100 protein-coding genes and 2 pseudogenes (1 of these 102 cut by a window edge) are annotated in these 113,946 nt (G+C 61.0%); 55 read left to right on the forward strand and 47 right to left on the reverse strand.

Translation table 11 applies throughout. The features are described from left to right. Window positions 1-824, forward strand: the 3' portion of a protein-coding gene (locus tag AEQ67_RS04945) for an MFS transporter (RefSeq protein WP_059402771.1). It extends 388 nt beyond the left edge of the window; 824 of the gene's 1,212 nt are visible here — the last part of the coding sequence; the start codon falls outside the window, past its left edge; it ends in the stop codon at window positions 822-824. Between the two features lie 3 nt (window positions 825-827). On the opposite strand, the gene AEQ67_RS04950 is transcribed toward AEQ67_RS04945, so the two are convergent. Next, entirely contained in the window at window positions 828-1,901 is a 1,074-nt protein-coding gene (locus AEQ67_RS04950; RefSeq protein ID WP_059402772.1) for a LacI family DNA-binding transcriptional regulator, read from the reverse strand. Window positions 1,902-2,118: 217 nt separating this feature from the next. On the opposite strand from AEQ67_RS04950, the gene hisD reads away from it, so the two are divergent. Together hisD and AEQ67_RS04960 are read left to right on the forward strand one after the other, a co-directional pair. After that, window positions 2,119-3,426, forward strand: coding sequence for a histidinol dehydrogenase (hisD, locus tag AEQ67_RS04955; protein ID WP_059402773.1), 1,308 nt, complete (start codon window positions 2,119-2,121; stop codon window positions 3,424-3,426). Between the two features lie 120 nt (window positions 3,427-3,546). Next, window positions 3,547-4,938 (forward strand): GntP family permease, encoded by a 1,392-nt coding sequence (locus AEQ67_RS04960; protein WP_059402774.1) that lies wholly within the window; start codon window positions 3,547-3,549, stop codon window positions 4,936-4,938. Window positions 4,939-5,045: 107 nt separating this feature from the next. Here the strand turns inward: AEQ67_RS04960 and ptrR are convergent, their stop codons facing one another. Continuing rightward, the gene (gene ptrR / locus AEQ67_RS04965; protein WP_059402775.1) at window positions 5,046-5,924 is read right to left on the reverse strand and encodes a putrescine utilization regulator PtrR; all 879 of its coding nucleotides are present in this window, start codon (window positions 5,922-5,924) and stop codon (window positions 5,046-5,048) included. 100 nt (window positions 5,925-6,024) lie between these two features. Here ptrR and AEQ67_RS04970 point away from each other — a divergent pair, with 100 nt between their 5' ends. Together AEQ67_RS04970 and AEQ67_RS04975 are read left to right on the forward strand one after the other, a co-directional pair. Further along, window positions 6,025-7,416 (forward strand): aldehyde dehydrogenase family protein, encoded by a 1,392-nt coding sequence (locus AEQ67_RS04970; protein ID WP_059402776.1) that lies wholly within the window; start codon window positions 6,025-6,027, stop codon window positions 7,414-7,416. 436 nt (window positions 7,417-7,852) lie between these two features. Further along, window positions 7,853-9,037, forward strand: a complete 1,185-nt coding sequence (locus AEQ67_RS04975; protein ID WP_059402777.1) for an acetyl-CoA C-acyltransferase family protein — start codon at window positions 7,853-7,855, stop codon at window positions 9,035-9,037. A gap of 58 nt (window positions 9,038-9,095) precedes the next feature. On the opposite strand, the gene AEQ67_RS04980 is transcribed toward AEQ67_RS04975, so the two are convergent. Next, window positions 9,096-10,586, reverse strand: a complete 1,491-nt coding sequence (locus AEQ67_RS04980; RefSeq protein ID WP_059402778.1) for an aldehyde dehydrogenase family protein — start codon at window positions 10,584-10,586, stop codon at window positions 9,096-9,098. A gap of 47 nt (window positions 10,587-10,633) precedes the next feature. After that, a complete protein-coding gene (locus tag AEQ67_RS04985) occupies window positions 10,634-11,023 on the reverse strand; it encodes a c-type cytochrome (RefSeq protein ID WP_059402779.1) in 390 nt (129 codons plus the stop codon). A 309-nt stretch (window positions 11,024-11,332) separates the two neighbouring features. Between AEQ67_RS04985 and AEQ67_RS04990 the strand changes: the two genes are divergently transcribed. From AEQ67_RS04990 to AEQ67_RS36655, 3 genes and pseudogenes are all read left to right on the forward strand, one after another. Continuing rightward, window positions 11,333-12,655: a hypothetical protein gene (locus AEQ67_RS04990; protein ID WP_059402780.1), complete on the forward strand. Its 1,323-nt coding sequence runs from the start codon at window positions 11,333-11,335 to the stop codon at window positions 12,653-12,655. Window positions 12,656-13,066: 411 nt separating this feature from the next. After that, a pseudogene (locus tag AEQ67_RS36650) lies at window positions 13,067-14,119 on the forward strand (HAMP domain-containing protein); the annotation flags it as partial. Window positions 14,120-14,377: 258 nt separating this feature from the next. Then, a pseudogene (locus tag AEQ67_RS36655) lies at window positions 14,378-14,974 on the forward strand (methyl-accepting chemotaxis protein); the annotation flags it as partial. A 233-nt stretch (window positions 14,975-15,207) separates the two neighbouring features. Here AEQ67_RS36655 and hpaC read toward each other — a convergent pair. After that, window positions 15,208-15,720, reverse strand: coding sequence for a 4-hydroxyphenylacetate 3-monooxygenase, reductase component (hpaC, locus tag AEQ67_RS05000; RefSeq protein ID WP_059402782.1), 513 nt, complete (start codon window positions 15,718-15,720; stop codon window positions 15,208-15,210). A 258-nt stretch (window positions 15,721-15,978) separates the two neighbouring features. Here hpaC and AEQ67_RS05005 point away from each other — a divergent pair, with 258 nt between their 5' ends. Next, entirely contained in the window at window positions 15,979-16,608 is a 630-nt protein-coding gene (locus AEQ67_RS05005; protein ID WP_059402783.1) for a response regulator transcription factor, read from the forward strand. Window positions 16,609-16,925: 317 nt separating this feature from the next. Here the strand turns inward: AEQ67_RS05005 and feaR are convergent, their stop codons facing one another. From feaR to AEQ67_RS05050, 9 genes are all read right to left on the reverse strand, one after another. After that, window positions 16,926-17,846 (reverse strand): transcriptional regulator FeaR, encoded by a 921-nt coding sequence (feaR, locus tag AEQ67_RS05010; protein WP_059402784.1) that lies wholly within the window; start codon window positions 17,844-17,846, stop codon window positions 16,926-16,928. A 153-nt stretch (window positions 17,847-17,999) separates the two neighbouring features. Further along, window positions 18,000-18,950 (reverse strand): PDR/VanB family oxidoreductase, encoded by a 951-nt coding sequence (locus AEQ67_RS05015; protein ID WP_059402785.1) that lies wholly within the window; start codon window positions 18,948-18,950, stop codon window positions 18,000-18,002. A gap of 287 nt (window positions 18,951-19,237) precedes the next feature. Further along, window positions 19,238-19,978, reverse strand: a complete 741-nt coding sequence (locus AEQ67_RS05020; RefSeq protein ID WP_059402786.1) for an SDR family NAD(P)-dependent oxidoreductase — start codon at window positions 19,976-19,978, stop codon at window positions 19,238-19,240. Between the two features lie 11 nt (window positions 19,979-19,989). Beyond that, a complete protein-coding gene (locus AEQ67_RS05025) occupies window positions 19,990-20,490 on the reverse strand; it encodes an aromatic-ring-hydroxylating dioxygenase subunit beta (RefSeq protein ID WP_059402787.1) in 501 nt (166 codons plus the stop codon). After that, the gene (locus AEQ67_RS05030; protein WP_059402788.1) at window positions 20,487-21,770 is read right to left on the reverse strand and encodes an aromatic ring-hydroxylating oxygenase subunit alpha; all 1,284 of its coding nucleotides are present in this window, start codon (window positions 21,768-21,770) and stop codon (window positions 20,487-20,489) included. Before AEQ67_RS05030 ends, AEQ67_RS05025 begins: the two co-directional genes overlap by 4 nt. A 34-nt stretch (window positions 21,771-21,804) precedes the next feature. Further along, a complete protein-coding gene (locus AEQ67_RS05035) occupies window positions 21,805-22,926 on the reverse strand; it encodes an amidase (protein ID WP_059402789.1) in 1,122 nt (373 codons plus the stop codon). Then, window positions 22,923-23,393 (reverse strand): nuclear transport factor 2 family protein, encoded by a 471-nt coding sequence (locus AEQ67_RS05040; protein ID WP_059402790.1) that lies wholly within the window; start codon window positions 23,391-23,393, stop codon window positions 22,923-22,925. The genes AEQ67_RS05035 and AEQ67_RS05040 overlap by 4 nt, the downstream gene beginning before the upstream one ends. Window positions 23,394-23,396: 3 nt before the next feature. Beyond that, window positions 23,397-23,768, reverse strand: coding sequence for a hypothetical protein (locus AEQ67_RS05045; protein ID WP_059402791.1), 372 nt, complete (start codon window positions 23,766-23,768; stop codon window positions 23,397-23,399). Window positions 23,769-23,793: 25 nt separating this feature from the next. After that, window positions 23,794-24,957, reverse strand: coding sequence for an acyl-CoA dehydrogenase family protein (locus tag AEQ67_RS05050; RefSeq protein WP_059402792.1), 1,164 nt, complete (start codon window positions 24,955-24,957; stop codon window positions 23,794-23,796). 347 nt (window positions 24,958-25,304) lie between these two features. Here AEQ67_RS05050 and AEQ67_RS05055 point away from each other — a divergent pair, with 347 nt between their 5' ends. From AEQ67_RS05055 to AEQ67_RS05080, 6 genes are all read left to right on the forward strand, one after another. Further along, the gene (locus AEQ67_RS05055) at window positions 25,305-26,789 is read left to right on the forward strand and encodes a PAS domain-containing sensor histidine kinase (RefSeq protein ID WP_059402793.1); all 1,485 of its coding nucleotides are present in this window, start codon (window positions 25,305-25,307) and stop codon (window positions 26,787-26,789) included. Between the two features lie 309 nt (window positions 26,790-27,098). Next, window positions 27,099-28,247: an amine dehydrogenase large subunit gene (locus tag AEQ67_RS05060; RefSeq protein WP_059402794.1), complete on the forward strand. Its 1,149-nt coding sequence runs from the start codon at window positions 27,099-27,101 to the stop codon at window positions 28,245-28,247. A gap of 12 nt (window positions 28,248-28,259) precedes the next feature. Beyond that, window positions 28,260-28,799, forward strand: coding sequence for a MauE/DoxX family redox-associated membrane protein (locus AEQ67_RS05065; RefSeq protein ID WP_059402795.1), 540 nt, complete (start codon window positions 28,260-28,262; stop codon window positions 28,797-28,799). Between the two features lie 4 nt (window positions 28,800-28,803). After that, complete coding sequence (mauD, locus tag AEQ67_RS05070; RefSeq protein WP_059402796.1) at window positions 28,804-29,424, forward strand: methylamine dehydrogenase accessory protein MauD; 621 nt, start codon at window positions 28,804-28,806, stop codon at window positions 29,422-29,424. A gap of 19 nt (window positions 29,425-29,443) precedes the next feature. Beyond that, a complete protein-coding gene (locus AEQ67_RS05075) occupies window positions 29,444-29,965 on the forward strand; it encodes a methylamine dehydrogenase light chain (RefSeq protein WP_008079640.1) in 522 nt (173 codons plus the stop codon). Window positions 29,966-30,375: 410 nt separating this feature from the next. Continuing rightward, the gene (locus AEQ67_RS05080) at window positions 30,376-30,897 is read left to right on the forward strand and encodes a hypothetical protein (protein ID WP_059402797.1); all 522 of its coding nucleotides are present in this window, start codon (window positions 30,376-30,378) and stop codon (window positions 30,895-30,897) included. A 7-nt stretch (window positions 30,898-30,904) separates the two neighbouring features. Here AEQ67_RS05080 and AEQ67_RS05085 read toward each other — a convergent pair whose 3' ends face one another. Beyond that, on the reverse strand, window positions 30,905-31,732 hold the full coding sequence (locus AEQ67_RS05085; RefSeq protein WP_059402798.1) for an AraC family transcriptional regulator: 828 nt from the start codon (window positions 31,730-31,732) through the stop codon (window positions 30,905-30,907). 134 nt (window positions 31,733-31,866) lie between these two features. On the opposite strand from AEQ67_RS05085, the gene AEQ67_RS05090 reads away from it, so the two are divergent. Together AEQ67_RS05090 and grxC are read left to right on the forward strand one after the other, a co-directional pair. Then, the gene (locus AEQ67_RS05090) at window positions 31,867-32,385 is read left to right on the forward strand and encodes a carboxymuconolactone decarboxylase family protein (protein WP_059402799.1); all 519 of its coding nucleotides are present in this window, start codon (window positions 31,867-31,869) and stop codon (window positions 32,383-32,385) included. Between the two features lie 29 nt (window positions 32,386-32,414). Beyond that, window positions 32,415-32,666 (forward strand): glutaredoxin 3, encoded by a 252-nt coding sequence (gene grxC / locus AEQ67_RS05095; RefSeq protein WP_059402800.1) that lies wholly within the window; start codon window positions 32,415-32,417, stop codon window positions 32,664-32,666. 153 nt (window positions 32,667-32,819) lie between these two features. On the opposite strand, the gene AEQ67_RS05100 is transcribed toward grxC, so the two are convergent. Further along, the gene (locus tag AEQ67_RS05100) at window positions 32,820-33,155 is read right to left on the reverse strand and encodes a hypothetical protein (protein WP_082377781.1); all 336 of its coding nucleotides are present in this window, start codon (window positions 33,153-33,155) and stop codon (window positions 32,820-32,822) included. A 178-nt stretch (window positions 33,156-33,333) separates the two neighbouring features. Here AEQ67_RS05100 and potE point away from each other — a divergent pair, with 178 nt between their 5' ends. The 7 genes from potE (at window position 33,334) to AEQ67_RS05135 (ending at window position 42,111) form a co-directional block, all read left to right on the forward strand. Continuing rightward, window positions 33,334-34,737 (forward strand): putrescine-ornithine antiporter, encoded by a 1,404-nt coding sequence (gene potE, locus AEQ67_RS05105; RefSeq protein ID WP_059402801.1) that lies wholly within the window; start codon window positions 33,334-33,336, stop codon window positions 34,735-34,737. Between the two features lie 2 nt (window positions 34,738-34,739). Further along, window positions 34,740-37,025: an Orn/Lys/Arg decarboxylase N-terminal domain-containing protein gene (locus AEQ67_RS05110; protein ID WP_059402802.1), complete on the forward strand. Its 2,286-nt coding sequence runs from the start codon at window positions 34,740-34,742 to the stop codon at window positions 37,023-37,025. Window positions 37,026-37,324: 299 nt separating this feature from the next. Next, window positions 37,325-37,726: a hypothetical protein gene (locus tag AEQ67_RS05115; protein ID WP_059402803.1), complete on the forward strand. Its 402-nt coding sequence runs from the start codon at window positions 37,325-37,327 to the stop codon at window positions 37,724-37,726. 193 nt (window positions 37,727-37,919) lie between these two features. Continuing rightward, a complete protein-coding gene (locus AEQ67_RS05120) occupies window positions 37,920-38,198 on the forward strand; it encodes a DUF3303 domain-containing protein (RefSeq protein ID WP_059402804.1) in 279 nt (92 codons plus the stop codon). 133 nt (window positions 38,199-38,331) lie between these two features. Next, the gene (locus AEQ67_RS05125; RefSeq protein WP_059402805.1) at window positions 38,332-38,871 is read left to right on the forward strand and encodes an RNA polymerase sigma factor; all 540 of its coding nucleotides are present in this window, start codon (window positions 38,332-38,334) and stop codon (window positions 38,869-38,871) included. Next, window positions 38,868-39,707 carry a FecR family protein gene (locus AEQ67_RS05130; protein WP_082377782.1) on the forward strand — a complete coding sequence of 280 codons (840 nt, stop codon included), beginning with the start codon at window positions 38,868-38,870 and terminating at the stop codon, window positions 39,705-39,707. The genes AEQ67_RS05125 and AEQ67_RS05130 overlap by 4 nt, the downstream gene beginning before the upstream one ends. Window positions 39,708-39,783: 76 nt before the next feature. Beyond that, a complete protein-coding gene (locus AEQ67_RS05135; RefSeq protein WP_082377783.1) occupies window positions 39,784-42,111 on the forward strand; it encodes a TonB-dependent siderophore receptor in 2,328 nt (775 codons plus the stop codon). 112 nt (window positions 42,112-42,223) lie between these two features. Here AEQ67_RS05135 and AEQ67_RS05140 read toward each other — a convergent pair whose 3' ends face one another. The 4 genes from AEQ67_RS05140 to AEQ67_RS05155 form a co-directional block, all read right to left on the reverse strand. Continuing rightward, window positions 42,224-44,653 carry an efflux RND transporter permease subunit gene (locus AEQ67_RS05140; RefSeq protein WP_059402931.1) on the reverse strand — a complete coding sequence of 810 codons (2,430 nt, stop codon included), beginning with the start codon at window positions 44,651-44,653 and terminating at the stop codon, window positions 42,224-42,226. A gap of 27 nt (window positions 44,654-44,680) precedes the next feature. After that, window positions 44,681-45,757, reverse strand: a complete 1,077-nt coding sequence (locus AEQ67_RS05145; protein WP_059402806.1) for a WD40/YVTN/BNR-like repeat-containing protein — start codon at window positions 45,755-45,757, stop codon at window positions 44,681-44,683. Window positions 45,758-45,906: 149 nt separating this feature from the next. After that, entirely contained in the window at window positions 45,907-47,271 is a 1,365-nt protein-coding gene (locus AEQ67_RS05150; RefSeq protein WP_059402807.1) for a DUF1329 domain-containing protein, read from the reverse strand. Window positions 47,272-47,303: 32 nt separating this feature from the next. Further along, entirely contained in the window at window positions 47,304-49,133 is a 1,830-nt protein-coding gene (locus tag AEQ67_RS05155; protein WP_059402808.1) for a DUF1302 domain-containing protein, read from the reverse strand. 408 nt (window positions 49,134-49,541) lie between these two features. Between AEQ67_RS05155 and AEQ67_RS05160 the strand changes: the two genes are divergently transcribed. Beyond that, on the forward strand, window positions 49,542-50,000 hold the full coding sequence (locus AEQ67_RS05160) for an REP-associated tyrosine transposase (RefSeq protein ID WP_059402809.1): 459 nt from the start codon (window positions 49,542-49,544) through the stop codon (window positions 49,998-50,000). Window positions 50,001-50,063: 63 nt separating this feature from the next. Here the strand turns inward: AEQ67_RS05160 and AEQ67_RS05165 are convergent, their stop codons facing one another. Beyond that, window positions 50,064-51,113, reverse strand: coding sequence for an AraC family transcriptional regulator (locus AEQ67_RS05165; RefSeq protein ID WP_059402810.1), 1,050 nt, complete (start codon window positions 51,111-51,113; stop codon window positions 50,064-50,066). Between the two features lie 209 nt (window positions 51,114-51,322). Between AEQ67_RS05165 and AEQ67_RS05170 the strand changes: the two genes are divergently transcribed. The 3 genes from AEQ67_RS05170 to AEQ67_RS05180 all read left to right on the forward strand — a co-directional run bounded on the left by AEQ67_RS05170 (window position 51,323) and on the right by AEQ67_RS05180 (window position 54,589). Next, window positions 51,323-52,984 carry a GMC family oxidoreductase gene (locus AEQ67_RS05170; RefSeq protein ID WP_059402811.1) on the forward strand — a complete coding sequence of 554 codons (1,662 nt, stop codon included), beginning with the start codon at window positions 51,323-51,325 and terminating at the stop codon, window positions 52,982-52,984. Further along, window positions 52,953-53,312, forward strand: a complete 360-nt coding sequence (locus AEQ67_RS05175) for a hypothetical protein (RefSeq protein ID WP_059402812.1) — start codon at window positions 52,953-52,955, stop codon at window positions 53,310-53,312. Before AEQ67_RS05170 ends, AEQ67_RS05175 begins: the two co-directional genes overlap by 32 nt. Window positions 53,313-53,461: 149 nt before the next feature. Beyond that, window positions 53,462-54,589 (forward strand): CaiB/BaiF CoA transferase family protein, encoded by a 1,128-nt coding sequence (locus AEQ67_RS05180; RefSeq protein WP_059402813.1) that lies wholly within the window; start codon window positions 53,462-53,464, stop codon window positions 54,587-54,589. Window positions 54,590-55,208: 619 nt separating this feature from the next. On the opposite strand, the gene AEQ67_RS05185 is transcribed toward AEQ67_RS05180, so the two are convergent. The 4 genes from AEQ67_RS05185 to AEQ67_RS05200 all read right to left on the reverse strand — a co-directional run bounded on the left by AEQ67_RS05185 (window position 55,209) and on the right by AEQ67_RS05200 (window position 61,189). Beyond that, window positions 55,209-55,760 carry a DUF2889 domain-containing protein gene (locus AEQ67_RS05185; protein WP_059402814.1) on the reverse strand — a complete coding sequence of 184 codons (552 nt, stop codon included), beginning with the start codon at window positions 55,758-55,760 and terminating at the stop codon, window positions 55,209-55,211. A gap of 3 nt (window positions 55,761-55,763) precedes the next feature. Next, complete coding sequence (locus AEQ67_RS05190; RefSeq protein WP_059402815.1) at window positions 55,764-57,536, reverse strand: arylsulfatase; 1,773 nt, start codon at window positions 57,534-57,536, stop codon at window positions 55,764-55,766. A 127-nt stretch (window positions 57,537-57,663) separates the two neighbouring features. Continuing rightward, a complete protein-coding gene (locus AEQ67_RS05195) occupies window positions 57,664-59,127 on the reverse strand; it encodes a coniferyl aldehyde dehydrogenase (protein ID WP_059402816.1) in 1,464 nt (487 codons plus the stop codon). A 10-nt stretch (window positions 59,128-59,137) separates the two neighbouring features. Further along, entirely contained in the window at window positions 59,138-61,189 is a 2,052-nt protein-coding gene (locus AEQ67_RS05200) for an alkyl/aryl-sulfatase (RefSeq protein WP_059402817.1), read from the reverse strand. A gap of 349 nt (window positions 61,190-61,538) precedes the next feature. Between AEQ67_RS05200 and AEQ67_RS05205 the strand changes: the two genes are divergently transcribed. The 5 genes from AEQ67_RS05205 to AEQ67_RS05225 all read left to right on the forward strand — a co-directional run bounded on the left by AEQ67_RS05205 (window position 61,539) and on the right by AEQ67_RS05225 (window position 67,253). Next, the gene (locus tag AEQ67_RS05205) at window positions 61,539-62,324 is read left to right on the forward strand and encodes an enoyl-CoA hydratase/isomerase family protein (RefSeq protein ID WP_059402818.1); all 786 of its coding nucleotides are present in this window, start codon (window positions 61,539-61,541) and stop codon (window positions 62,322-62,324) included. A gap of 34 nt (window positions 62,325-62,358) precedes the next feature. After that, a complete protein-coding gene (locus AEQ67_RS05210; protein WP_059402819.1) occupies window positions 62,359-63,606 on the forward strand; it encodes a thiolase family protein in 1,248 nt (415 codons plus the stop codon). Window positions 63,607-63,616: 10 nt separating this feature from the next. Then, on the forward strand, window positions 63,617-64,774 hold the full coding sequence (locus AEQ67_RS05215) for an acyl-CoA dehydrogenase family protein (RefSeq protein ID WP_059402820.1): 1,158 nt from the start codon (window positions 63,617-63,619) through the stop codon (window positions 64,772-64,774). A 73-nt stretch (window positions 64,775-64,847) separates the two neighbouring features. Continuing rightward, window positions 64,848-65,624 (forward strand): SDR family NAD(P)-dependent oxidoreductase, encoded by a 777-nt coding sequence (locus AEQ67_RS05220; protein WP_059402821.1) that lies wholly within the window; start codon window positions 64,848-64,850, stop codon window positions 65,622-65,624. A gap of 42 nt (window positions 65,625-65,666) precedes the next feature. Beyond that, window positions 65,667-67,253 (forward strand): class I adenylate-forming enzyme family protein, encoded by a 1,587-nt coding sequence (locus AEQ67_RS05225; RefSeq protein WP_059402822.1) that lies wholly within the window; start codon window positions 65,667-65,669, stop codon window positions 67,251-67,253. 151 nt (window positions 67,254-67,404) lie between these two features. Here the strand turns inward: AEQ67_RS05225 and AEQ67_RS05230 are convergent, their stop codons facing one another. From AEQ67_RS05230 to AEQ67_RS05240, 3 genes are read right to left on the reverse strand one after another with little or no spacing between them, the layout of a single operon-like run. Continuing rightward, window positions 67,405-68,751, reverse strand: coding sequence for a glutamine synthetase family protein (locus tag AEQ67_RS05230; protein WP_059402823.1), 1,347 nt, complete (start codon window positions 68,749-68,751; stop codon window positions 67,405-67,407). Between the two features lie 22 nt (window positions 68,752-68,773). Further along, the gene (locus AEQ67_RS05235) at window positions 68,774-69,331 is read right to left on the reverse strand and encodes a helix-turn-helix domain-containing protein (protein WP_059402824.1); all 558 of its coding nucleotides are present in this window, start codon (window positions 69,329-69,331) and stop codon (window positions 68,774-68,776) included. A gap of 25 nt (window positions 69,332-69,356) precedes the next feature. After that, complete coding sequence (locus AEQ67_RS05240) at window positions 69,357-70,646, reverse strand: NAD(P)/FAD-dependent oxidoreductase (protein ID WP_059402825.1); 1,290 nt, start codon at window positions 70,644-70,646, stop codon at window positions 69,357-69,359. A gap of 264 nt (window positions 70,647-70,910) precedes the next feature. On the opposite strand from AEQ67_RS05240, the gene AEQ67_RS05245 reads away from it, so the two are divergent. The 3 genes from AEQ67_RS05245 to AEQ67_RS05255 all read left to right on the forward strand — a co-directional run bounded on the left by AEQ67_RS05245 (window position 70,911) and on the right by AEQ67_RS05255 (window position 74,588). Next, a complete protein-coding gene (locus tag AEQ67_RS05245; RefSeq protein WP_059402826.1) occupies window positions 70,911-72,527 on the forward strand; it encodes an arylsulfatase in 1,617 nt (538 codons plus the stop codon). A 67-nt stretch (window positions 72,528-72,594) separates the two neighbouring features. Continuing rightward, window positions 72,595-73,863, forward strand: a complete 1,269-nt coding sequence (locus tag AEQ67_RS05250) for an OmpP1/FadL family transporter (RefSeq protein WP_059402827.1) — start codon at window positions 72,595-72,597, stop codon at window positions 73,861-73,863. Window positions 73,864-73,913: 50 nt separating this feature from the next. Then, window positions 73,914-74,588, forward strand: coding sequence for a DUF3313 domain-containing protein (locus tag AEQ67_RS05255; protein ID WP_059402828.1), 675 nt, complete (start codon window positions 73,914-73,916; stop codon window positions 74,586-74,588). A gap of 354 nt (window positions 74,589-74,942) precedes the next feature. Here the strand turns inward: AEQ67_RS05255 and ligD are convergent, their stop codons facing one another. The 3 genes from ligD to AEQ67_RS05270 are packed head-to-tail and all read right to left on the reverse strand — an operon-like array spanning window position 74,943 to window position 79,931. Continuing rightward, window positions 74,943-77,543 carry a DNA ligase D gene (gene ligD, locus AEQ67_RS05260; RefSeq protein ID WP_059402829.1) on the reverse strand — a complete coding sequence of 867 codons (2,601 nt, stop codon included), beginning with the start codon at window positions 77,541-77,543 and terminating at the stop codon, window positions 74,943-74,945. Further along, window positions 77,540-78,535 carry a methyltransferase gene (locus AEQ67_RS05265; protein WP_059402830.1) on the reverse strand — a complete coding sequence of 332 codons (996 nt, stop codon included), beginning with the start codon at window positions 78,533-78,535 and terminating at the stop codon, window positions 77,540-77,542. Before AEQ67_RS05265 ends, ligD begins: the two co-directional genes overlap by 4 nt. A 10-nt stretch (window positions 78,536-78,545) precedes the next feature. Next, window positions 78,546-79,931 (reverse strand): iron-containing redox enzyme family protein, encoded by a 1,386-nt coding sequence (locus AEQ67_RS05270; protein ID WP_059402831.1) that lies wholly within the window; start codon window positions 79,929-79,931, stop codon window positions 78,546-78,548. A gap of 194 nt (window positions 79,932-80,125) precedes the next feature. Between AEQ67_RS05270 and AEQ67_RS05275 the strand changes: the two genes are divergently transcribed. Further along, window positions 80,126-80,578 carry a cupin domain-containing protein gene (locus AEQ67_RS05275; RefSeq protein ID WP_059402932.1) on the forward strand — a complete coding sequence of 151 codons (453 nt, stop codon included), beginning with the start codon at window positions 80,126-80,128 and terminating at the stop codon, window positions 80,576-80,578. Window positions 80,579-80,736: 158 nt separating this feature from the next. On the opposite strand, the gene AEQ67_RS05280 is transcribed toward AEQ67_RS05275, so the two are convergent. Then, complete coding sequence (locus AEQ67_RS05280; protein WP_059402832.1) at window positions 80,737-81,462, reverse strand: tellurite resistance TerB family protein; 726 nt, start codon at window positions 81,460-81,462, stop codon at window positions 80,737-80,739. 207 nt (window positions 81,463-81,669) lie between these two features. Between AEQ67_RS05280 and AEQ67_RS05285 the strand changes: the two genes are divergently transcribed. The 4 genes from AEQ67_RS05285 to AEQ67_RS05300 all read left to right on the forward strand — a co-directional run bounded on the left by AEQ67_RS05285 (window position 81,670) and on the right by AEQ67_RS05300 (window position 84,347). Next, window positions 81,670-82,095: a GNAT family N-acetyltransferase gene (locus AEQ67_RS05285; RefSeq protein WP_059402833.1), complete on the forward strand. Its 426-nt coding sequence runs from the start codon at window positions 81,670-81,672 to the stop codon at window positions 82,093-82,095. 514 nt (window positions 82,096-82,609) lie between these two features. Next, a complete protein-coding gene (gene pcsA, locus AEQ67_RS05290) occupies window positions 82,610-83,332 on the forward strand; it encodes a phosphatidylcholine synthase (RefSeq protein ID WP_059402834.1) in 723 nt (240 codons plus the stop codon). Window positions 83,333-83,338: 6 nt separating this feature from the next. Next, complete coding sequence (locus tag AEQ67_RS05295; RefSeq protein ID WP_059402835.1) at window positions 83,339-83,725, forward strand: DUF488 domain-containing protein; 387 nt, start codon at window positions 83,339-83,341, stop codon at window positions 83,723-83,725. Between the two features lie 151 nt (window positions 83,726-83,876). Further along, window positions 83,877-84,347: a GNAT family N-acetyltransferase gene (locus tag AEQ67_RS05300; RefSeq protein WP_059402836.1), complete on the forward strand. Its 471-nt coding sequence runs from the start codon at window positions 83,877-83,879 to the stop codon at window positions 84,345-84,347. Between the two features lie 119 nt (window positions 84,348-84,466). Here AEQ67_RS05300 and AEQ67_RS05305 read toward each other — a convergent pair whose 3' ends face one another. Then, complete coding sequence (locus AEQ67_RS05305; RefSeq protein WP_059402837.1) at window positions 84,467-85,540, reverse strand: NAD(P)-dependent alcohol dehydrogenase; 1,074 nt, start codon at window positions 85,538-85,540, stop codon at window positions 84,467-84,469. A 156-nt stretch (window positions 85,541-85,696) separates the two neighbouring features. Here AEQ67_RS05305 and AEQ67_RS05310 point away from each other — a divergent pair, with 156 nt between their 5' ends. Beyond that, on the forward strand, window positions 85,697-86,623 hold the full coding sequence (locus tag AEQ67_RS05310) for a universal stress protein (protein ID WP_059402838.1): 927 nt from the start codon (window positions 85,697-85,699) through the stop codon (window positions 86,621-86,623). 148 nt (window positions 86,624-86,771) lie between these two features. Here the strand turns inward: AEQ67_RS05310 and AEQ67_RS05315 are convergent, their stop codons facing one another. Beyond that, a complete protein-coding gene (locus AEQ67_RS05315; protein WP_059402839.1) occupies window positions 86,772-87,584 on the reverse strand; it encodes a class I SAM-dependent methyltransferase in 813 nt (270 codons plus the stop codon). A 37-nt stretch (window positions 87,585-87,621) separates the two neighbouring features. Continuing rightward, complete coding sequence (locus AEQ67_RS05320) at window positions 87,622-87,891, reverse strand: DUF4242 domain-containing protein (RefSeq protein ID WP_059402840.1); 270 nt, start codon at window positions 87,889-87,891, stop codon at window positions 87,622-87,624. A gap of 182 nt (window positions 87,892-88,073) precedes the next feature. On the opposite strand from AEQ67_RS05320, the gene AEQ67_RS05325 reads away from it, so the two are divergent. Continuing rightward, complete coding sequence (locus AEQ67_RS05325; protein WP_059402841.1) at window positions 88,074-89,039, forward strand: AraC family transcriptional regulator; 966 nt, start codon at window positions 88,074-88,076, stop codon at window positions 89,037-89,039. A gap of 109 nt (window positions 89,040-89,148) precedes the next feature. On the opposite strand, the gene AEQ67_RS05330 is transcribed toward AEQ67_RS05325, so the two are convergent. The 3 genes from AEQ67_RS05330 to AEQ67_RS05340 form a co-directional block, all read right to left on the reverse strand. Beyond that, window positions 89,149-90,360: a cytochrome c biogenesis protein DipZ gene (locus AEQ67_RS05330; protein ID WP_059402842.1), complete on the reverse strand. Its 1,212-nt coding sequence runs from the start codon at window positions 90,358-90,360 to the stop codon at window positions 89,149-89,151. A gap of 170 nt (window positions 90,361-90,530) precedes the next feature. Further along, a complete protein-coding gene (locus tag AEQ67_RS05335; protein WP_059402843.1) occupies window positions 90,531-90,785 on the reverse strand; it encodes a hypothetical protein in 255 nt (84 codons plus the stop codon). A gap of 48 nt (window positions 90,786-90,833) precedes the next feature. Next, on the reverse strand, window positions 90,834-91,100 hold the full coding sequence (locus tag AEQ67_RS05340) for a DUF2790 domain-containing protein (protein ID WP_059402844.1): 267 nt from the start codon (window positions 91,098-91,100) through the stop codon (window positions 90,834-90,836). Between the two features lie 306 nt (window positions 91,101-91,406). Here AEQ67_RS05340 and AEQ67_RS05345 point away from each other — a divergent pair, with 306 nt between their 5' ends. Next, the gene (locus AEQ67_RS05345; RefSeq protein ID WP_059402845.1) at window positions 91,407-92,147 is read left to right on the forward strand and encodes a response regulator; all 741 of its coding nucleotides are present in this window, start codon (window positions 91,407-91,409) and stop codon (window positions 92,145-92,147) included. Next, on the forward strand, window positions 92,144-93,454 hold the full coding sequence (locus tag AEQ67_RS05350) for an ATP-binding protein (protein WP_059402846.1): 1,311 nt from the start codon (window positions 92,144-92,146) through the stop codon (window positions 93,452-93,454). The genes AEQ67_RS05345 and AEQ67_RS05350 overlap by 4 nt, the downstream gene beginning before the upstream one ends. Before the next feature lie 963 nt (window positions 93,455-94,417). On the opposite strand, the gene AEQ67_RS05355 is transcribed toward AEQ67_RS05350, so the two are convergent. The 3 genes from AEQ67_RS05355 to AEQ67_RS05365 all read right to left on the reverse strand — a co-directional run bounded on the left by AEQ67_RS05355 (window position 94,418) and on the right by AEQ67_RS05365 (window position 97,485). Next, window positions 94,418-95,176 (reverse strand): HvfC family RiPP maturation protein, encoded by a 759-nt coding sequence (locus AEQ67_RS05355; RefSeq protein ID WP_059402847.1) that lies wholly within the window; start codon window positions 95,174-95,176, stop codon window positions 94,418-94,420. Next, the gene (locus AEQ67_RS05360) at window positions 95,169-96,008 is read right to left on the reverse strand and encodes an HvfB family MNIO-type RiPP peptide maturase (RefSeq protein WP_059402848.1); all 840 of its coding nucleotides are present in this window, start codon (window positions 96,006-96,008) and stop codon (window positions 95,169-95,171) included. The genes AEQ67_RS05355 and AEQ67_RS05360 overlap by 8 nt, the downstream gene beginning before the upstream one ends. 142 nt (window positions 96,009-96,150) lie before the next feature. After that, the gene (locus AEQ67_RS05365; protein ID WP_059402849.1) at window positions 96,151-97,485 is read right to left on the reverse strand and encodes an acetamidase/formamidase family protein; all 1,335 of its coding nucleotides are present in this window, start codon (window positions 97,483-97,485) and stop codon (window positions 96,151-96,153) included. 489 nt (window positions 97,486-97,974) lie between these two features. Between AEQ67_RS05365 and AEQ67_RS05370 the strand changes: the two genes are divergently transcribed. Then, the gene (locus tag AEQ67_RS05370) at window positions 97,975-99,021 is read left to right on the forward strand and encodes a class I SAM-dependent methyltransferase (protein WP_059402850.1); all 1,047 of its coding nucleotides are present in this window, start codon (window positions 97,975-97,977) and stop codon (window positions 99,019-99,021) included. A gap of 197 nt (window positions 99,022-99,218) precedes the next feature. Further along, window positions 99,219-100,061, forward strand: a complete 843-nt coding sequence (locus tag AEQ67_RS05375; protein ID WP_059402851.1) for an NAD-dependent protein deacetylase — start codon at window positions 99,219-99,221, stop codon at window positions 100,059-100,061. A 114-nt stretch (window positions 100,062-100,175) separates the two neighbouring features. On the opposite strand, the gene AEQ67_RS05380 is transcribed toward AEQ67_RS05375, so the two are convergent. Then, window positions 100,176-101,066 (reverse strand): LysR family transcriptional regulator, encoded by an 891-nt coding sequence (locus AEQ67_RS05380; RefSeq protein ID WP_059402852.1) that lies wholly within the window; start codon window positions 101,064-101,066, stop codon window positions 100,176-100,178. Between the two features lie 269 nt (window positions 101,067-101,335). Between AEQ67_RS05380 and AEQ67_RS05385 the strand changes: the two genes are divergently transcribed. Genes AEQ67_RS05385 through AEQ67_RS05395 form a run of 3 tightly spaced genes read left to right on the forward strand, consistent with a single transcriptional unit; the run spans window position 101,336 to window position 103,929 of the window. Then, window positions 101,336-102,034, forward strand: a complete 699-nt coding sequence (locus AEQ67_RS05385) for a CoA transferase subunit A (protein ID WP_059402853.1) — start codon at window positions 101,336-101,338, stop codon at window positions 102,032-102,034. Between the two features lie 36 nt (window positions 102,035-102,070). Next, on the forward strand, window positions 102,071-102,736 hold the full coding sequence (locus AEQ67_RS05390; protein ID WP_059402854.1) for a CoA transferase subunit B: 666 nt from the start codon (window positions 102,071-102,073) through the stop codon (window positions 102,734-102,736). An 11-nt stretch (window positions 102,737-102,747) separates the two neighbouring features. Continuing rightward, entirely contained in the window at window positions 102,748-103,929 is a 1,182-nt protein-coding gene (locus AEQ67_RS05395) for an acetyl-CoA C-acetyltransferase (protein ID WP_059402855.1), read from the forward strand. A 355-nt stretch (window positions 103,930-104,284) separates the two neighbouring features. On the opposite strand, the gene AEQ67_RS05400 is transcribed toward AEQ67_RS05395, so the two are convergent. Beyond that, the gene (locus AEQ67_RS05400; RefSeq protein ID WP_059402856.1) at window positions 104,285-104,887 is read right to left on the reverse strand and encodes an NADPH-dependent F420 reductase; all 603 of its coding nucleotides are present in this window, start codon (window positions 104,885-104,887) and stop codon (window positions 104,285-104,287) included. A gap of 111 nt (window positions 104,888-104,998) precedes the next feature. Between AEQ67_RS05400 and AEQ67_RS05405 the strand changes: the two genes are divergently transcribed. Beyond that, complete coding sequence (locus AEQ67_RS05405; RefSeq protein WP_059402857.1) at window positions 104,999-105,901, forward strand: LysR family transcriptional regulator; 903 nt, start codon at window positions 104,999-105,001, stop codon at window positions 105,899-105,901. 90 nt (window positions 105,902-105,991) lie between these two features. On the opposite strand, the gene AEQ67_RS05410 is transcribed toward AEQ67_RS05405, so the two are convergent. Next, the gene (locus AEQ67_RS05410; protein ID WP_059402858.1) at window positions 105,992-107,311 is read right to left on the reverse strand and encodes an Nramp family divalent metal transporter; all 1,320 of its coding nucleotides are present in this window, start codon (window positions 107,309-107,311) and stop codon (window positions 105,992-105,994) included. Between the two features lie 270 nt (window positions 107,312-107,581). On the opposite strand from AEQ67_RS05410, the gene AEQ67_RS05415 reads away from it, so the two are divergent. The 4 genes from AEQ67_RS05415 to AEQ67_RS05430 all read left to right on the forward strand — a co-directional run bounded on the left by AEQ67_RS05415 (window position 107,582) and on the right by AEQ67_RS05430 (window position 110,888). Next, window positions 107,582-108,376: a hypothetical protein gene (locus AEQ67_RS05415; protein ID WP_059402859.1), complete on the forward strand. Its 795-nt coding sequence runs from the start codon at window positions 107,582-107,584 to the stop codon at window positions 108,374-108,376. 58 nt (window positions 108,377-108,434) lie between these two features. Continuing rightward, window positions 108,435-109,346: an aromatic amino acid exporter YddG gene (gene yddG / locus AEQ67_RS05420; RefSeq protein WP_059402860.1), complete on the forward strand. Its 912-nt coding sequence runs from the start codon at window positions 108,435-108,437 to the stop codon at window positions 109,344-109,346. A gap of 83 nt (window positions 109,347-109,429) precedes the next feature. Continuing rightward, a complete protein-coding gene (locus tag AEQ67_RS05425) occupies window positions 109,430-110,104 on the forward strand; it encodes a glutathione S-transferase family protein (protein ID WP_059402861.1) in 675 nt (224 codons plus the stop codon). Window positions 110,105-110,315: 211 nt separating this feature from the next. After that, window positions 110,316-110,888: a hypothetical protein gene (locus AEQ67_RS05430; protein WP_059402862.1), complete on the forward strand. Its 573-nt coding sequence runs from the start codon at window positions 110,316-110,318 to the stop codon at window positions 110,886-110,888. 3 nt (window positions 110,889-110,891) lie between these two features. On the opposite strand, the gene AEQ67_RS05435 is transcribed toward AEQ67_RS05430, so the two are convergent. From AEQ67_RS05435 to AEQ67_RS05445, 3 genes are all read right to left on the reverse strand, one after another. Further along, window positions 110,892-111,608: an alpha/beta hydrolase gene (locus AEQ67_RS05435; RefSeq protein WP_059402863.1), complete on the reverse strand. Its 717-nt coding sequence runs from the start codon at window positions 111,606-111,608 to the stop codon at window positions 110,892-110,894. A gap of 220 nt (window positions 111,609-111,828) precedes the next feature. Continuing rightward, on the reverse strand, window positions 111,829-112,941 hold the full coding sequence (locus tag AEQ67_RS05440) for a succinylglutamate desuccinylase/aspartoacylase family protein (protein ID WP_059402864.1): 1,113 nt from the start codon (window positions 112,939-112,941) through the stop codon (window positions 111,829-111,831). A gap of 204 nt (window positions 112,942-113,145) precedes the next feature. Continuing rightward, window positions 113,146-113,925: an ABC transporter substrate-binding protein gene (locus tag AEQ67_RS05445; protein WP_059402865.1), complete on the reverse strand. Its 780-nt coding sequence runs from the start codon at window positions 113,923-113,925 to the stop codon at window positions 113,146-113,148. Between the last annotated feature and the right edge of the window lie 21 nt (window positions 113,926-113,946).

Consider the following 113,946-nt stretch of genomic DNA (forward strand, 5'->3'; position numbering starts at 1 on the left):
GACAGGCGAGCAAAGCCATCGCAGTGATGTTCGCCGGCCTGACGCTGGCCATGGTCATTGGTGTGCCGCTTGGCAGCTTCCTGGGTAACGGCATGGGTTGGCGCTTGCCGTTTTACGCGGTCGCACTGCTGGCCGCATTGGCGCTGGTGGCTACCGCGCTGTGGTTGCCCAACGTGCCGACTCCGCCGTCGGGCAAAGCCGTCACGCAACTGGCGGCACTGGGGCATCCGGCCATTCTGGCGATGATGGCGGTGACCGTGCTGGGTTTCGGGTCAAGCTTTGCCGCCTTCACCTTCATCACGCCGATCCTCACCGACATCAGTGGTTTCTCCACCTCGACCGCCAATTTGCTGTTGGTGGTATTCGGCGCGGCGACCCTGGTGGGCAATCTTGCCGGTGGCCGACTGGCGGCCACGCTGGGCTGGCAAGCGGCACTGCGATTGATCTTCGGGCTGCTGACCCTGGCGCTCGCCGCCGTCGCGCTGTTTTTGCCCTATCAGGTGCCGATGGTGGTGATGCTGTTTTTCTGGGGCGCGCTGGCCTTCGGTCTGTCGCCTGCGGCACAGGCCGGCATGCTGGCCACCGCTGAACGCTACACCCCGCAAGCGGTGGCCTTCGCCTCGGCACTGAACATTTCAGCCTTCAACCTGGGCATCGCCTTGGGAGAAACCAGCGGCAGTGCCTTGGTCGGGCACGGGCAAATCGCCCTCACGCCTTGGGCGGGTGTGGTGACGGTGATCATCGCCCAGTTGCCGCTAATTTGGTTGGTGTCGCGCAGTCGCAGGGACCTGGGTTTTCGTAACCCAGGTTCGACTGTCGGTTGATGTTTATTCGTGCGGTTGCCATACCCGGCAATCCGGCCCCTGCTTGACGCCGGATTCAGGGATTTTCGAGCTGTTGCGCACGATCAACCGCCCCCGCACGACCTCTTGAATCGCCGGCGTGTCAGGGTTCTCCAATTGCGCACAAATGATGCCGACCGCACGACTGACCATGTCGCCAACCGGCTGCACGTAAGTGGTCAGCGCAAAGACCGGCCAGGCGGCCAGGGTAATGTCATCGAAACCGACGATTGAGATGTCGTTGCCCGGTTTGAGCCCGAACTCCTCGCGAGCGACGTTGATGGCGCCCAACGCCATGATGTCGTTCGCGCAGAAAATGCCGTCAGGCGGGTTGGCGCTCGACAGCAGTCGGCGAGTGGCGTCCATGGCCCCGTCAAACGTGTAATGCCCCACTTCGCGCTGCGGCACGGGATGACCGAGACGTTGTAGCGTGTCCCCAAAGCCTTTTTCCCGGTCACGGCTGGTCGAAGAGCTTTCCTTGCCGGCGATATAAGCCAGCTGACGATGACCACCCGCTACCAGAAATTGCGCAATCTCCATGCTGCCTTGCGCGTTATCACTGGTGACACTGGAAATGCTGGTGCTGTCATTTCTGCGGTTCAGCAGCACGACGGGCAACCCTGTCTGCCTGCACTCTTGGGCAAAGCGCGAAGACAGGCTCGCCGAGACCAGAATCAGGGCTTCAACGCGGTAGCCCAACACCTCTTCGAGCACCGGATCACAGTCTTCGTGATTCGCGGTGGAGAACAACAGAACCCGATAACCCAGCTCTTCGAACGCCGCCGACAAGGCTTCCAGCACCGCCGAATAAAACGGGTTTTCCATGCTCGGCCCGACTACGCCGATCAGGTTGGATCGGCGCTTGATCAACGAGCGTGCCCACTGATTCGGGCGGTAACCCAAGGTCGCGGCGGCTTCCTCGACCTTCTGCCGGGTCTTTGGCGAAACACTGGCGCCCTTGGTGAAGGTTCGCGAGACCGCCGACTGCGAGACACCCGCCAACCGGGCCACATCATGGGCGGTGACCGGATGCCGGGAGGGGTCGTTGGAATCTGCCATTGCGTCTCAGCTCAATTGTCGAAATGCCGATCATACCTGCCATTGACAGCGAGGTGTGCTGCCTGCCCGTTTTGCGAAAAAGCGCATCAACCCGACCATCGATATTTCGAGTCTTTTTCACCCACCCCCTTTTCATCGTCCTCGGGAATGGCTTAGGATTGCCCCGAATTGCATACGTATGCAAAACCAAAAACAACAACGCTCAGGAATTCATCCCATGGCAACTTGGCTCAAAAAAGGCGCGGAAGCATCGGTCATCAAATCGGCAGCGCGTGAAGTACGTGACACGGTCGAAAAGACCCTGGCCGATATCGAAGAACGTGGCGATGCCGCGATTCGCGAGCTCTCCATTCGCTTCGACAACCTCGACCGCGAGGACTACCGACTCACCAGCGCCGAGATCGATGCCTGCATGGCGCAACTGACCAAACGCGACATCAGCGACATCGAATTCGCCCAGACCCAGGTGCGCAATTTCGCCCAGCACCAACGCAACAGCCTGCAAGACCTGGAAGTCGAAACCCTGCCGGGCGTAATCCTCGGCCACAAAAACATTCCAGTGAATGCGGCGGGTTGCTATGTGCCGGGCGGCAAGTACCCGCTGCTGGCTTCCGCGCACATGTCGGTAATCACCGCCAAGGTCGCCGGTGTACCGCGCATCATCACCTGCGCCCCACCCTTCCATGGCAAACCGGCCCCGGCCATTGTCGCCGCGCAGCACATGGCGGGCGCCGATGAGATCTACTGCCTGGGCGGTATCCAGGCAATCGGCGCCATGGCGCTGGGCACCAAGTCCATCGCACCAGTCGACATGCTGGTCGGTCCGGGCAACGCGTTTGTCGCCGAAGCCAAACGCCAATTGTTCGGCCGGGTCGGCATCGACTTGTTCGCCGGCCCTACCGAGACCCTGGTAATCGCCGACGAAACGGTCGACGGTGAAATCTGCGCCACGGACCTGCTCGGTCAAGCCGAACACGGCCCGGACTCGCCGGCAATTTTGCTGACCACGTCGGAAAAACTGGCGCGCGAGACCATGGCTGAGATCGAGCGCCTGCTGCTGATCCTTCCCACCGCCGGCATTGCCCGTCAGGCCTGGGAGAATTTTGGTGAAGTGATCGTCGCCGAAGACGAACAGGAAATGCTCGCCATCGCCAACGACCTGGCGTTCGAGCACGTACAAGTCATGACCCGTGACCCGGATTTCTTCCTGAACAACATGCGCAACTACGGCGCCCTGTTCCTCGGCCCGCGCACCAACGTCTCGTACGGCGACAAGACCATCGGCACCAACCACACCCTGCCAACCAAGAAAGCGGCGCGCTACACCGGCGGCCTGTGGGTCGGCAAATTCATCAAGACCTGCACCTACCAGAAGGTCATGACCGACGAAGCGTCCGCCATGATCGGTGAGTACTGCTCACGCCTGTGTGCCCTGGAAGGCTTCTCCGGCCACGGCGAGCAAGCCAACATCCGCGTCCGCCGCTACGGTCACAAGGATGTGCCGTACGCCGGTATCGCAGAGTAATAAAAGCCTGGCTAGAAAGGGCCGCGACTCGTGCGCGGCCCAACAACAATAAATCACAGCCAATGCGCAGCCCATCGCCCGCCCCCTCTGCGCTACAGGCTCAGCCTCAAAGGACATCCCATGAGTGTCATCATCGCCTTGCTGGCGTTGTTCGCGTTAATGCTCGCTGCTTACCGGGGATATAGCGTCATTATCTTCGCGCCTCTCGCTGCACTCGCTGCCGTTTTGCTCACTGATCCCACTGCGGTTGCCCCGGCGTTCAGTGATATTTTCATGGACAAGATGGTCGGTTTCATCAAGCTCTACTTCCCGGTTTTTTTGCTGGGCGCCGTGTTTGGCAAATTGATTGAACTGTCGGGTTTTTCCCGCTCGATCGTCAGGTCCGTCATTCACTTGCTCGGCAGCAGCCAGGCCATGCTGGTGATTGTGCTGGTCTGCGCGCTGCTGACGTATGGCGGCGTTTCGCTGTTTGTCGTGGTGTTTGCGGTCTATCCCTTTGCGGCGGAAATGTTCCGCCAAAGCAATATCCCCAAGCGACTGATGCCCGCGACCATTGCCTTGGGCGCGTTCACCTTCACCATGGATGCGTTGCCCGGTTCGCCGCAGATCCAGAACATCATCCCCACCACGTTTTTCGGCACCACGTCCTGGGCGGCGCCGTGGCTGGGCGTGATCGGTTCGTTGTTCGTGTTGATTGGCGGCATGCTCTATCTCGAGCGTCAGCGGCGTAAAGCGCAACGCGCGGGTGAAGGCTACGGCGCCGATCTGCGCAACGAACCGGAAACGCCGCAGGACATCGCCCTGCCTCACCCACTGGTGGCGTTGTTGCCCTTGCTGTTGGTCGGGGTGATGAACCTGGCGTTCACGCACTGGATTCCCCACTGGTATGGCAGTGTTTATGAAATCGATCTGCCCGGTTTGAAGGCGCCGATCCAGACGCAAGTGTCGAAGATGATCGCCATCTGGTCGGTGCAGGCGGCGTTGCTGGTCGGGATCGTCACGGTCTTCCTGTTCAGCTATCGCACTATCTCGCGCAAACTGGCCGAAGGCAGTCGAACCGCCGTCAGTGGGGCGATGCTGGCCACCCTCAATACGGCTTCGGAATATGGTTTTGGTGCGGTCATCGCCGCGTTGCCTGGTTTCGTCGCGGTCGTTGAAGCGCTGAAGGTGATTCCCAATCCGTTGGTCAATCAGGCGATCACCATCAACTTGCTGGCGGGTATCACCGGGTCGTCATCCGGCGGCATGAGCATCGCGCTCGCGGCCATGTCGGACACCTTCATCGCCTCGGCCAATGCTGCCCACATTCCCTTGGAAGTCATGCATCGCGTGGCGGCCATGGCGGCTGGCGGCATGGACACCCTGCCGCACAACGGCGCGGTGATCACGTTGCTGGCGGTCACCGGGTTGACTCATCGTCAGGCCTATAAGGACATTTTCGGCATGACAATCTTCAAGATCCTCGCGGCGTTTTTCGTGATCGGCGTGTATTACCTGACCGGCATCGTTTAACAACACATCCCCTGTAGGAGCGAGCTCGCTCGCGATGGACGTGAACGATAACGCGTGCTGACTGATTGAACGCGGTGCCGCCAAGTTCATCGCGAGCAAGCTCGCTCCTACAGGGCCTGTTGTGTCAGGCCGCGTTCTTCCAGCAAGCGTACGAACATGGTCAGGCTCTGCGACACGGTGCCCCGGCGCCACACCAGCCAGGTGCGCAAATAACGGAAAGCTTCCGACAACGGCCAGACGCTGACGGTGGTGCAGCCCGGCATGCTTTCGAGCATGCTGCGCGGCATCAACGCCAGCCCCGCACCGGCGCTGACGCAGGCCAGCATCCCGTGATAAGACTCCATTTCAAAGATCTTGCCCGGCACCGCCGCGTCCTTGGCGAACCAGCTTTCAAAGTGATGGCGGTAGGAACAATTGGAACGAAACGCATAGATGTTTTCGCCGTTCACTTCCTGTGCACGGTGGATGGGGGAATGGTTAAGCGGCGCGATCAGCACCATCTCTTCTTCGAACGCCGGCACACCTTCCAGTGCCGGGTGCAGCACTGGCCCATCGACGAAAGCAGCGGCCAACCGACCTGCCAGCACGCCGTCGATCATGGTCCCGGAAGGCCCCGTCGACAGGTCCAGTTCGACCTTGGCGTACTTCTGGTTGTACGCGGCCAACAGCTCGGGAATCCGCACCGCCGCCGTGCTCTCCAACGACCCTAGCGCAAACGACCCTTGCGGCTCTTCGCCGGCCACCGTCGCGCGCGCCTCCTGGACCAGGTCGAGAATGCGTCGCGCGTAATCGAGAAAACTCCAGCCGGCCGGCGACAGGCGCAAACGGCTCTTCTCGCGGATAAACAGGTCCACGCCCAGATCAAGTTCCAGTTGCTTGATCCGCGTCGTCAGGTTCGAAGGCACCCGATGGATGTGCTGCGCGGCGGCGCTGATGCTGCCGTGCTCGGCCACGGCTTTGAAAATTTCCAGCTGAACCAGATCCACAGCATTCTCCAAACGTGAACGATATGCTCAGTATTATTCAGTTTCCAGAAAACAAATGCCACCGTAACCTGAGCACATCCCCACCTTGCAGGACGGTGCCATGACCAACATTTCCAGCCTCACCCATGCCATTTCGATCAATCCCGCCACAGGTGAACAGATCGGCCACTACCCTTTCGAATCCGAATCGGCGCTGCAAACCGCATTGGCGCGTGCCGCTGCCGGCTTCCGCGTCTGGCGGGCCAAACCTGTTGCGCAACGCTCGCAGCTGTTGATTACCCTGGCTCAGGTACTGCGCGACAACGCCGAAAAAATGGCCACGATGATCACCCTGGAAATGGGCAAGCCGATCGCTCAGGCGCGCGGTGAAATTGAAAAGTGTGCGCAGCTGTGCGAGTGGTACGCCGAACACGGCCCGGCCATGCTCAGCGCCGAACCGACACTGGTTGAAGGTGGCAAGGCGCGCATCGAGTATCGCCCGCTCGGCCCGATTCTCGCGGTGATGCCGTGGAACTTCCCGATCTGGCAAGTCCTTCGCGGCGCCGTTCCAGCGTTGATCGCCGGCAACACCTACGTGCTCAAACACGCCCCCAACGTGATGGGCAGTGCCTATCTGTTGTTGGAGGCATTCAAACAAGCGGACTTCCCCGAAGGCGTGTTCGAGGTCATCAATGTCACGCCCGACGGCGTCTCCACGGCGATCGCTGATCCACGCATCGCGGCCGTTACTCTCACCGGCAGCGTCAGGGCCGGTATGGCCATCGGCGCCCAGTCCGGTGCAGCGTTGAAGAAGTGCGTGCTGGAACTGGGCGGTTCCGATCCCTTCATCGTGCTCAACGATGCCGACCTCAACGAAGCCGTCAAAGCCGCCGTGATTGGTCGTTACCAGAACACCGGGCAAGTCTGCGCAGCTGCCAAACGGCTGATTGTCGAGCAAGGCATTGTCGAGGAATTTACCCGCAAGTTCGTCGAAGCCACCCGACAGCTAGTCGTCGGCGATCCATTGGCTGCCACCACTTACATCGGCCCGATGGCGCGTTTCGACCTGCGTGATGAACTGGATCAACAGGTACGCGACACCCTGGAAGAAGGCGCAACGTTGCTGCTGGGTGGCGGCAAGGCTGAAGGGCCTGGCAATTTTTATCAGCCCACGGTGTTTGCCGATGTCACCGATCAGATGACCTCGTTCAAACAGGAACTGTTCGGGCCAGTGGCGTCGATCATTACCGCACGCGATGCCGACCATGCGCTGGCGTTGGCCAATGACAGCGAATTCGGACTCGCCTCGACCATTTACACACGCAACGTCGAGCTGGCCGAGCAGATGGCCGACCAACTGGAAACCGGTGGTGTATTTATCAATGGCTACTGCGCCAGCGACCCGCGCGTCACCTTTGGCGGCGTGAAGAAAAGCGGCTTTGGCCGCGAGTTGTCGCACTTCGGGGTACGCGAATTTTGCAATGCCCAGACCGTGTGGCTCGATCGGCGCTGATTGCGCTTCAACCGTCCACTGTAGGAGCAAGCTTGCTCGCGATGGACCCACAGGCACCGCGTATACAGTGTTAAAACACGTCATCGTTAACGACCATCGCGAGCAAGCTCGCTCCCACATTGGATCGTGTGTCTCCGGACAACCCGGCCAACTGTAGGAGCGAGCTTGCTCGCGATGAACCCACAGGCACCGCGCATACCCTGTCAAAACACGTCATCGTTGACGACCTTCGCGAGCAAGCTCGCTCCTACAGTTGGGCGGGTTGTCCGCACGAACGTGGTCGAAAGGCCGAATCTCCCGCCACCAGAAATGGCAAAAAACACCACCCTCCGTGAGCAGTTCTGGCATAGGCCAACACCCTCGCCGTCTCTAGACTCGCCCCCCATAACAAGTGCCAAAGCGCACCCGACTCCAGGCCTGCCCCAGAGGACCCCACATGCCCCCAACCGATATCTTCGTCATCAGCGCCGTCCGCTCGGCCATCGGCAGCTTTGGCGGTTCGCTCAAAGCCGTCCCGCCGATTCAATTGGCGACCGACGTCTGCCGCGCCGCCATCGAACGTTCAGGCCTGGCACCTGAGCACATCGGCCACGCCGTGATGGGTCATGTGATCCCGACAGAAGCACGTGACGCCTACATCTCCCGAGCAGTGGCGATGAACGCCGGCCTGCCGAAAGAGACGCCAGCCTTCAACGTCAACCGCCTCTGCGGTTCCGGCCTGCAAGCGATTGTCAGCGCCGCACAAAGTCTGATGTTGGGCGACACAGTCGCTGCACTGGCCGGCGGTGTCGAGTCCATGAGCCGTGGCGCGTATCTGTTGCCGCAGGCGCGCTGGGGCGCACGGATGGGCGACATGCAAGCCATCGACTACATGCTCGGCGTGCTGCAAGACCCGTTTGCCGGTTTCCACATGGGTATCACTGCGGAAAACATCGCCGAACGCTACGGCATCACCCGCCAGGCCCAGGATGAACTGGCGCTGGTCAGCCAACAACGCGCTGCCCGAGCCATTGCCGAAGGCCGGTTCGCCGGGCAGATCGTGCCGATCGAAGTCGCGACCCGCAAAGGCACCGTGACGTTTGCGACAGACGAACATGTCCGCGCAGAGGTCAATTTCGAGCAGCTGAGCAAGATGAAACCGGCCTTCAAAAAAGACGGTAGCGTCACCGCCGGCAATGCATCGGGCCTCAATGACGGCGCCGGCGCACTGATCATGGCCACCGGTGAAATGGTTCGCGAGCACGGCCTCAAGCCGATGGCCCGAGTGGTGGGTTACGCCCATGCCGGTGTTGAGCCGGAACTGATGGGCCTGGGTCCGATTCCTGCCACACGCTTGGTACTCAAGCGCGCCGGTCTGACGGTTGCCGACCTGGATGTCATCGAGTCGAACGAAGCCTTCGCGGCGCAGGCGTTTGCCGTGGCACAAGAACTGGGCTTCGACCCTGAGAAGGTCAACCCGAACGGTTCGGGTATCTCGCTGGGCCACCCGGTGGGCGCGACCGGCGCGATCATCGCCACCAAAGCCATCCATGAATTGCACCGCGTCCAGGGTCGTTATGCCCTGGCCACCATGTGCATCGGCGGCGGGCAAGGCATCGCCGTGTTGTTCGAACGCGTCTGATCAGCCAAAACACAAACGGCGCCCGTTACGGGCGCCGTCTCGTTTTAGCGCAATGGCATCAGTGCGCGATGCACACCGATTTCAGCTCGGTGTACGCCTCGATCACCGCGCGACCAAACTCGCGACCCATGCCGGATTGCTTGACGCCACCAAACGGCATCGCCGGGTCGAGCAGCACATGGGCGTTGACCCAAACCGTACCGGCTTCGATGCGCGGCACCAGGTTCATCGCTTTGCTCAGGTCGTTGGTCCACAGACTCGCGGCCAGGCCGTAACGATTGTCGTTGGCCAGGGCAATCACCGCGTCTTCGTCGTCGAACGGCATCACGCCCAGCACCGGACCAAACACCTCTTCACGGGCCACGGTCATGCTGTGGTCGATGTCGGCGAGAATCGTCGGCTGCACATAGAAACCCTCGCCTTCCAGCAACTCGCCCCCCGACACCACGCGCGCACCTTCCTGCCGAGCCAGCTCGATGTGCTTGAGCACCGCTTGTTGTTGCTTGCGCGACACCAGCGGGTTGATCGCCGCGTCGCCGTTCATGCCCGCGCCAATCGGCATGGCGGATACCGCCGCCGCAAGGCCTTCGACAAACTGGTCGTGAATCGAACGATGCACATAAAAGCGCGAGGCCGCTGCGCAGACCTGGCCGTTGTTCAACAGGCCACCGAGGATCGCGCCCTGAATGGCTTTGTCGATGTCGGCATCCGCCAGCACGATCATCGGGTTTTTACCGCCCAGTTCCAGCGAGAACCGCGTCATGTTTTCCATGCACGCCACGCCGACACTTTTGCCCACGGCGGTGGAACCGGTGAACGACACTTTGCTCACCAGCGGATGCGCGGTCAGCACGCCACCGACCGAAGCGCCGCCACCGGTCACGACGTTGAACACGCCTGCCGGAATGCCTGCTTCGAGGGCCAGTTCGGCCAGGCGCATGGCGGTCAGCGGCGTCTCCATGGCCGGTTTGATGATCACCGTGCACCCGGTGGCCAACGCCGGCATCAGCTTCCAGGCAGCGATCAGCAGCGGGAAATTCCACGGCACAATGCCGACCACCACCCCCACCGGTTCACGCTTGGTGAACGCCGTGAACTTCGCACCCGGCGGCAGCGGAATCGACACATCAAAGGTCTGCCCTTCGATCTTGGTGGCCCAACCGGACATGTAGCGCATGAACTCCACGGTGGCGTTCAGGTCCAGCGCGCGGGCCATGTTGATCGACTTGCCCTGGCTCAAGGTTTCCAGCTGGGCCAGCTCTTCGGCATGTGCCTCAACCAGCGCGGTGAAGTTCAGCAGAATGCGTTCGCGGTCCGCCGGGCGCAAACCGGACCAGACCCCGGATTTGAACGCGGCATGGGATGACTGCACGGCGCGCTCGACCACTTCCAGCGGCGCATCCAGGGTTTCGCAGAGCGTTTGCCCGGTGGCCGGGTTGACCACGGCGATGCCTGGCCCTTCGGCAAACACCCACTGACCCTCGATAAAGCAGCCATGACGACGGTCGAGGAAGGCAGCCACCTGCGGCAGAATTTCAACGTTGCTCATAAATCACCTTTGGTTCAGACGCGTTGTTCAGCCAGCTGACCGGCCGATTACTGTTGTTCTTTGAGGAAACACACGACCGCCTGGCGATCGTCTGCAGAGGCCAGGCCCATGTAGGGCATGTAGGTCCCCGGCACGAACGCCTGGGGTTGAGCGATGAGTTGCGCGATGTTCTCGGCCTGCCAATTGATGTCTTTGTTGCGCATGGCCTGGGAATAGTTGAAGCCTTCCAGCGAACCGGATTTGCGCCCCCCCACACCCGCCAGGTTCGGCCCCATCATGCCGGCCATGCCCTTGGTCACCGAGTGGCAAACCGCGCATTCATTGGCAAATACCTGAGCACCGTGGCCCTGGTCCGGCGCACATTCCGCCGCGAGTGCGGCTTGGGCCAGGGTGAATGAAAGCAAACCGATGATGGGCAAGCGCAGCGAAGTGAGCATAAGAGAAAGACCTTGGAAATCCGTGCGCTCGTCGGAGGAGCGTCAACACTGGAAGGCCGATGCAATGGAGCATCGGCAGGGTTGATACGGATTGTCGATGCTCAGTAACAGGCGGGGTTTGCCCTGCGTGCCAGTCGTATTGGCAAGGCTGCCAAACCACCACCAAAAGCCCCCGTACGGGGGGCCTTGTTTCAAATTGGCAAGCACAGCCAACTCTTTGGCAACCACACAAAAGGTCGAAAAAGTTCTGCGCCGTAGTATCGAAAAAGACCGCAAACCTGCGTTCAAGAACAAGAACGGATGCCACACATGCTCAAGTCCCCCTTGCTTCGTCTCTCGACGCTCGCGCTGATGATCAGCGCCGGCCAGGCCAGTGCCTACGAACTGTATGCCGATGACGACAGTCACCTGAACGCCACGCTGGAAGCGGTATTCGGCATTTTCCACAGTCAGGAAAACTACGCGTTGTCCGGCCGCCTCGACGAAGGCTCGTCGTCGTGGCGTGAGGGTTATATCAAATATGGCCTGAGCTTCGACAAGGGCCTGGCCGGGGTGGGCACCGCGTATGGCGCGGCGAACCTGCTCAGCTCCGGCACCTGGGGCGACGGCGACGCCGCAGGCTTCAGTGACGGCTCGGAGCGCACCACCAAATTCGAAGACGCCTACCTCGGCTGGCGCTCGGGCAAACTGTTCGACGTGCTGGGTGAGGGCGGTATCGACCTGTCCTTCGGCCGCCAGAACATTGTGGTCGGCGATGGTTTCCTGATTAACGGTGACGCGCTCAACCTCGGCAAAGGCCTGGCCGACGGCGAATTCAACCGTGGCGGCGCCTATTGGCTGGCCGCGCGCAAAGCCTTCGACGAGACCGCCGTGTTGCGTCTGGGCGGCAAGGAGGGCTGGCGTGGTGATTTGATGTGGTTGAAATCAGACAACCGCGCCCAGGCCAAGACCGAAATGTACGTCGGCACACTCGAACACGTCGCCGAAGCGGGTACGGTCGGCTTGACCTACATCGACAGCACCGATGTCGACGAGCAATTTGCCTCCCCGGCACAACTTGAACGCGACGGCATGAAGACCTACAGCCTGCGCGCGACAGGCAATGCCGGAGTGAAAAACCTGTTCCTGTCCGGTGAATACGCCAAGCAGGACAAACCTCATACCGCCACGGAAGACGCCTGGTATCTGGAAGCCGGCTGGACCTTTGCCGACGTGGCCTGGACGCCGTATGTCAGCTACCGCTACAGCCGGTTTTCGGAAGGCTACGACACGCTGTTCTACGGTTTCAGTCGCGGTTTTGGCACTTGGTTCCAGGGTGAAGTCGCCGGCAACTACGCCGGCCCGTTCAACACCAACTCGCGCATTCAGAACGTCACCCTGAAAGTCTCGCCCCTGGAAAACCTGACGGTGGGCGCGATGTACTTCAACTACGACACCCTCGACCGCAACCTCGGCAACACCGACGGCCACGAAGTCGACCTGTATGCCGAATGGCACGTCAACGAGCACCTGACGGTGATGCCGCTGGTGGGCCTCTACCAGCCGGACAAGAGCGCCGAGCAGGGTGGCACCCAACTGGGCAATAACGACAAAAACCTCTACAGCCAAGTGATCTTCGCCACGACTTTCTAACACCACGCCGCAACACGATCCTTGTAGCAGCTGGCGAAGCCTGCGTTCGGCTGCGCAGCAGTCGTAAAACCTGAGCACGCGGTCTTCCTCACAAACCGCGTGCTCTGATTTCACGACTGCTGCGCAGCCGAACGCAGGCTTCGCCAGCTGCTACAGGGATTGCGTTGGGTTTCGAGGAAAAAGGCCTTTCCCATGCACATTAAATTCATGACGATCCAAAGCAAGATCGCCCTGCTCGCCGGCCTCTGCCTGCTGCTGGTGGTGGGTTTGCTGATGGGGTTGTCGCTTTACCAAACCCATCAGAGCAGCCAACAAGTGGCCCAGGCCAGCAGCGCGATGCTGGTCGATGCGGCCAAGCAACACATGCAAGCCCTCGGCAACGTGCAGGCCATGCAAGTGCAACGCACCTTTATGCAGACTCACGAATACGGCCAGGGGTTGTCGCGTTACTTGCTCTACTTGAGGCAGCTGCAACACCAGGGCAGTCTGACCCGCCCACAACTGCGCCAGGCACTGAGCACACAGCTTCACCAGGCCCTGATCGACAAGCCCGACCTGCTCGGGCTTTATGTCATTTTCGAACCCGACGCGCTAGACGGCGCCGACGCCGGTTTCGCCGATCAAGCCGCCCTGGGCAGCAACGAGACCGGGCGCTTTGCCCTCTACTGGGTACAAAGCCAACCCGGCGAACTGCAAGCGGTGATCGGCGACGAAGCACTGCTCGCCAACACCTCCCCCGGCCCCAGCGGCGCACCGTATAACGCCTTCTACACCTGCGCTCGCGACACGCGTCAGGCCTGTGTGCTGGAACCGTATTTCGACGAGGCCTCCGGTAGCCGCAAACTGGTCACCAGCATCGCGTTTCCACTGATGGACAACGGCAACGTCATCGCCGTGGTCGGCCTAGATATCAACCTCGCCGCCCTGCAACACAACAGCGAAGCCAGCGCGCATCAACTGTTCGATGGCCATGGGCAGATCAGCATCGTCAGCCCGCGCGGGGTGATTTCTGCCAACAGTCAGGACGTCAACCGCCTCGGCCAAACGCTGGACAACGCCGAGGTGATGGACACGTTGCGCCAGGGCCAACCGAAGGTATTTGTCGACCGGCAACAAATCAACGTGCTTGAACCGCTGGCACCGATTGCCGGTGCGGCGCCGTGGGGGGTGTTGGTGGGCGTGCCGCAAGATGTGCTGCTGGCACCGGTCACCACGCTGCAAAAGGAACTCGATGCGCAAGGTGTGCAAAGCACTGCGCTGGAGCTGCTGTTGGGCGCAGGCTCCGCCCTGCTCGGTCTGCTGTTGATTTGGTACACGGCTTTTCGCATCACCCGGCCACTGCAAATACTGACTCGGGTAATGGAGGACATTTCTCTGGGCGAAGGCGATCTGACCCGGCGCCTGGAGGTGCAATCAAGGGATGAGATCGGCCAGTTGGCGACGGCCTTCAATCGCTTTGTCGAACGCATCCATCAGTCGATTCGCGAGGTGTCTTCAGCGGCGATAGGCGTGAACGAAGGGGCCAAGCGCGTGCTGTTGGCCTCCAACTCGTCGATGAGCAACTTCGATGAGCAATCCACGCGCACCAACAGCGTGGCCGCCGCGATCAACGAGTTGGGCGCTGCTGCCCAGGAAATCGCCCACAACGCCTCCGATGCCTCACAGCAGGCCAGCGCTGCACGGCAACAGGCCGAAGACGGTCGTCAGGTGGTGGAACGGACGATTCAAGTGATGAACGAACTGTCCGGCAAAATCAGTGCGTCGTGCGTCAACATCGAAGTGCTCAACAGCAAAACCGTGAACATCGGGCAGATCCTCGAAGTGATCAAGGGCATCTCCCAGCAAACCAACCTGCTGGCCCTTAACGCGGCGATTGAAGCCGCACGGGCGGGTGAAGCGGGCCGTGGGTTTGCGGTGGTCGCCGATGAAGTGCGCAGCCTGGCCGGACGCACCCAGGCTTCGGCGCTGGAGATCCAGCAGATGATCGAAGAGCTGCAAGTGGGCGCGCGAGACTCTGTCACGACCATGACCGAGAGCCAACAACACAGCGAGGAAAGCGTCAGCATCGCCAACCTCGCCGGCAAACGCCTGAGTAGCGTGACGCAGCGCATCGGTGAGATCGACAACGTCAACCAGTCGGTCGCTGCAGCAACCGAGGAGCAAACCTCGGTGGTTGAGGCGTTGAACGTGGACATCACGGAAATCAACATGCTGAACCAGCAAGGGGTGGACAACCTGCAATCGACGTTGCAGGCCTGTACAGAGCTGGAGCGGCAGGCTGACCGACTCAATCAGTTGGTGGGCAGTTTTCGTATCTGAATTTGATGTTGCCTGACCCACCGCTTTCGCGGGCAAGTCGGGTCGCCGCATCGCTCGCTCCTACAAGGTCATGGCGCTCACAAACATTGTGAACGACCGGAAACCTGTAGGAGCGAGCGATGCGGCGACCCGACTTGCCCGCGAAGGGGCCATCACAGGCGATCACCCATACTGCAAAACGCCACAAAACCTGTGGGAGCGGGCTTGCCCGCGAAGAACGATAACGCGGTCCCTCAGCAATGCGCGCCCGCATGCTCGAGCCGGTGAAACAACCGGTTGAAATACACCAGGCTATCGCCCTCCCCGCGCACACCGACGTGGTCCAGCTCCACAAACATCACCGAGTGCGACCCCACTTCCTTGCACTCGCTGATCCGCCCTTCCAGCTGCACCAGGGCATCTCGCAGCACCGGCACGCCCAGATCGCCGCCATCCCACAGGTCCCAGGCAAATCGTTCGGCCATCGGCACCTGGGTCATGCCGGCGAAGTGCCGCGCCAGTTCCTCCTGCTCGCCACACAACACGTTGACGCACAGACGGCCATTGGTGCGGAACACATCATGGGTCGCGCTCCCTCGATTCACGCACACCAGCACGGTGGGCGGTGAGTCCGTCACCGAGCACACGGCGCTGGCGGTAATGCCGCAGCGCCCGCCCGGGCCGTTGGTGGTGATGATATTCACCGCCGCAGGCAGCTGCGCCATGGCGTTGCGAAAGTCGATTTGCTGCTGGCTCAGGTCGGCCATGTCGGTGCCCCTTCCTTCAGGAGGACCGCCGTTGCGCGGCCCAAAGTGATGGAACAAGATTACGACCCGGCGGGTAACGCCACTATCCTGACGATCCCCATGCCGAGGTTGGCTTTCCGCTAGTCGACTAGGTGGTTTCTTTATCGTCACGGGCCGCCGCAGTGGGTATTCTGCTCACTGGCTCCGATGAGAGCTGATGTCTGGCGCAGCGTGCACGCGTGCGAAAACAATAATTAGAAACTCTCGTGGCAGTCCCTGATGGAAATCCGCAAACCGATTGTTTACATCGTTGATGACGACAAAGACCTGCGCACCTCGCTGGCCTGGTTGCTGGAGTCGGTCAGCGTGCAAGCGCAATGCTTTGCCGGCGCTGAAGAGTTCCTCAGCCAGTACGATCCGAAGCAGCCGGCGTGCCTGGTGCTGGATGTGCGCATGCCGGAGACCAGCGGCTTTCAGCTGCAGGAAATCCTCAACCAGCGCGGCAGCACCTTGCCGACGATCTTCGTGTCCGCTCATGGCGACATTCCGATGTCCGTCACCGCGATGAAGAACGGTGCACTGGATTTCGTTGAGAAACCGTATAACCCGCAGCAAATGATCGACCGCATCCAGGCCGCGCTGAAGACGGCCGTGCATGCCCAGGCCGATCAGCAGCAGCGCCAGCACCTGCAAGGCAAACTGGCACTGCTGACCAGCCGTGAACGGGAAGTGCTGATGCTGGTGGTGGATGGCAAGGCCAGCAAGGTGATCGCCCGGGAGCTGAACATCAGCGTCAAAACCGTTGACGTGCACCGGACCAAGATCAAGGAAAAGATGGGCGTGACCAGCATCGCCATGCTGGTCCGTGAAGTGCTGCACCTGCCGGCCGATGAGCCAACACGACACTGAGGCCAACACTCATTGGTAGCAACTCTGCGAGGCTTTGTAGCAGCTGTCGAGCTTGCGAGGCTTTGTAGCAGCTGTCGAGCTTGCGAGGCTGCGTTCGGCTGCGCAGCAGTCGTGAAATCAGGCGACGCGGTGCATCAGTGAGCCCGATCACTCAGGTTTTACGACTGCTTCGCAGCCGAACGCAGCCTCGCAAGCTCGACAGCTGCTACAAAGCCGAATGCAGCCTTGCAAGCTCGACAGCTGCTACAAAGCCGAATGCAGCCTTGCAAGCTCGACAGCTGCTACAAAGCCGAATGCAGCCTCGACAGCTGCCACAGTCAGTTCTGGCTGTAGCGCTTGCGATAGGCACCCGGTGATACGCCAAAGCGCGATTTGAACGCCGATGAGAAGTAGCTGGAATCGGAGAATCCCCAGGCATAACACAGCGCCGAAAGCTTCTGCTCAACGTGCGAGCACCGCAGGTTTTCCGCGCAGAAATCCAGGCGTCGGTGCTTGATGTATTGCGCCACCACCAGGCCGCGCTTGGAGAACATCCGGTACAGCCCACGCACCGAAATCCCCACCTCCCGGGCAATCAGCTCAGGGCACAGTTCTTCGGCGCTGAGGTGTTCGTCGATGTAGGCGATGATTTTGCGAAACTGCCGCTCATGGGCGTCCCCGCCACCGTCGCGGGCGCTGATTCCCGGCAAGAGCAGGCTGACCAGCGCATCGAGGACCGCTTCGCTTTCCTGCATGTCCAGGCCTTGGTGTTGCCGGGTATCGAGCACCAGTTTATTGGCCATCGCCGCCAGCGGCGTGTCGGCCGCGATGCGCGTGGCGCAGTTGACGGCGTTGAAGTGCGAACCGCGCTCGACCACCTGGCGCGGCAGGATCAGCGACAACTGTCGGGAATCATCGTTGTAGGTCATGTCGCTCGGGCGGCAGGCATCGATCAGCGCGATGTCGCCGGTGCCGAGTCGAGCGCGATTGTCACCCTGTTCCAGCTGCGAGCTGCCGCGCATCTGGAACACCGCGTAGTAGTGGCCGTCGCTGCTGATACTGACGTCCTTGCTGGTGCGATACAGGTGCACGTGCGCCATGTCGACGACACTGAGGTTGATCGCGCCACTTCGAAACTCCGCCAGCTCACCGTAGAAATCGGTGTCCAGCGCGCGAGCATCGAAACGCCCGCAGGCCTGGTTGACCTGGCTCAACCAATGTTCGAACGCCTCGTTGCGCACCGCCGAAGAAGTCATCATCACTGCAAAGCCTCACGCGTGTTTTATTGTTATTTTTCGACCGCTTCGTCGAGCGGTTCGGCAAATGTTCCGACCCTGGCTGTCTCCTCCTTCGACGGCCGCCGGAGCGCCATTCAACAGGCTCCGGCGTTGGCTTGCCAGCGTTCCGTGCAGTTAAATGTCCAATACCAGACGAGCGGAAACGGCGCGGGAAACGCAGGCGCAAATCTGCTTGTTGGCGGCCTTCTCCTTGTTCGATAAACAGTTGTCGCGGTGCTCCGGCACACCGTCCAATACCTCGACGATGCAAGTGCCGCAGATACCCTCGCGGCACTCGGTGTCGATGTCGCAGCCATGGGCCTGCAAGACGTCGACCAGGCTGGTGTTGGCCGGCACCTGGAGCACCACGCCGGAGCTGGCCAGCTCCACTTCGAAACTGCCAGTGGGGGCGCTATTCGCAGCCGGATCGGCCTGGAAGTGTTCGAGGTGAATGAAATCGTCAGAGCGGCTGCGCGAGGCCACTTCCACCACTTTGTTCATGAACGGTGCGGGTCCGCAGGTGTAGACGTGGGCGGCACTGCCCGCCTGGTTCAGGCACTCGCTCAACGCGGCATCCATATCGCCCGGCTCGACGCCGTAATGGAATTGCACATGCCCGGCAAAAGTCTGCGCCAATAGCGCGGAAAATGCCGCGTACTCCGGCGAGCGCGCAAAATAATGCAGGCGCCACGGCTGGCCAGTTTCCGTCAGCCGATAGGCCATGCTCAGCAGCGGCGTCACGCCGATGCCGGCGGCGCACAGCACGTGTTCGGTGGCCGTCGGGTCGAGGCGGAACAGGTTGCGCGGCGCACCCATTTCCAGCTCCATGCCCTCTTGCACCTGCTCGTGCAGCGCAATTGAGCCACCGCGTGATTGCGCTTCTTTCTTCACCGCCACCAGATACGCGCGGCGGTCCTGCGGCGGGCTGCACAGCGAATACTGGCGGGTCACCCCGGTCGGCCCGGTCAGGTCGACGTGGGCACCCGGTTCATAGGTGTCGAGCGGCTGGCCGTCACTGCGCACGAGGCGAAAGGAGCGGATATCCAGCGCTTCGTCGACGATCCTTTCGATCTTCACCTTCATCATTGCATCACCTGAAATACGGTTGTTTTTGTTGTCATGGCGCCGGTGGGCACCCTGCTTTTAACGTGGCGAACCACGCATTCTGTAGGAGCTGGCTTGCCAGCGAAGGCGGCCTTGAAATGTGTATCGCCGGTGAGGGCGCCTTCGCCGGCAAGCCGGCTCCTACAGGGGGTTGTTGCGGTCTTGAAATGTGTATCGCCAGTGAGGACGCCTTCGCCGGCAAGCCGGCTCCTACAGGGGGTTGCTGAGGCCTTGAGTCATGGATCGCCAGTGAGGATGGGTAAGTCGACTCAGCGCATGAACAATCCGCCGTTGATGTCCAGGCACGCGCCGGTGACCGATATAGCGTTATCGGCAATCAGCAGCAGCACGCTGTCAGCAATAAACGTCGGATCGCCCAGCGTCCCCGCCGGGATCATTTTCAGAATCTGTTCCAGGCGCTCCGGGGCTACGGTTTCGCGCACCACCGGCAAGTCCAGCGGGCCCGGTGAAATGCTGTTGACCGTCACCCCTTGCGGCGCCAATTCCCGGGCGAACACTTTGGTCAGCGTCGCCACACCGCCCTTGGCCGCCGCGTAATGCGCGCCTGTGGCCGTGCCACCGTTCTGCCCGGCGAGGGAGGCGATGTTGACGATCCGGCCAAAACCGCGCTCGGCAAAGTGCGCGCCGAACACCTGGCACGCGACAAAGGTGCCGCGCAGGTTAATCGCCATCGACTCATCGAACTCCTCCGGGGTGATGTCCATCAGCGCCGCGACTTTCGACACACCGGCGTTGTTCACCAGAATGTCGGTGCCGCCCCAACGCTCGGCGAGCACATCACGGGCCCGCACGAAATCGGCTTTGTTGCGCACATCCAGCTCAATGGCAACGGCACTCGCACCGCTACTATCAAGCTCCAACGCCAGACGTTGCACACCGTCGAGGCGCACATCCGCCAGGCCGACGCGATAACCCGCAGCATGCAAACGGCGAGCAATGCATTCGCCAAGACCGCGCGACGCGCCGGTCACCAGGGCTACTCGGTTCATGGTGTTGGCCCTCACAGCAGGAAGCCGAGCGCACTGAGGCTGTCGGTGGAATTGATCAGGCGCACGACCTTGCGTTCCAGGGTCGCGACACCGTCGGTGAAGCGAATGCGGTGGTTCAAGTCGGCCACGAACGGCGTGTGCACCCCGCGCTTGTAGGCGTACAGCAACTGCGCGGAATTGACTTCAACAAGGTCCCCCGCCGCTTCCACCAAGCGAAAACGCGAGACGCTGCGCACGGTTTTCGCCGCGTCCACCGCCGACGGCGAGTAGCCGGCGGTCAGGCGTTCAATGCGCAAATCACGCATGCGTGCATCGTCATAGGCGTAGTTGAGCGTGGCTTCGAAGTCCTCGGTGTCCGGATCGATCGGCACGATGTAGCGGCCGTTCTCACTCCACAAGGTCGCCCATTCGGCGTAGTGCTTGTGATCGAGCAATTCGGCTTCACGCCAGATGAATTCGATGGCCTGGGCCAATGGGCCGGAAAAACCGTTCAGGGTGTCGTGATTGCTCATTGGCTCATCATCCTTTTCCACATGTCATAGGCACCGCGCATGCCGCCCTCGTCGGTGGCGTGGGAGACCTTGTCGCCGTTTTCGGCGGTGATTTCGCGATTGAGGCCGCGATTGACCAGGATTGGCGCATCGACGCCGGCATACGAACCCCGCTGCACGCGGTCCCAGGCTTCGGCATCGTCAGGGCTGCCGAAACCGAACGGGCCCTGGAAGTGTTCGTGAATGCGCATGCGTTCGCGGTTGGCGATGTCCGGGCCGCCGTCCATGCCGAGGGCGACATGACGGATCTCGGTTTCTGTCACCGACACCGGACGCAGCACGCGGAAGAACGACATCGACATCGCCACGTTGGGGAACAGATTGAGGTTGAACCCGGCACCGTGCAGCGAGCGCACGATGCGCCGGACCTGTGCCGGCGCCATGGTCTTCGACAATTCTTCAGTCACATGCGCGAAGCGTTCCTGCAACTGCTCGGTGCCGTCGTCGTGATCGAGATCGACGTGTTCCGGCACCATCACCATCACGCTGTGGCCGTTGCCCAAAGCATGGGTGACGGCGTGTTCGTCGGTCATGAACGAGAGCATTTCCGAGGTTTCTGCGTCCACCGACGACATGAACGACTTGTGCACGATCGGGAAGTGATAACCGTCGGTGGTGTTTTCCAGCTGGATCTTCCAGTTGCCCTTGAAGCTGAACTTGTGTTCGCCCTGGGTCTTGATCGGGTAGCCGGCGCCCTGCTTCATGAACAGGTCCATCCAGTGTTTTGCACCGCCGAGGAAATCTTCCAGCGGTTCGATCTCGTCGTTGTAACTGGCGAAGACCATGCCGGCGTAGCTTTCGACCCGCAGGCTGGTGAGCGGCAGTTCGGACTTTTCCAGGATGCCTTCGTAGCCGTCCGGGTAAGGCAGCGCGCGCAGCTTGCCATCCAGGCCGTACGACCAACTGTGATACGGGCAGGTGAAACCAGTGGCGTTGCCTTTGTGTTTTTCGCAGACGGTGGCGCCACGGTGCCGGCAGCGGTTTTCCAGGACATTGATCTGGCCCTTCTTGTCACGCACCACAATCACCGGGCGACGGCCGATGGTCGCGGTCTTGAAGTCGCCGCTGTTGCGCACTTCGCTTTCGTGGGCGACCCACACCCAGGTGCGGTAGAAAATCTTTTCCAGTTCGGCTTCGAACAGCGCCGGGTCGTTGTACAGCGAGACGTCGACGCGGTCGTGCTTGACCAGTTCGTCCGGGCTTTTCGACGTTGCGATCAGCCGGTATTCATGAGTGCTCATGCGGTTCTCCTCATGGCTTTTTTATGACTTGTTTTTAGGAATGCATGCTGTGTTGCAGTTGCGCACCGAAGGCGCAGACCACTTCGTCTTGACCTTTACGGCCGACAATCTGCAGGCCGACTTTCAGCCCGCTACCTTTCAGTTCCACCGGCACCGTCAGCGCCGGATGGCCGCTGAGGTTGAAAGGCCGGACCAGCGGCGTCATACCGGCCACGGCTTTGCTGGCGCTGCGGGCTTCGATCAGCGTCGGCGGCAGGCTGGGCATCGTCGGCAACAGCAGCACTTCAAACTGCTCCAGCGCGGCATCCACTTGCTGGCTGAAACGTGCGCGGACTTTTTCGGCTTGCGCCAGCTCCACGGCATCGGTGCGACTGGCGGCCAGCAGGCGCTGTTCGACATCCGCACCGATCAGGCCCTTGCCGGTGAGGTGACCGAACGCCGCCCAGTTTTCAACATTGATCACGCTCAGGCCGGCGGCAAACGCCGCTTCGAATTCACTTAAATGCAAGCTGCTGCGATGCCAACCGGCACGGTCGGCAGCTGCATAGAGGCAGGCTTGCAACAGCGGATCGCAGGCCACTTCGAGAAAGCCCACGCGGGCATTGCTCGACGGCAAGCCCTGGGCGTGGAAACCCGGACAGATCACCTGCATCGCAGCGATCAAATCGTCCATGTCCACCGCGAACGGCCCCACGCAATCGAGGCTGGAAAACTGCGGATGCGCACCGACACGGCTGACCCGCCCATAAGTCGGCTTCAACCCGGCAATGCCGCAACAGGCCGCCGGCACCCGCACCGAGCCGCCGGTGTCGGTGCCGATGGCGATGTCCGCCAGGCCCGCCGCGACCGCTGCTGCCGAACCACTGGACGAACCGCCCGGCACCCGATCCGGCGCCTGTGGGTTGATCGGCGTGCCGGTCCAGTCGTTGATCCCGGTGACGCCAAACGCCAGCTCATGCAGATTGGTTTTGCCAACGATTTGCCAGCCAGCGGCGAGGATCGCGTCCACCACGTCGGCGTTACGGGATGCCGGCGCGGCATCGGCAAACGCCCGGCTGCCCGAACGGGTCGGATACCCGGCAATGTCGATCGAGTCTTTGATCGCCACCCGTTTGCCGCTGCCACCGAGTAAAAATTCGCTGATAAACGTACTCATGCGCCCAGCCTCGTATTGAACAAGCGTTGCGTACGGAAATGTGCGATCAGCCAGACCCCGTCGACACAACGGAAATCGATGTTCAGCCGTGTGCCAAACAGTTCGCTGCGCCCATCGGCGTAGGTGGAAATCTGCTGCATGATCCACTGCCCTTGCGCCGTGCTGCCGTCGACCACGATCGACTCGCTGGTGAGGTAATGCAGATTCAGGCGAAAGTGCTCCGACGGCGGCAAATAGCTGCCAACAAACGCCGCCACGGCATCACGTCCTTGATGCTGGCCAAAGGTCTGCGCGGTGGCACTGCCGACGCCTTCCCAGATCGCATTGACGCAGAACAATTCAGCCAGTTCGCGGACCTGGGTCGCGGCCCTCGGCACATCGCACAGGTCCATGTAGCGCGCCATCAAGCGGCGCACCTGGCTCTCCCCTTCGAGCGTCTGCAGACGCTGCAGCAAGGCCTCGTTCATGACTTACACCTTGGCCGCGTCGGGGATGGTCAGCGGACGACCGATGCGCGCTTCGACCTTGGCGTAGCGCCACAGGCTGTACTCGTTCACCGGCGTGGTGCGGAACAGGTTGCAGGCGTCGATCACCGATTGGTGGCAGTCGACGTCGGCCATGATGTAGACGGTCCACGGCGAGGTGGTGGACGGCCCGACCATCAGCCGGTCATCGTCCATCGCGCCCAGCACGGTGATGCCGGGCATGGCGCCGAGCGAGCCCATCATCTGGCTGAAACCCTTCCACACGGCCAAGCCTTCGCCGGTGGGCAGGTCGAAAAAGTTCTGGGTGATGCCGATGCAAAAGACGACGCGCAACGGTTCTTGGGTGGTCTGGGTCATGGGTGTTGATCCTTGGATAGAGGGTTCAGATGTAGCCAGGGAATGGCGGCACGCCGAGGAACACCGAGCCGGCGCCGTCGTACAGGCCTTCGCTGAGGAAGGCGTGCTGAGTGACCACCATCGCGTCGCGCAGGTAGCGTTGCAGCGGATGGCGCAGGTAAATCGCGGTGGTCCCGGCGAGGCTGTAGGCGCTTTGCACCACAGCGGCGCCGGCCTGGGAAACGTGGATCGCGGAGAGGCGCAACAGGCTGGTTTGTTCGGCGGTGACCGGGTTGCCGGCGAGGATCGAATGCCACACCTGCTCGGTCGCGCCGTAGAAGAAGCCGCGCGCGGCACTCAGTTGCGCTTCGGCTTTGGCAATCTCGATCCGCACATAGGCGCGATCGGCCATTTTCGGTGCGCCGGTGATGCCACTGCCGGCCGCCATGCGGCTGACTTCATCGAGTGCCGCACGGGCCAGACCGAGGTTGACCACCGCCAACACTTGCGCGGCGTAGGCAATCGACGGGTAGTGGAACAGCGGCTCATCGATGGTCGAGGCACCGCCGCGAATGAAGGTCCAGCGCTCGTCGACGCGTTGATCGGTGACGCGCAGGTCATGGCTGCCGGTGCCCTTGAGGCCGACCACGTCCCAGTTTTCGACAATGTCGACCTGCGCCGGCCGGAACACCGCCGTGCGCGGCTTGCCGCCAGCGGCGCCGATGCCGACACCGAGCAAGTCGGCGCCTTTGCAGCCGCTGGCAAATTTCCAGGTGCCGTTAACCTGCCAACCACCCTCGACGGCTTCGGCGGGTTGCAATGGAAACAAGCCACCGGCAAACACCAGACCGGGGCTTTGTGCGTAGATTTCGGCGAGGGGTTCTTTCGGCAACGCGGCGAGATAGTCACCGGCGCGGCCGAAGCTGGCGACCCAGCCTGCGGAGCCGTCGGCTTCGGAGATGCGTTCGATCATGTGCAGGAATCGCGCGGGGGCCAGGGCGTCACCGCCAAAGCATTTCGGCGTGGCGGCGCGGTAGATGCCGACCTGCTTGAAGCGTTCGATCATGTCCCGTGGCACGTGGGAGCCGGCGTCGAATTCGTCCCGACGTTGGCGCACTTCATCCAGTACCTGCGCAAAGAGCGGGCTGTCGACGACATCTTCGTCGACGCCGGGCAGAGCGTCTTGTTGCGCGACCGCTGAACGCAGCATGGGCTTTCTCCGTTTTGCTTATTGTTAGTGGGCCGAACCGCACCGCTACCTGTAGGAGCGAGGCTTGCCCGCGAACCAGGCACTGCGGTCTCTCAAGTCGACCGCGTCATCGTTCTTCGCGGGCAAGCCTCGCTCCTACAGAGGGATACGTGGGGGCCCTGTGCATTGAGGTCCAGTGTAAAAACCGCATCGGGTCGCCACTATTGGGGCGTGCAGCCCCTTGGCTAAAGAAATCCCCTAGCCCGCCCCCGGTTACTTCTGAGCGCATCCCCACGCGCAAGCCGGTATAAAAAGCCATACTTCAACCGACACCGGTTGTTGACCCCTCTGCCGCCAAGGGCTGCGCGATGTATCTGCCAAAACCGAACGATTTCTACAGCCTCATCGAAGCCATGCCGTTGTGCATCATTCTTCACGATGCCCAGAGCAAGGAGATTCTCTGGGCCAACAGCGCCGCCCTGAAAGCGCTGGGCTTTACCCTGGAAGAACTCACGCCACTGAAAGCCCCGGACATGACCCGCGACGCGCCCAAGTACCGGCGCTCGGTGGGTTTGCGCTGGCTGGAGGGCGCCGCACGCACGGGCCAGCGCGCCATCGAGTGGTGTTACCGCTCCAAGCAAGGGGTCGAGATTTTGTCCGAGGCGGTCGCCACCCTGGTGCACCTGGACGGGCGCGACGTGCTGATGGTGCAGTTCCGCGACATCTCCAAGGAAGACAAGGTCAAGCGCGACCTCAAGCGTTTCGAAAGCCGCCTCAAGGCCTTTATGCAGGACCTGGCCGAAGGCGTCGCGGTGCTCGGGCCCCAGGGGGATATCCGCTTTATCAGCGATTCCGCCGCGCACCTGTTGAAGGGAGAGGAACATGAGCTGGTCGGCGAAAACTTCCTCGCCTGGTGCGACGACGCTTCGCGCCAGCGCCTGCTGCAACAACTGGCCAGCGAAACGCCTGAGCACGCGCCGTTCAGCGTGCATTACCAGGTGCAACGGCGTGACGGCGAGTGGCGCTGGCATGACGCGACGTGCCGATTTATCGAGATTGAAGACGACCTGGTCGGCCATCTGCTGCTGTTTCGCGATGTCACCGAGCAGGTGCAAGCCGAAGAAGCGCGACGTGTCAGTGAGCAAAAACTCGAGTACCTGGCTCGCTACAACGCGATGGGCGAAATGGCCGTGGCGATTGCCCATGAGCTGAGTCAGCCGCTGGCGGCTACCCGCAACTTCATCGAAGGCGCGGTGATTCGCCTGGGCAAGGATCAATCCACTGATCAGGGCGTCGCCTGGGGTTTGCAGAACGCCGTGCGGCAAATCGAGCATGCGTCGCTGATCATCAAAAGCGTGCGCGATTACGTGGTCAAGCTGGAGCAGTCCGAGGAGCGGATCGACCTCAATGAGCTGCTGCGCGAAACCCGCTACTTCATCAGTTTGCGCGCCGATCCGAGCCGGATCCGGGTTGAAATCGTGACCAGTCCCGAGCCGCTCTGGGTGAGCTGCGAGAAGGTGCTGATCGGTCAGGTCATCCTCAACCTGGCCTTCAACGCGATTGAGGAAATGGCTGACCTGCCCATCGAGCGACGTGTGTTGCGCATTCAGGCCAGCCGCGACAAAGACGTGGCGCTGGTGCGCATCGAAGATCGCGGTCGCGGCATTCAGGCCCAGGCGCAAGAGAAGCTCTTCGATGGCTTCTTCTCCTCCAAGGTCAGCGGCAACGGCATCGGCCTGGCGCTGTGCAAAAACATCATCGGCCGGCATCGCGGCGATATCTGGGCGCAAAACCTTGAGCCTTGCGGCGCGGTGTTCACCTTCTCCCTTCCCCTGTCCTCCCCGGACTTGTAGCAGCTGCCGAGCCCGCGAGGCTGCGTTCGAGGACGCAGTCCTCGCCAACCCTGCACACGCGGTTTGCCTGAAAAACCGCAGTGCATGGTTTTACGACTGCTTCGCAGCCGAACGCAGCCTCGCAGGCTCGGCAGCTGCTACAGGGCGCCATCCCCCGCGATAACAGTGATTTTCTGACACTGGCACAGACACACAAACACTTGGCAGCCACAGCAATTCTCCGGTTTTCCCGGCGAGGCAGAATCGAATTGTAAAAATCTGCCAATGCATCCGCGATCCGCGTTACCAACAATTCAGGAAGTTCCCCTTATGCGAACAAACAGGATCTCCGTACAGTCAGCGCTAGGCCTGAGCCTGCTTGTACTCGGTTTGAACAGTGCCCGCGCGGACTTGCCCGCCGACACGATCGGCCAGACCACCCTGGCGTTCCCCGCTGAAGCTCACCGGGCGTTCGTCGTCGATGTCGAATTCGAAAGTTTCGTGGCCGGCCGGATCACCGTGGTCGACCCCGATCAGAAACGCGTGCTGGGCATGGTCCCGACCGGTTTTGCCGCGCCCTCGACCTTGAGCCATGACGGCAAGCTGATCTACAGCGCCGACATCTGGTATTCCCGTGGCACCCGTGGCACCCGCACCGACGTGCTGACCGCCTGGGATACCTCGACCCTGTCACCCGCCTGGGAAGTGCTGATTCCGAACAAGCGCGCCGAGTCGCTGACCCAGCGCTATGGCCTGAAGACCAGCGGCGATGACCGCTTCGTCTACGTCTACAACTTCACCCCGTCGACGTCGGTGACCGTGGTCGACACCCAGGCCAAGACCGTCGCCACGGAAATCGCCATTCCCGGTTGCGTGCTCAACTACCCGATCGGCAATCGCCGCTTCGCCTCGTTGTGCGGCGACGGCACTCTGCAAGTTGTGACCCTCAACGATCAAGGCCTGGAAGCCTCGCGCAGCCGCACGCCGTTCTTCGACCCGAACGCGGAAAAACTGGTGGAGCGCGCGGTCAACGTCGGTGACACCTATTACTTCACCACCACCACGGGCACCGTTCGCCCCGTGGACTTTACTGGCGACGCGCCGAAGATCCTGCCGAGCTGGTCGCTGGTCACCGACGCGGAGAAGAAAGCCGGCTGGGCACCCGGCGGATGGCAGCTGATGGCTGTCGCGCCGAAGCTCAACCGTTTGTACGTGTTGATGCACGACGCTCACGAACCGATGAAGTGGGAAGACCCGAGTACGTTCATCTGGGCGTATGACCTCAAGACCCAGAAGAAAATCGCCACCCTGGAAGCACCGGCACCGGTGTGGAGCCTGCAGGCAACGGGCGATGACAAGCCGCTGCTGCTGGGTGCCGATGTTGAAGGCGGCTTGCAGATTTTCGACCTGAAGACCAACCAGCACACCGGCAGCATGGCCAAGGTCGCGAAAACCGCGACTCAGGTCATGAGCTACTAACGAGGTTCGGCCATGCACTCAGATCCGATCTTCATCATTGCCAGCGCCCTCGCCATCTCGGTGTTGCTGGCCAGTGCCGCGACCCACAAGTTGCGGGCACCGGCGCGCTTCGCCAAGCAGCTGGCTGACTACCAACTGCTGCCCGATGCGCTGGTGCGCCCCGGTGCCCGGCTGATCCCGCTGCTGGAACTGGCCATCGCCTTCGCCTTGCTGGTGCCGTTCAGCCGTGGCTGGGCCGCGTTGAGCGCCGCCAGCCTGATCGCGCTGTACGCCGCCGCCATTGGCATCAACCTGTGGCGCGGTCGTCGCAACATCGACTGCGGCTGTGCCGGGCCGGACCAGGCGCAACCGCTGCGCCCGGTGCTGCTGTTGCGCAACAGCGTGCTGGTGGCGCTGGCGCTGCTGGCCAGCGTAGCGCCGATTGCCCGCGACATGACTGTGTTCGATGGCTTTGTGACGGTCGCTGCCAGCGCTGTCGCGTTGCTCATCTACGCCGCGGCCGATGGCCTGCTGGCGAACTCCCCTCTTCTGCTCAAATTGATTGGTAGGTGATCCAATGGAAGGCTTGATTGTTTCCAACGTTCTGCTCTGGGTATTGCTGGTGGCCGTGGCGTTTGTCGTCATGGGCCTGGTGCGTCAGATTGGTGTGCTGCATGGCCGACTGGCGCCAGCCGGCGCGCTGATGGTCGACAAAGGCGTGGCCGTCAACGAAGCCGCACCGCAAGTCACTGCCAGCGACCGTCATGGCCGCCCGGTGAACTTCGGCTACGCCGGCGAGAAATCGCAACTGCTGTTCTTCCTCTCGCCGACCTGCCCGATCTGCAAGTCGCTGCTGCCGGCGATCAAATCCATCGCCAAAGAACAGGCTGACCGCCTCGATGTGGTGTTCATCAGCGACGGCGACATGGACGCCCAGCAAGCGCTGATCCGCGAGCACAAACTGGACGACGCCACTTATGTGGTCGGGCCGGAAGTGGGCATGACCTATCAGATCGGCAAGCTGCCTTACGCGGCGCTGATCGACAAGACCGGCACCCTGCGCGCCAAAGGCCTGGTCAATTCCCGCGAGCACCTGGACAGCCTGTTCGAGGTTGAACACCTCAAGCACGCCACGCTGCAGCAATACCTCAATGCTCAGCCACACGATCACGACCACAGCCACGGCCATAGCCACTGATTAAGGCAGGGAGACGTTTATGAAACTGCTGGATCTGTTGTTTGAGCGCTCGACGCGCCGTGTTGCCGACACCACCTCGCGACGCAAACTGCTCGCGCGCATGGGCTCGCTGATGGTCGCCGGTGCTGCATTGCCGCTGCTGTTGCCGCTGGATCGCACCAGCAAGGCCCTGGCCGCCGACAACCCGAAAGCCGGTGACCCGGGCGATCCGAACAGCTGCGACTACTGGCGCTACTGTTCCATCGATGGCTTCTTGTGCAGCTGCTGCGGCGGGTCGGTGACGTCCTGCCCCCCGGGCACCGAAGCCTCGCAAGTGACCTGGATCGGCACCTGCCGCAACCCGGCCGACGGCAAGGACTACATCATTTCGTACAACGATTGCTGCGGTAAGCAAAGCTGCGCCCAGTGCGCCTGCACCCGTAACGACAGTGAAGAACCGGCCTATCGCCCGTTCAACAACAACGATGTGAACTGGTGCCTGGCCGCCAAATCGCACATCTATCACTGCACCGTTTCGATCATCCGTGGTGTCGCCGTTTAACGCGCATTGACCGTCGGTTGCTCGCGCAATCGGCGGTATTTTTTTTAATGCCAGTCGATCAACCCACAACACAACACAACACAACCGTAACCCGCAACCCGCAACCCGCAACCCGCAACCCGCAACGCTACGCAACCCGTAGCAGCTGTCGAGCCTGCGAGGCTGCGTTCGGCTGCGAAGCAGTCGTAAAACCTGCGCATGCGGTTTAACTGACACACCGCAGCGCATGGTTTGGCGACTGCTTCGCAGCCGAACGCAGCCTCGCAAGCTCGACAGCTGCTACAGAGCCGAACGCAGCCTCGCAAGCTCGACAGCTGCTACAGAGCTGAATGCAGGCTCGACAGCGGCTACGCCGGCGTAGTTCGGTGCATAGGGTGCGTTTTTCAGGTAATCAACAAGAGGTGCTCGTCATGCGTCGTTTGCTGTTGCTCGGTCTTGTCTGCGTCATGGCCACCCCGCTGGTGTACGCCCGAGCCATTCCCGATCCAGCCCAGCGTCATGCGCCGGGCAACGAAGAACTGCAAAAGCCCATCGCCGAGGCCGGGTACAGCGTTGGCGTGAACTACCAACTGCAATGCGCCGGCTGTCACTTGGGCAACGGCATGGGTTCCGCCGCCAATGACACGCCCCGGATGGCGGGGTTTGTCGGCAATTTCCTGAAAGTACCGGGCGGGCGTGAGTTTCTCGTGCGGGTGCCCGGTATGTCGCAGTCCGCGCTGAACAACGCGCAGTTGGCTGATCTGCTCAACTGGCTGATGCGTGAAGACGGCATGGCGGGAAAAAGCGCACCTGCCAACTATCAGCCCTACAGCGCCGATGAAGTCGCCGCGCTGCGCCACGAAACCATGCTCAACCTGCCAGGCACCCGCGCCGGGTTGATCAAGGCCATGCGTGCGCAAGGCATCGCCATCGAGGACGGGATGAACGATTGAGCCCCGGTTATCGACGCTTGCCTTCCTGCAGCCATTCGCGCGGACTGGTGCCGGTTTTACGGCGAAATGCCCGCGCCAGCGCCGAGGGGCTTTCGTAGCCGACTTCATCGGCAATCAGCGCAATCGACTTGCCTTCACGCAAGCGTTTCTGCGCCAGGCTGATCCGCCAGCTCACCAGGTAATCGACCGGCGTCTGCCCCACCACCAGACGAAAGTATTCGGCAAAACTGGCGCGCGACATGTTGGCCGCCGTCGAGAGTTCGGCCACGGTCCAGGCCTTGCCCGGTGAGTCGTGCATCAGGCTCAGGGAGCGCGCCAGGCGCGGGTCGGCGAGCCCGGCCATCATTCCCGGGCTCTGGTCGCGGTTGCTCAGAATGTGCCGCAGCAACTGAATCACCAGCAATTCGAACAACCGGTCCATCATCGCTTCGCGACCACAAATGCCACCGAAGGCTTCGTTGAACAACCATTCCAGGGTGCCGGCCATGGTCGGCACGTCATCGAGATCAAGGATCAGGTAATCGGGCAACGCTGCGGCCAGAGCATTCCCCGCGCCGCCATCAAAGGTCAGCGAGGCGCACACCAGTTGCGTGTCCGTGGCATCCGAGGCAAACAGTCGATGACGGTACGGCCGAGGGAAAAAGATCAACGTAGGCTTGGTCAGGTGCAGGGTGCGCTCATCGGCCAATTTGAGGTCCAGTTCGCCGACCTGGAGCAAATGCAGATGCCCACACGCCTGCTCGCCATCAAAGCCGGTGGTGCCGCAAAACGTCCCGCTGTGAAAGGTCCCGGCATTGACGCCGAAATGCGTGAGCAACGTGGACAAGCGATCCATGGACAGGCTCCCGAGGGCATATTTGGACGATCTGTCGCATATCCTCGACGATTTGCACCCTAAAGACCAGCTTGTCTCACTAGCATGAGCTCCGTACCCAGCGCACACCGCGCTTCACTCGACGGAGAATCACCATGAGCCGCATCAACACCCTGAGCCTTGAACACGCCACCGACGCCACCCGCCCGCTGCTGGAAGGCGTGCAGAAAAAAATCGGCTTTTTGCCGAATGTCTTCAAGACGCTGGCCCATGCACCCGCCGTGCTGTCGTCCTACCTGCAACAGTCTGTGGCCCTGGGCAAGACGTCCTTGAGCGCCACTGAAAAAGAAGCGATTTTCCTCGCCACGTCCCAGGTCAATGGCTGCGACTACTGCCTGGCGGCACACACGCTGTTTGCCGGCAAGGCCGGACTGTCGGCGCAAGACATCATCAGCGCTCGACACGGCCAGCTCAATGCATTTGCCACCCTCGCCCGGCAGATCACCGAAACCCGTGGCCACCTGAGCAACGAGCAGATTGAAGCGGCACGAGCAGCCGGTATCGACGATGCCAAGATCATTGAGGTGATTGCCCACGTGGCGTCACAGACGCTGACCAATTACCTGAACAATGCCGCCCTGACCGAGATCGACTTCCCGGCCATCGATGCCTGAATGCCACTGTTAACTTCGGAGTACCGGTTATGAACACTGTGACGCTTTACACCACCGACACCTGCCCGTACTGCCGCAACGCCAAGGCGCTGCTGGCCCGCAAGGGGATAGAGGCCTTGGAAATAAACGTTCAGGCTGAGCCTGGGAAGTTTGAGGAGATGATCAGCCGCAGCGGGCGTCGCAGCGTGCCGCAGATTTTTATCGGTAACACGCATGTTGGGGGCTTTGATGACCTGGCGAAGCTGGATCGCCAGGGTGGACTGATGTCGATGTTGGCTTGAAGCGATAACTGTGTCGCTTGTGATGGCCCCTTCGCGAGCAAGCCCGCTCCCACATTTGACCGAGTTTTCCAGTCGGACGCGGTCAAATGTGGGAGCGGGCTTGCTCGCGAAGGCGGCCTGACAGACACCGCAGCCACGCCAGACACTTCCCCATCACTTACGCGCCAACTTGTACCTCAAACAATCCTCATAAAAACCCTCACGGATCGCCGCCGGTTTGATCCGTGAGTTGCTGTCGTACGTCTGCTCGGTAATGCCCATGGCCATCATGCGCATCCATGGCTTGCTGAACTTGTACGCCTGCAACTTCTGGCGCGCGGCATACAGCGAGACGCCAGCCAGTTTCAGTTCCTGGGCCCTGGCAGCCGTCCCCGCCCCCCAGCTGCACATATAACGATCATTGGACACCAGCTCTCTGGCCTGGACCGAAGCAACCATGCTCGCCAGCCCACAGGCCATCAGCGTGATCATCACATTGCGCATTTGCATCCGACCCTAACTAACTGAATATAAATTGATTTTGGTCAATAACTCGACGCTTCGGGGCCAGCAAAATGCCTTACGTGCGCGATAGTTTGTTTTCTCGGTGTCTGACGGACATTTCTGGCGAGATTTCAAACCTTTGCTATAGCTAACACTTCCAAATGCAATTCAGTGAGGCAACGGAATGTCAGTCGCAAAGAAAATGACGGTGGGGCAACTGACGATGTTGACGGCCGTCAACATGTTGGGCTCAGGCATTGTGTTGTTGCCGACCAAACTCGCCGAAGTCGGCGGTATCTCCATTCTTTCCTGGCTGATCACGGCCACCGGTTCCCTGGCGCTGGCCTATGCCTTTGCGCGCTGCGGCATGCTCAGTCGCAAGACCGGGGGCATGGGCGGTTATGCCGAATACACCTTCGGCAAGGCCGGCAACTACATCACCAACTACACCTATGGCCTCTCGTTGTTGATTGCCAACGTGGCGATCAGCATTACGGCGGTCGGCTATATCCAGGAGCTGTTCCACATCAAGCTTGATTCACTGCAAGTGGGCCTGGCGACCATCGCGCTGTTGTGGATCACCACGTTCGCCAACTTCGGCGGCGCGCGGATTACCGGCCGGATCGGTGCGGTCACGGTCTGGGGAGTCATCGCGCCAGTAGTGCTGGTGTCCACCATCGGCTGGTTCTGGTTCGACAGCAGTGTCTACGCCGCCGGTTGGAACCCGCACAACATGGGCATGTTCGACGCCGCAGGTGCATCGGTGGCGATCACCTTGTGGGCGTTCCTCGGCCTGGAATCGGCGTGCGCCAACACCGACGCGGTGGAGAACCCAGAGAAGAACGTGCCGATTGCCGTACTCGGCGGCACCCTCGGCGCGGCGGTGATCTACATCGTTTCCACCAACGTCATCGCCGGTATTGTCGATAACCCGGAACTGGTTGCCTCCACCGCACCGTTCGGATTGGTCTTTGCCAAGATGTTCACCCCGTTGGTCGGCGATATTGTGATGGCCGCGATGGTACTCGCCTGCATCGGTTCGTTGCTGGGTTGGCAGTTCACCATTGCCCAGGTGTACAAAAGCTCGGCGGACACCGGTTATTTCCTGTCGATCTTCGCCAAGTCCAACAAGGCTGGCACACCAATTGTCGGCATGCTGGTCCTGCTGGCAGCGCAGACGGCGCTGGCGCTGCTCACCATCAGTCCGGACCTGAGCAAGCAGTTCGATACCCTGGTCAACCTCGCGGTAGTCACCAACCTGGTGCCGTACATCCTGTCCATGGCCGCCTTGATGACCATGCAAAAAGTCTCCAACGTTCCGGCGGGCAAAGCCCTGATCAGCAACATCATCGCCTGGATCGCGGCGGCCTATAGCTACCTGGCGCTCTACAGTTCGGGCGAGCAAGCGTTGATGCTCGGCGGTGTGGCGACCATTTTCGGTTACACGCTGTTCGGCTTCGTCAACAACCGCCTGATCCGTCTCGAAGCGCTCAACAACAGTGTGCCGACGCAGACCGTCAGCGCGCAGCACCTCACGGGCGAACCAGTGCCGGTGAATAGCTTGAATAAAGTCACTGTGGAGGTTTAATCATGACGGAATATAGACACTCGCTCGGGATGCTGACGCTATTGGTCAGCAGCCCGCCGGACAAACGCACCGTCTTCGGCCGCGCCTTGCAACAGTTGGTCAACGATGTGGAGGAACGCGCCGTCCACGTGCTGGCATCGGAAACCCTGAGCGATGCCACCTCGATCCTGCGTTCGGACCCGGCCATTCAATGTGTGCTGCTCAGCTGGGAAATGGACAAGAGCGAAGGCCACGAAGAATGCATCAACTTGCTGGTCAGCCTGCGTGAGCGCAACACCCGCGTACCGGTGTTCCTGATCAGCGACCGCAGCACCGCGTCGAGCATTCCGCTGGTGGTCATGCAGCACGCCGATGACTTCATCTGGCTGCCCGAAGACACCAGCCGTTTCCTCAGCGGGCGCATCCTGGCGGCCATCGAACGCTATCGCCAGGCCGCCCTGCCGCCGATGTTCGGTGCGCTGGTGAAGTTCTCCCGCACCTATGAATATTCCTGGCACACCCCAGGACACGCGGGCGGCACGGCGTTTCTGAAAAGCACCGCCGGGCGCGCGTTCTACGAGTTCTTCGGCGAAAACCTGCTGCGTTCCGACCTGTCGATTTCGGTCGGTGAACTCGGTTCGCTGCTCGATCACAGCGGCCCGATCGGCCAGGGCGAGCGTTACGCGGCCAAGGTCTTCGGCGCGCACCGCACCTATTACGTGACCAACGGCTCGTCGACCTCCAACCGCGTCATCCTGATGGCCAGCGTCACGCGCAATCAGATTGCCCTGTGCGACCGCAACTGCCACAAGTCCGCCGAGCATGCGATGACCCTGTCCGGGGCCATTCCGACGTACCTGGTGCCGACGCGAAACCGCTACGGCATCATCGGCCCGATCCTCCCGCAAACCCTGAGCGCCGAAGGTGTGAAAGCGGCCATTGCCAACAACCCGCTGGTCAAGAAAGGCATCGACCCGACGCCGGTACATGCCATCGTCACCAACTCCACCTACGACGGCCTGACCTACAACGTCACCCGTGTTGAAGAGCTGCTGGGCCAGAGCGTCGACCGCCTGCATTTCGACGAAGCCTGGTACGGTTACGCACGTTTCAACCCGCTGTATCGCGAACGCCATGCCATGCACGGCAGCCCGGACGATCACGACGACTCGAAGCCAACCGTGTTCGCCACCCAATCCACGCACAAGCTGTTGGCGGCGCTGTCCCAGGCCTCGATGATTCACGTGCGCAACGGCCGCAACCCGATCGAGCACGCGCGCTTCAACGAGTCGTTCATGATGCACGCCTCGACCTCGCCCAACTACGCGATCATGGCGTCCTGCGACGTCAGCTCGGCGATGATGGAAGCGCCGAGCGGGCAGATTCTCACCAGCGAATCCATCGAAGAAGCCGTGTCCTTCCGCCAGGTCATCTCGCGCATGCACCACGAGATGCAGAGCAAGAACGACTGGTTCTTCACTTGCTGGCAGCCACCCACCGTGCAGGTGGGCAATGCGCCGGTGCCGTTCCATGAGGTGGACCCGGTACTGCTGAAAACCGAGCCGAACTGCTGGGTCCTGCACCCGAACGAGGTGTGGCACGGTTTCGGTGACATCGAGGAAGGCTACTGCATGCTGGACCCGATCAAGGTCTCGGTGCTCAGCCCCGGCATGGGCGACGACGGCAACCTGCTCGCCTCGGGCATCCCGGCCTGCGTGCTCACGGCGTACCTCGGACGTCAGGGCATCGTGGTCGAGAAAACCACCGACTTCACCATCCTGTTCCTGTTCTCCATCGGCATCACCAAAGGCAAATGGGGCACGCTGGTCAATGCCCTGCTCGACTTCAAGCGCGACTATGACGACAACGTCGAACTGGAGTTGTGCCTGCCTGACCTGCTGGCCGCCAACCAGGCACGTTACGCCGGCATGGGCATCAAGGACCTGGCCGACGAAATCTTCGCTGCCATGAAGAAACACAAAACCACGTACAACATGTCACAGGCCTTCGGCACGCTGCCCAAAGCCGAATTCAGCCCGGTGGAGGCCTACGAAAAACTGGTGCGCAACGACATCGAACTGGTGACCCTGGAAGAAGCCGCCGGACGCATCGCCGCGACCGGCATCGTGCCTTATCCACCGGGCATTCCTTTGCTGATGCCGGGCGAAAACGCCGGGCCTGCGGATGGCCCGTTGCTGGCCTACCTCAAGGCCCTGGAAGCCTTCGACAAATCCTTCCCCGGGTTCACCCATGACACCCACGGGATCGAAGCCGAGGCCGGGGTTTACCGGATGTTGGTCCTGAAATGAGGTAGTCCCCACGTCCAGCGCTTTCGGCCGTCCATCAATGTGATGAGACGGCCACTCCCCTGTAGCAGCTGGCGAAGCCTGCGTTCGGCTGCGAAGCAGTCGTGAAATCAGCGTTCGCGGTGTGTCAGACAAACCTTGCAGGCTGAATTTACGACTGCTTCGCAGCCGAACGCAGGCTTCGCCAGCTGCTACACAAGGCGGGCGTCGCCATTGAAATATTGCCTGACAGGTATCAAAGCCTCTTTGCCGCTCCAAACGCTATGGGCAAACTCGATCGTCGCGCACTATGATTGAACCCCATGACGATCTCTGCTCCGATCCGCCAACCCTGCCCGCCCGGCGCCTGCGATTGCGGGCGTGACCCGCTGCTGGAAACACCGGGCGCGGATGTGCGCATCCTGCTGCTGACGCGAGCCGAGGAAAAACGCCTGATCGAACGCCTGGAAAACCTCCAGAGCCTGAGCGACCTCGAGCGTCTGCAACAGCGGATGTACGAACAGTTGGGCATCCGCATCAGCATCGTCCCCAGCTTCAACGAAGTGCGGACCATGCGCGGCATCGGCATCAACATCGGTGAATTGCCGGGGCTGTGCCGCAAGACCCGCGCCTCCATCCCGGCGGCCATTCGCCGCGCACTGGAGAAGCGACCGGAGATTGCCTACGAACTGCTCAACGCCAACGACCTGTTGCGCGACGCGTAAAATCGTTCCCTGTTTCGTCGTTGAAACAAGCCCCGTCCCCAACCTCGAAAAAGCCCTGTAAAGAGGATCAGCGGTCGTACGCAAACCGCCCGCCGCTGCTATGCCTTACTGGAAACACCCGCGTCACCCTGGTCCCGGCGCCAGCCAGGTGCGCGCAGACAAACAGGTGCCAATCCGTCGCAGGAGGTGGCAAATGTTATTCATCGTGAGTTGGTCGATCAGCCCGGAAAATCGCAACCGCGCGATCGAACGTTTCCTCAAGACCGGGGGCGCTCCACCCCAAGGCGTGACCATGAAGGGGCGCTGGCACGCCGTCGGCGGTTCCAGCGGTTTCGGCATTGCCGAGGCCAGTGACGTGGTGCCGGTTCAGCAATGGGTGCTGCAGTGGAACGACCTCATGAACATGGAAGTCCACGCGGCACTGACGGATGAGCAGATGGCGCCGCTGCTGGCAGGCGTTGGCGGCCAGTAATCGTCGTCGGGGCGGCGGGTGCTGCTCGCCGCCTCAGGTCACCCACTCGACCGACAGCGATTAATGCAGAGGCTATGAATGAAAAGGTTTCTCATTTATATTTGCAGCCGCTCTGCATCGCCTCAGGTCTATCATGCCGTTCGACCCCGCCAAGCCATCGCTGATCAGCACCCTGGTGCGTCACTACGACGAACTGGTCGACCATGTGCGTCGACGGTTTGGTGATCGGGGTTTTGCCCGCGAAGTGGTGCATGACGTCTGCGTGCAATTGCTGGAAAAACGCGAACGAGAGGATGTGCGCACGCCGTTGGCCTTGCTGCGCAAGATTTCCCACGACCAGGCGGTCAGCCGTTATCGCAGCGAACGTCGGCGCCAGGCCTGGATCGTCGCCCTGCCCGACCTGACCGAGCCGGTGTGCGAAGCGCCCCTGCCGCCGCGTCAATATGAGGCCGCGCGTGAATTCGAGCGCCTGGCCGAAGCCATCGCACAATTGCCGCCGCGCTGCCAAATGGTCTTCGTCATGCACAAGATCCATGAACTGCCGCAGGCCGAAGTGGCGGCTCAGATGGGCGTTTCCCTGAAGACCGTTGAAAAGCACCTGCGCCTGGGACTGGCCGCCTGCCGCGCCTACCTTGATGGCATTGATCCTGATTCCACGGAGCGTGCCCAGTGAGCCCTACGCCCGCCTCAACACCGCCACTGTCCCGTGAAGATGAAGCACTCGCGCGCCATCGTGAAGAACTGCGCAATCGCTTTCCGCTGCCGACGCCAACTCCCCGCAAGCCGCGCAAAACGCTGGGGGCGGCGGCGCTGCTGGTATTGATGGGCGCGGGCCTGGCCTGGATCAACCCGGCGTATCACAGCGAGCAGTTCCACACCGTGATCGGCGAGCGTCGGCTGGTGAAACTGGCCGACGGCAGCCGCATGACCCTGGACAGCGACACCCGGGTCACGGTCGCCTGGCATCTGCGCACTCGACACGTGCAACTGGAGACCGGGCAGGCGCTGTTCGATGTGTCGAAGACCAAACTCCGCCCGTTCCGTGTGGACGCAGGCACTGCCCAAGTCAACGTCCTCGGCACGTTGTTCAGCGTCAGCCACCTCAAGGATGCCGTGCGCGTGACGCTGGTCCGTGGCGCCGTCAGCGTCAACACCCGCGCAGACGCCGGACGCACCGTGCAACTGGTGCCGGGCCAGCAAGTCGATGTGCGGCAACACCAGCTGCAACAACCGGTCAATGTCGACACCGAGGCCGCCATTGCCTGGAAGGACAATCGGCTGATTTTCGACCGTACGCCGCTGGCCGAGGCACTGGGGCAAATCCAGCGCTACCGCAAACCATCCATTGTGCTCGATGAGCCGAGCCTGGCCAGCCTGCCGATCAGCGGCGTGTTCGACAACCGTAACGTCGAAGACTTGTTGAGCCTGTTGCCGAGCATCCTGCCCTTGAGCCTCAACACCGACGCCGATGGCACCACGCATGTGCGACGCAAGGCGGTGAAAAAATAATGTCCGACAGAGGTAGGGTTTTTCCGCACACGTGGCGGCTAGTAAGGCAGACCCCACTTTCCAAGGAACACCGTCCATGAAGCACCGCCGGCATTTGCCTTTGTCCGTCCTCGCCAGCAGCCTGCTGTTCGCCCTGCCGGCGCAGGCCCAGGACAAGGTTGAACTCGACCTGCCGAGCACCAGCCTGGACAAGGCGCTCAATGCCCTGGCGCGGCAATCGTCGGTGCAGATCATCTTTGCCAGCGACATTACCGCGGGCAAAACCACGCCCGCTATCAAGGGCAGCTACACACCGCAACAAGCCTTGTCGCAACTGCTCGACCACAGCGGCCTGCAATCGCGGGTGCGCGATGAGCACACGTTTATCATCGTCCCGGCACAGGAACCGGCGGCCGCCAAACCGCCCGAAGTGCAGTACATCGCGCCAATGGTGATCAAGGGCGACGTGCTCGGTGGCGCCACGGACCCGGAGGTCCTCACCTACCCCGGCAGCCGTTCGATGGTCAAGGAAGAAGACCTGAAAAAAGCCAGCGTGCGTGGGGTCGACGATGCGTTGCAACGGGTTCCCGGGGTGAAAATCTTCGACGAAACCGGCACCGGCGCCTTGCCGCAGATTTCCGTCCGGGGCCTGTATGAAAGCCGCAGCGGCCGGGTCCAGGCCTTGTCCGACGGCATTCCCCTGGCCCTCGCGCCTTACGGCCAGACCGGTTTGTCGCTGTTCCCGGTGACCCTCGCGACCGTCGACCGGATCGACATCGTGCGCGGTGGCGCCGCCGTGCAATACGGCCCGAACAACGTCGGCGGGGTGATCAACTTCATCAGCAAGCCGATCCCCCAGGCATGGGAAACCACCTTGCAGGAACGCCCCACGTTCAATGCTGGCGGCCGCCAATTGTGGGACCCCTACGTCGGCCCCGGCGGTTACCTGACCGACAACTTCGGCCTGCAACTGGACCTCAACACCATTAACGGTGAAACCGCCCGCGAGCATTCCGACACCGATATCCAGAACTATCGCCTGCGTGGCCAATGGAACATCGATGATGAGCGCGACTTGAGTTTCGGTGTGCAACATTACAAGGCTGACATGGACCTGGCCGGTGCTCTCAGCGTCAAGGATTACAAGGACGACCCTCGCCAGTCGACCCGGCCGCTGGACCGTTTCGAAGGTGACACCGACCGCGTCTGGGGCACCTACACCCAACAACTGGGCGCGATGGGCCCGTTCGATTCGGTGGAATTCAGCTGGACCAACTTCGCCCACAACAGCTACCGCAACTTCGTGGTCGGCCTGCCCTTCACCCCGGACGGCGCGGCGGTCACCAAGCAGGATGGCCCGCGCGACTTCAAGGTCTGGGGCACTGAACCGCGCCTGAGCATGAGCATCGATGGCGACAGCCTCAGCCAGACCTGGTTGCTGGGGGCGCGTTACGTCAAGGAAGACATCGACTACAAGGTCAACCGCCAAAGCCTCGCCACCGGTACGACCACGCCGTTCCGCGACTGGACCTTCGACGACGATGCCAAGGCGTTTTACCTCAGCAACGCCATCGGCCTGCTCGACAACCGGCTGACCATCACGCCGGGCGTGCGTTACGAAAACGCGCGCATGAACTACGACGACGGCATCACCGGTTTCCAGCACGAAAACAAATCCGAAGAGTGGCTGCCCGGCCTGACCGTGGGTTTCCAGGCCAGTGATGCCTGGTTCGTCTACGCCAACGCGCAAAAATCCCTGCGCCCGCCGCAGGTGACGCAGATCGTCAAGGAAGGTGACGTCGGCGCCGAATTGGCCTGGAACTATGAGACCGGCGTGCGTTACACCCCATGGCAAGGCCTGCGGGTGGACGCCGGCCTGTACCGCATCGATTTCAGCGATCAGATCGTCTTCAACGCGACCACCGACCGCTTCGACAACCTCGGCAGCACCCGTCACCAGGGCATCGAGACCGAAGTGTTCTGGACTCCGGCCGCGCTGCCCGATCTCGATCTGCACGCCAGCTACGCCTACCTCGACGCCAAACAGCGCAACGGCACCTTCAAGGGCAATGAAGTACCGTTCGCCTCGAGAAACCAGTTCAACGTCGACGGCCGTTATCGCTTCGCCGAACACTGGACCTACAGCCTCGATGGCCTGTTCGTCAGCAGCGCCTACACCGACGCCGCCAACTCCGGTGACGAGGACAGGACCGCATCGGTGGGCAAACTCCCGGCCTATTGGCTATGGAACACTGCAATTGAACGTGAGTTCAAACTCCAGGATCACCGCCTGCTGACCGCCTCGGCCGGGGTCAGCAACCTGTTCAATCGCGAGTATTACTTTCGCGGCATCGACACCAGCCCATGGGGCCGTCAACCGGCACCGGAGCGTTCGTTGACGCTGGGGCTCAATTACCGGTTCTGATTCCACGAAAAGATCGCAGCCTCGTTTTACTCGACAGCTCCTACATTTGGAATGCGTATCCCCTGTAGGAGCTGTCGAGTAAAACGAGGCTGCGATCTTTTGATCTTCGCGACTAACGCACCTTGCGCAACAGGAAGTGCGACAGCGCCGGGATCAGCACCAACGCCCCAACCATGTTCCAGATAAACATGAACGTCAGCAGGATGCCCATGTCCGCCTGGAACTTGATCGGCGACCAGGCCCAGGTGATGACGCCAGCGGCCAGGGTGATGCCCACCAATGCCACGACTTTTCCAGTGAATGCCACCGCATTGCGGTAAGCCTCGGTCAACGACAAACCGGCACGCTGCTGCGCCAATTGCACGCTCAGCAGGTACAACGCGTAATCCACACCGATGCCCACACCCAGGGCGATCACCGGCAGCGTGGCGACTTTCACCCCCATACCGAGCCACACCATCAGCGCTTCGCAAAGAATCGAGGTCAGCATCAACGGCACCACCGCCACCACCACCGCGCGCCAACTGCGGAAGGTGATGAAGCACAGCACAATCACCGCGCCGTACACGTACAACAGCATGGTCCGATTGGCGTCACGCACGACGATGTTGGTCGCCGCTTCGATCCCGGCACTGCCGGCAGCCAGCATGAACTGGCGTTCGCCGTTGCTGTGCTCACGGGCAAAGGTTTCGGCCACTTGCACCACGCGGTCAAGGGTTTCGGCCTTGTGGTCGGACAGATACGCCACGATCGGCATCATCGAGCAATCGTTGTTGAACAGATCAGGGCTGCTGACCGAGGCTTGCTGCGCAGCGTAATTGAGCACGTTCTGGTTGCGGGCGATGGTCAGCCACTTCGGGTTGCCCTCGTAGGAACCGGCGGTGATCTGCCGCACCGCGTTGACCAGCGACACGGTGGTTTGCACACCCGGTTGCTGTTGCAACAGCCAACCCAGGCGATCGGCCTCCACCAGGCTTTCATATTTCAGGCAGCCTTCGCTGGGGGTCTTGAGCATGATCGCGAACTGGTCGCTGGACAGCGAATAGTTAGCGGTGATGTAGGCGTTGTCGCGGTTGTAACGCGAGTCGGAGCGCAGTTCCGGCGCGCCGGGGTCAAGGTCACCGATCTTCAGATGATGGCTGACAACAATCCCGCCCACCGCCAACAGACCTGCGACCGTCACGGCAACGCTGGCCCAGCGGCGCTCGGTGAACTTGTCGAGGAAACTCCAGAGCGCGCCGATGCCTTTGCCGCGCAGTTCTTTATTCTCTGCGCGCAGACTGCGCTCGGCCGCCTTGCGGCTGACGCCCCAATAGGACAGCAATACCGGCAACAGCACCAGGTTGGTGAAGATCAGCACCGCGACACCGATGCTCGCGGTGATTGCCAGGTCCTGGATCACCGGAATGTCGATCAGCATCAACACCGCAAAACCGACGGCATCCGCAAGCAACGCGGTAAGGCCAGCGAGGAACAGTCGGCGGAAGGTATAGCGCGCCGCGACCAATTGGTGAGTGCCGCGCCCGACGTCCTGCATGATCCCGTTCATCTTCTGCGCGCCGTGGGACACGCCAATGGCAAATACCAGGAACGGCACCAGAATCGAGAACGGGTCCAGCGCAAAGCCAAACATCGCGACCAGGCCCAATTGCCAGACGACCGCGATCACCGAACAGAGGATCACCAGCGCCGTGCTGCGCACGCAGCGGGTGAAGTAAAAGATGATTGCCGTGGCGATCAACGCCGCGGCGCCGAAGTACAGCATGACCTGCATCAGGCCATCGATCAGGTCGCCCACCAGTTTGGCAAAGCCGATGACGCGAATCTTGATCGGGCCTTTGCCCTCCTCGCCCGTAACGCGGACGCTGCCGGCGAACTCGTACTTGTTGCGCAGTTTCTCCTCGAGGGTTTTCGAGAACTGGTGGTAATCGATGCCCTGGCCGGTGACCGGGTCTTTCTCCAGCAGCGGCACGAAGATCATGCTCGACTTGAAGTTGTTGCCAATCAGGCTCCCGACGATGCCCGAGCGGGCGATGTTCTGCCGCAGTTGCTGCACGCTCTGCGCCGAACCGTCATAGGAATCGGGCATCACCGGACCGCCCTGGAAGCCTTGTTCGGTGACTTCGGTCCAGCGCACCGCCGGGGTCCACAGCGATTTCATCCAGGCACGATCGACGCCCGGGGTCACGAACAGTTCGTCGTTGATTTCCTTCAAGGCGTCCAGATAGTGCGGATCGAAAATGTCGCCGTTGCTGCTCTCCACCACTACCCGCACCGCATTACCGAGACCCCGCAAGGCCTGGCGGTTTTCCAGGTAGTTTTTGATGAAGGGCTGACTCTGCGGGATCATCTTTTCGAAGCTGGCATTGAGCGTCAGCCGCGTGGTCGCGAAAAACCCCAGCGCTACCGTTACCAGCAGGCAAGCCAGCACGACCATCAGGCGGTTGTTGAAAATCAGCCGTTCCAGGGCGTTGCCCGAGCGTGCATCGAAGCCCTTCAGCTCCTGGATGACCGGCATTGTTTCGAGTTCGTAGTGACCCATCATGGTGTTCTCTTTGTAATGCCGGGCTTATTCAAGCGGCAACTGCCGCAGGCCACGGGTGCCCGCGAGCACCAGTGAACCGCCAGTGGCCACCTGCGCGGCAGCGACCGGGGCCAGTGGGGTGTTCGGCTGAAGTTGAAAACTTGCACCGTCGTCAGTGCTGACCAGTACATGACCGGCCTGGCTGACCAGTACGATCCGGCCATCGGCGGTGACGCTGCTGGCGGTAATGCTCAGGGGCAGGCCGAGGTCGATCTTGTTCCAGCTCATTGCGCCATCGGTGCTGCGAAAGACGTTGCCACGCAAGCCGAACACCAGCGACGCACCGGGTTTGCCGGTGATGCCGAAAAAGCTGCCGTTGTAGGCCGTGGGGGTGGCGTTGAAGCGACCGCTGGTGCGATCCAGTTTCATCACCAGGCCTTGCTCGCCGACGATGAACAAGTCGTCACCCACCGGCCGCAGTGCATAGAGATTCAGCGCACTCGGGTTGTCGGTGCGCTCAAGCAAGGGCGCCCGGCTGAGACCGCCGTTGTCAGTGCGAAAAATCAGGTTGAACGCGCCGACGATATAGCCGACTTGATCGTTTTCGAACCAGACATCGAGGAACGGTTTGTCGGCGCCCTCCTCGACCATGCGTTGAGCGTCGCTGACCCGTGCTTGCAGGTCGGCGTCATCCGGTTGCCTGGCGAGTTGATGCTGGTAGTAATCGAGCAGGATCGGCCCGACCTGGCGCCCGTCCAGTTGCCGGTTCCAGGTCTGGCCGGCGTCGTTGCTGTGCAGGACCACGCCATCGTGCCCTACCGCCCAGCCTTGTTGCGGATTCGCAAAGTGCACGGCGACCAGGTCGGAACTGACCGGCACCTGCGCCTGCTGCCAATGCTCACCGGCGTCATCGGAATACACAATGTGCCCGCGCTGGCCTACAGCAATCAGCCGCTCGCCGGCCTCGGTCAATCCGGTCAACGTCGCCCGGGCAGCCAGCTCACTGCGAATCGCAGGCGTGTCGAGGACATCGGCAAACTCACCGGCAATCACTGGCCGGGTAAACGGAACGGCCATCGCAGCCGTCAGTGCAGTCAGCAAAAACCACTTGGTCATCGTCATTATTATTATCTCGGATTCGCACCACAGCTCCCTGTAGGAGCTGCCGAGTGAAACGAGGCTGCGATCTCTTGTTCTTTAAAAACAACATCAAAAGATCGCAGCCTCGTTTCTCTCGTCAGCTCCTACAGTTCCTACAGGGATCGTGGGGTTTATCGGATACCAGTACCGGCCAGCGACTCGGCAGACCATTGGGCCTTGGACAGTGGGTCGATGTACTTGAGGCCGCCGTAAGGACCGTAGAAACCGTTGACGTTGTAGGCGCCGGAAACCAGGTCGTAGAGCATATGGTTGATGGTGTCCGGAGCCTGCACGTCGTAGCTGTAGGTCAGGTGCGAGAAGCCGCCGCGGTAGAGCTGGCCACGGCCGTCATACTCGTCGGACGCCAATGCGATCCAGCTGTCTTCGTCGAGGTAGAAGGTGCGCTTGCTGTAGATGTGGCGCTTGCCCGGTTTCAGCGTGGCCTCGACTACCCACACGCGGTGCAGCTCCCAACGCAGTAAGTCCGGGTTGACGTGGTTGGCCTTCATCACGTCGACCGCGTCCTTGTGGTAGCTCAGCTTGTAGGTGTTGTACGGCACGTAGAGTTCTTTCTTGCCGACCAGTTTGAAGTCGTAGCGGTCCATCGCGCCGTTGAACAGAAACGCGTCGTCGTAGGTCGCGGCGCCAACAGTGCCTGGGTTTGGCGTGTCGTAAGCCAGGTCCGGCGCGAGTTTCACCCGACGTTGCCCCGGCAGGTATTGCCAGGCACGACGTGGCTGTTTCAGCGGGTTGACCGAATCCATCAGCAACAGCGCTTCACCGGCACGGCGGGCCGGGCCGGAGTACGCCAGTTTGATTTTGTAGAACACCTCATCCGCCGACACCGGGCCGACCGGGCGTGCCGGCGAGTACAGCGGGTATTCGATGAAGAAGTTACCGGTGGAACTCAGCGATGCAGCGCCGGAGGAGTCGACGTTCCACGAGTCGTACTTGTTGGTCATGGCCACGCCTTGATAACGCAGCAAGTGGTTCCACATCGCTTCGTTACCGTCGGCCGGGATCGGGAACGGCACGCCCGGCAGGACGTTTTCCAGCGACAGGCCACCGTCGGTGGTCTTGGCGGTCACGGCGTTTTTCGCGGTGTTGTCCAGCACTCCTTTGGGCAGTGCGACGCTGCGGTGAGTCGGGTACACATCGAGACGATAGGAGGGGTAACGAGTGAGCAACGCCTGGGCTGTCGCGGTGAGTTTGTCTTTCTGCTCGACAAGGTTTTTGGTGGTGATGACCAGGCGCGGTTTCTCAGCCTCGAACGGGTCCGGACGAAACGCGTCGCCGGCTTTGAACCCGGCCGGGATCGCCGTCAGGCCGCCGGTGTATGCCGGAATGCTGCCGTCGGCGTTGGCGGCTTTTTCCGCGCCTACCGACGTCAGGCTAGTGCCCAGTTTAGCGGCCTGATCGGCGCTGACTGCCGCGTGAGCGGAGCCTGCGACGGCCAGCGCCAGGGCGCTGGCCACTACTGATTTAACCAAATTCATAGGGTGTCTCCTGTTGACTCACAGCTCTTGGATCAGAGGGTGGTTTTAAAAGTGAAAGTGACCATGCCGCGATCCTTGAGCTGGGCCACGGTGCCGGCAAACGCAGTGGTCTGACCGGGAACGCAGTTGTACTGGCCATTGGCGCCGGGGGCGGCACCATCGCCCCGTGCCCCGGCACTGCCGGCGGAGTCGCAAGTGTCGAAGTCGCCAAAGTTGTCGACGTATTTGAGGTCAAAGCGGTATTGGCTGCGCACGTCCATGCCGACGCCGACCGAATAGCTGCCGGTGCCTTTGTTACCGCCCAGTTGCACGGAGGATTGCCCTGCAAGGCCGACGTTGTAGCTGACCGGCAGGGACATATCGATGCCGGGGAACACCTGATACCAGGTCGGGTTGAAGTTCATGCCGAGGATGTAGTTGTCCTTGGAGACCTTGTCGACGCCGTCATACCAGTCCTCGCCCTTGAACAGTTGCTTGTTCTCGGTCACATCCAGCCAGCGGCTATAGCCGAGCTCCACCAGCAACGTGGAGGAATCCCACAGCGGGGTATCGCCGAAGGTGGTCAGGCCGTTGAGCACCGCGTGCACGGTATTACCGCGAGCCACGCCGTTATCGCCATCGAAGCTGCCAATAAAGCCCGGAGCCTTCGCCGCGCCCAGGGTCGGGTTGACGGTGGCCGGCACGCTGGACAGCGGCATGTTGTGGCGATAGTTGAGGTCGAAACCGACGCTCACGCCCGCGATGCTTTTGGCCAGGCTGAAGCCGTAGACGTCGATGTCATCGACGTAGAACTGGTTGTAACTGCCGACGTTGCCCGAGATCAGCTGAGCCGGGCCCACCGCAGTCGGTTGCAGCACCAGGTTGGGCAGGATGTCCGAGGTTTTGCGGTAGTAGACCCCGAGGGTGCCGTCGAGCCACGCCGGGCTCCACTTGGCCATCAGACCGAAGTCACCGTGGTTGTCAGGGGTGTAAGTGTGGCCATTGGTCAGCCGCAGGAACTGATTGGCGCCCAACGGACCGGGTGTACCGAAACGAGGATTTTGCGCAGCGATCAGCGACAGGTTGTGGCCGCCGTTCTGGATGCCGTCGTTGAAGCCCAGGTACGTGCCCGACTCCGGCAGCCGTGCGGCGTCCCAGTCGAGAAAATACTGCGCGGCCAGGGTCAGTTCCGGGTTGACGGTAAAACTGGTCGACAGCTGATTACGCGGGATGAACAGCTCCTTGGCTTCGGTGCCCGGCACGGCGAGTGCCTTGGACAAATCCAGACCCGACTGGCCATAACTGTTGCCATGAGCGAAGGCCAGCACGCTTTCACCCCAATACAGGGTGTGCTTGCCCGCCTTGCCACTCAGCAGCGATTCGTCGCCGATCTCGGTGCTGCCGAAGACGAAGGCGTCGAGAATCTCCGAGGACGGACCGTTGTAGTAACGGTCGGCATAGCCACTTTGGTGCCGCGAATCTGGCTTGCCATTATTGAGCTGATTGGTCGCCGCGTTATCGCTGCCGATATCGTCATAAGCGTGGTCGTACCAGCTGTTGGCACTGACGCGAAAACCCATCTGTTTTTTGTACACCACGTCCAGTTCCGACAAGACGTCGAGACGCTGGGCGACGGGACTGCCGGAGGAAAAATTACGGTCGCCGTCGTTGTTGTTCCACGAGTTGGCCAGCTTGCTGTTCGGGGCTTCGACACGCTGGGCGTAGTTGAACTTCAAGGTGTTGTCGAAACGAACCGACACGTCCTCATTCCCCGTATCGAACTCGAACGCCTGCACAGGCGTCATTCCCAACCCGGCGAGAACCGCCGAGGCCAGAAGCCCGCGCCGCAGATTTGTCTGGCAGATCTTATTGTTGTTATTCATCTAGCGTGCTCGCCTTCTCTGTGGTTTCACGAAAAGTCATTCAAGAAAATGCCGATGTGGCGGTGCGCACTGCTCTAAGGAGCGCGAGCCGAATCGGTCGAGACTGTTGTATCGCGAGGGGTGGGTGGATCGCTGGTCAATTGGGACAAATCACCGGTCAGCGCAACGTGGGCGCGACCAAACGCCCGCCTCCTGTAGCCAGATCCCCTGTAGGAGCTGCCGGAGGCTGCGATCTTTTGATCTTGATCTTCATTGAAGGGCGGCAAATCCAAATCAAAAGATCGCAGCCTTCGGCAGCTCCTACGGGGGGGTGAGTGCGTTCTCGAAACATGCGGAAAACGATCCTGCATTCGAATGCGCCCACCGCCGGCTAACGTTCATACGGTAACTTTTGGGGAGGGCAATGGAATGCCTGTCGCTGCAAACGGATGTCATCTGCGCAAGGGCCGGGGCTCGGAGTCGGGTCGTATTTATTTGCTGACTGCTGTCGCTCATCAACGTCGGCCGATGTTTTCAGATTGGCGGGCGGGACGCTTGCTGGTCGAACAGCTTCGCAGTGCGGAAGAGGCCGCAATGGTCACTTCCATGGCGTGGGTCGTTATGCCTGATCATCTGCATTGGCTGTTCGAGCTGCAACAAGGCTCGTTGGCCGAATTGATGTGCCGCATCAAATCCAGAAGCAGTCGCTCGATCAATCTCCTGCGTGGTGAGCAGGGTCGTTTATGGCAACCGGGTTATTACGATAGAGCCTTGCGTCGGGAAGAGGACCTGAAGGACGCCGCACGCTACATCGTAATGAATCCATTACGTGCGGGGTTGGTCACGTGCATAGGCGATTACCCTTTGTGGGATGCCATTTGGGTCTAGAAAATCAAAGGCAAAAGATCGGTGTAGGAGCTGCCGCAGGCTGCGATCTTTTGATCTTGATCTTCAGGACTGTGCGCGAAAATCCGTCGGCGATAACCCGGTCCAGCGTTTGAAGGCGCGGGTGAAGTTGCTGGTGTCGCTAAACCCCAGCAAGAAGGTGATTTCAGTCACCGGGCGCGATGCCTGGCTCAGATAGCTGCACGCCAGCTCCTTGCGAGTGTCGTCGAGCAGTTGCTGAAAATGGGTGCCGCGCTGAGACAGCTTGAGCTGCAACTTGGTCGGGCTCATGCACAAGGCGCTGGCGACCTTGTCCCGGGTGCAATCGCCATTGGGCAGGTATTCGATGATTTTCTGCGTGACCCCGGTAATTACATCGCTCTTGTCCAGGCGCGCCAGGTAGCTGATCACGATGTTGTCGTTGACCTGGGCCAATTCCGGGCACGACCCGCTCAGCACCTGCTGCAGGTCAGCCTTGTCGAACACCAGCAGGCTGGCGGCCTGATTGAACAGCACTGGAGCGCGGAACAATGCCTCATACGGTGCCGCCCCCTCATGCGGCATCGGGTGGCGCATTTCCACCCGCACAGGCTTGAACTCCTGCTTATAGAGCAAGCGCATCACCCGGATGAGAAACGCGAAAAACGCATCTTCAGTCTCGCCGCACAGATCGACCAAGTGTTCGAAGCGCATCAGGACGTGCGTGTCGGTCTGGCTGACATTGGCCTTGGCCACTTGGGACACCAAGCGGAAGTAACGCTCAAGACGTCGGCAAAAATCCATCAACGACCCGCTGGCCGCCAGGGAATAGCCCAAGGCATGCAGGTGGGTGAGATGAATGTGTTTAGCCACGATCAGCCCGAAATACGGGTTGTTGGTGACTTCGACGCAGGCGCGATACAGACGCGTCATGGTGGCGGCCGGCAGGCGGGTCAACGGGTCGGTGGACAGGCTCAGCGCAATTCCGGTGGCGTTGAAAATCCGTTTGCTGTCCACACCACTGGCGTCCAGCGCCCGGGCGATGGCCACGGTGTAGCTGCCAATGGTGGTCGGTTGCAGCGCTTCTTCATGCAACGGCATTTCGCTGCCGGGCGTATCCGTTTTCGAACCTGACATGGGCCTGCCTGTTAGGGATGCAAGAGCCGATACTCGCCCCCGGACCTGCATCGGTCAATCACCTGCTGAGCGCTCAGGCGTGATGTTCCAGTGCTTGGCGCGATAGTCACCTGCCCCACTGACCGTCGAATTGATTCTATTGACCAGTGGCGACTCGGCGTTCTGCCCACAATGCGCTCAAGTTGTGCAGCGAACAAAGAGAAGAACGCATGAACGAGAACACGCATTTCGATTACATCGTAGTTGGCGCGGGCGCTGCTGGCTGCGTGGTTGCCAGTCGCTTGTCGGAAGATTCGAACATTTCAGTCTGCCTGCTGGAAGCCGGTGGCCCCGACACCCATCCGCTGGTGCACATGCCGGCCGGCGTCGCGGCCATGGTGCCGACCTCGATCAACAACTGGCAGTACCAGACCGTGGCGCAGGCGGGTTTGAACGGTCGCATCGGTTATCAGCCACGGGGCAAGACCCTCGGCGGCAGTTCTTCTATCAACGCCATGGCCTATCACCGCGGCCACCCTGAAGACTTCGACCGCTGGGCAGCCTTGGGCAACCCGGGCTGGAGCTATCAGGACGTGCTGCCGTTTTTCAAGCGCGCCGAGCACAACGAGCACTTCGAAGGCCCGCTACATGGCCAGAACGGCCCACTCAACGTGCGCTTTCACTCCTCGCCCAATCCCTTTGGCGAAACCTTCGTCGAGGCTGGCATGCAGGCGGGTTACCCGGCGTGCCCCGATCAGAACGGCGCGAGCATGGAAGGCTTCGGCCGCGTGCAGGTGATGCAAAAGGACGGGCAGCGTTGCAGCGCCGCCAAAGCCTACCTGACACCTAACCGGCATCGTCAGAACCTGCGCATCGAAACCCATGCCCACGCCACGCGAATCCTGTTCGACGGCAAGCGAGCGGTGGGCATCGAGTTCATGCAAAACGGCGTGAAACGGACATTGCATGCCCGACATGAGTTGATTCTGAGCTCCGGGGCCTTCAACTCTCCGCAGCTGTTACTGCTGTCCGGCGTAGGTCCAAAAGACGCGTTGCTGAAATTCGACATCCCGGTGATTCACGCGCTACCGGGAGTGGGCCAAAACCTGGTGGACCACATCGATTACGTGCATTCCTACCGTGTCAAATCGCGCAAACTGATCGGCCTGTCGCTGGCGGGAGCCTGGGACATTTGCAAAGCCGCGATCCGTTACTGGCGGCACCGCAGTGGCCCGCTGACCAGCAACTTCGCCGAGGCCTGCGCCTTCGTCAAAACCTCACCGCAACTGCGTCAAGCCGACATCGAGCTGGCCCTGACCATCGCCATGTTTGCCGACCATGGCCGCACGCTGTATCGCGGTCACGGCCTCAGCGTGCATGCCTGTTTGTTGCATCCAAAAAGCGTCGGACAACTCACCCTCGCCAGTGCCGATCCAATGGTGCCACCGCAGATCGACCCGGCATTCCTGACCCATCCCGACGACATCAAAACGCTGATCCAGGGTTATCGGGTGATCCAGAAAGTCATGGCCACCCCGGCCTTCAAGGCGTTCAGCCCGAGGGACGTGATTGACGACCCGATGAATACCGATGCCGAGATCGAGCAGGTACTGCGTAACCGTTCCGACACGCTCTATCACCCGGTGGGCACCTGCAAAATGGGCACCGATGCAATGGCGGTGGTGGACGCTCGATTGAAGGTGCATGGCATACAAGGCCTGCGCGTGGTCGACGCCTCGATCATGCCGACTATCATTGGATGCAGCACCACGGCAGCCACTGTGATGATCGGCGAAAAAGCTGCCGAATTCATTCGTCAGGACCGCGCGAACAACGCCTCTCTCCCATCGAAGGACGATCATGAACCCAGCGCACTTCATCACCCCGCATAAGCTGCTGACGGTTGCAGCCGGTGTCGAACTCGCTACCGGGTTGGCGCTGCTGTTTACGCCAGGGCTGGTCAGCCATGTCCTGCTGGGCATCGACGGGACCGAGGTGACCAACCTGTTTGCACGGTTCTTTGGACTTGCCCTGATTGCACTGGGGATTGCCTGCTGGCCCCGACCGGCCAGCACCGCAGCGGTTCGGGCGATGCAGACCTACAACGGGGCGATTGCGCTGTACCTGGCGTATGTCGGCGTGTTCGTCGGCAGTGGTTTGTTGTTGTGGCCGGCGGTGGTTTTCCACGGGGTCATGACCGCGTTGTTGTTGCGTCGTTAACGTCAAAAGATCGCAGCCTTCGGCAGCTCCTGGAGGGATCGGGTGTTCCCGACGTTCCGAATCAAACAATTCCCCTGTAGGAGCTGCCGAAGGCTGCGATCTTTTGATCTTTCAACCCCAATTTTCTATTGATCCAAAGGAGCACTCGCATGGGAGTATTGGACGGCGTTCGTATCGTCGAAATCGCCGGCATCGGCCCGGGGCCGTTTTGCGGCATGTTGCTGGCGGACATGGGCGCCGAGGTAATCCTGGTCGAACGCGCTGGCAGCAAAGGTGCTGACATGCTGGACCTGGGCAAACACGCCATCGTCAATCGCGGCAAACAGTCGATAGCCCTGGACCTCAAGAATCCCGAAGCCATCGAAGCAGTGTTACGCCTGATCGAGGGCGCCGACGCGCTGATCGAAGGCATGCGTCCCGGCGTCATGGAACGCCTGGGCCTGGGCCCCGACGTGTGCCTGGCACGCAATCCACGGCTGGTTTACGGGCGCATGACCGGTTGGGGCCAACAAGGCCCATTGGCGCAAGCGGCTGGCCACGACCTCAATTACATCGCGCTGTCCGGTGCCTTGTGGTTCAGCGGCGAAGCCGGTCAGCCACCGATGCCACCGCCTACCCTGGTCGGCGATCTGGGCGGCGGTGCGCTGTACCTGGCGATGGGCATTCTGGCGGGGATCATCAACGCCAGCACCAATGGCGTCGGGCAGGTGGTGGACGCGGCCATTGTCGACGGCAGCGCCAACCTGATGAACCTGCTGCTGTCAGCGCACTCGGCGGGCCAACAGCCGATGGAACGCGGTTGCGGGCTGCTCGATGGCGCGCACTGGGCACGTACTTATGCCTGCGCCGACGGCTTGTTCGTCAGCGTGCAAGCGCTCGAACCGCAGTTCAACGCCATACTGTTCAAACTGCTCGGGCTGGGCGGCGATCCGGACTTCAAGCGCCCGTACGATCCACGTCTGTGGGGGCCGTTGCGCGAACGATTGGCCGCGGTTTTTGCCAGCAAGCCACGCCAGCACTGGATCGACCTCCTGCAAGGCAGCGATGCCTGCTTTGCCCCGGTACTCACCCCCATCGAAGCATTGACGCATCCGCACATGGCCGAGCGCGGTGTTTACTCGCGCCAGGACGGCGTATTACAGGCTGCTCCGGCACCACGGTTTTCAGCAACCCCTTCGGCGGTGGGTTCAGTGCCCAAGCGTGGGGAAAACACCGCAAAGATCCTGCGCAAAGCCGGTTTCAGCGATGCGCAGGTTGAACGACTGGTCATCGCCTGAACACCGCAAGCCCTGGGAGCGGGCTTGCTCGCGAAAGCGCTGTTTCATGCAACATTGATGTTGACTGACACTCTGCCTTCGCTGGCAAGCCAGCTCCTACAATTGGACTGGGTATGTCTGTGAGAACTTGGTCGTCTTGAAGGGCGACTTCGCGAGCAGGCTCGTTCCCACATTTGGACCGGGTACATCTGCGAGAAACGGGTCGGCTCAAAGGCCGCCTTCGCGGGCAAGCCTCGCTCCTACAAAATCAAAAGCAGAGCGGCGTACAGCTTCGCTTCTCACCACTCAACAGGCCGAGCGTTAGCTCGCCTGCAGCTGTTGATCTTGATCCACCCGCCCCTTCGGTAGGCTGAGTGGAGGTGTTTATCTGGAGGAAGGCGCGCAGCGCCGTTCGACGCAGTCGAACACATCGAGAGGAGGTCGTCGCGAAGCAGACCGGAGGCGATGCCCCCGGATGAACACCGGAGCGAAGGAACGCCGAGCCTAAGCGAGGGGCCGGACGCTCGGGGCGAGCCTTTTTTTGCTTACTTTTTTTTGGCGTTTGAAAAAAAAGTGAGTCGCCGTAAGGGCGAAACCATAAGCCGCCGTTACCGCAAAAACGGATATGTACACCCCACCATCATTTTTTCAAGAAGACAGCGACGAGACTGTCCTCACGCAACGCGTAACACGTATTGAGCAACTTGCCAGTGGCGTTAACGTACGCCTCGACATCCACCGGCGTACGCGGAGCAACCATCGCCCGAGCCATGGGAATCGTCTGAAATGCCGTCGTAGCGATCGGCAACAACAACTCAGTCAAATGCACACACCCGCCAACACCACCAAACAGCTCCTTGATGCGCCGCGAAAACCCCGGCCCGATCCGCTCTCCAAGCAACTTTTGATAGCCCGCCATCGCGCCGCGACATTGACTGGTGGGCACGTCAGGCATCGCTACATGCACCTCACGCACAACAAAATCATCGTCCAGCGTCAGCCGAATCAACATGCCGTGATACGTCTGCCCCGCCGTCACCGTCCGGCCTTCGGCCAGCGTCACCGGATGCGTCTTGCTATCACTCAAACGTCCTTCAATGTCCCACAACCCATCGGCGCGCAAAAACCCCTGGCACTCGACCTTGCGCCGGTGAATCAACCGGCGACCCCATTCGTCGACGTCGTCGATCATCACTCAGGCCGCCTGCTTGTTACGGCGACGCCAGACCAGCACGCCCACCAGCAACACAATAATCGCCACAATCGGCGGCGCAGCAGCCTTCAGCTTGGGAATGACCACATGCTTGAGGGCATACATCTGCCCCTGGTGCATGTAGTCGTAACCGACCGGCATCGGCAGCACACCGTTGACGCGGGCGTACTCGGCGTAGTCGGCCTGCATGCTCTGGAAGCGCTCCGGCATCCGCTGCTGCAAGTCGATCACTTCACCGGGATCAGTGACGATGTTATAGAGGTGCCATTGTTCGTTGCCCACCGGCTTCAGGCTCTTCACCAGTTTGTAGTCACCCTTGAACAACGCGGCGCTCCCGGACAATTCATAGCCGATGGCCTGATTTTGCGGGTGCACGCGTTCGGCACTGCCTTGCAGCACTGGCACCAGGCTGCTGCCGATCATCGGTTCCACGGGCCGCCCTTGATACTCACCGTGATGCGCCGGCACACCGGCCACTTCGAGCAAGGTCGGGACAATGTCGGTGACGTGAGTAAAGGCTTTGGCGATGTGATTGGCCTGGATGCCGGGCACACCGGAAACGATTAACGGCACGCGCAACCCGCCCTCGCCGGCAAAAAACTTGTAGCCGCTCAAGGGCGATGCAGCTGCACTGGCCCAACTCGGCCCGATGCTGGTGAAGGCGCCCTTGCCGCCCAGGCGATCGAGCTGGCGGGTGTAGTTCATCTCCAGCCACAACCGGACGGCCGGAATGGCGTAAGGGTCGGTGGGCTCACTGCCGTTATCGGAGAGAAACACGAACACCGTGTTGTCGTACTCGCCGGTGGCTTTCAGGTGCGCGATGAACCGGCCGATTTGCTGGTCCATGGTTTCCGCCATTCCGGCATAGACCTCCATGCGTCGCGCTTCGTAGCGTTTTTCCTGCTCATCCAGCGCGTTCCAGTCAGCGGTGCTGGCCATGGTCTGCATACCAACCCCTGCGGGAATCAGCCCCAGATCAACCGCGCGATCGCGACGGGCCTCGCGCAATGCGCTCCAGCCTTCGTCATAGCGCCCACGGTACTTGTCGATGATGTCCTTGGGCGCCTGGACCGGAACGTGATTCGCCTGAAACGCCAGGTAAGCGAAAAACGGCTTGCCCTCCTGTCGATCTGCCGCGATGTACTCCATGGCCTTGTCGACGATAAAGGTCGACGAGTAATAATCCTTGGGCAAATGCGCCGGCTGGCCGTTCTCGAACCAGGCGGCTTTATCGTACAACGGCGCATACGGCCGCTCCTCCCAGTTGTCCGAGCCACTGTCGGCCTGGATGAACGAGCGATCGAAGCCGCGTTTGTCCGGCAACGTGTCAGGCGTTTTGCCCAAGTGCCATTTGCCGGTGATGTAAGTGTGATAACCGCCGTCCTTGAGCAGGCTGGCGATGGTGATCGCGTTATCGTCGAGCACGCCGCTGTAACCGGGTTTGCCCAGGTGTTCGTCGGGCATGGTTTCCGGCATGTTGCCCACGCCGTTGCGGTGATTGTCGACACCGGTCAGCAGCATCGAGCGCGTGGGCGAACAAGAGGCGGTGACATGAAAATCGGCAAACCGCACGCCTTCACGGGCCAGGGTGTCGATGTTCGGCGTGGCGATTTCGCTGCCGAAGGAACCGACATCGCTGTAACCCCAGTCGTCGGCCACCAGCACCACGATATTTGGACGTTTGGCTGCGGCAAAACATTGGGCGCCAAAGACTATGCATGACAGGGCCAAAACAAGCGGTTTCAACGGGAGCATTCGCGGTTTCCTTTGCTCGGTGGTGAAGATCAAAAGATCGCAGCCTGCGCCAGCTCCTGCATTCAAACGCGATCCCTGTAGGAACTGTCGAGTGAAACGAGGCTGTGATCTTTTGATTATCTGGATCTCAACGTTTCAACAGCGCTTTCATGACCCGGCGAAACAGCGAGCCGTAGGGCGGGCGCAGCAGGCCCATGACGTCCCATCGCGGCGGCGTGAACACCGAGCGTTCCAGGCTGAACGCCTTGAAACCATACCCACCGCGATAACGGCCAAAACCGGAGTGGCCACAGCCTCCAAACGGCAAATCGGTCTGGAACAGGTGCTGCATGACTTCATTGATGCAAGCGCCACCCGAATGGGTCCGTTCCAGCACATGCCTGGCCTCGGCGCGGTCGTCGCCGAAGTAATACAACGCCAGAGGCCGCGGACGCGCGTTGATATAGTCGAGCGCCTCGTTGAGGTGGCGATAGCCGCGAATCGGCAGTAACGGGCCGAACACTTCCTCTTGCATCACCAATGTCGTGTCCGGCGGATCGACCAGCAGGGTCGGTGCGATCTTGCGTGAAGCGCTCAAGTCCTCGTTAGCCGGATTGACCTCGATCACCCTGACGCAGTGTTCTCGGGCATCTTGCAGGCAGGCTTGCATCCGCCGGTATTGCCCGGGCGTCGCCATCGCCGTGTAGTCCGGGTTGTTCAGCAGCGTCGGGAACAGACGTTGCAGTTCTGTCTGCATGTAACTCAACAAGCGCTCGAGGTCATCCTCGTGCACCAGCACATAGTCCGGCGCGATACAGGCCTGCCCACTGCTGACCCCCTTCCCGCCCCAGATGCGTCTGGCCGCGTTTTCCAGGTCCGCGCCCCGACCGATGATGGTCGGCGACTTGCCGCCCAGCTCCAGAGTCAACGGCGTCAGGTTTTGCGCCGCCGCGCGCATGACCAGGCGCCCGACCCGTGGGCTGCCGGTAAAGACCAAATGATCCAGCGGCATGGCAGAAAACGCCGCACCCAATTCAGCACCGCCGATAAAGGCTGCCACTTCGCTGTCATCGAACTGTTCGGCCAGCAGCTCGATCAGCACGCCTGCCGTGGCCGGCGACTGATCAGAGAACAGGATAATCGCGCGATTACCGGCGGCCAGTGCTTCGGCCAGCGGCCCAAGTGCGATGGCAATCGGGAAGTTCCACGGCGAAATGATCCCGATCGTGCCCAGTGGCTGATAGTGAATGTGCGCCCTGGCGCCGAGCCAGCCGCCGCCGAGTTCGGCGTTGCGGCGCTCGGGTCGCATCCAGCGGCGAACATGGTCACGGGCGTACTTGAGCCCCCGGACCGGCAACAGCACGTCGGCCATCAGCGATTGATCATGACTGCGCCAGGTAAAGTCGCTGGCCAATGCCTCGCACAACCGCTGTTGGTTGTTGACCAACAGCCTGATGACACGGTTGATCCGCTCGATACGCAATTCGGCCGACGGTGGCCCTTCGGTCCGGGACGCCGCTTGTTGACGGGCAAGCGCTGCACGGACCCCGTCGAGTGCGGCGTTGGCGGGTGTACCGGCAGCGGTTGTGAAGTCGTGCAATCCAGAGTGCATGTTCAGGTTCCTATCGTGCGGGCTCGTTAGGGCCGACCAGTTCGAAATCCGCAGAGAATTTGTCCAGCGAGCCCAGCACGTCATAGACCGCCAGTTTGCTGCCATCGATCTTCAAGTCACCTTTGAACACGGCCTCGATCGGCGACACTTTCTCCGCCAGAATCGAGTTGAGCGTCTCGCGTGTCAGGGTGATCGTGGCATCGGCCTTGTCGGCGTTGTAATCGGCGATGTAGGTCAACGCCGAGTTCTCCAGATTGAGCGTGTAACGCTTGCCCGACGTACCGATATCGGTGAAGTTCCAGTTCAGCACAATGTGCTTGCCCTCGACATCCGGGGCCTTCAGACGCACGCCCAGGTAATCGAAGATATTGTCGATGGTCAGCGCCCGAAGCATGTCGGGGCTGGCGGTGCGCAGCGCCGAGGCGAGTTTCTTGCCGCCGCTGCGATGCTCCATGGCGGCCGCCAGATAGCTGTTACGCTCGACCGCCGACTCAGCCTGGTAGCCCAACTGCTCCAGGGCATCGGCCGCCAATTCCCGCGCCGCGCTGTTGTTCGGTTCGGCGTACACCAAATGGCTCATGGCTTGTGCCACCCAGCGGTACTGACCGTTGGCAAAGTCACTCCGGGCGCGCGCCAATACCGCCTCGGCACCGCCGCCATACTCGACAAATTTCTTGCCGTAATCGCCGTCGGACAACGCGTCCATATTGGCCGGATTAGCGTCATACCAGCCCATGTATTGCTGGTACACGGCCTTGGCGTTGCGCTGCACTGAACCGTAGAAACCGTGGGTGAAGGTTTCACTGGCCAGGCTCGCCGGGACGTGATTGCGCATGTATTCGGCAATCTCCACCGGCTTGTAGCCCTTGTTGATCAGGCGCAATGACTGGTCGTGCAGCCACTTGTACATGTCGCGTTGCTTGGACAAATAATTGACCACGCGCTCATGCCCGAACACTGGCCAACCGTGCTGCCCGACCAGGATGTCGGCGCCGGGGGCAAACTGATGCAGCGCTTCATTGAGGTACTTCGACCAGGCCAGGCCGTCACGGATGGTCGCCCCACGCAGCGTCAGCAATTGATGTTGAGTGGGCAGCGCCAGTTCACCGGTATCGAGTACCTTGAACTGCGGGAAATAGTGGATGAACTCAGCCGGCGCCTCGGTGCCCGGTGCCAGCATGTTGACGATCTCGACACCATCAATGGTCAGGGTTTGCACCGGCTGGTTGAGCTCGAGGGTCGGCGCGATCATGGTGATGGTGCCGTTGGACAATGCCTTGGCACCGCCAAGGTCGATCTGGCCCTGGGCACTGCGGGGCAAGGTGGTGCCGAACTGGTACTCGGCGCGTCGGCTCATGGCGTTGCCGGCCATCACGTTCTCGGCGACTGACGTTTCCATGAACCCCGCCGGGGCAATGATCTGCACCTTGCCCGACTTCACGTCCTCTTCATCGACGATGCCGCGAATGCCGGCGAAGTGATCGACGTGACTGTGGTTGTAGAACACCGCCACCACTGGCTTGCGCGGTCGATGCTGGTAATACAGCTCAAGCGAGGCATGCGCCACTTCGGTGGCCAGGTTGCAGTCGATGATGATCAGGCCGGTGTTGCCTTCGATGATGGTCATGTTGGTCAGGTCCAGACCGCGCACCTGATAAAAACCATCGGTGACCTTGAACAGACCATTGGCCATGCTTTTGCGGGCCTGCTGCCAGAGGCTCGGATTGACCGTTGCCGGCGCATCGGCACTGCCGAGAAATTCATAGCCTTTGAGGCTGTACACCACGTGACCATCGGCAGCCGTGGTTTCGGCGTCGGGCAGGCTGGCAATAAAGCCGCGCTGGATGTCGGCTTCCACATCCCCATCGACCGGGGGCATGTTGTGCGCCGTGGTCGCGTTAACGGCGATGGTGGCGGCCGTCGCCGCTTTCTGGCCACCCTGCCCCGCGCTGTTTTCGACCGCTTGCACCTGAACGCCGGCTTGACCTCGCGACCATTGCAGCGCCCCGACAATACTGGCGGCCAGCACTGACACCGTCAGTGCTACGCGGATTTTCTTCATCGCACGGTCTCTCTTTATTTGTTGTTTGGACACCGTTTCGATGGTGCAAGCAAGTGCACCTGGCTTGCTGGTCTTCTCGATCAATTCATCTGTCTTCACAGGCCCGCGTTCCACTTGTAGGAGCTGTCGAGTGCAACGAGGCTGCGATCTTTTGATCTTGCTTTTAAACAATCAAAAGATCGCAGCCTCGTTGCACTCGACAGCTCCTACACAGAGTGGGTGTACATCCGATGCCCCTCCCCTGCGGACAAGCGCTTTCGTTGCAATGACCTGCGCGGCCCGGGTCGGCATTCCTACTATCAGCCCCATCAACGACGCCAACAGAGCGCTAACAATAAGGGGAGTTGTCATGAGTGAAGATGTCTTGCTGTACGAAATCATTGGCCCGGTAGCGCGCCTCACACTCAACCGGCCCAGGGCCATGAATGCGCTGAACCTGGCGACACTCGCCGAGCTCGAACGCTGCCTCACCGACATTGCGCTCAATGACGAGCTGCGCGCGGTCATCCTCACCGGCAATGGCCCGGCCTTCTGCGCCGGTGCCGACTTGAAAGAAGTCCTGGCCGGCGCCAGCCTGCCTGCGGGCGAAGCCGACTTCCTCGACCGCGCCAACCAGGTATTCGGCCAGTTGCGCAACTTCCCGAAACCGGTGATCGCCGCCCTCAACGGCGTGACCATGGCCGGTGGTCTTGAGCTGGCCATGTGCGCCGACATTGTGGTCGCTGCACAAACCGCGACCCTGGCCGACGCCCACGCCAATTTCGGCGTCTACCCCGGCGCGGGTGGCGCGGCGGTGCTGCCACGCTTGATCCCGTTGAACATGGCGATGTACCTGTTGATGACCGGCAAGTCCCTTTCGGCCACGGAAATGAAGGTCTATGGCCTGGTGTGTGAAGTCCACGCCGACGCCGAACTCGAAGGCGCCGCCCTGGCCCTGGCCAATCAGATTGCGAAAAAGAGCCCGATCGCGCTGCGGCGCATGAAAGAAGTGGCCCGAGCCTCCGCCGACAAGTCCCGCGACGACGCCTTGCAGCATGAGCAAGTGATGTTGCGCCAGCACCTGCGCACCGCCGATTTCCAGGAAGGCTTGCAGGCCTTCGGCGAAAAACGCTCACCGAATTTCAAGGGCCGCTAGGCCGCCACGTCCCCGCAAACAGCAGGAACAGACAATGAACGATATCTACGTAGTGGGCGTTGGTATGACGCCGTTTGGTCGCTTGCTGGACCGCAGCGTCTACGACATGGTCGACGAGGCCGTCGGCCTGGCCTTGAATGACGCCGGCGCCACCAGCGCTGACGTCGGCTCGGTGTATTACAGCACCATGACCAACGGCCTGTTGCAGGGTCAGACCGGTATTCCCGGCCCGATCGCCATGCGCCGCATCGGCATCGAAGGCGTGCCGGTGTTCTCGGTGGAGAACGCCTGCGCGTCCGGCTCATCGGCGTTCAACCTCGCCACCCTGGCGTTGCGTGCCGGTCAGTGTGACATCGCCCTGGCGGTCGGCGCCGAGAAGATGAACGTCCCCGACAAAGCGAAGATGTTTGCCGTGTTCGATGGCGGTTGGGACGTGTCCACGGTCGAGCAGAACAAGCACACCCTGCTGGCCATGGGCGAAGGCATCGTGCCGCCACCGGGCACTGTTTCCGAGCGCCCGTACAGCGTGTTCATGGACGTGTATGCCGCCATCGCGCGCAATCACATGCTGCGTTATGGCACCACTCAACGGCAGATCGCCGCAGTGGCCGCGAAGAACCACCTGCACTCGGTGCACAACCCGCTTTCGCAATTCCAGCAAGCCTTCAGCATCGACGAAGTGCTGGCCTCGCCAGCGATTTGCTACCCGCTGACCACCCTGATGTGCTCGCCGATCAGCGACGGCGCTGCCGCCGTAGTGCTGTGCAACGCCGAGGGCCTCAAGCGCTTGAAAAATTCCGGCGACCGCGCCATTAGCGTCCTCGCCAGCGTGGTGCAAACCGGCAGCAACCGTGGCTTGGACGAGCCGGAAAAAATCGTCGCGCACCTGGCGGCGAAAAAAGCCTACGCCCAGGCTGGCATCAATCCTTGCGACGTCAATGTCGCGGAAGTGCATGACGCCTCGGCCATCGGCGAAATCCTCAACGCCGAATCGCTGATGCTGGTGCCCTTCGGCGAAGGCGGCCCGGCAGCCGAACGCGGTGACTTCACCGTCGGTGGGCGCATGCCGATCAACCCGTCCGGCGGCCTCGAATCCAAGGGGCACCCGATCGGCGCCACCGGTCTGGGGCAGATCCATGAGCTGGTTACGCAACTGCGTGGCGAAGCCGGCAAGCGCCAGGTCGAAGGCGCCCGCATTGCCATTCAGGAAAACGGCGGCGGCCTGTTCGGCATCGAAGAAGCCGTGGTCGCCGTCAACATTCTCGCCAACAAAAATAGTTAAGGAGCCTCTCATGGGACACGTCATGCGCACCCCGGAACAACTCGAAGCCGTCGAGAGTTTCCGTCGTTTCCTCGCCGACAAAATCGACCCGGTGTTCAACAAGGAATACCGCGACAAGTTTATCCCGCGTGAAAAAATGGCCGACATCATGCGCCAGCTCACCGAGTTCGGCATGATCTGCGGTGCCGTCAGCGAAGCCCACGGCGGGCTGGGCCTGGACTGGCCGACCATGATCATGCTCTTCGAGGAAGTTGCGGCGTGCTCGGTGGATTTGTCGACGCCGGTGGTCATCAACTCCTTCGGCGCACAGATGCTGGAAAAACTCGCCCCCGATCACCTGCGCGAGCGCTACCTGCCGGGCCTGATCAGCGGCGACTCGTTCGTCAGCGTCGCCATTTCGGAACCGGACGTCGGCTCCAACGTGCTGGAAATCAAGACCCGCGCCCGCCGCGACGGTGATGACTTCATCATCACTGGCGAGAAAACCTGGATCAGCAACGGCGCTTACTCCGACTTCCTGATCTGCACCTGCCGCACCGGTGATGACCCGCGTAAAGGCCTGACGCACTTTTTGCTGGACCGCAAAGAGCATCCGTACGAAGTGCAGAACATCCACAAGATGGCCTGGAACAGCCAATCCACCGCGCAGATTTTCCTCAACGACGTACGCGTGCCGGCCAGTAACATCATCGGCAACGAAGGTGAAGCGCTGAAAAACACCCTGTCGTTCTTCGAGCGTTCGCGAGTGTTTGTCGCCGCGCAAGGCCTGGGCATCGGCCGTCGCGCACTGGGAGAAGCGGTGCGCTACGCCAAGGAACGCAAGCAACACGGCAAGTTGATCGCCGGCCACCAGTTGATCAGCGCGATGCTCGCGGAAATGGCCACCCACGTTGACGCCGCCCGCTTGCTGACCTACCGCGCCGCCGAGATGATCGGTGCCGGCATCCCCGCAGAAATGGAAGCCGCAATGGCCAAGTATTTTGCCTGTGAGGCGGCGGTGACCATTGCCCGTCAAGCCGTGCAGATTCACGGCGGCGCCGGTGTCACTACCGATTTCCTGGTCGAGAAACTCGCCCGCGAAGCGATCATCGTGCCGATTCCCGAAGGCACCACGCAGATCCAGCAACTGATCATTGGCCGTGCCCTGACCGGGGTCAACGCGTTCTGATCAACCGCCCGTTCGACTTCTGACAATAACAACCCGGCCGCTTATGGGCCGGGCAGCGAACAAGGACACTCTCATGCGTATTCAAGACAAAGTCATCGTCATCACTGGCGGCGCTTCGGGCCTGGGCCTGGCCACCGCGCACTACATGGCAGGCGAAAAAGCCGCCAAAGTGGCGATTTTCGACCTGAACATCGAAGCCGGCGAAAAAGCCGTTGCCGAGATTGGCGCCGACCGCGCCATGTTCGTGCAGACCGACGTCAGTGATGAAGCCTCGGTGCAGAACGCGGTCAATGCCGTGATTGCCACATTCGGAGCGATCCACGTGTGCATCAACGGCGCCGCCGTACCGAACGGCTTCAAAGTGCTGGGCAAGGAAGGCAAGGCCGCACCGCTGGCGAAATTCGCCCTGGCCACTGCGATCAACCTTAACGGCGTGTTCAACGTGATGTCCAAGTGCGCCGAGCACATGGCCAACAACGAAGCCGAAGCCGGCGAAGAGCGTGGCGTGGTGATCAACGTGTCGTCCGGCGCGGCGTATGAAGGCCAGGTCGGTCAGTGCGCCTACGCTGCTACCAAGGCAGGCGTAATCGGCATGAACATGCCGGCCGCTCGCGAACTGGGCGCTATTGGCGTGCGGGTCAACGCCATCGCACCGGGCCTGTTCCTGACCAGCATGGTGGCCGGTCTGGACGAGAAAATCCTCAACTCGCTGAAAGAACAAATGGAGGCCCCGAAACGCCTGGGCGACATGCGTGAGTTCGCCCATTGCTGTGCCTTCCTGATCGAGAACGCCTACGTCAACGGCGAGACCATCCGCCTCGACGCCGCCTCGCGCATGCGTGCCCGGTAAGCGGCCCGATCTCTTGAGCCAGTCCCACAGGGCCAACACACCATGAAAATGAACTTCAGCCGAATCATGCGCTTGCTCGCCCTGCGTCATCGCGACCAGGAAGCGATCGTCAACGTCGAGCGCAACCGGCGTTACACCTACGAGCAATACCACCTGCTGACCAACCGCATCGCCGATGTCCTGCGCTCCGTGCTGCAGGTGCGTACGGGCGAGCGCTTCATGCTGATCCTGGAAAACGACAACCTCAGCCTGATGATGTTTCCCAGCACCTTCAAGCAGGAAGGCACGGTGGTCATGACCAACCTGCGCGACCCGCTCGAGGAGCATGCGCGGCAGATCGAACTGGTCAAACCCCGGGTGGGGTTTGGCGAACCCCGCTTGCTCGACAGTTACTACGGCATGCTGCGCAGTCGCGGTTGCGACATCGTGGTGAGGGCCCCGCCGACGCTTGCGCAAGCCGCCCTCCCCGGCGTGCACAACTTTTGGTCGTTGGTGGAAGCCGCGTCCGATCTCGACAATGACGTGACCCTCGATACCGACCAGCACATCTGCATGTTGCGCTTCACCGGTGGCACCACCGGCAAGGGCAAGTGCGCGATGTACTCCATCGACAACTGGATGGCCTGCCGCGATGCGGCGTTTATCAACACCGATCTGGGGCTGAGTAGCGCCACCCGATTGCTGCATGTCTCGCCGTTGTCCCACGGCACGTTGATGCTGTTCTTCCCCACCGTTTATGGTGGCGGAACCAACCTCACCATGAATCAGCTGGACATGGAGTCCTGGCGGCAGAGTGTGGAAAGCGAACGCGTCAGCCATTCGTTCCTGGTGCCGACCGTGCTGTACCGGCTGCTGGAAATGCAACGCGCGGCGCCTAAGGATTTTTCGTCGCTGACCACGCTGATCTACGGCGCCGCACCGATGAGCCCCGACAAACTGGGCGAACTGGTGGAGTGCTTCGGGCAGATTTTTGTCCAGGGCTATGCGGCGACCGAGGCCCCAATGGTGATCTCGGCGCTCGACAAGGCTGCGCACCGGCCCGGTGATGCCGCAGCCCTTCGGCATCTGTCATCGGCTGGCCGGCCGACACCCGGTGTCGAAGTGTTTATCGCCGATTCGGACGGTAAACCCTTGCCCATTGGCGAAACCGGCGAAATCCGCATTCGCTGCAAAGCCATCATCAAGGGTTACTACGAGAACCCGGAAGCAACGGCGGCGGAATTCGACGACGGCGCATGGAAGTCCGGTGACCTGGGTTACATCGATGCCGATGGTTACCTCTACATCGTTGACCGGCTCAAGGACATGATCATCAGCGGCGGTTTCAACGTCTATGCGGTGGAAGTCGAGGCGGCTCTTGCAGCACACCCATCAGTGCTGATGGCCGCCGTAGTCGGCATTCCGCACGCGGAATGGGGGGAAGCGGTGCATGCCGAAGTGATTCTGCGTCAGGGTGAAACCGTCACTTCAGAAGAGTTGATCGCACAAACCCGCACTCGACTGGGTGGCTACAAGGCGCCGAAATCGCTGGTGTTTGTCGATGAATTGCCGACGTCGGTGGTCGGCAAAGTGCTGCGCCGGCAAGTTCGGGAAAAGTATTGGCAGAACTTGCTACGCAAGATCAGCTGACACACCCCCCGTAGGAGCTGCCGCAGGCTGCGATCTTTTGGCTCTGATTTAAAAACACACAATCAAAAGATCGCAGCCTGCGGCAGCTCCTACAGGGGGGTATCAGCATTTACGTCGACTGCGCGCCGGATCGCCCCAACACCCGCACGCTTTACAGATACCAGCGATATTCCCGGGCGCTGATCTCTTGCATGAACGCCAGATGGTCCTGGCGTTTGTTCTCGCAATACACATCCACGAACTCCGCGCCCAGACCTTCGCGCAGTTGCGGTTGATGCTGCATCGCGCGCACGGCTTCGAGCATTTCCAGCGGGAAGTCGATGCCGCTGTTACGGTCTTCGTTCAGCGGCAGGATGGGCTCTTTGCCTGCGTCCAGCCCATGTTCCAGTCCCACCAGAATCGCCGCCAGCACCAGATAAGGGTTGGCATCGGCACCGGCCAGACGATACTCGACGCGCAGGTTTTTCGAATCCGATTCCGGGATGCGCAGGCACGCATCGCGATCCTCATAGCCCCAACTGGCTTGCGTGGCCACGTTTACCGTACCGCCCAAACGACGCATTGCGTTCTGGTTCGGCGCGAAGATCGGCATGCTGTGCGGCAGCAATTCCAGGCAGCCTGCCACGGCGTGGCGCAGCGACTGCTGCTGCTTGGCGGCCAACAGGTTATTGCCGGCAGCGTCGTACAGACTGACATGCACATGCATGCCGCTGCCGGGGTGCTGCAAGTAAGGTTTGGCCATGAAGCTGGCGCGCAAACCGTGCTTGAGCGCGACGCCTCGGGTACTGCGACAGAACAGAGCGGCCCAGTCGGCAGCACGCAGACCGTCGTCGAGGTGACCGAAGTTGATCTCGAACTGACCCGGCCCCAGTTCAGCCGTGATCACTGTGGCATCAACGCCCTGAGCCCGCGTCGCCTCGACCATTTCATCCAGCACCGGCGCAAAACGCGACAGGCGCTCGATGTGCATGTTCGGTTGATCATCGGCATCGTCCGTCAGCCCGTCGCGGGGGAACTGAGGCAGGCCGTCACGCAGCTTTTTATCGAACAGGTAGAATTCCAGTTCGAAAGCCACTACCGGATGAATGCCTTTACGTGCCAGCCGATTCAGCACGTGCGCCAGCACTTCGCGCGGTTCGAAAACAATCGGTTTCTCGGTGCCATCCGAGGTGATCAGCATTTGCCCCAGCGGCTGCGCTTCCCACGTCACCGGTTTGAGCGTGCCGGGCACCAGGCGACGCCGTGCATCCGGGTCACCGTCGTTAAAGCAGTAGTCGCCGATTTTGAACAACCCGCCCTGCGCGCCCAGCAATACACAGTTTTGCGGCAGCTTGAGCGCGCTGCCGGCGGCGACTTTCTCCAGCATGTCGACGGGATAGCGCTTGCCGTAAAAATGCCCCGGAATGTCCAGGGAAATCAGGTCGACATAACGCACGTCGGGGTAGCGTTGGCGAAAAGCACGCACTTCAGCCAGCAGGTCAGAGCAAGCAGCATCCATCATGATTGTTCCTTGATTGTTATCAGGTGTAGACCCAGAGCACTCGCGTGAGATGCTCAGTGAGATTGCCGTAGCGGCAACGGGTGTGACTGTCGAACTGAAAACTGTCCCCGGCGCGTAAGGTGACGGGGTCTTCGTCGTCGCCGAGCCATAACGTCAACTCGCCTTCGAGCACATAGCCGCCCTGCTCCGAACTATCGCTGAGGTGCCGTTCGCCACTGCTGGCGCCGGCTTCCATAAGACTTTCGAGCATCGAGAACGAAGCCCTGATTTTTGGCGAAACCAGAACGTCGGTAATGCCGTTGGCGTAGTACAGCGTGCGGCGCTCGTCAGGGCGGGTGACCCACGGCAACACCTTGGGTTTGGGCAAGCTGTAGAAATAGGTCGTCGGCACGCCGAGGGTTTCGCTGATCGCCGTCAGATCGGCCACCGTGGGCCGGGACAAGCCGCGCTCGACTTGCGACAAAAAACCTACCGAGCGACCGATTTGGTCGGCCAGGTCCTTGAGGGTGAATTTCTTGTGCTTGCGCAAATCGTGAATAAGGATCGCCAGCGCGGCGATTTCTTCTTGCTTGTTCATGGCTGGGTTTCCGCTAGTTGACTCATCAAATGCTGTCGCGCAGTCGATACCAGGCCTTGCCGATGGCTTCCAGCGGCGCGGCCAGGTACTTGCCGCCAGGAAAACTGCCATTACTCAGGCCTTGATACAACGCCAATTCATCCGTCTGGCCGAGAATCGCGTCGGACACCGCACGGGCGGCCGCCAGTGTCGGCAGCACGCCATGCCCGGAGTAACCCTGCAGCCAGTAACGGTCACCCTCGCGTCCAACGTCAGGTGTGCGGTTCAGGGTCAGGTCGATGTGCCCGCCCCAGGCAAACTCCAGCTCGACGCCTTTGAGCTGCGGGAAAACCCGTTCCAGGAAGGGTCGTGTCGCGCTGGCAATGTCCTTGGGCATGCCGCCCAGGTAGGTGCAACCGCCGCCGAACAGCAGGCGGTTATCGGGGGTGCGGCGGAAGTAGTCGAGGACGAACTGGTTATCGGTAACGCAGACATTGCTCGGCAGCAGCGCCGTGGCCTGGTCCGGCGTCAGGGGGGCGGTGGCCACCTGATAAGTCCCGACTGGCAATACGCAACTAGCCAGTTTCGGATCGAGCCGGTCCAGATAGGCGTTGCACGCCAGCACCAGCACGTCCGCCCGAATCGACCCACGCTCGGTATTCACCAGGAACCGGCCGCCCTCCTCCCGGTAACTCAACGCTTTGCTTTGTTCATGGATGTGGCCACCCGCACGCTCGATCGCTGCGGCCAGGCCAAGCGCGAGTTTCAGCGGGTTGAGGTGCGCGCCCTCAGGATCGTAGAGGCCGGCCTGATAGCGATCACTCGCGACCCAACCGGGCAATTGCTCACGACTGATGAACTGCAAGCCGTGATGACCCCATTTATGACTGGCCTCGTGCTGCCATTCGGTCAACAGACTGACCCGACGCGGCATGACCGAAGTCCACAAATGCCCGGCACGATAATCACAGTCGAAGCCATGGCGCCCGGGTAATTCACGCAGCTCTCGGGCGGCCCAGCGCATGCCGTCCCACAGTCTTCTGGCGCGCTCATAGCCCAACGCGGCTTCCAGCGGCGGCATGTCACACGACCAGCCGAGAATCGCCTGCCCGCCATTGCGCCCCGAGGCGGCCCACGCCACGCGGCTGGCTTCCAGCAACGTCACCCGTTTGCCGGCCAACGCCAGGCGCAAAGCAGTGTGCAGCCCGCTGAAACCGGCACCGACGATCACGACGTCGGTGTCTTGTTCCCCCACAAGCGCGGGTCGAGAGGTCAGGCGATCCGAGCAACTATGGGCGTAATAGCTGGCGACATGCTGGGGGGACTGCTGAAACATTCGAAGCCTCGTGAAATTATGTTTTTATAATTTCATGAAAAAGTACCTTATAAATTTCACGCACGCAACAAGGAGTCCTGCGCAGAACTTCATGCCGATGGAGACATTTACCTGGCGGGGCGCAAAAAAAACCCAAATCACACCTGTATTTTCTTGATATTTCGGGCTTCATACCTAGGCTCTCTCTGGGGATTCGAATCTAGAGCGAGTTGTTTTATGGGGGGCTCATCTCGATACATTGATTAATGTTCGCAGGAGCTCGAAATGAACCATAAATCACTGTCCACAGTGTTTGCCGCAACGGCATTGGTTTCCATGTTGGCAACCCCCGCAATGTCGATGGCTGCCGACAAGCCGCCCCCTAACATTGTGGTGATCATGGGCGACGATATCGGCTGGTCCAATATTGGCGTCTACAACCAGGGCATGATGGCCGGTCGAACCCCCAACCTCGACCAGCTCGCCGCCGAAGGCATGCGCTTTACCGACTATTACGCCGAGGCCAGTTGTACAGCCGGGCGCGCCAACTTCATTACCGGTGAACTGCCGATCCGAACCGGGATGACCACGGTCGGCCAGGCCGGTTCTCCCATCGGTATTCCCGCCGAAGCCGTCACCATCGCTACCGCACTCAAGGCCATGGGTTATTCCACCGGACAGTTCGGCAAAAACCACCTGGGCGACTTGAACGAGTTCCTGCCCACCGTGCACGGCTTCGATGAGTTCTTTGGTTACCTCTATCACCTCGACGCCATGGAAGACCCGGCACACCCCAACTATCCGCAGGAACTGCTGGCGACCGTGGGGCCGCGCAACATGGTCCACAGCTGGGCCACAACGACTGACGATGCAACCGTGATGCCGCGCTGGGGCAAGGTCGGCAAACAGAAAATCGAAGACGCCGGCACGCTCTATCCCGACCGCATGAAAACCGTCGACGATGAAATTCGCGACAAGGCGTTTGCCTTTGTGGATAAGGCCAAGCAGGACAACAAACCGTTCTTCCTCTGGCTCAACCCGACCCGCATGCACATCGTCACGCACCTGTCCGACAAGTACGAAGCCATGCGCAATTCACAAAATGGCTGGTCGGAACAGGAAGCCGGCATGGCGCAGCTCGATGACATCGTCGGCGACGTCATGGCGAAGCTGAAAAAAGACGGCATGGATGACAACACCATCGTGATTTTCACCACCGACAACGGTGCGGAAAACTTCACTTGGCCGGATGGTGGCACCACCCCGTTTGCCATGGGCAAAGGCACGGTGATGGAAGGTGGTTTCCGGGCCCCGGCGATCATTCGCTGGCCGGGCATGGTGCCGGCTAACCAGGTTGCCAACGGCATCATGTCCGGTATGGATTGGTTCCCGACCCTCGTTGCAGCGGCCGGCAACCCGAACATCACCACCGAACTGCTCAAGGGCAAGCAACTGGGCGATAGAACGTACAAGGTTCACCTCGATGGCTATGACCAGACACCGATGATTACCGGCAAAGGCCCGTCGAATCGCCATGAAATCTTCTACTTTGGCGAAAGTACTTTGGGTGCGATCCGCATCGATGACTTCAAGTACCGTTTCATCGACCAGCCCGGTGGCTGGCTGGGGGCGAAAACCACGCTGGACATGCCGATCCTGACCAACCTGCGTCTCGACCCGTTCGAACGCGCCGGGTGGCCGGAAAACATGGCGGCCAATGGTTCGCTGGAGTATTTCGAGTGGTTCAAGTTCCAGTTCTGGCGCTTCGTGTTCGTGCAGCAGCAGGTGGTCAAGCTGGCTGAAACGGCGGTTGAATTCCCACCGATGCAAAAAGGCGCGAGCTTCAACCTCGAAGCGGTCAAGGCCAAGATCGAAGCAGCCCGGGCGGCCATGGCCAAGTGAGCAGTCGAGTTCACGGGTGGCCAGCTGGCCACCCGCGTTTGTGACGGACATTTGCTGAGGTAACCCCATGCAAATAAAAACATCCGCCCTGCCCGTCATGACGCTGCTCGCGCTGTGCTGCCAACAGGCCCACGCAGGCGGCATCATGCTCTACGAAATCGGCACGGATAACGCGGGCCTGGCCAACGCCGGTGCCGCCGCTCGGGCGCAGGGCCCTTCGACCATCGCCAGCAACCCGGCGGGCATGAGTTACCTGCCCGGCACGCAAATCACCGGTGGTTTGCAGGTTCTCTACGGTGACCTGAGCTTCGACCGCGATTCCAACACCAATGGCACGGGTACTGGCAGTGGCAATGCCCTCGACCCGATTCCCGGCGGCAGCTTCTTTATCAGCCATGAACTGGATGAACACTGGAGCATCGGCTTTGGCAATTATGGCGACTTCGGCTTGGCGGCCAATTACGACAACGAATGGTCCGGGCGCTATTTCGCGCAGAACGCCAGCCTCGCCGGTTTGTCGTTTGTGCCCAGCGTGGCTTACCGCTTCAACGAGCAATGGTCGGTGGGCCTCGGCGTCAAAGCCATGTACGGCATGCTGCAAGCGCAAACGGCGATCGACCGCTCGCCCTTCGGCCTCACCGACCGCAGCGACGGCCAGTTCAAGTACAAGGATAACGATTGGGGTTTTGGTGCAAATGTCGGGGTGATCTATGCCCCGCAACCCGGCACCCGCATTGGCCTGGCCTACACCAGCAAGGTCGATCTGGACTTCGAAGACGGGCTGGACGTCAAAGGTGACGGCCCGCTGTTGCAGCGCCTCGACGGCCTCAATACCCAACTCGACATGACCGTACCGCAAACCGCCACCCTGAGCCTGTTCCAGCAACTCGATCCACAATGGGCCTTGCTCGCCTCGGTCAACTGGCAGGACTGGTCAGAGTTCGGCGATATCGCCGTGCAGGTCGACACCACGGCAGTCGGCGCCCAATCGACCACGGTCGATGCGCACTTCAAGGACACCTGGCAACTGGCGCTCGGTGCGCAATACCAGGCCACCGCGCAATTGCTGTGGAACGTCGGGGTGGCCTACGACAGCAGCGCCGTTTCGGACGGCAACCGAACTTTCACCGTGCCCATGGGCGAATCCTGGCGCATTGCGACGGGAGCCACCTATGCTCTGAACAAGGTCACCGACATTAACGTCAGTTGGGCCATGGTCTGGCTTGGCGACATGCCGGTGGACCAGACCAAAACCACGTCGGGCACTCGAACTTCCGGTCAGTTCGACAATGCCTGGATTCAAGCCGTGACCGGAAACATGACTTGGCGATTCTGATGCCCTGCTACCGAAAAAAAAACGACTTAATCCATGGAGCACACACCACTATGAACCTGTCCCGAAAATTGCTCATCGGCGCTGCAATGGCCGGTCTGTTGCTAGGCGGTTGCACCTCGAAAGTCACCGAGAAGGATCAGTACTCAGGCTTCCTGTCCAACTACAACAACCTGCAGGAAGTGACCACCACCAGCGGCGAGACCGCCATGCGCTGGGTCAGCCCGTCGTGGAATCCCGACGCCTACAACACCGTGGCCTTCAACAAGCTGGAGCTCTACCCGGCGCCACAGCCCAACGAACGGGTGAATCGGCAGACCCTGGATGACATCCAAAACTATATGACCAGCAAAGCTAAAAGTACCCTTGGGCAGAAGTATCGGGTGGTCACGAGTGAAAAATCAGCACCGAAGGGTTCAAAAGTCCTGATCATGCGCGCGGCGATTACCGGGGTGAATGCCGAAAACGAAGGCATGAAGTGGTATGAAGTGGTGCCGGTGGCCGCCGTCGTGGGCGGTGTTTCCGCTGCCAGTGGCCATCGCGATCAGGACACTACGTTGTTTATCGAAGCCGAATTCATCGACGCGAGCAACAACCAGACCGTGGCCAAAGTGGTGCGCAAAGTTTTCGGCACCCAGGTGTCCAACGCCAGCCAAAAAATTACCGCCAAGGATTTCAAGGCGGCGATCGATAAACTGGGCACTGATTTGCAAGCGTTTATCCGGTAAACCCAACGACACGTCGGTGCCCCTGGAAAACAGAGGCACCGCCGCGCACTTTGTCGAAAACACCGAGGATCCTGTGGGAGCGGGCTTGCCCGCGAAGGCGATATCACATTCAACATCAGTGCTGACTGACACACCGCTTTCGCGGGCAAGCCCGCTCCCACAGGGATTGATGGGGCACATAAATTCCGGGCAGGCGACCTGTAGCAGCTGGCGAAGCCTGCGTTCGGCTGCGCAGCAGTCGTAAAACCTGTATTCGCGGTCTTCCTGAAACACCAAAGCGTCTGACTTCACGACTGCTTCGCAGCCGAACGCAGGCTTCGCCAGCTGCTACAAGGGATGTGTTGTGGCTGGCTTTTATTTCTTCATCCCGACCCGCCGTCGCATGTCGGCGGTGATGGTCTGGCGGGTTTTTTTCAGGTCCGCCCAGGGCTCGTCACCGACTTCGGCCAGGCGTTCATGCACGTTGTGCACGTTCCATTGATTGCCGCCCTTGAGCTCGGCCACCTCCTCCCGAAAGATCGGCACCGACACCGGTAATCCTTCGCGGGTGCGCACGGCGTAGGCGCAGATGGTGGTGGCGCCCAGGCCGTTGCGCAGGTAGTCGATGAAGATCCGCCCGACCCGGTTCTTCGGCCCGGAGACCGCGGAAAAACGTTCCGGCAGCAACTTGGCCATGTGGCTGACAATCGCGTGGCTGAAGTCCTTGACCTCGTCCCAGCCGAGCTTGCGGGTCAGCGGCACCACCAGGTGAATGCCCTTGCCGCCACTGGTTTTCAGGAACGCCTTGAGCCCCAGTTCATCGAGCACCGAAAGGGTCAGCTGAGTCGCCTCGACCATGCTTTTCCACGGCAGTGCCGGGTCCGGGTCAAGGTCGAGGACGAAGCGGTCGGGTTTGTCGAGGTTGTCCGAGGTGGCGTTCCAGGTGTGCAGTTCCACAGTGCTCATCTGCACCGCGCCGATCAACGCCTCGGCGTTGTTGATGATCATCACCGGTTGGCCGGTGAGTTCCTTGTCCAGGGTGGTTATGCCCGGAATGGCGAGGCGCTCGGCGTTTTTCTGGAAGAACAATTCGCCAGCGATGCCGTCCGGTGCGCGAACCAGCGCCACCGGGCGATCCTTGAGCTGCGGCAAAATCCATTGGGCGACGCTGGCGTAATACTCGGCCAGTTGCACTTTGGTGGTGCCGCTGGTGGCGTCGATGACCCGGTCGGGATGGGTAATGCGCACCTTGCCATCGCCCAGGCCGATTTGCGAGGGCGCGGGGGCGGCTTTCTTTTTGGCTGCGGCGGCAGGTTTTTCGGCAGTGGTTTTTTTCGCGGCTGAGGTCTTCACGGCTTTCGGACGCTCCTCGGTAATGTCTTCGGCAGGTTTGTCGTCACGCAGGCCATGGAACACCGCATGACGCACCGAACCGTCCTTGGTCATTTCGGCAAAGGCCACTTCCGCCAGCAGGCTGGGTTTGAGCCAGTGCACACCCTTGGCGTCGAAGCCGCTCGGCGGGTTGACCACCGACGGTTTTTTCGCCTTCAACGGTTTCAATTGTTCGTAGATGCGCTTGAGCGTCACCTCGTTGAAACCGGTGCCGACCTTGCCGGCATAGCGCAATTTACCGCTATCACGGTCATGCAGCCCCAACAGCAAGGCACCGAAGGCATTGCGCGAACCTTTCGGGTCGGTGTAACCGACGACGACGAATTCCTGCCGATGCTTGCACTTGAGTTTGATCCAGTCGCTGCTGCGCCGGGACACGTAAGGCGAACCCAGGCGTTTGCCGATCAGCCCTTCCATCTGCATCTGGCAGGCGCTGTTGAGCAAGGCCTCCGGGTCTTCGCCGAACGCGTCGGAGAAGCGCAGCAGCGGGTCCTCATTGAGTTTGAGCAATGTTGCCAACGCGACCCTGCGCTCTTCGACGGGCACTTCGCGCAGGTCGACGCCATTGAGGTAAGGCAAGTCGAACAGGTAGTAAACGATGTTGCCGCTGCGGCCCGAATCGAAGGCATTTTGCAGGGCCTGGAAGTCTGGCACGCCGTGTTCGTCGGCGACCACCATTTCACCGTCGAGCCAGGCCGATTCGAGGTTGAGCGCCGCTAAAGCCTCGGCTTGGCTGGGCAGCTTGTGCGTCCAGTCGTGGCCATTGCGGGTGAAGAGTTTGACGTCGCCGTGGTCGATGCGCGCCATGATTCGGTAGCCGTCGAATTTGATCTCGTAGCTCCACTCGCCTTCCGGGGCCTTTTCAACCAGTGTCGCCAGTTCCGGTTTGAGTTGCTCCGGCAGTTTGGCCTTGTGGGCGCCGGTCAGCTGAGCCGGTGGTTCTTTACGAGCGGCCTTGCGCGCTGGGGCCGCCGGTTTTTTGATGGGTTTGGGTTTGCCGGCCTTGGGTGCCTTGGCGACGATGGTCCGATCGCTGAGCACACTGTCAGGCTCGGCGGCGACCACGTCGTAATCACTTTCGGGTTTGGCCGCGCCGTCCTGATGCTTGATCAGGAACCATTGCTCCTGCTTGCCCGGCATGTGCGTGCGCACCAGGTTCCACAGGCCGCCGAGTTTCTCCCCTTGCAGCTCGAATTTCAGCTTGCCCTTGGCGTAGGCCTTGGCCGGATCCTCCTGGGGAATCCACACGCCACGGTCCCAGACGATTACATCGCCGGCGCCGTAATGCCCTTCGGGAATGCTGCCTTCGAAGGTGGCGTAGTCCAGCGGATGGTCTTCGACGTGCACCGCCAGGCGCTTGACCTTGGGGTCCAGCGACGGGCCTTTGGGCACCGCCCAGCTTTTCAGCGCACCATCGAGTTCCAGGCGAAAGTCGTAATGCAGGCGCGAGGCGTCATGCTTTTGAATGCAAAACTGCAAGGCGTGGTCTTTCGCGGTTTTCTTGCCCGCGCGTTTCGTGGCGGCCGGCTCAGAGGTCGCCGAGAAGTCGCGCATGCGGTTGTAATCGTCGAGGTTCTTGTTCATAACGCACCCGCTGACGACGAAACGATTCCGCCGATGCCCGGGCCGATGCGCGTAACGACCAGCGCAACCACGGCTATCCGTTCCACTCGCTGATAGCCGGGAGTCAACAGCTCTTCGCCGAACACGTCGGGATCGAGTTCGCGGTAGGTCCAGCCGAACATCGTCGACTCCAGGCGCGGGGTCAGCGCCGCGAGAAACGGATCGAAGCCATCGATCATCGCCACGCCGGTGTACAGCCCCAGCGAGCCTCCGGGCGCCAGCCGATACAGGGCTTGCTCGACGATGCGCAACGACAGTTGCTCGCCGTGCGCACCACCGCCGTGGCGGTAAGCACGCTCGGCCGGGTCGGCCATGTAAGGCGGATTGGCGACAATGAGGTCGAAGTTGCCGTCGACGTCTTGCAGCACGTCGCTGGCCTCGATGCTGATGTTGGCGACCTCGGCCAGTGCGGCGTTGACGGCGGTCAGGCGCAGCGCCGCCGGGGTGATGCCGACGGCCAGGACCTCGGCCTCACGGCGCGCGCGGGCGATGACAATGGCCCCGACGCCGGCGCCGCAACCGATGTCGACGGCGCGCCTGATCGGCGCGAAGTTCTGTTGCAGATGGCTGTGGATCAGCTGAGCAAAACGGTAGGTGTCCGGGCCGAAGAACACCGCGTCAGCCGCGTCGGTGGGGTAACCCGAATGCACGAACAGCAGATCGTCCAGGCTTGACCAGCGCACGCGGCTTTTCAGGTGTCCGTTGCTTTCTTCCAGCACGCCGGCCTGTTGTAACTGGCGCTGTTCATCCACCGATAACAGGCCGGGTTCAAACGGCCGTGACCAGCCGAACACCTCGCGCAAGGTCCGCGCGCTTTGCCCGAAGTTGCGATCATTGACCCGCTGGTGAGTCAGCGGCGTCGGGGTGATAAAACGGTAGCCGTCGGCCAGCAAGCGCCGCCCGAGTTGCAACAAGGCCAGATCGGCAGCGCCCAGTTGTGCTTCCTGGTTCATGGCGTGCTCCCTATCGAAGGCTGGACTTGAGTTCGATAAACCGTCGCGTGGCCATCAGGCCGGCAGGATGGGAATGCCGCTGCGCGGATAGCCACGGGATCAGCACTTGCATCTGCTCGTGGGCGCCAAGACCGTCCAGCGCGGCTTGCAGGCTCACGATATCCGGGTCATTGGCAGGCAGTGTGGGTTGTGTTGCGGCGCTAGTGCTGCGTCGACCCGCAGCCGGCGAACGCTCAGGCTTCCAGTTTCCGCCGATCCAGTCATGCAGCAACTGTTTTTCATAGGGGCTGAACACCCCGAACATGGCCGCGCCGTCGCCCTCGACCAATTGCCAGAAGCGGCTGGCTTGCGGGTCCTGGTGACGCTTGATCCAGCCCTTGTTTTCCAGGGCCACAAGGAAGCCGGGCAACTGTTCCGGCGTCGACAGCCATTGATTGACGGTCTGGCCTTCGAAGCGGCAGTAGTTGGAATGCATGTGCTGGCCGAACGGGCGCTTACGTTCGAGCATCTTCAGCACTTCGTCGTACAGGTCGAACGATTCGATGATCGCGCGGCTGCCTTGCCCCAGGTCGTTGAGCCGATAACCCAGCGCGACCCGGCGCAAAAACTCCTCACGATCGCCTTCCAGCGGCATCAATTGCTGAACCGCTTGCACGGCTTTGTGCGCATGGCCGGTGCTGGCGTTGTCGATGGTCACGTGCAGGGTGAAATAGTAGGGATCAATGCCCAGCTCGCGCAGTTCATAGGCACTGATCAGCAGGTGCAGCGGCAGTTGTTCGTAGCCGAGGTTATAGCCGATCACCTCCGGCAAAAACTCGTCGCTGCAATAACCCAGCGCCAGTTGCACCGCGCCTTGCAGGTAGCGTTCATCAGCGATCACGGCGCCGTCCTGCAAGCCATGTTCGGCGAGCAATTTGCGGTAGATCACCACATGATTCTGCGCCGGATTGCCGTCGCCCAACTCTTCCAGATACGTGCAAATCAGCCCGTCGAAACGCGGGTCGCGCCAGTGCCGTAGCAAGCCATACAGCCAGGCGCCGTCCACCAGTTTGGTCGGGGCAACGGCTTGCAGGACAAACAGCGCATGCGCCTTGTTGCTGAAGAACTGCCGTGGCCCGCCGTCCTTGCGCTGTTGCAGGTAGTCGGCGTATTGGCGAGCGACCTCGGCGCAGTGGTGCTCGACAAAGGTGTGCAGCGCCGATAGGTCCCGTGGCATTTCCTCGGGCAGGTCCGTGGCGTGCTCAAGTTGAGCCGCCAGGAAGGTCCGGGCGAGCGTGCGCTGATGCTCGGCATCGTCGCTCAGCAACAGCTGCTCGTAGGTTTGCTTCAGGCTGCCGGCACCGGGAATCGAGTGTTCACGGGCAGGCTTGGATTCAAGTCGTGTCAGGGCAGTCATGGATGCGTCTCTCGATCTGTGGCCAGTGGCAGGACGCTCAATCAGCACGTCTCTACAGCAGCAGAGCGACACGCCCGGAGAAAAATTCCATCGACGTTGAAAACGCCCGGACAGACGGGCTTGCGGGACGGCACTTGGCTTGCACGCAAGTGAATATACTCAGCGGGTGTGGACTCATCCTTCGGAGAGCAATCATGCGCACGGTTCACGTCATCGAGCCCGAACAAACCCCCGGTCCGGTCAATGTCGTCGGTGAAGCCATCACGATTCTCGCGGGTGGGGATCTGAGCAAACCTTTTGAAATGCATATCCAGGAAGGTGTGCAAGGTGGCGGCCCACCCCCGCACTTTCACCCTTGGGACGAAGCGTTTTATGTGATCGATGGGCAGGTGGAAGTGACGGTGGAAGGCAAATCCACCACTGTGTCGAGCGGGGGGTATGTGCATATTCCTGGCGGGGCGATTCATGCCTATAAGAACATCAGCGCGACGGCGAAAATGATTGGCGTGGTGTCTGATCCGCGGGGTGGGCAGTTCTTTGCGGCAATGGATCGACTTAAAGTCCCCGAGGATCTATCGCGGATAGTTGAAGTGGCCGAGCGCTATGGCGTTACATTTCTGGTCCCCAAAACCCCGCCAACCTTGTAGCCGCTGGCGAAGTGCGTTCCATGTAGCAGCTGGCGAAGCCTGCGTTCGGCTGCGCAGCAGTCGTAAAATCAGTGCTCGCGGTGTGTCAGGAAGACCTTGCAAACCGGATTTACGACTGCTGCGCAGCCGAACGCAGGCTTCGCCAGCTGCTACAGAACTTAGGCAACGCCACCCTTGGCCTGCTGCTCCAGGTGCACCTGCAACTCAGGATCGATTTTCAGCGCAGCAGCCAGTTCATCCAGATAATCACGTTCGGCATCCTGCTGATCGTCCACCAGCATCACACTGGCCAGGTACATTTCCGCAGCCATCCCGGAGTCCGTTGCCGATTGCGCCACATCGGCGGCATCCAGCGGCCGGGCGACTTCGTCATCCAGCCATTGCTGCAATTGCGGGTCGTCGGTGTGGCGGCCGATTTCGGTGCTGATCATCTGTTTTTCTGCATCATCGATCCGGCCATCGGCCTTGGCCGCCGCAATCAATGCACGAAGGATTGCGTGGCTGTGGTCCTCGACTTCCGGGCCGGACAGCAGGTCGACGGTGCGCGGGGCCTGTTGCGGCGCCGAGGCCTGACTGCGTTGCCACGCCTGATACGCCTGGAATGCCATCATCCCGAGCGAAGCCAGCGCGGCGTAGTTGGTGCCACCACCCGAGCGGGTCTGGGTCGAACCGCCCATGGGTGAGCCGCCACCCAGCAGCCCACCGAGCAAACCGCCCAGGCCACCGCCGCCGGCACTTGACCCGGCACCACCGCCCAACAGGCCACCGAGTAATCCACCGAGGCCACCGAGCCCCCCTTGACCCGACGCGCCACCGCCGCCCTGTTGCGACATCGAGCCCTGGCCGGCTCGCAATAGTTGTTCGAGCAGATCGCTGGTGTTCATGACGACGTCCTCATCGATGGGAGTGATCCCGTCAGGCAACAATAGTCCTCGCAGGCGATTGCGCCATTACCGTTTGGCTGACGTGAAAGCCTTATCGTCCGGGGGTGTCACGTTAGTGAGACAGTGCTGGATTTTGGTCGCACTTGACCCCGATTGCCATTGGCTGCGAGTGTTCCTCCCTCGTTTTCCCACAGGATTCATAGACACATGGACCGACATCAGATTGTTGTCAGCGATGTCATCGAACCAGACGTCGAGCACCTACTCAGCGCAGGATTAAGTGCTTTTAATCAGCAGATGTCCGGTGTTAATGACCGACAGGCATTGGCGGTAACGGTGCGTGATCCGGTGACCCATCAGGTGCTCGGCGGTGTGACTGGGCGGACATCACTGGGGATGCTGTTTCTTGATCTGTTTTATTTACCGGAATCCCTACGTGGCTCGGGGCTGGGGTCTCGCCTGCTCAGTGCGTATGAGAACGAAGGACGTCGTCGCGGCTGCCGTTCGGCGGTGCTCTATACCCTCAGTTTTCAGGCGCCTGAGTTTTATGAGAAACGCGGATGGCAACGGTTTGGCGAAGTGCCTTGTGATCCGGAGGGTACGAGTCGGGTGTTTATGAGCAAGCTGCTGTGAGGGGGTATATCCGTTATTCGGGTGATGGCGGCTATGGCAAAAGCAGGCGAGGCAACGCTCGACCTGTAGGAGCTGGCTCGCCAGCGAAGCTCGTCAACGATGACGCGTTTCGACAGGATAAACGTGGTGCATTCGAGTGCTTCGCTGGCAAGCCAGCTCCTACAGGGAATGGCGTACACCTGTAGGAGCTGCCGAAGGCTGCGATCTTTTGATCTTGATCTACCGCCCCTTTCCCAGAGGCCGAACGCAGGTATTGCGTAGGGGGCAACCCGGCATGGATGCCGGGTTAGCCGCCCCCGGCCATGGATGGCCGATGGCGGCGGGCCCCCGGAGCAATGCCTTCGTTACGGCACCAATTTATCCAGAGTATTTTCCCCCCACGCAGCTAAGATTTACAGACGGTGAACCTTATCCCCGGATACCCGGTCGATACATGCAACCTGACTTGGTTTGCCGACACCCCCTCATTGAAAGGGTGATAACTGGCTTGCTTCACTTTTTGGAGAACGCCCCCGTGATATCAACTCTACACATCGCCAGGCTCAAAGCATGGGGCGCCCATGGTTTTACCGCGACCGGCGTGGTCACCGCCTTCCTCGCCACCCTCGCCCTGCTGGAAAACCAACCCACAAACTGCCTGCTGTGGCTGGGCGTCGCGCTGATCGTCGACGGGCTGGATGGCGCGCTCGCGCGCAAGGTCAATGTCCAGTCGGTGCTGCCGAGTTTCGACGGCTCGATCCTCGATCTGGTGATCGACTACCTGACCTATGTCTTTATCCCGGCGCTGTTCATCTATCGCTACGTCCCATTGCCGGACTACACACTGCTGCTGACCATATCGCTGATCCTGGTCTCGTCGCTGTTTTGCTTCTGCAACGTCAACATGAAGAGCAAGGACAACTACTTTCAGGGCTTCCCCGCCGCCTGGAACGTGGTAGCCCTGTGCCTTTACATCATTGCCCCGTCACCGTGGATCACTCTGCTCACCGTCATCGGCCTGGCGCTGCTGACCGTGACCCGGATGAAGTTTCTGCACCCGTTTCGCGTGCGCAAGTTCATGCCGATCAACATCGCCGTGACGGCCATCTGGCTGCTGTGCAGCTTGTCGCTGGTGATCAACCATCCGGTCATCAACCCGCTGGTCATGGGGCTTTGGCTGCTGATGTCGGCTTACTTCCTGGGGATCTGCATCTGGCGCACGGCGATGGAATGGTTTGACGGGTCGCGGCACAAGTAACTCGACATGCCTATCCATATCGTCCGACTCGGCTCACCCCGCCTGCCTGACGAAGGCCTGCGGATAGGCACGGTGCGCCGCCCGCCCCGGGGCGTGCCGAAGGCCGAGTTTGCCAGTCGGGATTTTTATGACGTCTGGCAACCGCTGCTGTCCCCCAGTGCCGAACTGGTTGCCGAAGCCAAAGCGGCGGAGGATGAAAAAGCCTGGGAGGCCTTTCGACGCAAGTTCAAGGCGGAGATGAACCATCCCGCGCCCAATCAATTGCTGGATCTGCTGGCCGCCCTCTCCCATCAAACCTCGCTGGCCGTTGGCTGCTATTGCGAGGAAGAGGCGCACTGCCATCGCTCCGTGTTGCGGGAATTGCTGGAGGCTCGGGGCGCCAGGATTGCATAGGTGCTACACCCCACCCTGTGGGAGCGAGCCACCCGCACTATCAAGGCCTGTTCGCCACCGTCATCACCCCAAGTCGCTACTGCGCAAAATTTCGCAGGACCTGCCATTCTGTCTGAACTTACGATCAACAGACCAAGGAATGAGGTCTCACATGAACAGCCAGATTCGACTCGCAACCGCTGAGGATGCAGCCGCCATCAGCCAGGTCATCATCCAGTCGCTGCGCCACTCCAATGCCCATGACTACCCGCCCGAAGTCATCGCACAGGTGGAGCAAAGCTTTTCTCCCGAAGCCGTGGGCACTTTGATTGACCAACGACAGGTCTTTGTCGCGACCCTCGATCATCGGGTAGTCGCCACCGCCAGCCTGGATGGCGATGTGGTGCGCAGCGTATTTGTCGACCCCTCCCATCAAGGAGGCGGACTCGGCAGGCAGTTGATGGCCACGCTTGAATCCATCGCTATCGACGCAAAAATCGCGGTGCTGCGCGTTCCCTCCTCCATTACCGCTGAAGGTTTCTACACCAGGCTGGGTTTTCGCAAAGTTCGCGATGAATTCCATGGAGCCGAACGCACGATCGTTATGGAACGGCGCATGCCCATGCTTGCGGATCGAGGCTGAGCGAAGACCGAGTCATCGTTCTTCGCGAGCAGGCTCGCTCCCACATTTGACCGTGTTCGCCTGGACACCTCGGTCAAAAATGTGGGAGCGAGCCTGCTCGCGATAGCGGTCTCACAGGCTCAAGGCGTAATCGCCACCTTCATCACCCCATCCCGCTGATGCGCAAACAACTCATACGCCGCCTCGATATCGTCGAGCTTGAACCGATGGGTCACCAGCGGCGACAGATCCACCCCGCCACTCTCCACCACCGCCATCAACCGGCGCATCCGCTCCTTGCCGCCCGGGCACAGGGTGCTGACGATGCTGAAATCCCCGAGCCCGGCGGCAAAGGCGTCGAGGGGAATGCGCAGGTCGCTGGAGTAAACCCCAAGACTTGAGAGGCGGCCGCCCGGACGCAGCACTCGCAACGCGGACTCGAAAGTCCCTTGGGTGCCCAGCGCTTCGATGGACACGTCGACGCCTCGGCCATTGGTCAGGGCCATGATCTGCGCCACCACGTCGCCGTCCTTGAAGTTGATCACATGGGTCGCCCCCAACTGTCGGGCAACGCTCATGCGCTCGGGCACGGCATCGATGCCGATGATGGTGGTGGCACCCTTGAGCCGCGCGCCGGCTATCGCACACAAGCCGATTGGCCCGAGGGCGAAGACGGCCACGGTGTCGCCGATGTTGACCTCGCCGCGCTCCGCCCCGGAAAACCCGGTGGACATGATGTCCGGGCACATCAGCACCTGCTCGTCGCTGAGGCCATCGGGAATCGGGCACAGGTTGGCCAGCGCATCCGGCACCAGCACGTACTCGGCCTGGCAGCCGTCAATGGTGTTGCCGAACTTCCAGCCGCCGGCGGCCTTGAAGCCATGGCGGGTGTCCGGGCCATCCTGCGAGCCGCAACCGCACAGGCACGCATAGCTTTGACCGCTGGGGGTAATGGCGCCGGCAATCACCCGTTGCCCTTCGACAAAACCCCGCACCTGCGAACCCAGCCGCTCGATGATGCCCACGGGTTCGTGACCGATGGTCAGGCCTTTGGCCACGGGGTATTCGCCGCGCAGGATATGCACGTCGGTGCCGCAGATAGTCGTGGTGGTGATGCGGATCAACGCGTCCAGCGGACCGACCTCGGGGATCGGTTTGTCGTCGAGCACAATGCGGTTTTTCTCAACGAATATCGCGGCTTTCATGGTGGCCATGGCGGTTCTCCAGAGTGTGCACATGCGCTTGAGTTCAGCACGGCCCCCAGCCTGCACCGGGTTTACGGACGAGAGGTTGATCATGGTCAATACTTAGGGATTGGATGTACGTCGCCTGCGCCGCACGTCGGGCGGCTAACCCACGGGAGGTTTGTCATGTCTGAGCAATCACGCTTCATGCTGGTCGCCTCGCCACTGATGGAACACAGCCCCGCTTTCGACCGGGCCGCCGCGCTGGCCAAGGCCGAAGACGCGGCCCTGCACATCGTCGCCTTCGATTATCTCGAAGGCCTGGCGACGGCCAGTCTGGTCAATGAAAAGGCCCTGGAGCAGATGCGCCTGGGCTACGTCGAGCGCCACCGTCAGTGGCTTGAGGAACAGGCCCGACCCCTGCGCAAAATCGGGGTCACGATCACCACGGAGGTGGCCTGGGTCGAACGCCCGCTGGAGGAAATCCTGATTCACCTCAAAGAGCAGCCGATGGACGTGCTGATCAAGGCGCTGGAGCACGAATCGCTGCTGTCGCGGCTGATGTTTACCCCGCTCGACGTGCACCTGCTGCGTGAGTGCCCGGTGCCGTTGCACTTCGTCAGCCACGCCGTGCATGCCTTGCCGCGCAAAGTGGTCGCGGCGGTCGACCCGTTCCATCGCGATGATCAGTACAAAAGCTTCAACGACCGGATCCTGCACGAAGCGTCGAAGCTGGCGAGTTCTTGTAACGCTGAACTGGATGTGGTCTACGCCTATGACCTTTCCTCCATCAGCGCCGACGAATTCGGATTCGACAACGGTTCGGCGTTTTTCTCGTCGGGCAAGGCCAAGACCGTGTTCGACTACCAGGAAGACGCGTTCCACGAACTGGCCGAGCGCAACGGCATCGCCCCGGAGCAGCGACACATGATCATGGGCAACCCCGCCAAGGTCCTGACCCGCTACGCCGATGCCTACGACGTCGACGTGATCGTCATGGGCCGCATCGGCCATCGCGGCATGGGCCGGCTGATCGGCAGCACGGTCGAGCACCTGCTGTACAAAATGCCGTGCAGCGTCTGGGTGGTGTACACCGAGCGGCTGGACGAATAATTGAAATGCAGCCCCCCGTAGGAGCTGCCGAAGGCTGCGATCTTTTGATCTTGACGGTGTTACGTCGAAACGAGATCAAAAGATCGCAGCCTTCGGCAGCTCCTACAGGGAGCGCGCACACCCGAGCGATTGGGTGCATGTGATTCTTTCAACGCCGGGTGATGACGACCTCCAGGTATTCACTGGGCACCACCAGCGATTTGTCGCCTGCCCGGTTCATGCGGTTGATCAGCTCGGTCAGGTCTTGCTCCAGCGCCTTGCCGCCTTCAGGAGGCAGTGCCGCAAACGCCTTGTGCAGCGGACCGTACCAGTTGCGGAACGTGTCGATGAAATGCGCGGCCGAGCGGTAGCGGAAGTTGAAGGTCTTGCGCGCCACCTGCACCAGAAAGTCGCGCTCATCAAAGTGTTCGTGCAGCCAGGCCTCGGTGCCCCACAGTGAAGGCGGTTGCGCGCCCGGTGGCGGTGGCAGGTGGCGGCCGAGGGTCTTGAACATTTGGCCGACGAAGCCTTCGGGCGTCCAGTTGGCCAGGCCGATCCGGCCGCCAGGACGACAGACCCGCGCCAGTTCCGTGGCGGCTTTGGCCTGGTCCGGCGTAAACATCACACCGAAGGTCGACAGCACGGCATCGTAGCTGGCGTCGTCGAACGGCAACGCTTCGGCGTCGGCCACTTGAAACGTCACTTCCAGGCGTTCTGCCCTGGCCCGGTCTTCGCCGCGCTCAAGCAACGCAGGCACATAGTCAGTGGAAGTAACGTGGCAACCACGGCGTGCGGCCGCCAGCGTCGCGTTGCCGTTACCGGCCGCGACGTCGAGCACGCGTTCATCGCACAGCAGGTCGCAGGCTTCGGCCAGTTGTTCGCCGACGATCTGCAAAGTGGTGCCGATCACGGCATAGTCGCCGCTGGCCCAAGAGGCCATCTGGCGGTTTTTCAAGGCAGTAAGATCAATGGGTGTACTCATGAATTCCGCTCCGTTGCGGGTTGGAACGCAGCCCGGCTTATTCTGCCGTGGTCGGATCGATGATGGCCGTGACCTGGGAAATACGGTTGGCCGGGAAACCGCTCTGCCTGGCGTGCTCCCTGATCAACTCTTCGTTGGGCGCGATGTACACGCAGTAGAGCTTGTCACCGGTGACATAACTCTGCTGCCACTGTACTTCCGGCAAATCGCGCAAGGTCCGGCAGGACTTTTGCGAAGCGGCTTTCAAATCCCTTTCTGACAGTGTTCCAGCACCCGGAATCTCGCGTTCTATGACGAACTTCGGCATGGCAACCTCTCATTCTTGTTATTGATGACAGGATCGGTAGACCCTGTGTGCCAACTATCGCGCCGTGCATTGTTGGCGTCCTGCCCGATCGTCGGCCAAGGCTGTCCGATCGTCCGGAGATTTCGCGTGACGCGGCGACAGGCTCACAATCAAAAACTACCCGCCCACACGGGAAAACCAACATGGATGCCTTGTCCCAGACCCTGCGTGTCGTCCGCCTGGTCGGCGCGATTTTCATCAACGCCCGGTTCACCGCGCCCTGGTGCTACCAGTCGCCCAGCGCTGACACCGCAGCCCCCTTCCTGGAGCCCGGCGCCGAGCGGGTGGTGATTTTCCACTTGATCACCGAAGGCGAGTGTTACGTCGAACTGGGCAATGATCCCCCGCTCCTGCTGACGGCCGGCGATGTGGTGGTGTTTCCCCAGGGAGACGCGCATCGCATGAGCTCTAAACCGGGACTCCCACCCGCCACCGGTGCGCGACTGGACGTGGTGCTGGCGCGGCGTCCACGACAATTGAGTTACGGCGGAGGCGGCGCGGTGACGCGGCTGGTGTGCGGCTATCTGGCGTGCGATACGCGTCTGGCGGGCATGTTGCTGACCGGTTTGCCGGCCGTGGTGAGGGTCAATGTGCGCGGCTCGAATGCCGGTATCTGGCTGGAGTCGTCGGTCCGTTATGCGCTGGCCGAAGCGCGATCGCCACGGCCTGGCGGTGAAGGCGTGTTGGCCAAGTTGGCCGAGGTGCTGTTCATCGAGGTGTTGCGCCTGTACATGCACGAACAGGGCGAAGGTCGTACGGGTTGGCTGGCGGGCGTGGGCGACCGGATTGTCGGCGCCGCCCTGAACGCGTTGCACAAAAAGCCCTGTCACGCCTGGACGCTGGATGAACTGGCGCGTACGGCCGGTACTTCGCGGTCGGTGCTGGCGGAGCGATTCCAGCAACTGGTGGGGAGTTCGCCGATGCAGTATCTGACGCAATGGCGGATGTTGCTGGCGGCGAATCTGTTACGCAGCAGTAACAGTTCTTTGATGCGGATTGCCGAAGAGGTGGGTTACCAGACCGACACGGCGTTCAGCCGCGCCTTTCGTCGCGAGTACGGAGCGCCACCGGCGGCGTGGCGGCGCAATCAGGGAACGTCCCACGCGTAAACGCAAACCCCTGTAGGAGCTGGCTTGCCAGCGAAAACGCCAGCACATTCAACATCAATGTGACTGATCGATCGCTTTCGCTGGCAAGCCAGCTCCTACAGGGGGGTTATTAAGATGCTGCGGGAACCTTGGCCTCTTCCAGCAACTGCTGGATCACTTTCTCCTGAGTCTCGTAGCTGCCTTCACCAAAGTGGGTGTAACGCACCTGGCCCTTGGCATCGATCAGGTAGTGAGCGGGCCAGTACTGGTTGTCGAAGTTGCGCCAGATTGCGTAGTTGTTGTCGATCGCCACCGGGTAGGTGATGCCGAGCTTTTTCACCTGATCCCTGACGTTGGCGATGATCCGTTCGAACCCGTATTCAGGGGTGTGCACGCCGATCACGACCAGACCATCCTTCTCGTATTTCTTCGCCCAGTCCTTCACGTACGGCAAGGTGTGCTGGCAGTTGATGCAGTCGAAGGTCCAGAAGTCCACCAGCACCACTTTGCCTTTCAGCGACGCGTTGGTCAGCGCTGGCGAGTTGATCCATTCCACCGCACCGGACAGCGACGGCATGGCGCCTTTAGCGTTGTCCATCGAGTCCGCGCTGACCTTGCTGACGAAGTAATCGACCACTTTCGGTACGGTTTCCAGTACGCCTTTCTCGATGCTGCTGACGCCTTCGGACGAGGTGCCGGCCAGCAGGGTTTTATCGGCGCCGGTGGAAATCACCGCCGCTGCCGCCAGCACCGCAACACCGGCACCACGACGCAGCCAACCGGTGACCGGGATCGACGCTTTCAAGCGATTGACCAGGCTGCGACCGAAGAAGATCAAGGTGCCCAGGGACAACGCGCTACCCAACCCGTACGCCACCAGCAACAGACTGGTCTGGGCGTTCGCGCCTTGCAGCATGGCGCCGGTGAGGATGACACCGAGGATCGGCCCGGCGCACGGCGCCCAGAGCAGACCGGTCGCCACGCCAACCATGACCGAGCTCAACGGGCCGGACATTTTGCGGGTGTTGGGGTCGACGCGATTGCCCAGCAGCACGAACGGACGTGCCAGCCAGCCGCCGATCCGCGCGGAAATCAGCGACAGGGCGAACAGCACCATGACGATCAGGGCCACGTGACGGCCGGTGTTATTGGCTTGCACGACCCACTCGCTGCTGACCACGGCCAGGCTGGAAATCAGCGCGAAGGTCAGGACCATGCCGCCGAGGGTGAGCAAGATCGATGACCGCGTACGGTCGACACCGGCAAACAGAAACGGCACGACCGGAAGGATGCAGGGGCTGAGGACGGTCAATATGCCGCCCAGGAAAGCGATGAGAAACATGGGGATCACCTTGAAAATATGAGCGGGACGTTGCACCGCATACCCTGTGGGAGCGGGCTTGCCCGCGATGGGGGTCTGGCAGTCACATCGATGCTGAATGTGTTGCCGTCATCGCGGGCAAGCCCGCTCCCACACTGGAATTGTGGTGTTTATAGATCGGTGTTCGGGCTTCAGGCCGTCGGGTTATCCAGCAACTGGCCCTGTGGCGTACGGCTCCCGCCGTTCTCTGCAACCATCTGCCCCTGCGGCGTGCGGCTGTAACCGTCCTCGGCGAGGAAGGCACCCGCGCCCTTCTCTGCCACGGGCGTCAGTTGGAAGCAGGTGGCGCTGCCACAGCTTTTTTGCTCGACAGCGGCATTGGCGTGAGCGGCGGCACCGGCAACAGAGAAAGCGATAGCGGTCAAATAGCGGCTGACGTTGTTCATGATGTTCTTCCTGTTTCAAAGGGGGTGGGCGTTGGGTGGTCGACGCACTCAGTTGTCCGAGTTGCAGTTGTCAGCCACTTTGCGGTAGTCCAGGACCTGGGTTTTGTTCTGGGAATCCAGGTAGGTCAGCTGGGCATCCACAACCCCGCAGGACGAGGAAGCGTCCTGTTTCAGCGACACCACTTTCTTGATATCCAGGTGCGTGCCGTAGGTGTAGGTTTTAGCGGTGACATCGGCGGCTTCGGCACGGGCGGCCAAGGTGCAGATGTTCAGTGCGGCAAACAGGCAAGCGGCGTAGATGGCTTTAGTGTTCATGGTGGTTTCCTCAAGGCTTCAATAGGTCAAATCGTTTAGTGGGCCGAGGCGGTTTGGTTTGCCTCGATGGAACCTATTAGAAGCTCGTGAGGTATCCCGTATGTGTCGGGAACAGGCGCGTGTAAATCGGTAAGTATCAAAGTGGGGCCGGGATACAGAGCGATACAAAACCGCTGAAAAATCGCGTTTTTGCGTCTGCATGTATCCACCGACAAGCCAGATACACTGCAATACAAAGGGCTGCGGGCGAACGCGCCAAGGCTCGATAGACTGTGCGACATCCCCCCTTTATAGAGGCAAGGCCCCATGGAACACGTTGATCACATTCTCATCGTGGACGATGACCGCGAGATCCGTGAGCTGGTAGGCAACTACTTGAAGAAGAATGGCCTGCGCACCACCGTGGTCGCCGATGGCCGGCAAATGCGCGCCTTCCTCGAATCGACGCCAGTGGACCTGATCGTGCTCGACATCATGATGCCGGGCGACGATGGCCTGATGCTCTGCCGCGAGTTGCGCGCGGGCAAACACAAGGCCACACCGATCATGATGCTCACCGCCCGCAACGATGAAACCGATCGCATCATCGGCCTGGAAATGGGCGCCGACGACTACCTGGTCAAGCCGTTCGCGGCGCGTGAATTGCTGGCGCGGATCAACGCGGTGCTGCGCCGCACGCGAATGCTGCCGCCTAACCTGGTGGTCACCGAAAGCGGTCGCCTGTTGGCCTTCGGACGCTGGCAACTGGATACTTCGGCCCGGCACTTACTGGATGAGGACGGCACCATGGTCGCCTTGAGCGGCGCGGAATATCGCTTGCTGCGGGTGTTCCTCGATCACCCGCAGCGGGTGCTCAATCGCGATCAACTGCTGAACCTGACCCAGGGCCGCGACGCCGATCTGTTCGACCGTTCCATCGATTTGCTGGTGAGCCGCTTGCGACAGCGCTTGCTCGACGATGCCCGCGAACCGGCCTACATCAAGACCGTGCGCAGCGAAGGCTATGTGTTTTCCCTGCCGGTGGAAGTCCTCGGAGCACCCTCATGAATCTCTCGATTCGCTGGCCCCGCACGCTGGCCTCGCGGCTGTCGCTGATCTTCCTGATCGGCTTGATACTCGCCCAGGCACTGTCCTTCGGCGCGCAGTATTACGAGCGATACGAAAGCACCAAGAACACCATGCTCGGCAATCTGGAAACCGACGTCTCGACCTCCATCGCCATCCTCGACCGCTTGCCGGCCGAAGAGCGCATGAGCTGGCTGCAACAACTGGATCGGCGTAATTACCGCTACCTGTTGAACGAAGGCTCGCCGGGTGTCGCCATGAGTGATGCGCCCATCGCGATGACGTCGATCAAAGAGGCCATCGGCAAGGATTACCCGATGACCTTTACCGACATCCCCGGGCCGAGCAAACACTTTCAGGTGCACCTGAAACTGGCGGACGGCAGCCCGGTGACCATCGATGTGCGGCCATCGATGGTGCCGTTGTCGCCGTGGTTACCCATCGTATTGCTGGGACAACTGGCACTGATGCTCATCTGCACCTGGCTGGCCGTGAGAATCGCCATCCGCCCCCTCACCCGCCTCGCCGAAGCCGTGGACACCCTCGACCCCAACACCCATCCGGTGCTGCTGGATGAAAAAGGCCCGACCGAAGTGGCCCACGCGGCCAAGGCTTTCAACGCCATGCAGGTGCGCATCGCGGCCTACCTGAAAGAACGCATGCAGCTGTTGGCGGCGATTTCCCATGACCTGCAAACGCCGATCACACGGATGAAACTGCGCGCCGAGTTCATGGAAGACTGCGTGGAAAAGGAAAAACTGTGGAGCGATCTGGGCGAGATGGAGCATCTGGTGCGTGAAGGCGTCGCGTATGCACGTAGCGTCCACGGCGCCACCGAAGAAAGCCGCCGCACCGACCTGGACTCGTTCCTCGACAGCCTGGTGTTCGACTATCAGGACATGGGCAAGGAAGTTCAGCTGAGCGGCAAAAGCACCAGCGTCATCGACACCCGCCCCCACGCCTTGCGCCGGGTGCTGGTGAACCTGACGGACAACGCCCTGAAATTCGCCGGTGCAGCAGAGCTGTGGGTAGAAAAACAGGCCAATGGCAGCGTCTCGGTGAAAGTCATGGACCGCGGCCCGGGCATTGCCGAAGAAGAACTGGCCCAGGTCATGGAACCGTTCTACCGCGTGGAAAACTCGCGTAACCGCAGCACCGGCGGCACCGGGTTAGGGTTGGCGATTGCACAGCAACTGGCGTTGGCGATCGGGGGGTCGTTGACGTTGAGCAATCGCGAAGGCGGCGGTTTGTGTGCAGAGCTCAAGTTACCGGGTCAAAAAACACAGTAATCGCAGATTCCGAGCACCCCAGAGATCAAGTGTGGGAGCGGGCTTGCCCGCGATGAGGCCGGCACTTCCAGGATTGATGTCGCCTGACCCACCGCAATCGCGGGCAAGCCCGCTCCCACATGGGATTTTCAGTGAACCCAGATTTTGTGCACGACAGAGTTCAAGTGTGGAAGCGGGCTTGCCCGCGATGAGGCCGGCACATCCAGCATGGATGTCGGCTGACCCACCGCCATCGCGGGCAAGCCCGCTCCCACATGGGATTTTCAGTGAACGCAGATTTTGTGCACGACAAAGATCAAGTGTGGGAGCGGGCTTGCCCGCGATGAGGCCGGCACATCCAGCATGGATGTCGCCTGACCCACCGCAATCGCGGGCAAGCCCGCTCCCACATGGGATTTTCAGTGAACGCAGATTTTGTGCACGACAAAGATCAAGTGTGGGAGCGGGCTTGCCCGCGATGAGGCCGGCACATCCAGCATTAATGTCGGCGGACCCACCGCCATCGCGGGCAAGCCCGCTCCCACAGGGGATTTTCAGTGAACACAGATTTTGTGCACGACAGAGTTCAAGTGTGGGAGCGGGCTTGCCCGCGATGAGGCCGGCACATCCTGCATTGATGCCGCCTGACCCACCGCCATCGCGGGCAAGCCCGCTCCCACATGGGATTTTCAGTGAACACAGGTTTTGTGCACGACAAAGATCAAGTGTGGGAGCGGGCTTGCCCGCGATGAGGCCTGCACATCCAGGATTGATGTCGCCTGACCCACCGCCATCGCGGGCAAGCCCGCTCCCACATGGGATTTTCAGTGAACGCAGGTTTTGTGCACGACAGAGTTCAAGTGTGGGAGCGAGCCTGCTCGCGATGAGGCCGGCACTTCCAGCATGGATGTCGCCTGACCCACCGCAATCGCGGGCAAGCCCGCTCCCACATTGGGGTTGTGGGGGGTTGGGGGTTGTGTTCGGTCAAGCGACTACGCCCACCACCCCTTCCCCATGCATCTGCTGCAACAATGCCAAACCGCTGTCGATAAATTCCGGCGACCCTGTGGTCCCGGCCTCCACCGCCAATCCTTCCAGCTGCGCTCGGCCGTCCAGTTCGGGAAACTCGCCGATCCGCTGCAACAACCGCCATGCCAGCGGGCTCAGTTCGGAAAACTTCACACTCCAGTCCTCAGCCCGACGGACCAGTAGCAAGGTTGGCTGGGCCGGTGGCACCTGCGGCTGAAAATCCGGCCCCACCAATTGCACCGGCCAGGCATACGCCAACGGCCAGGCCAGCGGCGATACCTGCAACGGTCGCTCCAGGATCAGCTCGATATCGCCAGGTGCCAACGGCTCGGCTTCAGACTGTTGCAACGCCATCTCGACCCACTCGTAATGCGCCAGCTCGACCATGAACGGCGGCCAATCCCCCTCACTCAACGCTGGCGGCTCGGAGGCCAGGAATTCGACGAACTCATTGGCGATCTCACCGAATTTCGGCGTGTGCGCACGGTAGTCCCGCAGAAAAACCCGCACCAACGTGCGCCACTGTTCATCCCCGAGAATCTTGATCAGCACCGGGAACGTGCCGCTGAGCAGCGTCGACAGGTTCAGGAAAATCAGGTCGCGGTACACCTGTGCCCGCGCCACGTCCATCTCGGCCGGCGGCGCGCAGTGTTCGGGATCGCGCAGGTAAAGCCCCATCGTGGTTTGTTGCTGAAACAGACTCGGCTTATCCACGGTTCACACCCTCGGCTTGCAGGCGGCGAATGGTCTGCAACTCGGCCACCAGTTCAGAAAACGCCGGGAAGTTGAAGTCCCGCTCCAGCAACGTCGGTTGCGCGCCGAAACGGGCGTAAGCCTCCGCCAGCAACGACCAGACCACTGGTTTGACCGAGGCGCCATGAGTATCGATTTTCAAGGTGTCGGACTCATCAAAGTGCCCGGCCACGTGCATGGCAACCACCCGGCCCGAGTCGATGCCGGCCAGAAAAGTCTGCGGATCGAAACCATGATTGATCGAGTTGACGTAGACATTGTTGACGTCCAGCAGCAGGTCGCAATCGGCTTCGCGCAGCACCGCGTTGGTGAAGGTCAGTTCGTCCATGTCCTGCTGAGGCGCGGCATAGTAGGAGACGTTTTCCACCGCCAGACGCCGACCCAAAATGTCCTGGGCCTGACGGATGCGCGCGGCAACGTGATGCACCGCTTCTTCGGTAAACGGCAACGGCAGCAGGTCGTAAAGGTGACCGTCATCGCTGCAGTAGCTCAGATGCTCGCTGTACAGCGGCACGTGGTAGTGATCGAGGAAAACCCGCACCTCTTGCAGAAATCCGACGTCCAGCGGCGACGGGCCGCCCAGTGACAATGACAGACCGTGACAGGACAACGGATAACGCTCGGCCAGGGTACGCAACGCATGACCATGGGCGCCGCCGATGCCGATCCAATTCTCCGGCGCGACTTCCAGAAAGTCGAAGTCGCCCACTGGGGCTGCTTGAAGGTCTTTCATTAAACCGCGACGCAGGCCGAGCCCGACGGTGGCCTTCGTTGATGTGTGAGAGGTCTGCATGATGTCGATCTCAGGGTTGCCAGTTCGGAATCACAGTTAACCGAAACGGTGTATCGGGTCTGTGTTCCGGTCCAGCAGAAAATCGCAGCGGTTGTATCGTCGGCGGGCCTGTACACACTGTGATACAGACCCGCCGTCAGGGTTACGCCAGGTCGTACCTTTCACGCACCAGATGGCCAATGCCGATGCGATCGAGCACGTTCATCGGGCACAGGAAGGTCACGCGAACGGTGCCCGGCAAGCGGCTGATGTCGATCGAGCCAGTGATGGTCGCGCGGTTGAGCACTTCGTCATACGGCAGACCGGTGACCGAAGCCGCACGTTTCAAGCCGTTCTCCACCGCGACGTTGAGGTTCTCGCCACTGCCGATAAAGGTGATCGGCCCGCTCTGCTCGATCTCGTGCTGGCCCCAGCGTGCGCCCAGCTCACGGACTTTGGCCCGTTGCTCGGCGTTCATCGGCCGCGCCATCGGTGGCAGGTCGTCAAGGTTTTGCAGGAGGATCGGGCCTTCCAGCGTGAGGTTTTTCACCACCTCGACCACCACTTCGGTTTCCCCGGAGCAATCGGTTGCGTGCCCGGCGATCTCGCCGTTGCCCTGCTGGGCGTGCATGTCGCCCATGTACACCCCGGCGCCCGGCACCTTCACCGGGCAAATCAGCACGCAGCCTTCGCGGATCGAATTGGTGTCCATGTGGCCGTCGGTCTTGGCCGCGTGCAGCGCTTCGCGGGTCATGCCGAAACGGTGTGGCGCATTGATCAGGTACTGGCCGAAATCGGCGCAGTTATGCGAATCGGGCAGATCCCGCGACGGTGCGGTGCCGATGTTGCCTAGGAACGGGCGCATGTGCGCCGCGACGCCGGGGATGTCAGCGCGAGCCAGGGACAGGATCGAGTGCTGGGCGGCGAACTCCGGCAGCGCCGACATTTCTGAAGCATTGCCAGCCAGTTGATTGGCGACGTCCTGATTGACGGTCAGGCTGACCTGATTCTGCGCATCGAACACGATCACGTAGCCATGGCTGAAGCGGAACGCGCTGACTTCGGCGCCGCAGTTGTTACAGCGGATCGACTCTTCGCCGATGCCTTCGACATGGCTGGCCGGATGCTCGGTGCCGCACTTGGCGCAGAATTTGGAGACGAACGGATCGCCGTTGTAGCGCCCCTCGACGAATTTCATGACCCCGGACGAGGTTGCCAGTGAGGTCACGCGCATGCTTTTGATCTTGATGGCGACCGCATCGCCGACTTCCGCCCCGGCGATGGCCACCGGTTGCGTCACTTCATGGCCGCCCTCGAAGGCCGGCGTGATCATCGGCCCCCAGCAGCCCGGCGGCGTGCCGGTGATCAGGGTGCCGCCGTCGGCCAATGGACCGAGCATCGGCTGGCTCGGGCCGATGATGCCGTTGGTGTAGTGATCGACGCGCAGGCGATTCACCGGCGTGGCATTGAGGGTGGGTTGAGACACAAGCGTTGTCATTGTGGTCCCCTTGACCGCATCAGGCGCGGAACAGTGGCAGAAGCGAACGGCCGCCTGTTGCGACGGCCTGGAAAGGGTCTTGGCCGCCCCGGTTGCAGGGCGCCAAAACGGCCTTCACAGTTCAGCGCAGGTTTGTATCTGGTCTGTGTTCGGCAGTGCCCCGGTGTTGAGCGAGACTGTATCGAAAGGCCGGTTAGATACAGTGAGATACACAACACAAATCCCTGTAGGAGCGAGGCTTGCCCGCGAAGGCGGTGTGTCAGGTAAATATTGGTCGGCTGACACGCCGCCTTCGCGGGCAAGCCTCGCTCCTACAAGGTTGGTGTGATGGCTTTCGTCGCTCCAGGGCGCGGTGCGCATCGCCCGGACTAAACTTAATGCACGCAGGACGTGCACAGCGTCCTGTTCATTCCCACGACCACCGCCCAGTGGCGAACACCCAGGTCAACCACGCCTCTGGACCGTGATCCTGCTGAAGGAGCACACGTGATGGACGAGGCCAGACTCAACGATTTCATGGGTAAGCTGGTGAACGACATGGGCGGCGCGGCGATGCTGGCCAATGTCATCCTCGGCGAAGAGCTCGGACTGTACCGGGCCATGGCCGACAGTCAGCCAATCACCCCTGAAGCACTTGCCGACAAAACCGGCTGCAACACCCGCCTGCTGCGCGAATGGCTCAGCGCCCACGCGGCCTCCGGTTACATGGAACACAGCGACGGCCAGTTCCGCCTGCCGGAAGAGCAGGCCCTGACGCTTGCCATCGAAGACTCGCCGGTTTATATCGCCGGCGGAATCGGCGTGGTGGCGTCGTTTTTCCATGACAAGGACAAACTGGTCAACGCCATGCGCGGCAACGGTGCCCTCGCCTGGGGCGATCACCATCCGTGCATGTTCAGCGGCACGGAACGCTTCTTCCGCCCTGGCTACAAGGCGCATTTGATTGCCGAGTGGCTGCCCGCGCTGGATGGCGTCGTCGCCAAACTGCAGGCCGGCGCCAAAGTGGCGGACATCGGCTGCGGGCATGGCGCCTCAACGGTGATCATGGCCCAGGCGTTCCCGGACTCGCGGTTTGTCGGGTTCGACTACCACGCACCTTCCGTCACCGTCGCCACCCAGCGCGCCGAAGAAGGCGGAGTGTCCGGACGTGCGCGGTTCTTCCAGGGCACGGCAAAAAGCTATCCCGGCGATGACTATGACCTGGTCTGCTACTTCGACTGCCTGCACGACATGGGCGACCCGGTGGGCGCGGCGCGGCACGCCTATGACTCGCTGAAACCGGACGGCACGGTGCTGCTGGTGGAGCCGTTTGCCAACGATTCGCTCGACGACAACATTACCCCGGTCGGCCGGCTGTTCTACGCCGCTTCGACCTTCATTTGCACACCGAACTCGCTGTCCCAGGAGGTCGGCCTCGGGCTCGGCGCCCAGGCGGGCGAGGCGCGGCTGCGCAAAGTGTTCACCGAGGCCGGGTTCAAGAGTTTCCGCCGGGCCACGGAAACACCGTTCAACCTGATTCTGGAGGCGCGTAAATAACCGCGAACCGCTGATGGCTATTGTAGGAGCTGTCGAGTGAAACGAGGCTGCGATCTTTTGATCCTGGCTTTTTAAAAGATCAAAAGATCGCAGCCTCGTTTCACTCGACAGCTCCTACAGGGGGCCGTGTTGTGAATGTGCCCAGTGAGCGGCAAATGTTACGCTGCAAGCCATCAAGGCCTTGCGGAGTGTTGAACATGCTCGACAGCCCCTTACGCGAACAACTCGACCGGCTCCAGCAGCTGATGGCCGATCAACCGTTTGTGGTCCTGACCGGCGCTGGCATCAGCACCCCGTCGGGCATTCCGGACTACCGCGATAACCAGGGCGTGCGGCGTGGCCGGCAACCGATGATGTATCAGGAATTCCTCTCAGCCCCCGAATCCCGCCGTCGCTACTGGGCACGGGCGATGCTTGGCTGGCCGCGAGTGCGCCAGGCCCAGCCGAACGTGGCGCACGAGGCCCTGGCCAGTTTGCAAAGTGCGCGGCAGATCAGCGCGCTGATCACCCAAAACGTCGACACCTTGCACGACCAGGCCGGCAGCCATGACGTGATCGAACTGCATGGCAGCCTGCACCGGGTGCTGTGCCTGGACTGCGGCCAGCGCAGCGAACGGGATTCGATCCAGCGCCTGATGGAAACGCAGAATCCCTACCTGGCCGGGGTTGATGCCGTGCAGGCACCCGATGGCGACACCTTGCTCGACGCCGCCTTTGAAGCGCGCTTTCAAGTGCCGCACTGCCCGCATTGCGCGGGCGAACGGATGAAGCCGGATGTGGTGTTTTTTGGCGAGAACGTGGCGCAGGCCACGGCGGCCAAGGCGATGGCGGCGGTGGAAAAGGCGGCGGGGTTGTTGGTGGTCGGGTCTTCGCTGATGGCGTATTCGGCGTTTCGGTTGTGCCGGGCGGTGGCGGATCAGGGTAAGCCGCTGATTGCGATCAATCTGGGCAAGACCCGGGCGGATGACATCCTTGATCTGAAAATCGAAGCCTCCTGCGAGCGATTGCTGCCATTACTGGCGCAACACCTTTCATCCTGATCACTTAAAACCCTGTGGGAGCGGGCTTGCCCGCGATGAGGCCGGCACATCCAACCCATTCGTAGACTGACCCACCGCTATCGCGGGCAAGCCCGCTCCCACAGGGGAATGTGTTCAGTGCATACCAAGGTTTTCCTCCTTGAGAATGTCGAACAACGCCTGCGCCGCCGCCGACAGCTCAACACCCGGTTTGGTCAGCACTCCGATCGCCCGCTCAACCACCGGGTCGCGCAAGGTAATGCAGCGTGCGCCGAGCTCGCGCATTTGCCCGGCGCACAGGGCCGGCACCGCGCTCACGCCCAGACCGCTGGCGACCATCCTGCCGACCGTCGCCAACTGATGACTTTCAAACTCCACCGGCAACTTCATCCCGCGTGCCTGCAAGTGCTCTTCGAGCATCACCCGCACCGTCGACGGGCGCTGCAAGGTAATGAACGGCTCCTTGAGCAAGGTCCGCCAGTCGATGTCGTCCAATTTGGCTAACTTGGAATCGTGTGGCACGACGGCCACAAACCGGTCCATGTACAGCGGCGTGAATTCCAGTGACGAACTCTGGGTCGGCTCAAACGCCACCCCCAGCTCAACCTGGCGATCTCGCACCATCTCCAGCACTTGCTCGTTGATCACGTCATTCACTGTGACATTGACCTTGGGGTAACGCGCACGGAAAATCCTCAGGATTGGTGGCAGCAAGTTACCGGCAAACGACGGCATGGCCGCCAGGGTCACGCGGCCGCGTTGCAGGGTGAAGCGCTGGCGCAGTTCATCCTCGGCGTTGTCCCAATCGGCGATCAGTCGGCGCGCCAAGGGCACCAGCGACTCACCCTCTGGCGTCAGCGCCACGTTGCGCGTATTGCGGGTGAACAGCCGCCCGCCCAAGCCCTCTTCCAGCGCCTTGATGGTCAGGCTCAACGCCGATTGCGACAGGTGCAACCGCTCGCAGGCCACGGCAAAACTCAGGCTCTGGGCCACGGCCAGGAATGCGCGGATCTGCTTGACGGTCATGCGCTGTCTCTCCAAGGTAACTACATTAATTCGACGTCACGCCAGCTCACTGTAGGAGCTGCCGAAGGCTGCGATCTTTTGACCTTGATCTTCAGCGGTCTTGAAATCGTAAGATCAGGATCAAAAGATCGCAGCCTTCGGCAGCCCCTACACTGATGATCTTTTTCAATCAATTCAATCAAAAAAACAACTTAACAAATGAATCACCCAGAGAGACACTCCATCCCATTCGGCTAGCCAGCCGCCCACAAAGAATAAAAGAGGTGCATATGGCAGGTTTCGACAAGCGTGTGAGTTCCTACGAGGAAGCTCTGGCAGGTCTTGAAGACGGCATGACCGTGATCGCTGGCGGCTTCGGCCTGTGCGGGATCCCGGAAAACCTGATCGCCGAGATCAAGCGCAAAGGCACACGTGACCTCACCGTGGTGTCCAACAACTGCGGCGTCGACGGTTTCGGTCTCGGCGTGCTGCTGACAGACCGCCAGATCAGTAAAGTGGTGGCGTCCTACGTCGGCGAAAACAAACTGTTCGAAGAACAGCTGTTGAAAGGCGAAATTGAAGTTGTCCTGACCCCCCAAGGCACCCTCGCCGAAAAAATGCGCGCGGGCGGCGCCGGCATCCCGGCGTTCTTCACTGCGACTGGCGTCGGCACTCCGGTTGCCGAAGGCAAGGAAGTGCGCGAATTCCACGGTCGCAAGTACCTGATGGAAGAATCCATCACCGGTGACTTCGCCATCGTCAAAGGCTGGAAAGCCGACCATTTCGGCAACGTCATCTATCGCCACACCGCCCAGAACTTCAACCCGCTGGCGGCCACTGCCGGCAAGATCACCGTGGTCGAAGTCGAAGAAATCGTCGAACCCGGCGAGCTGGACCCGGCGCAGATCCACACCCCTGGCATCTACGTCGACCGGGTCATTTGCGGCACGTTCGAAAAGCGCATCGAACAGCGCACCGTGCGTAAGTGATCCCCTGCCCCCGGACCGAATGAAGGAATAACAACAATGGCACTTTCCCGCGAACAAATGGCTCAACGCGTCGCCCGCGAAATGCAGGACGGCTTCTACGTGAACCTGGGCATCGGCATTCCGACCCTGGTCGCCAACTACATCCCGGAAGGCATGGAAGTCATGCTGCAGTCGGAAAACGGCCTGCTCGGCATGGGTCCTTTCCCGACTGAAGACACCATCGATGCCGACATGATCAACGCCGGCAAGCAAACCGTGACCGCCCGTATCGGCGCTTCGATTTTTTCCTCGGCCGAGTCCTTCGCGATGATCCGCGGTGGCCATGTCGACCTGACCGTGCTCGGCGCGTTTGAAGTCGACGTGCAAGGCAACATCGCCTCGTGGATGATTCCCGGCAAACTGGTCAAGGGCATGGGCGGCGCGATGGACCTGGTCGCTGGCGCGGACAACATCATCGTCATCATGACCCACGCGTCCAAGGACGGTGAGTCCAAGCTGTTGGCGCAATGCAGCCTGCCGCTGACCGGCGCTGGTTGCATCAAGCGTGTGTTGACTGACCTGGCGTATCTTGAAATCGAAAACGGCGCGTTCATCCTGAAAGAACGTGCACCGGGCGTCAGCGTCGAAGAGATTGTCGCCAAGACCGCCGGTAAACTGATCGTGCCGGATCACGTGCCGGAAATGCAGTTCGCTGCCCAGTGAGGAATCATTCCATGCAAGAAGTCGTCATTGTTGCCGCCACGCGTACCGCGATCGGCAGTTTCCAGGGTGCCCTGGCCAATGTTTCTGCGGTCGACCTGGGCGCGGCGGTGATCCGTCAGTTGCTGGCACAAACCGGCCTGGACCCGGCCGAAGTCGATGAAGTGATCATGGGCCAGGTGTTGACCGCCGGTGCCGGGCAAAACCCTGCGCGCCAGGCCTCGATCAAGGCCGGCCTGCCCTTTGCCGTTCCTGCCATGACCCTGAACAAGGTCTGCGGCTCGGGCCTGAAAGCCCTGCATCTGGCCACCCAGGCGATTCGCTGCGGCGATGCCGAGGTGATCATTGCCGGCGGCCAGGAAAACATGAGCCTGTCCAACTATGTGATGCCGGGTGCGCGCACCGGTCTGCGCATGGGTCACGCGCAAATCGTCGACACCATGATCAGCGACGGCCTGTGGGATGCGTTCAACGATTACCACATGGGCATCACCGCCGAGAACCTGGCGGACAAATACAGCCTGACCCGCGAACAACAGGACGCCTTCGCCGCGGCCTCGCAGCAGAAAGCCACGGCTGCTATTGAAGCCGGACGTTTTGCCGATGAGATCACGCCGATCCTCATTCCTCAGCGCAAGGGCGATCCGCTGTCCTTCGCCACCGACGAACAGCCACGGGCCGGCACCACCGCCGAAGCCCTGGGCAAACTGAAACCGGCCTTCAAGAAGGACGGTTCGGTGACGGCCGGTAACGCTTCGTCGCTGAATGACGGCGCTGCTGCCGTGATCCTGATGAGCGCCGAAAAAGCCAAGGCCCTGGGCCTGCCGGTGCTGGCGAAAATCGCGGCCTACGCCAACGCGGGCGTGGACCCGGCGATCATGGGCATCGGCCCGGTCTCAGCCACTCGCCGTTGCCTGGACAAGGCCGGTTGGTCCATCGACCAACTGGACCTGATCGAAGCCAACGAAGCCTTCGCCGCGCAATCCCTGGCGGTCGCCAAGGACCTGGAATGGGACCTGAACAAGGTCAACGTCAACGGCGGCGCCATCGCCCTGGGTCACCCGATCGGTGCGTCGGGTTGCCGGGTGCTGGTGACCTTGCTGCATGAAATGATCAAGCGTGACGCCAAGAAAGGCCTCGCCACCCTGTGCATCGGTGGTGGTCAAGGCGTGGCACTGGCGATCGAACGGGCTTAAAGCGTTCAACAGACTGCGCGGGGACCCACGAAGATCCGCCGCAGCCTGGCAACACACCCGGTGCGACTCACGTCGCACCGGGTTATCCACATCTCCCCCGTAGGAGCTGGCTTGCCCGCGAAAGCGCTTGAACGGTCGACCATTGCAGCGAGTCGGACATTGCCTTCGCTGGCAAGCCAGCTCCTACAGGGGAACTCACTTTGTAGCAGCTGGCGAAGCCTGCGTTCGGCTGCGCAGCAGTCGTCAAACCTGAGCATGCGGTCTTCCTGAAACACCTCATCGTCTGATTTCACGACTGCTGCGCAGCCGAACGCAGGCTTCGCCAGCTGCTACAAAGATCGTGGTGAATGGAGGGTCAGGCGAATTTCACCAGGTTCAGCGTCGGCAATGGGCCGCCGGGGAACTGCACCAGCTTCGCGCCAACGCTCAACGCCCCCAGATCGATTCCGAAGAACCCCAACTGATCAATCAGTGCGGCCACTTGCGCTTTCGCATCGGCATCGTCGCCGGATAAAAACAGCCCCCGCCGCCCGCCCTCCGCCGCCGGATCGCTGTCAAGAAAACGCGCCTGAAGGTGATTGAACGCCTTCACCACCCGCGCGCCCGGCACCCATTCGGCAAACACTTCGCTGGATGTCCTTCCCTGCAAATCCACCGCCTTGAACGATGGCGACTCGATCGAGTTGTTGGCATCAATGACGATCCGTCCGCTGAAATCCGGCAGACCGGCCAGCGCGGTCGGCAACTTCGACCAGTTGACCGCCACCAGCACAATCGGCTGGGCGGCCGCATCTTCACGGGTTCCGGCGCGAGCCGTTGGCCCGAGTTCGGCGACCAGCGACGCCAGGGTTTGCGGGCCGCGACTGTTGGCGATGACCACTTCAATGCCTTGACGCGAAAGGGCTTTGGCGAAAGCTGCGCCGATTGCGCCGGCGCCGATGATTCCGATGGTGCTCATGGTGGTTCACTCCGTGGGTTGTCGATGGAGTGAATACTGCGCTTGCCATTAGGTCTTGATTAGCCGGTAATGGCTTGAATGATCTTCAAGCATTGCTAGCAGGTGTTTGCCATGGAAACCCTCGCCAACCTAGAATCCTTTGTCCGCAGCGCCGAAACCGGGAGCTTTTCCGCTGCCGCTCGCTTGCTGGCACTGACGCCCGCGGCGGTCAGCCGCAACGTGGCGATGCTGGAGCGCAACATCGGTGTGCGGCTGTTCCAGCGCTCGACCCGCAAGCTGTCACTGACTGAAGCCGGCGAAAGTTTCCTGGCCAGCATCGGTGGCAATCTCGAAGCGCTGCAAGCGGCGATCAGCGCGGTAACCAGCGACCGTGGCGAACCGGCCGGCGTGCTCAAGGTCAGCCTGGCGCCGACATTTGGCATCGGGCATATCCTGCCGCTGCTGCCGGCGTTTCTGGCGCGTTACCCGCTGATTCGACCTGAGTGGCACTTCGAAAACCGTCCCGTGGACTTGATTGCGGAAGGCTACGACGCGGCGATTGGTGGCGGCTTCGAATTGACGCCGGGGGTTATCTCCCGAACATTGGCGGCGGCGCATGTGGTGGCCGTCGCCTCCCCGGCCTACCTGGCCACACGCACGCTGCCCGAACGCCCGGAAGACTTGTCCGGTCACAACGGCATCGTGATGCGCGGCACCCGCACCGGGCGGATTCGCCAGTGGGTCATGCGCGACGGGGCGGGCGATGAAGCACCGGCCAGCCTCAACGAAAACATCGTCCTCAATGACCCGGCGGCCATGCGTGAGGCGGCAATCCTTGGCTTGGGCGTGACGCTGCTGGTGTTGCCCGATGTGCTGGCCAATATCCAGCGCGGCGAACTGGTGCGGCTGCTGCCCGAATGGTATGGCGATGCGGGGCCGATCTCGCTGTATTACCCGAGCCGGACGTTGATGCCGGCCAAGACCCGGGTGTTTGTTGATTTTGTGGTTGAGGCGTTTGGACGGGACGCCGTGTGATCGTTCATCGCGGGCAAGCCCGCTCCCACAGGATCCATGTACACCATAATCCATGTGGGAGCGGGCTTGCCCGCGATGAGGCCCGGACAGTCACCCCAAAAACTGCAGAATCAACCAACTGTTCGCCCCACTGATCACCACAAACAACCCCCACGCCAACACCCGCGTCGGCAGCCGATTGACAAACGGCCCCATCAGCTTCTGATCGTTGGTCATGCGAATCAACGGATACAAGGCAAACGGCAACTGCAGGCTCAACACCACCTGACTCAACACCAACAGCTTGCCCACCGCGTTATCGCCCATCAACCAAACCCCAATGAACGCCGGGATCAGCGCCAGCCCACGGGTAATCAAACGCCGTTGCCAGCACGGAATCCGCAGGTTCAGGAACCCCTCCATGATCACTTGCCCGGCGATGGTCCCGGTGAAGGTCGAGCTCTGCCCCGAGGCCAGCAACGCCACGCCAAACAACACGCTGGCCAAGGCCCCGCCGACCAATGGATCGAGCAGGTGATAGGCGTCCTGGATGTCCACCACGTCGGTATGCCCGCTCTTGTGGAATGCCGCCGCCGCGAGGATCAGGATCGCCGCGTTCACCAGCAGCGCCAGGGCCAGCGAGCCGATGGTGTCGATGCGCGCCAGTTTCACCGCGTCCTGCTTGCTCGCCAGGTCCTTGCCGATCATCCGGGTTTGCACGATCGAGGTGTGCAAGTACAAGTTATGCGGCATCACCGTGGCCCCGAGGATCCCGATGGCCAGGTACAGCGGCGCGGCATCGCCGATGGCTGAGAGTGACGGCGTGAAGCCCCGGGCCACGTCGGGCCAGTAGGGCTTGATCAACAGCAGTTCGACGAAGAAACACGCGCCGATGGTGCCCACCAACACCAACATGATCGCTTCCAGTCGGCGGAATCCACGGTTTTGCAGGGCCAGTACCAACAACGTGTCGAACGCCGTGAGCGCAATGCCGAAGGTCAGCGAACAGCCCAGCAACAAATGGAACGCCAGGGCGCAACCGAGCACTTCGGCGAGGTCGGTGGCGATGATCGAGATTTCCGCCAGCACCCATTGGGTCCGCGCGGTCCGCGTGCTGTAGCGCTCGCGCGACAACTGCGCCAGGTCCCGCCCGGTGGCGATGCCCAGGCGCGAACACAAACACTGCACCACCATCCCCGCCAGGCTCGCCAGCAGCACCACGAACAACAAGCTGTAACCAAAGCGCGACCCGGCCTCGATGGCGGTCGCCCAGTTGCCCGGGTCCATGTAGCCGATCGACACCAGCAACCCGGGACCGGCAAAACGCAGCAGCCGCTTGAAGAACGAGGCGCGAGGATCGACGGCAACACTGCCGGCCACTTCCGGCGGGCAGAACGGCGCGGTAGCGACTTTGGGCAAATTGAATTTCACGCAAAACATCCGTCAACAGGTGGGAGCGGCCAGCTTAGACGTTTCGCCGATCCCGGTGTACCCACAGCCCCCTGTAGGAGCCGAGCTTGCTCGCGAAGACGGTCTGACAGTTCATTTGATGTTGGATGTGCCGCCGTCTTCGCGAGCAAGCTCGGCTCCTACAGGGACAGAGGCCACGCGGTGTTTTGTATACAAAATCACGACATCCATAGAGCAATCACTCGCCCGCAATGCTAACGTTGCCGCCTCACTCAGGTCGGAGGTGCGTGCGTGCTGATCCTTAAACTGCTGGTCATTCCTGGATTTCTCCTGCTGATTTCCCTGGCCGGTAAGCGCTGGGGGCCCAGCGTGGCGGGCTGGTTATCCGGATTGCCAGTGGTGGTCGGACCGATTCTGTTCTTCCTCGCCATCGAACAAGGTGAGGTGTTCGCCGCGCAATCGGCGACCGCCGCGCTGTCGGCGATGTTCGCGATGATTGCCTTCTGCGTCACCTACGCCCAAGTTGCACAACGGGCGGGATGGCCGTGGGCGCTGATGATTTCGTTGGGGGTCTGGGCCACGGTGGCCGTTGTGCTGTCGCTGATTCCATCGTCCCTGGTGTTCTCGATCATCGCCGCTGCCATTGCGCTGCTGGCGGCACCCTACTTGTTTCCCGCGGTGCAGCCGATCGTTTCAGGCCCGGCGCCGAAGTCCGACAAACTGCTGCTGCGCATGGTCGCTGGCGCCCTGCTCACCCTCGCGGTCACCTTGCTCGCCAATACTGTCGGCGATCGCTGGAGTGGCCTGCTCGCGGTGTTCCCGGTGCTGGGCAGTGTGATGGCGGTGTTCTCCCAGCAAACCCGTGGCCCGGCGTTTACCGCCGCGTTGCTGCGAGCCACCGCCACCGGGATGTATTCGTTCGCGGCATTCTGCCTGGTATTGGCGCTGGCATTGCCAGGCATGGGCCTGAGCGCGTTCGCCCTCGGCGTCGCGGTGTCGGTGGCAATGCTCGGGGTGACCAAGCGTCTGTTGGCCAAACCGGCGAACCCGGTGGCGGACGCTGGACGTACGGCAATCAAACGCTAAGCTGCTTGATGTCATCGGGCCAGGATGGTCGCCCGCTCTTTACGCTGAAGGAACAGACATGACTCAGCTTAGAAACGCCCGATCGGCCACGGCTGTCGGCGTGATTGCGATTTTGCTCTGGTCTTCCCTGGCATTGCTGACCACCCTCACCGAAGGCATTCCGCCGTTTGAACTGTTGACGCTGGGCTTCGGCGTGGCGTTCGCGGCGAGCCTGGTGATTTTGGGCCGACGCGGACGGGCCGGTTTCGTTAGTTGGCGACAACCCTGGAGCGTCTGGGCGACTGGCTTCGTCGGAATTTTCGTTTATCACGCGCTGTATTTTTTCGCGCTCAAGGCGGCCCCTGCCGCCGAAGCCAGCCTGATCAATTACCTTTGGCCGCTGTTGCTGGTGTTGCTTTCGGCGTTCTCCGCCGGAGAAAAACTGCACAAACGGCAAATGCTCGGCGCGCTGCTGGGCCTGGCCGGCACGGCGTTTATCATGCAGCAACACACCCCGAGCGCAGCCGTCGCGCTGCCCATCGCCGGTTATCTCGCCGCATTCGGCTGTGCGCTGATCTGGGCAGGTTATTCGGTGGTCAACCGCCGTTTCAGCGAAGTGCCCAGCAGCACCATCGGCGGGGTCTGCGGCCTTGTCGCGGTGGCCGGACTGGTCTGCCACCTCGCAATCGAAACCACGGTGCGGCCCGACTTCAGCCAATGGACGGCGATTATTGTCCTCGGCCTCGGACCAGTAGGGCTGGCGTTTCTTGCCTGGGACCACGCCACCAAACACGGCAGTCTGGCGACGCTTGGGGCACTGTCCTACCTGGCACCGCTGATTTCCACGTTGCTGCTGATTACCGTCGGTCGCAGCCATGCCAGTCCGATCCTGATCATCCCGGCGTTGCTGATCATTGCCGGTGCCGTGATCGCCACGTCGAGTTCCACCACCAAAGTGCCGATCACACGTTCGATCGTTTCGAACGAGTAGAACAAGAAGCCTGCACGTCAATCGAACAGGCTTGCGCCAACATCAACCTCAGTTCACACCCATCACTGACTGAGGCCTACACCATGAAGTTCTTTTTCCACCCTTCGCCGAACCCGATGAAAGTCGCCCTGCTGCTCGAAGAATTGCAAACGCCTTACGAGCTGATCGGCGTCGACACCTTCAAGGGCGAACAACACCTGCCCGCCTTTTTGGCGATCAACCCGAACGCCAAAGTGCCGGCCCTGGTTGACGGTGATGCCACTGTTTTCGACTCCCACGCCATCCTGCTGCACCTGGCGCAAACCCAACAGCGCTTCCTGCCGACCTCCGCCGCCGGGAATGCCGAGCTGCTGTCATGGTTGATGTTCATCGCCACCGGCCTGTCGCCGTTCTCCGGTCAGGCTGTGCATTTCCTGCACCACGCACCGGAAGACCTGCCGTACGCGAAAAACCGTTACCTCAAGGAAGTCGAACGCCACTACCGCGTGCTTGACCAACGCCTGGCCGACCATCAGTACCTGGCCGGCGATACCTACAGCATCGCCGACATGGCGCTGTGGGGCTGGGCCAGCTACGCGCCGTACATCCTCGGCGAAAACGGCTTGGCGGCGTACCCGAACGTCAAGCGCCTGTTCGATGAAATCAGCGCCCGCCCGGCGGCCCAACGCGCCCAGGGGCTGAAAGAAAAACTGGTGCTGAAGGCTGAGTTCGACGAAGAAACCCGCCGCAACCTGTTCCCGCAAAACCAGGCGCAGTAATAAGAGGCTGGGCACAAACCTGTAGGAGCTGGCTTGCCAGCGAAGGACTCAAATGCTCAACATTTATCCTGTTCAAACGCGTCATCGTTAACGTTGTTCGCTGGCAAGCCAGCTCCTACATGGAACGCAACATCGCAGGTTCGGGAGCTGCTACAGATCGTATTCCATGGGATGATCGCCCTCAAAGCGCGACCATCCCTGGAGATTCCGAATGTCATTGTTGAGTAAAAACGCCATTGTCCTGTTGCTGACGGTGGCTACCAGCCTGGGGGCGTTGAATGCGCAAGCGGCCAAGGCCACTTCCAGCGATTCCGCGCCGGCACAAAAAGTCTCGATGCTCGGCGGCAAGTTCAAGTTCACCCTGCCCAAGGGCTTCATTGCCAACCCGTTGCCCGCCAGCCCAACCGGTGCCAGCGGCACCATGTACACCAACGAAGCCACCAAGACCGTGGTGATCGCTGCAGAAAACAACCTTCCGCCCGGAGTCACGGTCAAGGACAACGACGGCAAGTTTCTCGACGAAACGGTGGCCGACTTCGATTCGGCTCAACGCAAGGCCCTGCCGGATTTCAATAAGCTGAGCGAAAAAAGCCTGACCCAAAAAGGCACCGGGCTGGGGATTCGTCAGGTCGATAGCACCGCCACACAGGGTGGCGGCATCACCCTCAACACCACGCTGATGGCGGCGTCCGGCACCCGCATGGCCGTGGTTCAGGTCATTTCCCGTCCCGGCGACATGGCCGCGCACGAAACCTTGATCAAACAGCTGGTCAGCGGCAAGTGAGACTCAGGGATTGTGGCGCTGCAACCAGGCGCTCAAGTCCTGCATCTCGGCGCCGCTGATGCTGTGACCTACGCCAGGGTAGGCGTGGAATTCAGGCTTGAGTGACAGGCTCTGCAACAGGCTGTCGGCGTCGGTGCCATCGGTGTAGGGCAAGCGTTTGTCCGCCGTGCCATGACCAATGAAAATTGCGAGTTTCTGGCGTTTTTCATCCGGTTTGAGCTCGGATTTGAGCACCGGTAAAATCCGCCCGCTCAACGCGGCAATCCCGCCCACCGCCTCGGGGTGCCGCAGGGCGACCTCGTAGGACATGATCGCGCCCTGGCTGAAACCCACCAGGAAAACCTTGGCCGGGTCCGTGTGATATTTCTTCGTCGCCTGTGCGATGAAATCCAGCAGCACCTGGCCGCTGGTCTTCAAGTCGTCCGTCTCGCCGTTGTAGGCACCCTCGCCTTTTTTGCGAAACCACTGGTAACTGCCCTCTTCCATCACCATCGGCGCCCGCACCGACAGGTAGTTGTATGACGCGGGCAGTTCATCCTTGATGCCAAACAGATCCTGCTCGTTACTGCCGTAACCGTGGAGGAAAATCACCAGAGGTTGATTGTTCGAGTCGGGGTGGGCCTGCTCCAGGTACTGCAGCGGCAAATCGGTTTGCAGCGGGGTTTGAGCATGGACGGCGGCGGATGCCAGCAGCGTCAGCAGAGCGAGAAACTTCAACATAAACCTTCCTTCACGGCGCGCAGGATTCGGGGCAGAGCCTAACACTTCCCATCACCGATGACCCTGACACCGCCTCCCCTGTAGGAGCTGTAGGAGCTGTCGAGTGAAACGAGGCTGCGATCTTTTGATCCTGATCTTCAAAAAAACAAGATCAAAAGATCGCAGCCTCGTTTCTCTCGACAGCTCCTACAGGTCCTACAGGTCCTACAAGTGAGTCGGGTTAATCGTTGATCAGTTTGCCAACCCGAATCGGCTCACGCCCCGCGACTTTCGCCTGCCAGGTGCCCGGCTGGGTGTAACGACCGCGATCAATGGCAAACAGCACGCCACTGGTCCCGGCGCACACCGTCGTGACCCGATCGCTCAACGGGTCGACCACTTCAAACAGCGCATCGCCCTTCTCCACCCACTCACCGGAATCACGCAGGAAACTGACCACGCCATGATGTGGCGCGAACAGGTATTCGGTGCCTTCGAACGGCATGCCTTCGCAGCATTCGCTCGGTGCCGCCGGCCAGGTGCCTTTGATGAAACCCTGCTCGGCGAGAAATCCCAGGATCGCCTCGCAATTGGCTTGGGCCTGGTCGACGCGGGTGTCACCCATGCTGCCCAGCTCCAGCGTCGTCGCCAGATTGGCCGGTGGAATCGCCGCCTCAGGGAATGCCCGTGCCAGGCGCAACCACGGCGAAGAACACGACTCGTCGAACGAGCTGCCGCCGGAATCTTCACAGAGCAAAGCGACACCGGCCTTCAACCGTGCAGCCAGGGATTGCCACTGTGGCCAGTGCTGCGGCAAGGCATAGATATGAATCGCCGCGTCGAAATCGCAGTGCAGATCGAGGGTGATGTCGGCGTCGCAGGCGTGGCGCAGCAGCAAGCGGTGCATGGCCTCCAATTGCGAAACCGCTGCGGGCAAGCCGTCGAGCACCTGGCCCATGGTCTGGCGAATCAACGCGATGTTGGCCTCGGCATCGGTGCCCAGGCGATCACCGATCAACTCGGCCACCGGTGCGCTGAGTTCGACGAACGAGCGGTTGAAATTCTTGCCGCTGCCCAGTTCAAAGCGCCCCATGTGGCTGCCTTGCAGGTGCTGATCGAGGCCAATGGGATTGGCGACCGGCACCAGTTCGATGACGCCTTGCAGCTGGCCTTGGGCTTCGAGTTCGGTCAGGCGTTTCTTCAATTCCCAGGCGGTACGCATGCCTGGTAATTCATCAGCGTGCAGGCTGGCCTGGATGTACACCTTGCGAGTGCCCGCGCCATAACGAAACACGCTGAGTGTGCGTTCGGTCCCCAGGTGGCTCCAGGGCAGTGGATGGTCGATGCGTTGCATGGCGGACTCCTGAATGTCTGAACGGTGAGATCACCTGTGGGAGCGAGCCTGCTCGCGATGGGGTACTGACATTCAACATCAGAATCGGCTGACACGACGCCATCGCGAGCAGGCTCGCTCCCACAGGTTTCTCGTTCCAATAGAAAGATTGCATAAAAAAAATGGCAACCGCGTCAACGGTTGCCATTTTTTTGAACGGCCGGATTACTCGCCGTAAACGTCGAACTTGAAGTATTTGTCCTGCACTTGCTTGTACTTGCCGTTGGCGCGAATTTCAGTGATGGCGGTGTTGAATTTGTCCGCCAGCTCTTTGTCGCCCTTGCGCACAGCGATGCCGGCGCCGCCACCGAAGTATTTCGGATCGTTGTACTCAGGGCCTACGAACGCGAAACCTTTACCGGCGTCGGTTTTCAGGAAACCGTCGTCCAGGTTGACCGAGTCGGCCAATAGCGCGTCAATGCGACCGGAAACCATGTCCAGGTTGGCTTCCTGCTGGGAACCGTAGCGAACCAGGTTGATGCCGGCCGGCACCAGCACTTCAGTGGCGAAACGATCGTGGGTACTGGCGCGCAGTACACCGACTTTCTTGCCCTTGAGATCGGTCAGCGGGTCCTTGACGTCGGTGCCTTCCTTCATCACGAAGCGCGCCGGGGTGTGGTAATACTTGATGGTGAAATCGACGTTCTTTTTACGGTCGTCAGTGATGGTCATGGACGACAGGATCGCGTCGATTTTCTTGACCTTCAGTGCCGGGATCAGGCCGTCGAACTCTTGCTCGACCCAGGTGCACTTCACTTTCATCTGCTCGCACAATGCGTCGCCGATGTCCACGTCGAAACCAGTGAGTTTGCCGTCAGGGGTTTTCATCGAGAATGGCGGGTAACCGGCTTCGATACCGATGCGGGTCGGCTTGGCGTCTTCGGCCACAGCGGTCAGGGACAACATCGACAGTGCCAGGGCACCAAACATCACTAGCTTCTTCATTTATAACTCCTGTGTGCGGAG

Origin of the sequence: Pseudomonas sp. RIT-PI-q, assembly GCF_001297125.1 — a bacterium.
Lineage (GTDB): Bacteria > Pseudomonadota > Gammaproteobacteria > Pseudomonadales > Pseudomonadaceae > Aquipseudomonas.

What these genes read in the sequence shown, in the direction of transcription:
- ligD (WP_059402829.1), bottom strand. Translation starts at nt 77,543, where the DNA reads ATGAACAAGAACCTCGACGATTACAACCGCATGCGCGACTTCTCGGCG.
- AEQ67_RS05235 (WP_059402824.1), bottom strand. Translation starts at nt 69,331, where the DNA reads ATGAACAAGCAAGAAGAAATCGCCGCGCTGGCGATCCTTATTCACGAT.
- AEQ67_RS05230 (WP_059402823.1), bottom strand. Translation starts at nt 68,751, where the DNA reads ATGGATGCTGCTTGCTCTGACCTGCTGGCTGAAGTGCGTGCTTTTCGC.
- AEQ67_RS05215 (WP_059402820.1), top strand. Translation starts at nt 63,617, where the DNA reads ATGGGACACGTCATGCGCACCCCGGAACAACTCGAAGCCGTCGAGAGT.
- AEQ67_RS05195 (WP_059402816.1), bottom strand. Translation starts at nt 59,127, where the DNA reads ATGCACTCTGGATTGCACGACTTCACAACCGCTGCCGGTACACCCGCC.
- AEQ67_RS05435 (WP_059402863.1), bottom strand. Translation starts at nt 111,608, where the DNA reads ATGTTGAAGTTTCTCGCTCTGCTGACGCTGCTGGCATCCGCCGCCGTC.
- AEQ67_RS05005 (WP_059402783.1), top strand. Translation starts at nt 15,979, where the DNA reads ATGGAAATCCGCAAACCGATTGTTTACATCGTTGATGACGACAAAGAC.
- AEQ67_RS05115 (WP_059402803.1), top strand. Translation starts at nt 37,325, where the DNA reads ATGACGATCTCTGCTCCGATCCGCCAACCCTGCCCGCCCGGCGCCTGC.
- AEQ67_RS05295 (WP_059402835.1), top strand. Translation starts at nt 83,339, where the DNA reads ATGCCTATCCATATCGTCCGACTCGGCTCACCCCGCCTGCCTGACGAA.
- AEQ67_RS05440 (WP_059402864.1), bottom strand. Translation starts at nt 112,941, where the DNA reads ATGCAACGCATCGACCATCCACTGCCCTGGAGCCACCTGGGGACCGAA.
- AEQ67_RS05385 (WP_059402853.1), top strand. Translation starts at nt 101,336, where the DNA reads ATGGCAGGTTTCGACAAGCGTGTGAGTTCCTACGAGGAAGCTCTGGCA.
- AEQ67_RS05045 (WP_059402791.1), bottom strand. Translation starts at nt 23,768, where the DNA reads ATGACCCAGACCACCCAAGAACCGTTGCGCGTCGTCTTTTGCATCGGC.
- AEQ67_RS05210 (WP_059402819.1), top strand. Translation starts at nt 62,359, where the DNA reads ATGAACGATATCTACGTAGTGGGCGTTGGTATGACGCCGTTTGGTCGC.
- AEQ67_RS04980 (WP_059402778.1), bottom strand. Translation starts at nt 10,586, where the DNA reads ATGAGCAACGTTGAAATTCTGCCGCAGGTGGCTGCCTTCCTCGACCGT.
- AEQ67_RS05100 (WP_082377781.1), bottom strand. Translation starts at nt 33,155, where the DNA reads ATGCAAATGCGCAATGTGATGATCACGCTGATGGCCTGTGGGCTGGCG.
- AEQ67_RS05250 (WP_059402827.1), top strand. Translation starts at nt 72,595, where the DNA reads ATGCAAATAAAAACATCCGCCCTGCCCGTCATGACGCTGCTCGCGCTG.
- AEQ67_RS05165 (WP_059402810.1), bottom strand. Translation starts at nt 51,113, where the DNA reads ATGTCAGGTTCGAAAACGGATACGCCCGGCAGCGAAATGCCGTTGCAT.
- AEQ67_RS05225 (WP_059402822.1), top strand. Translation starts at nt 65,667, where the DNA reads ATGAAAATGAACTTCAGCCGAATCATGCGCTTGCTCGCCCTGCGTCAT.
- AEQ67_RS05370 (WP_059402850.1), top strand. Translation starts at nt 97,975, where the DNA reads ATGGACGAGGCCAGACTCAACGATTTCATGGGTAAGCTGGTGAACGAC.
- AEQ67_RS04970 (WP_059402776.1), top strand. Translation starts at nt 6,025, where the DNA reads ATGACCAACATTTCCAGCCTCACCCATGCCATTTCGATCAATCCCGCC.
- feaR (WP_059402784.1), bottom strand. Translation starts at nt 17,846, where the DNA reads ATGATGACTTCTTCGGCGGTGCGCAACGAGGCGTTCGAACATTGGTTG.
- AEQ67_RS05270 (WP_059402831.1), bottom strand. Translation starts at nt 79,931, where the DNA reads ATGACTGCCCTGACACGACTTGAATCCAAGCCTGCCCGTGAACACTCG.
- AEQ67_RS05200 (WP_059402817.1), bottom strand. Translation starts at nt 61,189, where the DNA reads ATGAAGAAAATCCGCGTAGCACTGACGGTGTCAGTGCTGGCCGCCAGT.
- AEQ67_RS05125 (WP_059402805.1), top strand. Translation starts at nt 38,332, where the DNA reads ATGCCGTTCGACCCCGCCAAGCCATCGCTGATCAGCACCCTGGTGCGT.
- AEQ67_RS05170 (WP_059402811.1), top strand. Translation starts at nt 51,323, where the DNA reads ATGAACGAGAACACGCATTTCGATTACATCGTAGTTGGCGCGGGCGCT.
- yddG (WP_059402860.1), top strand. Translation starts at nt 108,435, where the DNA reads ATGACTCAGCTTAGAAACGCCCGATCGGCCACGGCTGTCGGCGTGATT.
- AEQ67_RS05150 (WP_059402807.1), bottom strand. Translation starts at nt 47,271, where the DNA reads ATGAATTTGGTTAAATCAGTAGTGGCCAGCGCCCTGGCGCTGGCCGTC.
- grxC (WP_059402800.1), top strand. Translation starts at nt 32,415, where the DNA reads ATGAACACTGTGACGCTTTACACCACCGACACCTGCCCGTACTGCCGC.
- AEQ67_RS05180 (WP_059402813.1), top strand. Translation starts at nt 53,462, where the DNA reads ATGGGAGTATTGGACGGCGTTCGTATCGTCGAAATCGCCGGCATCGGC.
- AEQ67_RS05140 (WP_059402931.1), bottom strand. Translation starts at nt 44,653, where the DNA reads ATGGGTCACTACGAACTCGAAACAATGCCGGTCATCCAGGAGCTGAAG.
- AEQ67_RS05380 (WP_059402852.1), bottom strand. Translation starts at nt 101,066, where the DNA reads ATGACCGTCAAGCAGATCCGCGCATTCCTGGCCGTGGCCCAGAGCCTG.
- AEQ67_RS05445 (WP_059402865.1), bottom strand. Translation starts at nt 113,925, where the DNA reads ATGAAGAAGCTAGTGATGTTTGGTGCCCTGGCACTGTCGATGTTGTCC.
- AEQ67_RS05335 (WP_059402843.1), bottom strand. Translation starts at nt 90,785, where the DNA reads ATGAACAACGTCAGCCGCTATTTGACCGCTATCGCTTTCTCTGTTGCC.
- mauD (WP_059402796.1), top strand. Translation starts at nt 28,804, where the DNA reads ATGGAAGGCTTGATTGTTTCCAACGTTCTGCTCTGGGTATTGCTGGTG.
- AEQ67_RS05050 (WP_059402792.1), bottom strand. Translation starts at nt 24,957, where the DNA reads ATGCTGCGTTCAGCGGTCGCGCAACAAGACGCTCTGCCCGGCGTCGAC.
- AEQ67_RS04975 (WP_059402777.1), top strand. Translation starts at nt 7,853, where the DNA reads ATGCCCCCAACCGATATCTTCGTCATCAGCGCCGTCCGCTCGGCCATC.
- AEQ67_RS05240 (WP_059402825.1), bottom strand. Translation starts at nt 70,646, where the DNA reads ATGTTTCAGCAGTCCCCCCAGCATGTCGCCAGCTATTACGCCCATAGT.
- AEQ67_RS05245 (WP_059402826.1), top strand. Translation starts at nt 70,911, where the DNA reads ATGAACCATAAATCACTGTCCACAGTGTTTGCCGCAACGGCATTGGTT.
- AEQ67_RS05430 (WP_059402862.1), top strand. Translation starts at nt 110,316, where the DNA reads ATGTCATTGTTGAGTAAAAACGCCATTGTCCTGTTGCTGACGGTGGCT.
- hpaC (WP_059402782.1), bottom strand. Translation starts at nt 15,720, where the DNA reads ATGGCCGACCTGAGCCAGCAGCAAATCGACTTTCGCAACGCCATGGCG.
- AEQ67_RS05310 (WP_059402838.1), top strand. Translation starts at nt 85,697, where the DNA reads ATGTCTGAGCAATCACGCTTCATGCTGGTCGCCTCGCCACTGATGGAA.
- AEQ67_RS05315 (WP_059402839.1), bottom strand. Translation starts at nt 87,584, where the DNA reads ATGAGTACACCCATTGATCTTACTGCCTTGAAAAACCGCCAGATGGCC.
- AEQ67_RS04950 (WP_059402772.1), bottom strand. Translation starts at nt 1,901, where the DNA reads ATGGCAGATTCCAACGACCCCTCCCGGCATCCGGTCACCGCCCATGAT.
- AEQ67_RS05365 (WP_059402849.1), bottom strand. Translation starts at nt 97,485, where the DNA reads ATGACAACGCTTGTGTCTCAACCCACCCTCAATGCCACGCCGGTGAAT.
- AEQ67_RS05110 (WP_059402802.1), top strand. Translation starts at nt 34,740, where the DNA reads ATGACGGAATATAGACACTCGCTCGGGATGCTGACGCTATTGGTCAGC.
- AEQ67_RS05135 (WP_082377783.1), top strand. Translation starts at nt 39,784, where the DNA reads ATGAAGCACCGCCGGCATTTGCCTTTGTCCGTCCTCGCCAGCAGCCTG.
- AEQ67_RS05395 (WP_059402855.1), top strand. Translation starts at nt 102,748, where the DNA reads ATGCAAGAAGTCGTCATTGTTGCCGCCACGCGTACCGCGATCGGCAGT.
- AEQ67_RS05220 (WP_059402821.1), top strand. Translation starts at nt 64,848, where the DNA reads ATGCGTATTCAAGACAAAGTCATCGTCATCACTGGCGGCGCTTCGGGC.
- AEQ67_RS05275 (WP_059402932.1), top strand. Translation starts at nt 80,126, where the DNA reads ATGCGCACGGTTCACGTCATCGAGCCCGAACAAACCCCCGGTCCGGTC.
- AEQ67_RS05025 (WP_059402787.1), bottom strand. Translation starts at nt 20,490, where the DNA reads ATGAGCAATCACGACACCCTGAACGGTTTTTCCGGCCCATTGGCCCAG.
- AEQ67_RS05035 (WP_059402789.1), bottom strand. Translation starts at nt 22,926, where the DNA reads ATGAGTACGTTTATCAGCGAATTTTTACTCGGTGGCAGCGGCAAACGG.
- AEQ67_RS05175 (WP_059402812.1), top strand. Translation starts at nt 52,953, where the DNA reads ATGAACCCAGCGCACTTCATCACCCCGCATAAGCTGCTGACGGTTGCA.
- AEQ67_RS05390 (WP_059402854.1), top strand. Translation starts at nt 102,071, where the DNA reads ATGGCACTTTCCCGCGAACAAATGGCTCAACGCGTCGCCCGCGAAATG.
- AEQ67_RS05040 (WP_059402790.1), bottom strand. Translation starts at nt 23,393, where the DNA reads ATGAACGAGGCCTTGCTGCAGCGTCTGCAGACGCTCGAAGGGGAGAGC.
- AEQ67_RS05405 (WP_059402857.1), top strand. Translation starts at nt 104,999, where the DNA reads ATGGAAACCCTCGCCAACCTAGAATCCTTTGTCCGCAGCGCCGAAACC.
- AEQ67_RS05190 (WP_059402815.1), bottom strand. Translation starts at nt 57,536, where the DNA reads ATGCTCCCGTTGAAACCGCTTGTTTTGGCCCTGTCATGCATAGTCTTT.
- AEQ67_RS05055 (WP_059402793.1), top strand. Translation starts at nt 25,305, where the DNA reads ATGTATCTGCCAAAACCGAACGATTTCTACAGCCTCATCGAAGCCATG.
- AEQ67_RS05090 (WP_059402799.1), top strand. Translation starts at nt 31,867, where the DNA reads ATGAGCCGCATCAACACCCTGAGCCTTGAACACGCCACCGACGCCACC.
- AEQ67_RS05305 (WP_059402837.1), bottom strand. Translation starts at nt 85,540, where the DNA reads ATGGCCACCATGAAAGCCGCGATATTCGTTGAGAAAAACCGCATTGTG.
- AEQ67_RS05350 (WP_059402846.1), top strand. Translation starts at nt 92,144, where the DNA reads ATGAATCTCTCGATTCGCTGGCCCCGCACGCTGGCCTCGCGGCTGTCG.
- AEQ67_RS05205 (WP_059402818.1), top strand. Translation starts at nt 61,539, where the DNA reads ATGAGTGAAGATGTCTTGCTGTACGAAATCATTGGCCCGGTAGCGCGC.
- AEQ67_RS05030 (WP_059402788.1), bottom strand. Translation starts at nt 21,770, where the DNA reads ATGAGCACTCATGAATACCGGCTGATCGCAACGTCGAAAAGCCCGGAC.
- AEQ67_RS05285 (WP_059402833.1), top strand. Translation starts at nt 81,670, where the DNA reads ATGGACCGACATCAGATTGTTGTCAGCGATGTCATCGAACCAGACGTC.
- AEQ67_RS05330 (WP_059402842.1), bottom strand. Translation starts at nt 90,360, where the DNA reads ATGTTTCTCATCGCTTTCCTGGGCGGCATATTGACCGTCCTCAGCCCC.
- AEQ67_RS05280 (WP_059402832.1), bottom strand. Translation starts at nt 81,462, where the DNA reads ATGAACACCAGCGATCTGCTCGAACAACTATTGCGAGCCGGCCAGGGC.
- AEQ67_RS05345 (WP_059402845.1), top strand. Translation starts at nt 91,407, where the DNA reads ATGGAACACGTTGATCACATTCTCATCGTGGACGATGACCGCGAGATC.
- AEQ67_RS05360 (WP_059402848.1), bottom strand. Translation starts at nt 96,008, where the DNA reads ATGCAGACCTCTCACACATCAACGAAGGCCACCGTCGGGCTCGGCCTG.
- AEQ67_RS05265 (WP_059402830.1), bottom strand. Translation starts at nt 78,535, where the DNA reads ATGAACCAGGAAGCACAACTGGGCGCTGCCGATCTGGCCTTGTTGCAA.
- AEQ67_RS05340 (WP_059402844.1), bottom strand. Translation starts at nt 91,100, where the DNA reads ATGAACACTAAAGCCATCTACGCCGCTTGCCTGTTTGCCGCACTGAAC.
- AEQ67_RS05300 (WP_059402836.1), top strand. Translation starts at nt 83,877, where the DNA reads ATGAACAGCCAGATTCGACTCGCAACCGCTGAGGATGCAGCCGCCATC.
- AEQ67_RS05325 (WP_059402841.1), top strand. Translation starts at nt 88,074, where the DNA reads ATGGATGCCTTGTCCCAGACCCTGCGTGTCGTCCGCCTGGTCGGCGCG.
- AEQ67_RS05065 (WP_059402795.1), top strand. Translation starts at nt 28,260, where the DNA reads ATGCACTCAGATCCGATCTTCATCATTGCCAGCGCCCTCGCCATCTCG.
- AEQ67_RS05015 (WP_059402785.1), bottom strand. Translation starts at nt 18,950, where the DNA reads ATGATGAAGGTGAAGATCGAAAGGATCGTCGACGAAGCGCTGGATATC.
- AEQ67_RS04960 (WP_059402774.1), top strand. Translation starts at nt 3,547, where the DNA reads ATGAGTGTCATCATCGCCTTGCTGGCGTTGTTCGCGTTAATGCTCGCT.
- hisD (WP_059402773.1), top strand. Translation starts at nt 2,119, where the DNA reads ATGGCAACTTGGCTCAAAAAAGGCGCGGAAGCATCGGTCATCAAATCG.
- AEQ67_RS05080 (WP_059402797.1), top strand. Translation starts at nt 30,376, where the DNA reads ATGCGTCGTTTGCTGTTGCTCGGTCTTGTCTGCGTCATGGCCACCCCG.
- AEQ67_RS05160 (WP_059402809.1), top strand. Translation starts at nt 49,542, where the DNA reads ATGCCTGTCGCTGCAAACGGATGTCATCTGCGCAAGGGCCGGGGCTCG.
- AEQ67_RS05060 (WP_059402794.1), top strand. Translation starts at nt 27,099, where the DNA reads ATGCGAACAAACAGGATCTCCGTACAGTCAGCGCTAGGCCTGAGCCTG.
- AEQ67_RS05085 (WP_059402798.1), bottom strand. Translation starts at nt 31,732, where the DNA reads ATGGATCGCTTGTCCACGTTGCTCACGCATTTCGGCGTCAATGCCGGG.
- AEQ67_RS05255 (WP_059402828.1), top strand. Translation starts at nt 73,914, where the DNA reads ATGAACCTGTCCCGAAAATTGCTCATCGGCGCTGCAATGGCCGGTCTG.
- AEQ67_RS05075 (WP_008079640.1), top strand. Translation starts at nt 29,444, where the DNA reads ATGAAACTGCTGGATCTGTTGTTTGAGCGCTCGACGCGCCGTGTTGCC.
- AEQ67_RS05400 (WP_059402856.1), bottom strand. Translation starts at nt 104,887, where the DNA reads ATGAGCACCATCGGAATCATCGGCGCCGGCGCAATCGGCGCAGCTTTC.
- AEQ67_RS05145 (WP_059402806.1), bottom strand. Translation starts at nt 45,757, where the DNA reads ATGACGATGACCAAGTGGTTTTTGCTGACTGCACTGACGGCTGCGATG.
- AEQ67_RS05425 (WP_059402861.1), top strand. Translation starts at nt 109,430, where the DNA reads ATGAAGTTCTTTTTCCACCCTTCGCCGAACCCGATGAAAGTCGCCCTG.
- AEQ67_RS05155 (WP_059402808.1), bottom strand. Translation starts at nt 49,133, where the DNA reads ATGAATAACAACAATAAGATCTGCCAGACAAATCTGCGGCGCGGGCTT.
- AEQ67_RS04985 (WP_059402779.1), bottom strand. Translation starts at nt 11,023, where the DNA reads ATGCTCACTTCGCTGCGCTTGCCCATCATCGGTTTGCTTTCATTCACC.
- AEQ67_RS05120 (WP_059402804.1), top strand. Translation starts at nt 37,920, where the DNA reads ATGTTATTCATCGTGAGTTGGTCGATCAGCCCGGAAAATCGCAACCGC.
- AEQ67_RS04990 (WP_059402780.1), top strand. Translation starts at nt 11,333, where the DNA reads ATGCTCAAGTCCCCCTTGCTTCGTCTCTCGACGCTCGCGCTGATGATC.
- AEQ67_RS05375 (WP_059402851.1), top strand. Translation starts at nt 99,219, where the DNA reads ATGCTCGACAGCCCCTTACGCGAACAACTCGACCGGCTCCAGCAGCTG.
- AEQ67_RS05320 (WP_059402840.1), bottom strand. Translation starts at nt 87,891, where the DNA reads ATGCCGAAGTTCGTCATAGAACGCGAGATTCCGGGTGCTGGAACACTG.
- AEQ67_RS05185 (WP_059402814.1), bottom strand. Translation starts at nt 55,760, where the DNA reads ATGATCGACGACGTCGACGAATGGGGTCGCCGGTTGATTCACCGGCGC.
- potE (WP_059402801.1), top strand. Translation starts at nt 33,334, where the DNA reads ATGTCAGTCGCAAAGAAAATGACGGTGGGGCAACTGACGATGTTGACG.
- AEQ67_RS05020 (WP_059402786.1), bottom strand. Translation starts at nt 19,978, where the DNA reads ATGAACCGAGTAGCCCTGGTGACCGGCGCGTCGCGCGGTCTTGGCGAA.